We start from the raw sequence: 103,518 nt of genomic DNA, 5'->3' as shown, positions 1-103,518 counted from the left end.
CCTTTTATGTCAACAACTTTTTTTAAGTTGTTTCCGAAGCTTTTCGTTGTTGTCTGCTGTTCATCAGCGACGTTTAATAATATAACACCCTTTTGAAAATATGACAATAGTTTTTTTAAAAAAATCATTAATTATTTTCTTTCATACTTATTTCAGTTTCTCTTCTATAGAAAGATAAGCTGTCTTGTGGTTTGGCATATTTTCTTGTATAGTAAGATTGAACTAAATACTTGATGACCACAAGGGGAGCATTAAAGCTGAGAGTGAACGTTTTGTTCTGACCCTTTGAACCTGTTAGTTAACGCTGGCGTAGGGATGTGGCAAAGCCAAATGTTTTGCAGTTTATGTAAGCAGCGCGCGGACCTTTTCCCATCCTTCCCCGCGCTGCTTTTTTGTTTATCCTTGATACGGTTGTCTGACCAGGGGGAAAACTATGAATCATTCAACACAGCTTGTGCGCTTAATTGAAATAGCGATTATGACCGGGGCGGCTGTCATTCTGGACATTGTCTCAGGTATGTTTCTCCGGATGCCCCAAGGCGGTTCGGTCTCTATTATGATGATTCCGATTTTTTTGATTTCATTCCGCTGGGGAGTGAAGGCCGGGCTTACGACAGGCTTTTTAACAGGGATTGTCCAGATCGCCATCGGCAATTTGTTTTTGCAGCACCCGGTGCAGCTATTTCTTGATTACATCGCGGCATTTGCAGTCCTCGGTTTCAGCGGCTTGTTTGCTTCCGGTGTACGGGAATCGGCATTGAATAAAAAAAGAGGCGCTTTAACGATGTATGTTATAGGCGGTGTTTTCATCGGCAGTGTGCTGCGCTATGCGGCACATGTGGTCTCCGGAGCTGTCTTTTTCGGAAGCTATGCTCCGAAAGGCACGCCGGTATGGATTTATTCGTCCGTCTATAACGCGACTTATATGATTCCTTCTTTTATCCTTTCGGCCATTGTCCTTATCTTATTATTCATGACTGCGCCGCGGCTTCTTGAAGCTAAGCGGACGAACTGAAACAGCAGGCGGTTTACGCCTGCTGTTTTTTTATTCCGGGCTGTGCCGTTCGTTTGAATCACTCAGTTCTTTTGTAAGTTCATTTATACTTTGTTTTATGTTTCCTTTGCCTGAAAAATTCTCAATAAGCTCTTTTACATTGATTCCGGAAGATGCTTTTAAGCTTTCCTGAAGACCGGCCATTAAATTGGTTGCGTAGCCTGTGACTTTATTGGCCCCGCCGTTTTCACCGCTTCCTCCCGTATCAACGACGGTTATTTTATCAATGTTGGAAAGAGGCGCTGAGACTTGCTTCGCATATTCAGGCAGCATTTTCACAATCATATCAAGGATTGCAGCCTGCCCGTATTTTTCGAATGCTTCGGCGATTTTTTCTTTAGCTTCCGCTTCTGCGAGACCTTTCAGGCGGATGACTTCCGCTTCGGTTTCTCCTCTCGCCTTTTCAGCCTCCGCTTTAGCAAGACCGTCAATTCTCACGCGTTCCGCTTCCGCCTTGGCCATCGCTTCGATACTGTACTGCTCGGCATCCGCTTCGGCGAGCTGCTTCGCTTTTGCGGCCGCGGCCGCTTGTTCCACCGAGTAACGGTCAGCATCGGCTTTTTTCTTCACCTCAGAGTCATATTGGCGCTCACGGCGCAGGATTTCTTTTTCTTCCAATTCAATCTGCTTTTGCCGCTCAATAATTTTAATTTGCATTTCCTGCTCTGTCACCTGCTGGCGGGCTTTTGCTGTTTCAAGATCATATGCCTGGTCGGCATTGGCTTTTGCTGTATCCTGCTCTCTTCTGTATTCCGCCATTTTCAGCTGATTGATTTTTTCCGCTTCAGCTATTTCCGTCGCCCGCTCCAGCTCTGATTTTTTTGCGTCTTTATCAGCGGCCGCGCGTTTAATCCTCGTCTCTTTATCCGCTTCTGCCGTGGCAATGTCCGCATCCCGCTTGACTTGGGCGATTCTCGGCTTACCTAATGATTCAAGATAGCCGTTTTTATCGCGGACGTCTTTAATCGTAAAAGAAACGATCATCAGCCCCATTTTAGCAAGATCCTGAGACGCGACCCGCTGGACTTCCTGAGAAAACTTTTCCCTGTTTTTATAAATCTCTTCAACGGTCATGGAGCCGAGGATGGAGCGCAGATGGCCCTCCAGCACCTCCCGCGCCTCCTGCTCACGGTCTTCCTTAGATTTCCCCAAAAATTGTTCAGCTGCTGTTGCGATTTCACCGATGGAGCCTCCGATTTTAATAATGGCGGTTCCGTCGGCCATTACCGGCACGCCTTGTTCTGTATAGACTTCAGGTGTAGAGACATCAAGTTTGCTTGACAGTAAACTGAGAGGTTCTGCCTGCTGGAATACCGGGAGCACAAAAGTTCCCCCGCCCCGGACGATTTTCAGACGATTTCCGCCTTCATCAATGTGGACGTTCTTATTTCCCAAATAACTTCCGGTCACGATAAGGGCTTCGTCCGGCCCCGCCGTCCGGTACTTCGTAATAAATACAGCAATAAGTGCGATGAGTAAAAAGAATACGATTCCGATAACGATGATAATCGGCATAGTCATAACAGTTCCCCCTTAGATATCAGATTGGTTCATGCGGCGTCACAAAAAGCACTCCGTCTTTCACGTCAATCACTAATACGGCCGTTCCGTACTTGATCTGTTCTTGATCAAAGCTGACGGCTGATTTAGAAATGGCGCCCCCTATTCCCTCTATGATTACTTCTCCATAGCCGTCTTTCGGGACGGAAGTAATGACCCTGCCGACTCTGCCCTTTAAATCCGTCTCCCGATATGCGAGCGATTCTTCCGCTGATGAAAGCGGGACAAGGACAAAGAAGTGAAGCAGGCTGACCAAAAGAACCGAAAGAACAAATGAAAGCAACGCAATGACAGGACTTGATAGCGGAGCGGCGATTTCGCCGATATAACCTGAGGCTGAAAAGATTGTTAAAAAAGACAGAATCAATGCAGGGTTTAAAAATGAAACAGGAATGGCTTCCGATAGGCCGTGAAACACATCTTGAAAAAACAGAATCAAAAGCGTGAGACTTCCCGAAATAATCAATGTGTAAAGATAGACCGTTTCAAGCGGCAGATAAAATATGTTCATCTTCTATCCTCCTTTCGGCCGAGGTGTCGGAGTGTTACTTTATATACGGATGTAAAGGTAAATGGTTTCAATTTTCTGATAAGGAAGGCTGATTACATGATTATCCAATCCGGATATGATATGTTTACTCTAAAGGAGGAGATAGGATGAGCATTTTTAATGAAGCCAGACAGCAGACCTGGGAAGAACTGAAAGGACTCTCTGATGAGGAATTCAACCGAAAGCCCGCGGCTGATGAGTGGAGCGTGCGGGAAGTCCTTGACCATTTAAAGAAAATTGACGAAACAGCGCAGACCCTTTTATCAAAGCAGGCAAAAGACGCACCGTTTAAAAAAATCGAAGAAAAACCGATGGAGTTTATAGAGGACAGAACAAATAAACGGCCGGCGCCGTCACACCTCGAACCTGAGCAAAACCGAATATCAGTCATTGAAGCAAAACAAGAATTAGATACGGCAAGACAGCAGCTGACCGCAGTTATTTCATCATTAAACGAGGAAGACTTAGAACGTGTGCTTCCCCATCCTGTTTTTCAAGAACTGACGATCCGCCAGTGGATTGATTTTATCGGCCATCATGAAAAGCGTCACATCAATCAAATAGAAGAAATCAAACAAAAAATCGAGAAGGTCTGAGTCAGACCTTCTCGATTTTTTTCTTGGCGCGTTTCGGTTCATAAGAATGGATGGTGACCGCATCGCCCGTGCATATATCACCCGGGCGTTCAACAATACAGACAATTCCTCTTCTGCCCATCGCGTGCCTCACAAACGCCGCGGCGAGTTTTGACTGATCCGGATAAAAGGATTGAATGACTTCTCCCGGCTGAATGCACGGATCATTTTCTCCCTCGCACAACAGAGACGCACCGCTTGGAAATATTATTCTGCTTCCTTCTTTAAGCGGCGTCAGTGCAGAAAAACCGCTGATTGCGATGTTAGCGCCGAGCCATTCGGGAAAGATATGAGAAATCCCCATCTTCTCCGCAATGTCATCACATTCCTCCATGGACACGATTGAAATTTGTCTACGGTTAAAAATTTCTGTTCCTCTTTCATACATCGGCTCACGCGCGCCGGCCTTTTTTGTCAGTCCGAAATGCAGGTCACCGGGAAACCCGCCGTATTCCGCACGAAGCTTGTCCATCTTTTTGGTAACAAATTGTTCGGTATCCGCTATATATACGCCTTCCGTCTTTGCTGTTATGCGTTTCCACATCAGCCACCACCGCCTTTTTCTTGACATTATCCTTAAAAAACCCCGCTCTGTAAAGGAGCGGGGTTCATTTATTATACCGTTTTCGGTGTTAAGTCAAAGCAGCGTTTGTAAATCCAGTTGTATGCTTTCTCATTCAAATCTCTTGGATTTCCGAATGTTTGCGGATCTTTCATGGCTTCTTTTGATAAACGTTCAATCATGTCCGGAGACACACCTTGTTCTTCTAAACTCGGCACCTCTAAATCTTTTACAAGATCATACATCCAGTTGACGGACGCTTTTGCCGCTTCATCGGTTGTCATGTTGCTTGTATCGATTCCGAATGCTTTGGCGATGCGGGCGAATTTTTCCGGATAGCCTTTCCAGTTGTATTCCATTACCGGCCCCATCATAGCTGCGACGCATTGTCCGTGAGCGACAGGGATGATGCCGCCGAGCGTCTGGCTCATTGCATGCGCCGCGCCTGCTGATTCACTGCCGTATGAAAGGCCGGCAAGCATCGCCGCCTGCGCCATGCCGTATCTTGCTTCCAAATCCTCTCCGTCCGCAAACGCGCGCTTAATATAATGCGCCGCATATTCAATGGCCATTAAAGCGACGGCATCAGTGATCGGCTGCGCGAATTTCATCGTATAGCACTCGATGGCGTGCGCAAGTGCGTCAATACCTGTCATGGCCGTTACATGCGGAGGCATGGACGTGTGCAGCTCAGGGTCAATGACCGTTAAATGCGCGGCGATAAGCGGTCCGCCCGTATTGAATTTAAATTCTCTTTCCTCATCTGTAATGACCGCCCATTGTGTGACCTCTGAACCTGTTCCCGCAGTCGTCGGGATCGTTGTCAGCGGAGGAATACGGTTTTCCAGCGGCTTTTTGCCTTCCGCGGCTTCATAATCAAGCACGCTTCCTTCGTGTGTCGCTTCTACCCCGATCGCTTTCGCTGTATCCATGGAGCTTCCGCCGCCGACAGCCACAAGGCCGTTGCAGTTTTCTTTTTTATACAGTTCTGATCCTTCGTTTACAAGACGTACAGGCGGGTTCGGCTCCACTTTGTTAAACAGGACGACTTCGATGCCCGCTTCCTGCAAAGATTCAATGACCGGGTTTGCCACTCCCGCGTTATAAATTCCCGGGTCTGTTACGAGCAGCGCTTTTGTGACGCCAAGCGCTCTGACTTCACTCCCCGCGTGCTGAATCGCACCGATTCCGTGTTTAATGACTGTCGGGATTTCGAATGTATGGAATTTATGCATGCTTTCTACTTTCATATTTAATGTCATATTGTATCTCCTCCTCGTTATGCTTGAAACCAGTTCACAGCCGCAGGTTTCGTGTTGCGGTAAATATGTTTGATTTCCGTGTATTCTTCCAGGCCGATTTTGCCGAGTTCGCGGCCGAAGCCCGATTGTTTGTACCCGCCCCATGGCGCTTGCGCGAAATACGGGTGGAAATCATTGATCCATACCGTTCCCATCCGCAGTTTGGCGGCTACGCGTTCGCATTTTTCAATATCCTTTGACCATACCGCTCCGGCCAGCCCGTAAATGGTATCGTTGGCAAGTCTGATCACTTCTTCTTCAGAAGAAAATGACTCAACTGTTAAAACGGGGCCGAAGATCTCCTCTTGGACTATCCGCATATCAGACTTGCAGTTTGAGAAAATAGTAGGTTCATAGAAGAAACCGTTTTGAAGGGCGGGATCATCAGGACGTTTGCCGCCTGTTTCCAGTTTTGCCCCTTCTTCGATGCCGATTTCTACGTATTTTTCGACTTTAGCCCGATGCTCGGCGGAAATCAGCGGACCGCTTTCCGTATCTTCATGAAAACCGTTTCCTAATTTGATGCGTTTCGTACGCTTGATCAGCTCGGCTAAAAATTCATCATGAATGGCTTCGTCCACCAAAAGACGTGACCCTGCCGAACAAACTTGGCCGGCATGGAAAAACACGGCGTTCAGCGCTTGATCTGCAGCTGTTTCGAGATCTGCATCTTGAAATACGATATTCGGATTTTTGCCGCCAAGCTCCAGGGCAATCTTTTTCACGTTGCCGCTTGCCGCCTGCATGATTTTTTTGCCTGTTTCAATTCCGCCCGTAAAAGAGACCAAATCGACGTCGAGGTTTCTCGCCAGCTCGTCGCCGACAGAGGCGCCCGGCCCCAGCACGAGATTGGCGACCCCTTTCGGAATACCGGCTTCTTCTATTAATTGAAAGACTTTAATGGTTGTCAGCGGAGTAATCTCGCTCGGCTTTAAAACGATCGTATTTCCGGCCGCAAGAGCGGGAGCGATTTTCCAGCTCGCCTGAAGAAGCGGATAGTTCCACGGCGTAATTTGTCCGCATACGCCAATTGGCTCTCTGACGATTTTACTTACGGAATCGGGAATCGGAGATGAAATGACCTCGCCTCCGTCTTTATCCGCCAAACCGGCATAATATTGAAATACATTTGCGATATCATCCATATCGGCTTTACTTTCTTCAATCGTTTTTCCTGTATCGAGCGATTCCAGCTCAGCTAATTCGTTCAGATCGCGTCTGATTAATTCCGCAATTTTCAGAACAAATTGTCCGCGCTCGAGCCCGGAAAGCACCGGCCACTCCCCTTCATCAAATGCTTTTCTGGCTGCGGCGATGGCTTTCACCGCATCGTCCCGGTCTCCTTCGCATACCGTTGCAATTTCTTCTTGATTAAATGGATTAATGATACGGCGGGTCTGTTTTTTTTCTGCACTGATCCATTCGCCGCCGATATAAAGCGTTTTGCTCATAAGAGTCCTCCTTACCGAAAAGTAAGTTTGTTAAATAAAAATTTAATGTTTTTAACAATATTAATTTAACACATGTTTTTTTGCCTGTCAAAACCCGATCAGTCCGTTTAGATTTTGACATTTTGTCATGATTCGTTAAGATTAAGAACATAAAGAAATGACTTAACAAATTTAAACTTCAAGAGGAAAAGAGGGACAATATGGATGAGAATCCAGAATTCGCAGCTATAGAACAAGCCAGGGATCTTGTCATTGATTCCATTGCAGAGACGATGGATCTTTACGGAATCACCCGAAGTGTCGGGATTTTATACGGAACAATGTATATGAGGGATGAAATGACGCTTGACGAAATGCGTGAGGAACTGCAGATGAGCAAACCGAGTATGAGCACAGGCGTCAAAAAGCTGCAGGATTTAAATGTGGTCAAAAAAACCTTTCACCGCGGCACACGGAAGCATACGTTTGTAGCGGAAAAAGATTTCTTTACGTTTTTCACGAATTTCTTCCCGCCGAAATGGGATCGTGAAGTTCAGGTGAATTTGTCCGCCATCGTACAGGCCCAGGCGGATTTGCAGTCCGTTTTGCTGGCCGAGGAAGGCAACGCGGAATTACAGGAAGAAGCGCGGCAGTTATATGATCAGCTTGAAAGTTCGAAAGCTTATTATGATTGGCTGAAGCGGCTCGCCGACTCGGTTCAGAGCGGGGAGATTTTTAAATTTATTCCGATAGAAACGGACGAAAAAAACGCCTGAATCAAAATCAGGCGTTTTTTTGTCGTGATTTGATTATTTTTGAGAAAATATAGGAATATAACCCCATTTACTTCCATTAAAATTGATGGTAAATTTTTATAGGTATGGTCGTTCTTTTTTAAGAACAATCAGCAAATTTTTTTTAGGGGGATTTATGAAAATGAAACACAAGTTTTTCTCAACTGTCATGGCAAGTTTATTCGGCCTGGTTTTGCTTCTTTCTCTGCCGACAGCGTCATTCGCCGCTGAGTCAGGCTCAACCGTTCACGAGCCGGAAATGTCCACGAAAGCGACTGCTACCTTATTTGCAAAATATACAGGTGCCAGCCAGCAGGAATGGTCATTTTCTGATATCGAATTGACGTACCGTCCGAACACGATCCTGAGCTTAGGCGTTATGGAATTTACCCTTCCTAGCGGATTTGCGGCTACAACAAAAGATACAGTCAACGGACACGCTTTGCGTGAAAGACAAATTCTGAATAACGGCAAAACAGTCAGACTTCCGTTAAACATTGATTTGCTCGGCGCAGCGGAATTTAAGCTTTCTCTTAATAATAAAACATTGCCTGCTGCAGGTACATATAAGTTCCGTGCAGAAAATAAATCATTAAGCATCGGCTCTAAATTCTATGCTGAGGACACAATTGTTGTTCAAAAACGCAGCACACCGCCGACACAGCCTTGCGACTGCTAATAATTGCGAAAAAAGACCGGCACAAGCCCCTCGCTTGTCATCCGGTCTTTTTTTTGTGCTGTTTTCTTTCTTCCGGCCCTCGCATTGACAAACCCTTGAAACAGGAGTACATTCTTGTTTGTTGTATTTGGAGTGACGAAAACAGTTTCTTAAGGAGTTATGAGGATTGGGAAAAATCAAAAATAAACAATTTGCCGTCATCGGACTCGGCCGTTTCGGCGGAAGCATCTGTAAAGAGCTTTTTAAAATGGGGCATGAGGTGCTTGCGGTCGATATCAGCGAAGAGCGGGTCAACGCATACTCCTCTTATGCCACGCATGCTGTGCGGGCAAATTCAACGGAAGAAAGCGAGCTTCAGTCGCTCGGCATCAGAAATTTTGAATATGTCATCGTAGCAATCGGCGCCAACATTCAGGCAAGTACACTGACGACGCTGTTATTGAAGGAGCTGAACATCCCTAATATTTGGGTGAAAGCGCAAAACTATTATCATCACAAAGTGCTTGAAAAGATCGGTGCTGATCGTATTATCCATCCCGAAAAGGATATGGGCGTGCGGATTGCGCAAAGCCTTTCGGATGAAAACGTCTTAAATTATATTGATTTGTCAGATGAATACAGCATCGTGGAGCTTTCAGCCACGAAAAAGCTGCATTTAAAATCCATTCTTGATCTCGGCGTCCGGGCCAGATTCGGCTGCACCATTCTCGCCGTGAAACATAACGGAGACATTCAGCTGTCCCCTTCTCCGGAGACTGTCATTCATGAATGTGACTGCCTTGTGCTGATGGGGCATAAACGTGATATTAAAAGGTTTGAAACTGAAGGGATGTAAAAAAAGCCGGCGGGCTGCCGGCTTTTTTTGATGCTTATGTTTCTTCACTTAACTGGACGGCGGTTTGGTCAACCCAGCCGATCAGCTCATCTTTCACTTGAATTTGGTACCAGACGGATTCTCCGTTTTGTTTTTCAGATACGACTTTAATATGCTGGCCGGTAAACTTTTGCGCCGATGCCAGTTTTATAGAATGCCGCTCTTTTGACGGCTTCGACCACACGTCTTCAATGGCGTGGTCTTTGATGGCGCCTTTCATATCAACTGCTTTAAGAGAGGCATTGATTTTGTCATATTCATTCAGGTTATAGGTTTCTATGACATCTTTAATTTTTTCAGCATAGCCGGGGTCTGTGGCGTAGCCGGATTTTTGAAGGGCAGCCGCCGCTGTTTTATAATTGTCCGCTTCAATGACGGGCTTGTACTTCTTTTTATTCCAAGACGTTCCGTTGACAAATAATTTTGCATGGTCATCCATTGATTCAAAAAACGTGCTGTATTTACGGAATTTTGCCCGAATCGTTTTTCGTTTTCCTTTTTCAAATTCATCCGTTTTCATCGTGACGTGTTTTCCTTTATAATCACCTTTTACACCGAACAGGTTGCGCGCTTTCCCCGCAAGCTCACTGTTCCCCCAGTCCGATTCGAGAATGGCCTGTGCGAGGGTGATGCTCGGAAGGACATGATATTTCTCATATAAAATTTGAGCATGCCCGGAAAGGCTGTCAATAAAGACCTGCTGCTCGTCCACCTCTTCAGGCGTTTTTTCTTCCGTCACTATGAATTTCGAAAACACCATTGATACCAGAAATAATCCGAATATAAGAGATACAGCAAAAAGGCACCCAAGCACCCTTTTGGTCTTTGCTTTCTTTTTCATATCAACCTTCCTTTAATTCCGGAATCACTAGATTTATAATTTTACTGGTCATTGATGAAAATTTCAATAAAATAGGGAAAAAGACGGAGAAAGAACACATTGTGCAAATAAAAAAGACTCCTTTTTGAGGAGTCTTTTTTGTTATGCCATGCTCAGCTGAGGGCCGAACAATTCATATTGAACGGAATCAGAGTCAAACCCGAGGGCAAGAACCATGTCTTTCATTTGTGTCATAAACTGCGCTGATCCGCACAAGTAAAATGCAGCATCTTGATTCAGATGAAGCTGCTCCAGGAAGGTTTGATCAATCCTGCCGCTGTAAAAAGGCTTGTCTCCTGAGCGGTCTTGTTCTGCCGGTTCACTGTATACATAAATGACGTTAATATTCGGATGATTCTCCGCAGCTTGTTCAGCCTCTTTGCGGAACGCGGCGTACTCTCCGTTTTTCGCGGCATGAATAAAAGTAACGGAACGCTCCGGCTGTTTTTCGGCGGCTGTTTTCAGCATGCTCATCATCGGCGTGATTCCGGAGCCGGCACTGATAAGAACAACCGGTTTTTCGGAAGAAGACAGCTTGAAATCCCCGGCGGGTGCGCTGACTTCAAGTTTATCTCCCTCTTGAACTTCATTGTGGAGATGAGAAGAAACCGCTCCGTCCTTTTTCACAGAAATCCGATATGCCCCTTTTTGAGAAGCATCAGACAGGCTGTACTGGCGAATGTGCGTATAAGGAGAATCCGCAATCCGCACTTTAATGCTGATATATTGTCCCGCTTCAAATCCAGGAAGCGAAGAGCCGTCACTCGGTTTGATATAAAATGATGTAATATCTTTGCTTTCTTTCGTTTTCTGTATAACCGTAAATTCTTTATACCCCTGCCATCCGGCTTCATTGTACATGTCTTGTTCAATGCCGATGAAAGCCTCCGCAATAACACCGTAAGCTTTTTCCCATGCCTGCATAATCTCAGGAGTTGCGGCATCCTGCAGCACATCCTTAATTGCCAGAAGCAGATACTTTCCGACAATCGGATAATGTTCCGGTTTTACACCGATGCTTGTGTGTTTATGGCCGATCTGTCTGACCGCCGGAATGATTTGTTCTAATTGATCAATATTCGCCGCAGCCGCAATGACTGCATTTGCCAATGCTGCGCGCTGAGTCTGTTTCTTTTGGTTCGTTTGGTTAAACATATTTAACAGTTCGGGATGATCTTGAAACATCAGGTTATAAAAGCGTCCGGTGATGTTTTCTCCATGTGTTTTCAATACGGGTACTGTGCTTTTGATGATGTCTATTGTTCTCTCATCCAGCATGTTAATCCTCAACCCTTCTAAAGATGTATTTTCAATATATCTTTATAGTAAGAGATATTTCGAATAAAAGATATATTGAAAATGAATCTTTAAAAAAGTCGTCACAATATTGTGTTGGATTTGGAATTTATGGATTTCACCTCCTTTTTTTATCACCCGGTGAAACAGGGACACATATATTTGGGAATATACGTTTAAAGATGAAAGCGGGGGAGTGCATGGTTTCCGATATCGATTACACGTCTCCGAATACACAATTCACTTATGATGTGAATGAGAGCCGTTTTTTTACGAAAGATGCTCGAAACTTTATCAATGTATTGGGGATTAAACAGTTAAACACGCTTGAAAATATTTCATTATTAGATATCTTTCTGAGCAAAACAAATGTGATTGAACCGCATACCCATCAAAACGCCGCTGAATTGGTGTACTGTATTTCGGGTTCCGCGGTGGTGTCGATGCTGAATCCGTTCACCCAGAAAATACGGAATTATCCGATCTCTCCAGGACAAGTGGCGAATGTTCCGCAGGGGTGGTGGCATTATGAAGTCGCCACTTCAGACAAAACCCACCTTTTGGCCATATTTGACGCCCCTTCGCCTGAAGTGATATACGGCTCGGATATTCTCCGTCTGACGCCGCCTGAGATCATGGCGCATACGTACTGTCTGAATGAGCATGAGTGGGAAAAAGCCGTTTCACCGATCCGGCAATCAACTGTGATAGGTCCCGATAAATACTGCGGACAGACTGAAAACACGGGTATTCTTGATATGAATAAGCCTTATCAGCCAAATACGCATTATCCGAATGATCCGTATCGGCATTATGATACGCCGTTATATTGGGGATATTAAACGGAGAGCCGGAGCGGCATTCAGCTCGACAGAAAGAGCCCCTCATTGGAGAGGGGCTCTTGATCATTACGGTCCGGTTCCGCAGCTTACTTTGTACTCGCCTTCGGACGATTTTTTTGAATAACATACGTGCGGCGTCTGTCCGGTTTCATCTTTCCAATTGAACCAATTTACATAATAAAGGTTCCCGGCCTCTCCGCCGTCTTCTTCTTTTTGAAGAATCGCAAAGTAGCTTTGATACGGATATCCTTTTTTATAAATGTCATGCCTGATGGCTCCTTTTTCTGAAGCAGACGTGAAGATGACGGGAGAAAGAGCCGGAAGCGCTGTCAAAAAAAGCGCCAGTGCCGCTGACAGAGATAATATAAGATAGATTTTCTTTTTCATTTTCTCTCTTTCCTTTATTTTGAGTTGTTAGAAATGAAGCAGAACACAGAGGCTGCCGCAGAAGATGAAAAAACAAAAAAACCCTTATTTATAGAATAAGGGTTTAAAGGTATGGAGCCAAGGGGGCTCGAACCCCTGACCTCTACGCTGCCAGCGTAGCGCTCTCCCAGCTGAGCTATGGCCCCGTGCTGTAACGTCATGTTTTATTATAGACGAGTCTTCTTTGAATTTCAAGCAGAAAATTCAGTTTGCTCATATTTTCCTGAGACGTTTTTCGAACATAAAAAGAAGACCCTCCGGGGGCCTCTTCGTTTATCGCACGAGCATGATTAAAATGATGCCGAGGATGACACGGTAAATGGCGAACGGGACAAGCTTAATCCGATTGATGAGCCGAAGAAAAAACTTGACGACTAAGAGGGCGACGACAAAGGCGCAGATAAAGCCGACAAGAAAAAACGGAATCATGTCATAAGAAAGACTGCTCCAGTATTTCACCAGCTTCAGAAGGCTTGCGCCCGCCATAATCGGAATAGCCATAATAAATGTGAAGTCTGCGGCTGCCCGGTGATTCAAGCCGACAATGACACCTCCGGCAATCGTTGAGCCTGAGCGGGAAAATCCGGGCCATAAAGCGAGACACTGGAATAATCCGACACAGAAAGCCTGTTTGTAGGTGATTCTGTCCACCGTATCGATTGTTTCTTTCCTTTTATTGATCCAGTCCGCTATAAGCATAAGCACGGCTCCGGCAATTAATCCGTAAGCGACCGTTCTGACGGAGAATAAATAGCGGTCAATGAAATCCTCAAATAAAAAGCCGAGCACCGCCGCCGGAACAAGACCGACGGCGATTTGCGCGATGGTCAGCCTGTATCCCTTCTGCTGATCGCGCGTGACGTTTTTTTTGAGGCCGAGTAAATGTAATATCCGATCCTTAAACACAATGGCCACCGCCAGAATCGAACCGAGCTGAATCACCACTTTGAAGGAATTGGCGGCTTCCGGATTCATCAGGCTTCCGGATTTCAGCCAGATGTCATCCGCTATGATCATATGTCCCGTGGAAGAAACCGGCGCGTACTCCGTCAGCCCTTCCACGATTCCCAAAACGGCTGCTGTGAACATCTCCCATAGTGTCATCCCATTCTTCCCTTCATTCATCATTTACAAAAGAGAAGCTCTCCTCTGAAGGAAAGCCTGTCTTATAATAAATATCATGTCCGCTCCGATTTTATGACTTCGATACAGCATCATTTTTTTCTTCTTCATATAAATGCGAACGCATTTTGAACCAATCAAACAGATGGGTCGTGACCACTTTGATGACCGCATACCCCGGGATGGCTAAAATAATGCCGACAACCCCGAACAGCTTTCCGGCGGTTAAAAGAACAAAGATGATGGTAATCGGGTGAATGTGAAGATTTTTCCCCATGATCTGCGGCGAAATTAATTTCCCTTCCACGAGCTGGACAACGGTCCATACAATCGCAAGCTTCAGCAGCATAAGGGGCGAAGTGACCAACGCGATAATAATCGCCGGCGTGATGGCAATGGTCGGCCCTAAATACGGAACAACGCTCGTACAAGCGGCAATGACCGCAAGCAGGGAAGCATAATCAAGTCCGATAATCAGATAGCCGATAAATAATAAAAACCCGATGCAGAAGCTGACGATGACCTGTCCTCTGATATAGGAGCTTAATCTGTGGTTCATTTCACTCAGCATCGTATACGTTTGTTCTTTCAGACGGGTGGGCACAAACTTTAAGATATAGATTGGCAGTTTTTTGCCGTCTTTCAGCAAATAGAACAGAATAAACGGTACGGTTACAATCGAAATAATCACTTCCGTCAGCGCACCGATAAAATTCCCGACTCCGGTAAATGTGCTGTTTGCAATTGTCGCAGCCTGCGCCGATACTTTATTAGCAAGATCGGAAATGTTGATATTCATCGTCTTTTGCGCCTGATTTACAAAATCGCTTCCGATCAGGCTTTTCGTCTGGTCTTCAACGATGTCCACATATTTCGGCAGGTTGTCGATCAGGCTCATGATCTGTTCCTTTAAAAACGGAATAATTGAAACGACCGTAATCGAAATCAGCCCTATAATAATGAGGTAAAGGAGCAGGATGGAATAGACTCTTTTCACTCTTATTTTTTCCAATATATCTACGATCGGATTAAGCAGATAATAAACAATTCCTGTCAAAATGACGGGGAGTGCAATCGTTTTGAGCAGGACGATAATAGGTGTGAAAATAAATGATGTCTTCATAAAGACAAGGATATTGAGACCGATGAGCAGCAATACAAGCAAAAACAAGACAAATTTATTGTCTAAGAAAAACTGTTTAAATCTGCCGCCCCATGTTTGCAATGTTTCCACTATTGTTCCTCCATCATATGTATTTTACTTAAATTGTACACTATCGTTCCTGTAATGAAAAATAATAACCGGTCTCTATGGGAATTTTTCCTATCCCTTTAGCTGGCAGCCTTTTTTCCATTTATGTTTCTCAGAAAAAAAGCTATAATGTAAGCCAATACATAGAAGGAGCGATAGCAATGATTCGATTTGCAACAGTCGGAACGAATTGGATTACAGAACGATTTCTGGAGGCGGCTTCTGCTATTGATGATTTTCAATTAACGGCGGTTTATTCCAGAACTGAGGAACGTGCGGCGGAATTCGCCGGCAAACACGGCGCTGCTCATTATTTCACCAGCCTGAAAGAAATGGCGGAAAGCGAAGCCTATGACGCGGTGTATCTCGCCAGCCCGAATGCATTTCACAAAGAGCAGGCGGTCCTTTTTATGGAACACGGCAAGCACGTACTGTGCGAAAAACCGTTTGCGTCTAACGCAAGGGAAACGGATGAAATGATTCACGCAGCCAAAACGAACGGCGTTCTCTTGATGGAAGCCATGAAAACAACGTTCCTGCCGAACTTCAGCATGCTTCAAAACCACTTACATAAAATCGGACCCGTCAGGAGATTCACGGCAAGCTACTGCCAATATTCATCACGATATGATGCATATAAAAACGGTACGGTGCTAAACGCGTTTAAGCCTGAATTATCGAACGGTTCGTTAATGGACATCGGCGTGTACTGCATTTATCCGGCCGTCGTCCTGTTCGGCAAACCGAAAAACGTCATTGCGACCGGTCATAAACTAGCATCCGGCGTTGACGGCGAAGGCACGGTCATTCTGTCATACGACGGATTTGAAGCGGTGCTGATGCATTCGAAAATCTCAAATTCGTTTGCCCCGGCGGAAATTCAGGGTGAGGACGGCACGATCGTGCTGGACAGCATTCACGGGCCGGAACGGGCGGAAATCCGTTATCGTGACGGACGGACGGAAGACATTTCAGTCCCTGATCTGAAACCGTCGATGTACTACGAAACGGCGGAATTCATCAATCTTCTTCGAAACGGACAGCGGGAGTCTTCCGAAAATACATTTGAACGTTCTTTCATTACGGCAAGCATTATGGAAGAAGCGAGAAAACAAATCGGAATTGTCTTTCCCGCCGATCAAAACTAAAAACATCCGCCCGGATTCGGGCGGATGTTTTTTATTTAGACGCTAACAGGTCAGCAAACGCTTTTGCATACTGCGGAAGGTCGGGCGGGCGGCGGCTTGATACAATGTGGCCGTCAGTTACGACAGCTTCATCCAGCCACTGTGCCCCTGCATTTGTCATGTCGTCTTTGATGCCGGGCGTGCTCGTTACTTTTTTTCCTGCGAGAATTCCGGCAGATATGAGCACCCAGCCCGCATGGCAGATCTGGCCGATCGGCTTTTTCTGCTCGTTCATCGTACGGATGATCTCCAAAACTTCAGGATATCTTCGCAGTTTGTCAGGAGCCCAGCCGCCAGGCACGAGCACGGCATCATACTCCTGAATAATCAGGCTCTTAAAATCGTAATCCGCCGTCGCGGGCACGCCGTATTTTCCTTTGTATGAACGGCCCGCTTCTTCTCCTATTAAATGAACGATCGCGCCTTCCTCTCTCAGCCGGTAGACGGGATACCAAAGCTCTAGGTCTTCAAAATCGTCACTGACAAGCGCTATGACTTTTTTGCCTTCTAATCTCATCACTGCCACTCCCTTCTTTTATATTAGTGTATCGCTTTTTTCAGATGAGGAAAAGAAACAGCTCGCTACAGCTGTTCTTCGTCTTCAGACTGAATCGTAAATTTCCGTGTGACCTGCTGCAGTTCTTCAGCCATATGCGCAAGCGTTTCGGCGGATGAACTGATTTCTTCCATGGAGGCCAGCTGCTCTTCAGCTGAGGCGGCGATGTCTTGAATGCCGGCGGACCCTTCTTTGGCGACTGAGGTAATGTCCTCCACCGCGTTTGTCACATTTTGCGACCCGGCTGCAAGCTTCTCAAGCGTTCCGTTCATATGCTGTAAGGCGCCTGAAATCTGAGTCGTCATTTCTGAGATTTTTTTGAAGCTTTCGGCCGTTTGATCCGTAATATCGAGGCCTTCCTTCACATCTTGATTCACCGCTTGGAATACGGAAAGCGATGTGGCGATTTCTTTGACGATTTCCTGAATCAGCGTTTCGATTTCCTTCGCGGAGCCGGCTGATTGTACGGCAAGCTTTCTCACTTCTTCCGCAACGACGGAGAAGCCCCGCCCGTATTCGCCTGCTCTGGCGGCTTCAATGGCAGCGTTTAAGGCAAGCAGATTTGTTTGATCGGCAATGCCGTTAATGACGTTCAGAATGCTCTTAATGTCGTGCGACTTCGTTTCCAGTCCTTTTACGACCGCTTCCGCCTGCTGTACGGAACGATCAATTGTTTTCATCTGGCCGACCGTTTTCGCCACTAATTCTTCTCCGCTTCCGGCCGTTTCAGAGGTTTGGATGGCGGATTCAGTGATTTCCGCCGATACATTCGCCGTCTCGGCAATGCCCGCATTCATTTGGGAAAGGTGATCAGCACTTTCTTCCAATTTCTCGCTTTGTGATTCGTTTCCGTTTGAGAATTGTTCAATCGCCAGTGTAATATGCTCTGTCGCCTTGCTTGTCTGTCCGGCGGATGCCGTCAGCTCTTCGGATGAAGAAGCGACATGTTCGACCGATGATTGGATGACGCCGATGACAGACCGGAGTGATGCCGACATCTCATTGAAGCTTTGGCTGAGCTGCCCGAATTCATTTTTTGACTTTATGTCAATGACTTCCGTTAAATCGCCGTCACTGATTTTAGCTGATGTCGAAACAAGTTTTTTGAGCGGTTTTGCAATCGAGCGAATGATAAAAAAGATTAAAACCCCGCCGACGATAAGAGAAACCGCCAGGATGATCAGCGCCATTTTCATGACAGGCGAGGCTGCGTCATGGATCTCACTGACAAAAAATGTGCCGGCGATTTTCCAGCCCGTCAGTTTGTTTGTCGTGAAGGCCATTTTCTTCTGCTGTCCTTCAAACATGTATTCAAACGAACCGCTCGATTTGGAAAACACTTCTTTCGTCCACTCTCCGGAGCCTTCCGTTCCCGCTTTTATAGTCGGATGAGCGATGTATTTTTTATCTCCCGTTGTAATGAAGGCAAATCCTTTATGACCGATCTGGACGCGTTCGGAAGCGTTCAGCAGGTCGCCAAGATTAATATCAAGCGCCACAACGCCTGATCCGTCTTTTGTCTGCTGGGCAATCGTAACGACCGTCTGTCCGGTTGCAGCGTCTTTATAAGGCTCGGTAAACACCGGCTGTCCGCTTTTTTCAACCGCTTTTGTATACCACTCGCGCGTGAGCGGATTATAATCGGACGGCATATCAGCGGACGGATATTTCACGAACGCTTTGTCGCGAGACGCGGCGTAAATTGACGCGACATCGTCATTTACGGTGACATACTGCTTCATATTGTCGAGCAGTACCGATTTATTTTTTGTGTTCAGTTTTTCCTTAGTGATTGATTCGCTGTAGTAGTCAATCGCTTTGAGCTTGCCTTCGAGCATGTTTTCCAGCACGCTGTTCAGTTCGCTGACATTTCCCTGAGCGCTGTGGGTCAGTTCGCTTTCTAGTGAATTCCCCGCCGTTTGGTAGCTGAAGTAGGCGAGTATGCCGACCGGGAGCACCAATACGGCTAAAAATGCCGCGATCAGCGGCTTGCTGATGGATGGCTGTTTGATCCAATGTATCAGTTGTTTCATTTTTTCAGTCTCCTTCTTTGAAAAGCTAAATCTAATATCGTCAGATAGGACAAAAGATTTATTAAAAAAACTAAAAAAAACACCCAAACAGCACATTTGGGTGTTCTATGACCTATTAATCTATTTTAAATCGTTTCGTCATATCACGTAATTCTTCCGCCATTTGGGATAACGTTTCCGAAGACGAACTGATTTCTTCCATTGAAGCCAGCTGTTCTTCGGCGGAGGCCGCAATATCCTGAATGCTGGCGGAGCTTTCTTTTGCGATGGACGCGATTTGCTCAGAAGCTCCTGAAATCTGCTGAGATCCTGCTGTCAGCTGTTCTACCGTCGCATTCATATTTTGAATTTCTCCGGCGATCTGGTTCGTCATTTCAGAAATCCGTTTGAAGCTCGTTTCGGTCTGATTCGTAATATCCAGTCCGCTCTCCACCTCTTTGTTGACGGATTGGAACATGCCGAGAGATGTATTGATTTCGTTGACGATTTCTATAATTAAGCTTTCGATTTCTTTCGCTGAATCGGCAGACTGGACCGCAAGTTTTCTGACCTCTTCAGCGACGACTGAGAAGCCCCGGCCGTATTCACCCGCACGCGCGGCTTCAATTGCCGCGTTCAGCGCAAGAAGGTTTGTCTGATCAGCGATTCCGTTAATGACACGGAGAATGTTTGTAATGTCTTTTGATTTTGTTTCAAGTCCGCGCACCACTTGTTCAGCTTCTTTCACTGACCGGTCAATGACGTTCATTTGGCCGACCGTCTGGTGAACGAGCTTTCCGCCTGAATTGGCGACTTCCGCTGATGTGGCGGAGGACTCGGTAATGACGGCAGATGCTTTCGCCATATCTTCAAGCCCGCTGTTCATTTGGTAAATATGTTCCGCCGCGCTTTCAATATTTTCACTTTGGCTTTCATTTCCGTTAGAAAATTGTTCGATCGCCAATGTGATATGTTCGGTTGCCTTGCTTGTCTGCTCCGCTGAAGCCGTCAGCTCCTCTGAGGAAGATGCGACGTTATTCACGGAATCCTGGACGGCATGGATGAGAGACCTGAGCGAAGCGGCCATATTGTTAAAGCTTTTGCCAAGCTCGCCTAATTCATCTTTTGACTGGATCTCGATCGTTTCTGTTAAATCGCCTTCACTGATCTGTTTCGATGATGTCACAAGCTGCTTGAGCGGTTTTGTGATTGAACGGATAATCAGCACCATGACGATGGTTCCGATCACAATCGCTAATACGAGAACGAGCAGGGACAGATGAAGAATCGGCAGGGCCGCTTCATGAATTTCGTCCAGATACATCGTTCCGGTAATCTTCCAGCCTGTCAGCCCGTTTGTATCATAAACCATTTTCTTTTCCTGGCCGTCGTATTTGTATTGAAAATCACCTTTTTTGCTGGTGAACAGCCGTTCGGCCCACTCCCCGTTTAATACTGTGCCTGATGTGCGGTTCGGGTGGGCGACCACTTTTTTGTCTTTCGTCAGGATAAAAGCGTAGCCGGATTTTCCGATGTTCACTTTCTTTGTCGTTTTCAGAAGCTCATCGATTTTCATATTGATGGCGACGACTCCTGAGCCGTCTTTCGTCTGCTGAACGACCGTCACGACCATCGTATTGGTGGAAGCCGTGCGGTAAGGATCTGTTACAACAACTTTCCCCTTATTTTCCACGGCCTTTTTATACCAGTCTCTTTCAATCGGATTATATCCTTTAGGCATCTGCAGATCCGGATACCGTGTGAAATGTCCTTCCGTGTCACTCGTAAAAATGGATTCCACGTCTTTATTGATCTTCATGTACTCTGTGAATTTATCGGTAATTTGCGATTGGTTTTTCGGCTTGTACCGATCCTTTGTGAGCCAATCGCTGAAATATGCCGTTCCGTCTTCCTTTTGGCTGATGCTTGTGTTGATCATATCGTTAATCTGCTGCACATTATCTAATGCGCTTTCCATCATCTGCCTGTCAAGCGTGCTTACCGCCGATTGATAGGCGATAAAAGCCAGCGTTGAAATAGGAAGAATGAGAATGGCCAAAAAAGAAATGAGCAGTTTTCTTGTAAGCGATCTCTGCTTGATGATTTGCACAATTTTTTTCATCTGCTATAACTCCTCTTGTGTGTTTACCCTTCATATCGGCAATTATAGGTAAATATACACACCCAAAAAGAAGAAATATAACGAAACATACTTTTTACCTATTGTTAATTAGCCTTTTAGACTCAATTAAGAGTTTATCTTAAAACGCTTTGTCAGTTCGCGTAATTCTTCCGCCATTTTTTCCAGCGTGACGGCGGAGGAACTGATTTCCTCCATGGACGCAAGCTGCTCTTCAGCTGAAGCCGCGATGTCCTGAATGCCGGCCGCGCTTTGTCTGGAGACGGCCGCGATATCCTCTGAAGCGTTTGATACTTCCTGAGATCCGGCAGAAAGCTGTTCCACGGTTGCATTCATATTTTGCAGTTCACCGGCAATCTGATTTGTTTTAACGGAAATGTCCCGGAAGCTTTTTTCCGTTTCGTCCGTTAACTGAAGTCCGCTTTTCACCTCGTGATTGACGGATTCCAGCATTCCGAGCGAAGTATGAATTTCTTTGACGATTTCATGAATTAAGGATTCGATTTCTTTCGCTGAATCGGCGGATTGGACGGCAAGCTTTCTCACTTCTTCGGCAACGACTGAAAAACCGCGTCCGTATTCTCCCGCTCTTGCCGCTTCAATGGCTGCATTTAAAGCAAGGAGATTCGTTTGATCGGCAATGCCGTTAATGACGCGCAAAATGCTGTTGATGTCCTGCGATTTGAGTTCAAGCCCTTGTACGACTTGCTCCGCTTTGCTTACGGATTGGTCAATGGCGCCCATCTGGCCGGCTGTTTTCTTGACAAGCCGCTCACCGGTGCCGGATATCTCCGCCGATTCAATTGAAGTTTCCGTCACCACGGCTGCCGCTTCCGCCAGATCGCTGAGCCCGTCTTTCATCTCATTCACTTGGGCGGTCGCTTTATCAATACTCTCACTTTGGTCTTCCGTTCCATTAGAAAACTGTTCAATCGCAAGGGTGATATGTTCCGTTGCTTTGCTCGTCTGCTCAGCCGAAGCCGTCAGCTCCTCTGAGGAAGAAGCGACATGTTCAACAGAGTCCTGAATTCCTTGAATAAGCGAACGGAGTGAATCTGTCATATGATTAAAACTTTTACCGAGCACGCCGAGCTCATCTTGAGAGCTGACATCAATGGTTTCCGTCAGATCTCCGCTGCTGATTTTTTCCGCTGAAGCTACGAGATGTTTTAACGGTTTGGTAATTGAGCGGATGACAAAATAAATGAAAATCATCCCTGCGGCAATGGCTATCGCCAATATGATAACGGCCAGAGTCAGAACCGGTCTTGCCGCATCTTTGATTTCATCCACGGACATGGTTCCGCTGATCTTCCAGCCCGTCGCTTCATTGGTCACGTACGCCATTTTTTTCGCTTTCCCGTTCAGCGTATATTCATAGACGCCTTTTTGCCCGCTGTATAATGTATCAACCCATTTTCCCGATACCGCCGAGCCGGCTTTTTCATCACTGTAGGCAACGGCTTTTTTATTTTTGCTGAGGATAAAGGCGTATCCTTCTTTTCCGATGTTCACTTCTTTTGTCATCGTGATGAGATCGTCGATTTTTATATCAATGGCGACGACGCCTGATCCGTCTTGCGCCGCGCGGGCCATGGTGACGACCATCTTTTTGTTTGAGATGGACTCATAAGGGTCTGTGATGATGGTTTGGCCTTTATTCTCCATGGCTTCCTGATACCAGCTTCTTTCAAGCGGATTGAAATCGGCCGGCATATCGGCATGCGGATAACGGGTAAACGTTCCTTCCTTGCTGCTTGAAAATACGGCGGACGCTTTATCATTGCTTTCAATAAACTGCTTGAACCTTTCTTGCATTTCCGTTTGGTTTTTTTCTTTAAATTTAGCGCTTGTCGCCCATTCGCTGAAATATGCTGAGCTTTTTGTAAACATTCCGATCCGGTCATCAATCATATTGTTTAAGATTTGCACATTTCCTTCGGCGCTTTCCATCATTTGCTTTTCAACGGATGAAGCCGCCGAACGGTAGGCGCCGGCAGCCAATACTGCTACCGGAATAATTAAGATCAGTAAAAATGAAATGATAAGTTTTTTGGCTATTGATTTTCTGGCGATTTTTTTTGCTGTTTTTTTCAATTTTGTAAACCTCTTTCAATCATTTACTGTTTATATCGGCCGACTCCCTTTTTATTACATTGAAAATGAAGTCATAAATGAAAAATAGTTCTATGTACTCTCTTTGTATGCAAGACTTTTTATTTAATTATCCGGCTGTCAGTATAAAAAAGGACGCCTTCCATCCGGAAAGCGTCCTTTTTTACTAGTTGATTTTAAATTGTTTCGTTAATTCCCGCAGTTCTTCGGCCATTTGCGCCAAAGTATCGGCTGATGTGCTGATTTCTTCCATTGATGCAAGCTGTTCTTCTGCAGATGCGGCAATATCCTGAATGCTTGCTGCGCTTTCCCTAGATACGTCCGCAATATCCGTCACCGCGGCTGAAACGTGCTGGGAGCTGTCTGACAGCTGTTCAACCGTGCCGTTCATCGATTGAAGCTTCTCGGCGATATCGTTTGTCATGCCGAAGATATTCTGGAAGCTTTCTTTCGTGCGGTCCGTTACGGCAAGTCCTGATTGAACTTCTTCATTAACGGAGGTGAACATGTGAAGCGATGTATTAATCTCAGCCGTGATTTCCTGAATGAGTTTTTCAATCTCTTTGGCAGAACCGGCAGATTGGACGGCAAGCTTGCGCACTTCTTCGGCTACCACTGAGAAGCCCCGCCCGTATTCACCGGCTCTTGCCGCTTCAATGGCTGCATTTAACGCAAGCAGGTTTGTCTGATCGGCAATGCCGTTGATGACTCTTAAAATATGAGTGATGTCTTTTGATTTGGCCTCAAGGCCTTTTACAACCGCTTCCGCCTGCTGGACCGATTGATTGATGAGATTCATCTGCCCGACTGTTTGCTGCACATATTCTTCCCCGGTGCCGGCAGCTTCCTTCGATTGTTTAGATGCTTCCGTAATGGATGATGATGTGCGGGAAACGGCGGCGAGTCCGTCATTTATATGATTCAGCTTGGCTGAGCTTGAATCGACTTTTTCGCTTTGCTCTTCGTTTCCGTTTGAAAACTGCTCAATCGCCATTGTAATATGTTCCGTCGCTTTGCTTGTCTGCGAAGCTGAAGCGGTCAGCTCTTCCGATGACGCGGCCACGTTGTCGACAGAGTTTTGGATCGCGCTGATCAGTCCGCGCAGAGATTCTCCCATTTCATTAAAGCTCGCGCCGAGTTCGCCCAATTCATCTTTCGAGCGGATATCAATGGTTTCGGTCAAGTCTCCGCCGCTGATTTGTTTAGAAGAGCGGACAAGCCGTTTCAGCGGTGACGTAATGGATCTGACAATCAACAGAATTAAAATGCCCCCGATGATAATGGATGCTGCAAGGACGATCATTCCCATCGTCAGCACCGGTTGTGAGGCGTCTTTAATTTCGTTGAGCTCCATGCTCCCTTCTATTTTCCATCCGGTCAGTTTATTTGTCGTAAACGCCATTTTTTTATTTTGATCATCGAGCTTGTATGAAATAATGCCGCTGTCTTTGCTGTATACCTCATTCAGCCACGGGGTTGAAACTTTATCGCCCGGTTTGTGGTCTTTATGCGCGACATAGGTTTTATTTTTGGACGTGATAAACACGAAGCCTTTTTGCCCGATTTTGATTCCCTGCATCTGCTTCAGCAGCTGGTCAATCGTAATATCCATGGCCACTACGCCTGTTCCGTCCTGCATCTGCTTTGCCACGGTGACGACCATCCTGCCGTCGCTTGCCGCGGTGTAAGGGTCGGTGACAACGAGCGTGCCGCCGGCCTTCACAGCGTCTTTATACCAAGTGCGTGTTCTCGGATCGTAATCGGCCGGAGTATTCTCCTTCGGCGCCTGTGCGTAGCTGCCGTCTTCCGTTCCTCCGTAAATGCGGGCTACGTCCTTATGAATAGACGTGTATTGCCCGAACTTTTCTTCAAGAGCAGACATGTTTTTCTTTGAGAAGGATGACCCTTTTAACGTTTCACTGAAAAATTCAATCGCCTTTGCTTTTGCGCCGATATCATTTGTAATCGTTGTGTTAAAAGATTCGATGTTATTTTTCGCGTTGCCTGAAATCTGATCATCCAGCGAATTGCTCGCCGTATGGTATGAACTGAATTCTAACACGAGAATCGGTATGATTAAGATCACGATAAATGAAATGATTAATTTACGTGAAATCGATGCCTTTGTGCACCAATTGATGAATTTTTTCATATTAAGCTGCTCCCTCGAGTGTGATACCTTATATATCGGCTCAGTCTTCACATTTTGTTAACATTTCCTCCTTTTTTATGACTTGATTTTCATTGCCCAAGCTTCCTGCATATCTTATAAAAAAAGATAGGGGGCGCGCAGATGATTATCATATCCGGCCAAGTGCTTCGGCCTCAGGACATCGCGAACTGGCAGACGGAAGAAAGCCTTGTTCCGTATATAAATGAACTGCTCAATTCTCCCGTACAGTTCGATTACGGGTCGATTGCGGAACTGATGTTCGAGGTGCGGCTGCGCCGCCATATTGTGGAAGCCGCAAGAGAACTGCACGGATCAGGTGTGAAATTTGCAACTTTCGCCAAAACATACGGAAATACGGCTTATTGGAGAGTGACGCCGGAAGGAGCCTTGGAGCTGAAGTACAGAATCCCCGCTTCAAAAGCGATTCGGGACATTATTGAAAACGGGGCGTTTTACGCATTTGAATGCGCTACCGCCATTGTTGTGATTTATTATCTGGCCGTCTTAAAGACAATGGGTGAAGAACGGTTTAACCGGCGTTTCCGGGATATCACTTTGTATGACTGGCACTACGAGCATCTGCCGATCTACACGGAAACCGGCAGCCACTTTTTACGGGGAGATTGTTTATATTTTAAAAATCCTGATTTTAATCCTGCAAAGGCTCAGTGGCGGGGAGAGAATGTCATTGTGATGGGGAATGATCAATATTTCGCCCACGGTCTCGGGATTCTGACGGCTGAACAAATCATCCAGAGATTGAATTCTTTAAGAAAAAAAAATGCCGTGCAGCCGGCTTATCTGCTTAACCAGGCAACAAGGCTTGATGCACCCGCGCTTTATCAGATCATGCATTAAAACAATCCCATCGTCTGTCATTTTGACGATGGGATGCGGAATGCTTTTCTTTTCCGGTAAAAAGCCGTCGTGCCGAGCGCTTGGTTTGCAGCCCATTCAAACTTCTCTAAATCATGTCGGGTGACGGCTCTGTCCCGTCGGCTCCATTTAATGGCGCGGACAAAGTAATACCCTTTAATCGGCGCCATGGTGACTTTGGAATGCGGAAAATCTTCAAAGACAAACTCAATAGTCCCTCTTTTTTTGTAGGACATTTGAAGAATCTTCATCATCCATCACCTCACGATTTCTGGATTATGATTCGCACAATCCGTCCAAAACGGTTTTCACGTCTGTCGGCCCTTCAAGTTTCGCGGCGGACTGGCCGGCCCATAAAGACATATACTCCGCGTCTCCTGATTGAGCCGCGTGCCCGCGCATCGGCTTTGTCAGCGTATTATGCAGCGGATAAGGCAGCGTATTTCCCTCGTCAGCCTCATATGTTTTCATGAACTGATTCACGATTCCCCGCGCCTGTTTTCCCGAAAACAGGGTGGTCAGCCGCGTGTCGGCTCCTTTTGATTCGGCAATCGCTTTTTGATATGCCGGTGAGGCGCTGCTTTCTTCACAAAGGAGAAACGGTGTTCCTACTTGAACGCCGTCTGCACCCAAACATCGGGCCGCCTGCACGCCGCGGCGGTCAAAAATGCCGCCTGCCGCAATGACCGGGATATTCAGCGCGTCTTTAGCCTGCGGAATCAGCGCCATAAGGCCGAGAGCCGGTTCTCCTTTAACCGGCAGAAACGACCCGCGATGTCCGCCGGCTTCTATTCCCTGAAGGATAACGGCGTCCATCCCCCGTTCTTCAAAGGCCTTCGCTTCCTCCGGCGTTGTCGCCGTGCCGAAAAGGAAACAACCGCTTTTCTTCAGCTTTTCCGCCGTTTCTTCCGGCGGCAGGCCGAAGGTGAATGAACACGCTTTGACTCCGTAACGGATCAGAAGCTCCGCTTTTTCCTCGAAATCATTCCATTCTTCTTTCAAATCAGAGAACGGCTTGGCGTCATTTGCCCTCGGGATGCGGGATTTCCATTTTTCAACAAGTTCCGCCTCAGGCATCTGCCTTTCTTCCGGGACGAAAAGATTTACTTGAAAGGAGCGGTCCGTCAGCTCTTTCATCTCGATAAGCTGTTTTTCAAGCGCTTGCGGGCTGACGTATCCTGAAGCGAGGCTTCCGAGCGCCCCTTCATTTGATACCGCCGAAGCCAGACGCGGCGTGACCAGCCCGCCGGCCATCGGCGCCTGAATGACGGGCTTTGTTAATGATAATGCACTCATCCACTCACTCATTTGTGTTTTCCTCCGTTTCAGCCTGTATTTTGATATAACAGGTTCTGTTTCGCGGACCGTCAAATTCGCAAAAATAAACGCCCTGCCATGTTCCGAGTATCAGGCGCCCGTCTTCTATGATGACATGCTGGGAGGCGCCGGTTGTACTCGCTTTCATATGTGCCGCCGTATTTCCCTCCATATGCCGGTCCAGTTCGTGCTCCCACGGATACATTTCATCAAACCTTCTGAGCATATCCCTCTTCACATCCGGATCGGCATTTTCATTTATGGTAATGCCGGCGGTTGTATGGGGACAGTATATGAGCGCCAAACCGTTTTTTACGCCTGTTTTGCGGAGAAACGCTTCAGCTTCATGTGTGATGTCGATCATTTCATCCCGTCTGTTTGTTTGAATCTGCAATTTTTTCAGCATATAAATGCCTCCTTTCTTTTTCTCTTCCTTTCCCATATTCGTTTCTGTATTTGTCTTTTCCTGTCGGATCGCGATGATAAACGCAGATCACAAAAAACTTCAGCCTCGGGACTGAAGTTTTTCACCATATATATACGCGGGCCTCATAAGGCTTTAAAAGAAAGGATGTCACATGGCGGTGCGCTTCTGTCTCCGCGTTTGCAAGCACGAGAGAATCGGAGTCAAGCGGATAACCGGGATGCCTGTATAAAGCGGGGGTTCGGGACAGATTTGTGATGATCAGGGCGGTTTTTGTTCCGTTTTTTCTTAGATAGGCATAAATCTGCCGGTCATTCGGAAGCAGCAATTCATATGTGCCGCTGATCAATACACCGTGTTCTTTTCTGAGGGCGAGCAGCCGTTTGTAGAAATGGTATACGGATGTTTCATCCTGCATTTGTGATGCAGCATTCAGCCATGTGTGGTTCGGATTCACTCCGAGCCACGGAGAAGCATCAGAAAACCCGCCGTTCGCCTCACCGCTCCATTGCATCGGTGTCCGTGAATTATCCCGGCCCTTCTTCCAGATGATCTTCATCACTTTTTCATGCGGAACGCCGCGGGACGTCTCTTTTTCATACAGATATTTCATTGCGGCGTCATCATAATCTTCAATGGATGGAAACGAAACATTGGTCATTCCGAGCTCCTGCCCCTGGTAAATAAACGGCGTGCCTTTCATCAGCATATACATCGCGGCGAGTGCCTTGGCGCTTTCTGTCAAAAACCGTTCGTCACCCCATACCGAGACGGAACGGGGCTGATCGTGGTTCTCCATAAACAACGCGTTCCAGCCCTTTCCTTCAAGACTGTTCTGCCAGCCGGACAAGACGCGCTTAAGCGCCGGAATGGAAATGCTTTGATCATCTTCCGTATCCCAGAGGCCGAGATGTTCAAATTGAAAAATCATTTGAAAGACGCCGTTTTCTTCACCGGCCCAATCAGCCGCCTCCCAAGCCGCCACTCCGTTCGCCTCGCCGACCGTCATGATCGGATAGCGCGAAAATGTTTCCCGTTTCAGCTCTTTTAAGAGATCCATTATGCCTTCCCCATTCATATGATACGGGAAAGATGGGACGTATGGGAGACCGTCCGGATTCGGCATGTCAGGGAGCCCTTCTTTTTTCTTAATGTGAGAAATGGCATCCACCCGGAAGCCGTCTATGCCCTTATCAAGCCACCAGCGGACCATCTCATAAACGGACTGCCTCATCGCTTCGTTTTCCCAATTTAAATCAGGCTGTTTTTTGTCAAACAGGTGCAGGTAATACTGGCCGGTCTCTTGGTCATATTCCCACGCCGATCCGCCGAAAATGCTTTCCCAATTGTTCGGCTCTTTGCCGTTTTTTCCGTCTCTCCAGATGTACCAGTTCCGTTTTTCGGAATCTTTCGCTGAGCGTGATTCGATAAACCAAGGGTGCTCATCGCTTGTATGGTTGATGACGAGGTCTATAATCAGCTTCATGCCGAGCGCATGGACATCCGCAAGGAGCCGGTCAAAATCCTCCATCGTCCCGAATTCGCCGGCAATTTGTTTATAATTCCGAATATCGTAGCCGTTGTCCGCGCCCGGCGAGTCAAAAACGGGACAAAGCCAGATCACATCCGCCCCCAACTCTTTTATGTAATGAAGCTTTGCTCTGATGCCGTTAATGTCGCCGATTCCGTCCCCGTTCGAATCCATAAAGCTTCGGGGATAAATTTGATAGACGGCCGCCGTTTTCCACCAATCCGTTTTCATACCGACACTCCTTTCTTTACATCATATGAAGGAGCGGGACGAAGAAACATTTTTTCCATAAAAAAAAGCCTCATTGCAAAAGCAGGAGGCTCAGAAATCAGTTTTTTTAATTTCAACGAAGCGGATATGATGGTCTTCCGCTTCCAGCACCTTAAATTCACACCCTTCGGCATGAAACACATCACCATTTTTCAGCTCCATTTTTTGTGTTAAGAGCCAGCCGGCAATCGTGTCAATGTCTTCATTTTCGATGGCGATATCAAGAAGATCATTCACCTCTTCTATGAGCGCCTTGCCGTCCATCACATAGTGGTGTTCGCCTTTTTTGACGATGTGGGGCATTTCATCCTGGTCATATTCATCACGGATTTCCCCGACGATTTCCTCCAATATGTCTTCGACGGTCACAAGCCCCGCCGTGCCGCCGTATTCGTCAACAAGAATCGCCATATGAATCCGCTCCTTCTGCATGCGGATCAAAAGCTCCTGAACGGGGATGCTTTCAATGACTCTGATGACCGGACGCATAATTTCTTTTAATTCAATGGAGCGGCCGAGAAAATACGCTTTAAATAAATCCTTATTGTTAATAATGCCGAGAATGTGATCTTTGTCTTCCTTAATAACCGGATATCGCGTATACCGTTCGTTGATGATCAAATGTATGGCTTCGTCAACTGACTGTTCAAGCGAGATGGCGGCGATTTCGGTGCGCGGCACCATGATTTCTCTGGCGACCCGGTTATCGAATTCAAATATCTTATTGACGTAACGGAATTCAGATTGATTGATTTGACCTTTTTTATAGCTTTCGGACAAAATCAGCCGCAATTCTTCTTCACTGACCACGACCTCATGTTCTTTCACCGAATGAAAACCGAACAGCTTGACCAAAAATCCGGCTGAGCCGTTTAACAGCTTAATAAACGGATACATCACTTTATAAAACAGAATGAGCGGTTTCGCCGTCCACAGACTGACGGCTTCGGCTTTTTGAATGGATATCGTTTTCGGCGCAAGCTCTCCGATGACGACGTGCAGATACGTGACGGCGATAAACGCCGCAATAAACGTGACGACGTGCGTAATAGATGACGGCATTCCGATCAGGCTGAAAACAGGATGAAGAAGCCGCTGAATCGTCGGTTCACCGAGCCAGCCGAGTCCGAGCGCCGTAATCGTAATGCCGAGCTGGCACGCTGATAAATATTCATCGAGATTTGAAATCACCCTGTGCGCCGCGAGCGCCCGGCTGTCTCCGGTTTCAACCAGCTCCGCAATTTTTGAACCGCGGATTTTGACAATCGCAAATTCCGCAGCGACAAAGATGGCCGTTAATCCGATTAACAGCATAATGAGAATCAGTTTTAATATAAGCAAAAAAACCCCTACCGCAAACGGTAAGGGGCCACCTCCTTCGTGTTAATTCTCATCACGACCATTTAAGAAAATCATCACAAAACGAAGCAGCTCGAATAATGAAACGAGCGCCGCAGCCACATACGTCAGCGCGGCGGCGTTCAGCACTTTATTCACGCCGTGTTCTTCACTGTTGCGAATGAATCCTTCCGACACGATAATCCGCTTCGCCCTCGCGCTGGCATTAAACTCGACAGGCAGTGTGACAAGCTGGAAAAAAACAGCGGCCGAAAACAAAATAATGCCGAGTCCGATTAAGTTCAAGCTGCCCAGGAGCATCCCGCCCAAGAAAAGCAGAGGGGCAACCCCGGAGGCAAAATTGACGACCGGAAAAATTTTGTGCCTCAGCACAAGCGCGCCGTATGATTCCTGATGCTGCAAAGCATGTCCGACTTCATGGGAAGCGACGGAAATGGCGGAAATGGAGCGGCCGTAATATACCGGCTCAGATAAACGCACCACCCGCTCCGTCGGGTCGTAATGGTCTGTTAAAGTGCCTCTTACCGGTTCTACCGGCACATCATATAAACCGTTAATATCAAGAATCCGTCTTGCCGTTTCCGCCCCCGTCCGCTGACTGGAAGCTTCTACGTCTGAGTATTTCTGAAAATTGCTTTTCACTTTAAATTGTGCCCAAAACGACAATCCCAATGCAGCAATTGTTAAAAAGATAAACAGCATATTATCCTCTTCCTTTTTCTCTTATATCGTACGATCTGCTTATATATTATTTTAATGATTGTCCGCTTTCCTGTACAGAAATCCGCTTCTTTTTTCTGACAGGAATCAATCCTCCGAGCATGATGAGGATACACCCGGCCAATCCGATGTAAAACGGAAACGTGCCTGCGGTCTCTTTTGCAAAAACAAGCCATGAAAATCCGCCGGACATATGATTGTGTCCATTCAAATCGAAAATAAGCAATACGGCCGCCGAAGCGAGCAGCTGCGCTCCGGCCAGCGCCGCCAGCAGTTTTTGAATGACTGTCATTTGACTCACCCTTTTTCGGTCCGCTTTCTTTATCATATGAAAAAATAAGGGTGAATATGTTTTCGGCGATTTTTGAAAGACATCAAACGAACTGGGACATACTGTATAAAAAAAGATACAGGTGTGATCGACATGAAAGTGACAAATGGCGAGAAAGAACAGCTGAGCAATGCGATAGACAGAATGAACGAGGGGCTTGACGCCTTTATCCAGCTCTATAATGAATCGGAAAACGACGAGCCTCTCATTCAGTTTGAAGATGAGACGGCCGATTTAATCAGACATGCGCGTGACTCATACGGCCAGGAACAGCTGGACGAAAAACTAAACACCATTATTAAGCAGATTTTATCCATCTCTCTGTCGAAAGAAGAGCCGGACGAATGAAATCAAACCGTATTTTTATTTCCTGGCTGAGATGGCCGTTATATGTTCGGATCGGGCTGATCATTATCGCCTTGATTTTATTGTTCGGCCAACTCATTTACATGCTTGAACCGAAGCAATTCACGTCTGTGTTTGAAGGGGTTTGGTGGGCGGTTATTACGGTGGCCACGGTCGGCTACGGCGATTACGTTCCCCAGACGCCGCTCGGGCAGATTGCCGGCATGGTGCTTGTATTAAGCGGAGCGAGTTTTGTGACCGCCTATTTCGCCACGCTTTCTTCAGCCGTATTCAGCAAACAGCACCGCTATGTCGAAGGGAAGGTCGCTTTTAAAGGCAAGGGGCACGTCATTCTTATCGGATGGAATGAGAAATCGCATATGCTGCTGAAAGAACTGCAGCACATCGCGCCGTCAAAAACTGTCGTCCTGATTGATGATTCATTAAGGGAAGGGCCGCTTATTGAAAACGTCCATTTCATCCGCGGACATGCCGCTGATGACAGCACGCTCAATAAGGCGAATATTACGGAAGCCGATACCGTCATTCTGACAGCGGATCAGCAGAAAAATGAATCCGAAGCTGATATGCTGTCGGTATTAACGCTTCTCGCCATCAAAGGGCTGCATCCGTCCGTTTATTGTATCGTGGAAATTTTAACGGAACGGTATGTCAAAAACGCCGAGCGCGCAGGAGCCAATAAGATTCTGTGCACATCACGGCTGTCGAGCCGGGTGATGTTTGAGCATTACCGGGTCAAGCTGCAGCTTGCCAAACCGCAAACGCTGTCAGATCTGACGCTGGAGAAAAAGGTTCGCATCATTCCCGTTCCCGGGGAATTAAAGGGCTCATCTTATCATGACTGTGCGCTCTATTATCTCAAACGGAATACCACGATCATCGGCATACAAAAAGAAGAGGGGCCGATGCTGACCCCTCCCCTGTCATACAAGGTGCTCGATACTGATCTGTTTTTGGCTCTTTAATGCAGCAGGACGTCTTCCAGCTCTTTCACAAGCGAGATGCCGATATCTGTATATGAGCGGTCAATTGCCGCATCCCGCCGTTTCGGCTCGGAGAATTGGTTGAATAATGACTCAAAAACACCGCCGCCTGCGTGATCATCCGTTGCCTGCTGATAGACGTGCCTCAGCAAAAAGGGTGTGCCGATTGTAACGGCGGCCCCCCGTTCATCCAGGTGTCCCTTATTTGCTTCAACAGGGATACGGAGAAATAAATAGCCGTCCTGATCGGAAATTTTGTAATCAAAGAACCCGCGGTCATACTCCCAGCCGCCTCCGATGGTATAACCGATCGGTTTCATCACCTGTTCCAATTCGCGGAGTAAAAACGATTGCCCTTCAAGTGAAGATGGTATGCTGATCATGTGCATATGCTCCTTTTTGTCTTTAGCGTCCCCGCTCTGCGGCATCTTCATACGGCGCCCGGGAAGAATCGGGAGCGGCAGACAGACGCCGGAAAGAGATAACGGCGCATTCAATCAGAACATACGTCACAATTGCGGAGAGAACGGCTTCCGTTGAAATATAGAAAACGGCGGCATAGAGACAGCACTTCGTGATCAGCGACTGCATCCGGCCAATCTTCAGTTTCAGCCGGACCATGTCCGTAAACAAGCCGAGAGGGAAAGCGAAAAACAGGATGGTTTGTAAGAGGGATTCAGGAGACAGTTTTAGTGCCGAATAGACAATAGCGGCGGAACAGACGGAAATGACGGCATGCTTACATAAGAGTCGTATCATTCATCAACACACCTTTCACGGTTTAAAAAAGGCTGACCCGTCATGCTGAGGGCCAGCCCTTCTTTTTATTTTTCAAGGCGTTTTTCAAGTTCTGCTTTTTTCTCTTCAAAGCCCGGTTTGCCGAGAAGCGCGAACATATTCACCTTATAGGCTTCAACACCCGGCTGATCAAACGGGTTGACTCCGAGCAGATAACCGCTCATCGCCACCGCTTTTTCAAAGAAATAGACGAGATATCCAAATGTATATGCATTAAGCTCCGGAATGTTGACAATTAAGTTCGGCACTTTTCCGTCTGTATGGGCAAGCATCGTGCCTTCGAACGCTTTTTTGTTGACGAAATCGACCGTTTTTCCGGCTAAGTAATTTAAGCCGTCGAGATCATTTTCCGCTTCTTCAATTGTCAACTCATGCTTCGGTTTTTCAACGTTTAATACAGTTTCAAACAGATCGCGTCTGCCTTCCTGCACGTATTGACCGAGAGAGTGAAGGTCTGTTGAGAAGTTAGCGGAAGAAGGATAGATGCCTTTTTCATCTTTTCCTTCACTTTCGCCGAAGAGCTGCTTCCACCATTCCGCAAAGTATTGCAGCGCAGGCTCATAGTTGATAAGCATTTCAATGGTTCTTCCTTTATTATACAGAACGTTGCGGACGACGGCGTATTGGTAAGCCGCGTTCTCTTCTAATTCCGAGCTGGAAAAGTCTTTGCTTGCATCAAGAGCGCCTTTCATCATTTCATCGATATCAGCCCCGCTTACCGCAATCGGCAGAAGGCCTACCGCAGTCAGAACGGAGAAACGTCCGCCGACATCATCAGGAATAACGAATGATTCGAAGCCTTCTTCATTAGAAAGCGTTTTTAAAGCGCCGCGCTCTTTATCTGTCGTCGCGTAAATCCGCGCTTTCGCTTCTTCTTTTCCGTATTTTTCTTCAAGAAGTTTGCGGAAAATCCGGAAAGCGATTGCAGGTTCCGTCGTCGTGCCTGATTTAGAAATGACATTGATAGAGAAATCAGCGTCTTCTAAAAGATCCATAACATCTTTCATATAAGTTGAGCTGATATTGTTGCCGATAAAGATAACTTGAGGGTTTTTGCGCTTGTCTTTCGGCAGGACGTTATAGAAAGAATGATTGAGCGCTTCAATCGCCGCGCGGGCGCCTAAGTATGAACCGCCGATACCCACGACGAGAAGCACGTCTGAATCTGATTTGATTTTTTCAGCGCTTTTTTTAATGCGCGCGAATTCTTCTTTATCGTAGTTTTCAGGGAGGTCCACCCATCCTAAAAAGTCGCTTCCGGCGCCTGTTTTTTCATGGATATTATGGTGTGCCGTTTTTACGAAATCACGTGCGTATGTAAGTTCATGTTCATTGAAAAAAGGTAACGCTCTTGAGTAATCAAAGCGTACATGCGTCATTTGCTTGTCCCTCCATCACGGTGAATTGTTTTCTCTTTCACTTTATATGAACTCACCCGCTAAATCAAGTCATGAAGAAGGCCGGATGAATACGGGATTTGCGCTAAAGATGCGTTCATTTTTTATACAATATCCCGGATTCGATATGGTTATATTTGTAATAATCGTGAGAGGGGTAACGAATCGAATGTTGATGATCCAGGAACGTATCACCTTTACTTTGGAGCAGGATGACATCCATCGCCAATCCCGATGGGCCGGTTCTTTTTATATAGTACTCCTCTTGAGAGGCTGCCGCGCAGTCATATTAAGGCATAAATGTCCATTTTTAAAAATAGTGTCTATATTTGGGGTATCGTGTTAAGATGAAAGTGATTTTAAACCGGGAGGTGATTTTATGACTAAAACCATTGGTCTTATTTGCGGAAGTTTACGAAAAAACTCGTATAATCGAGCAATTGCTCAATCATTGTTTGACTTCGATAATGCGGCTCAATTTCGTTGGGTTGAAATAGACAATCTTCCTTTTTTTAACGAAGATTTAGAAATTGCCGGAGCACCAGACTCCGTAACATCCTTTAGAGCTGATATACAAGACGTTGACGGCGTCATCATTGTAAGTCCAGAGTACAATTCCGGAATTCCGGGGGTATTAAAAAACGCATTGGACTGGGCATCGAGACCGCGGACCTCTTCTGTTTTAAACAGAAAACCGGTTGGCTTAATCGGCGCAACCCCCGGAGGGTTCGGCACTGCCTTTGGTCAAACGCAAATGAGAGAAGTACTCGAAGCTATGCAAGTCAATGTTTTGCCATTTCAAAAAATGCTGATTTCGCAAGTCCATGAGAAAATTGATTCCGCTCAAAACATACTTACGGATGAACAAACGAAATGTTATCTTCAACGCTATTTACAACAGTTCATCCATTGGATTGATCATGCTCCGGTTCCCGTTCCAGATTAATTGAAGGATCATCACCCTCACGAAAAGTCACCTCAGAAATAACTTTCTATCTATACAGCATATGAATAGATTTACCGTTTTCAATTCACAAACTTACTTGCCTTAATTCAAGGAGGATTATAAAATGTCTGATCTTTATTCCCGTCTTTCAAAAGATGATGCTGCCGTGCTTTTAGTTGACCATCAAACCGGCCTTATTTCCGGTCTCGTGCGTGACTATGGCGTTGATGAATTTAAAAACAATGTATTGGCTCTCGGTGATACGGCTAAATTCTTTGATTTACCGGTTATTTTAACAACCAGCTTTGAAAACGGACCCAACGGACCGCTCATGCAAGAACTCGTTGATCTCTTTCCTGATGCGCCAAAAATAGCCCGTCCCGGACAAATTAATGCATGGGACAATGAAGACTTTGTTAAAGCCATTGAAGCGACTGGCAAAAAACAGCTGATTATCGCAGGTGTAGTTACAGATGTCTGCGTTGCTTTTCCTGCGCTTTCTGCCATTAAAGCAGGCTACGAAGTGTTTGTTGTGACAGATGCTTCGGGGACGTTTAATAAGCAAGTAGCAGATGCATCACTAACCCGTATGGCTCATGGCGGCGCGCAGCTTATGAACTGGTTCAGCGTAGCATGCGAGCTTCAGCGTGATTGGCGCAACGATGTTGAAGGTTTTGGCGCATTAATCTCCAGTCATCTTCCCGGTTATCAAAACTTAATGGGAAGCTATATGGGGGCTCAGCGGGACCTTAGTACACAAAATGCATAAAAGGAGCGCTGATTGAATCAGCGCCCCTTTTTTAAATTCGAAGTATAGCAAGGCTCTTCATGATTTAGATTTTGTGTAAATAGATGATCGGCAATCGCAAAGTTAATTAATCCTTTTCTGCTAAATGTACAGAAACAGGGAGTCAAATCCGCAGCATGTGATTACATCTGCAGCTTGAAAATCTATTTCATCTTCACCCCGGCCGGGAATGTATCTTACAGTGACGCCTTTAAGATGGCAAGTACGTCATCTTTGTTCAGTTTTTGGAAATTGCCGAATCCGCCGTATTCCATTTCTTTTGCGGCGATGTCTGCGATCAGCTCAAGCTTGTCTTCACCGATGTCATAATCCGCAAGGCGGGACGGTGCACCGAGGCTTGTCCAGAACGCGGACAATTTATCGATCCCTTCAAGCGCAATTTCTTTATCCGTTTTGCCTTCAGTATCAATGTCAAACATGTTGAGCATCAGGTTTTTAAAACGGTCTACATTTGTATCCAGCGTGTATCTCATCCAGTTCGGGAACAGAATCGCAAGTCCTCCCGCGTGAGGGATGTCATACACCGCTGATACGGCGTGCTCCATCGTATGGGAAGCCCAATCGCCGAAATAGCCCATTTGCAGCGTGCCGTTTAATGCGATCGTACCCGCGTATAAAATCGTTTCACGGTGCTTATAGTTCTCAAGGTCTTCCAAAAGTTTCGGTGCTGTTTCAATTACCGTCTGAAGGACCGCAAAACACATTCTGTCCTGAAGCGGCGTGTTTTCAACATTGTGGAAGTATTGTTCAAATACGTGGCTCATCATATCCACCATGCCGTATACGGTTTGGTTTTCCGGAACGCTGAAAGTATTCTCAGGATCTAAAATGGAGAAACGCGGATGAGTGACATTGCTGCCCCATACGAATTTTTCGTTTGTTTCCCAATTTGTGATAACGGAATCAGGGTTCATTTCAGAGCCTGTCGCCGCAAGCGTCAGCACCGTGCCGAACGGGAGTGCGTCCTGCGCCGTTACTTTTTTGCTGTAAATGTCCCATGCGTCGCCGTCATATTTCGCACCGGCCGCAATCGCTTTTGTACAGTCGATGACACTTCCGCCGCCGACTGCGAGAAGGAAATCAATCTCATGCTGTCTGCACAGCTCAATTCCTTTATTTACCGTTTCCAGACGCGGGTTCGGTTCAACGCCCGCAAGCTCATGAACGGTTGCGCCTTCTTCTTTTAAGATGCCTGTTACTTGGTCATACAGGCCGTTTCGCTTAATGCTGCCGCCTCCGTAAACAAGCAGCACGTTTTTCCCGTATTGCTTCAGCTCTTTTTTCAATTGGTCGATTTGACCTTTTCCGAAAATCAGTTTCGTCGGATTGTAGTAAGTAAAGTTCTCCATTTATCATGACCTCCAAAAAAATCGTAAGGGAATTACTATAACACAGAAAAAAAGGAGCTGCCAATCCGGCCGCCCCCTTTATGTTATTACAATGATGCTTTCAGTATCGCAAGCACGTCTTCTTTCTGCAGTGACTTGAACTGTCCGAATGCTCCGTTTGCCATCGCTTTATCTGCAATCGTATCCAGCTTCTCATCAGAAATATCATAATCAGCGAGTCTGTTCGGAGCGCCGAGGCTCGTCCAGAAATCAGACAGCTTGCTGATTCCTTCAAGTGCGATCTCTTCATCTGATCTGCCTGTCTCGTCTATATCGAAAACACGGACGGCAAGCTGTTTAAAGCGGGCCGGATTTTCTTTGAGCACATGTCTCATCCAGTTCGGGAACAGAATCGCTAAACCTCCGGCGTGCGGTATATCGTAAACCGCTGATACCGCATGCTCGATGTTGTGTGTGGCCCAATCCCCTCTTGCGCCCATTGACAGCATTCCGTTTAATGCGATCGTGCCTGTATATAAAATCGTCTCACGAAGCTCGTAGTTCTCCAGATCATTGATCAGCTTCGGCGCTGTTTCAATCACCGTGCGCAGAAGCGATTCACACATCCGGTCCTGATACGGCGTGTTTGACGTGTGGTGGAAATATTGTTCAAACACATGGCTCATCATATCGACCATGCCGTAAATGGTGTGGTCTTTCGGAACGGTAAATGTGTTTACCGGATCGAGAATAGAGAATTTAGGGTAAACGAGCGGGCTCCCCCATCCGTATTTCTCTTGTGTCTCCCAGTTTGTGATGACTGATCCGGAGTTCATCTCCGAACCGGTTGCCGCAAGGGTCAGCACTGTTCCGAACGGCAGCGCTTCTTTCGGCTGGTGTTTTTTCGTGACGATATCCCACGCGTCGCCGTCATATTTAGCGCCCGCCGCGATGGCTTTCGTGCAGTCAATGACACTTCCGCCGCCGACGGCCAATAAGAAATCGATGCTGTTTTCTTTACAGAGCGCAACACCTTTGTTCACCGTTGAGACACGCGGATTCGGCTCTACGCCTGCCAATTCATGTACGGTAACTCCTGCTTTTTTCAGCAGTTCGGTTACTTGATCATAAAGACCGCTGCGCTTAATGCTGCCGCCCCCGTATACGAGCAGTACATTCTTTCCGTACGGCTTGATTTCTTCAGGAAGTTTTTCGACCTCTCCCTTTCCGAAAATCAATTTGGTCGGATTCCAATATGTAAAGTTTTGCATGACATCTCCTCCTTTGGATTTATATTATGCAGAAAGATGACATTCAATGTAAAGCAATCCGCTTTTTTGACGGCACATCACGCGGTTTACAGACAGCGGCTTCCCGGGAAAGGCACTTGTACAGCTTGAGACAGTGTGTGATTTACACGGCGGAGAATGTAGTATGCATAGATTCTTTGCTTTGTCACAATCTATAACTGTTTCACGAATTCATAGAGGAGGTTGTTTACATGAGTGTTATTCAGCGTATCTGTCTCGTATTAACGATTATCGGCGCTATTAACTGGGGACTGATCGGATTTTTCCAATTTGATTTAGTAGCAGCCATCTTCGGCGGCCAAGGATCAGCTCTGTCGCGGATTATTTACGGTCTTGTCGGCATCGCCGGTCTGATCAATCTCGGCCTGCTGTTTAAGCCGAACGAAGAAACATCCCGCGAGGAAGCGGCAAATCCGGAAGTCAGATAAACATAAAAAAAGCACCGAACATACATATCCGGTGCTTTTTTTGATGATTATTTTTTGATAAGGTCTTTGCGGTTGGACTGTTCAATCCACTCTTCAAGCTTATCTTTCAATGTGTTGAAACCTTGCGGAGCAGATGTTTCTTCAGAAGCTTGAGCCGCTTTCGGTTTTCTTGGTTTGCTTTCTTTTCTTTCAGGCGCCGCTTGAGTCGCACGGATAGAAAGGCTGATTTTGCCTTTTTCTTCGTCAACCGCAAGTACTTTTACTTGTACTTCGTCACCGATAGAAAGGTGTTCGTTAATGTCTTTTACGAAACCGTGAGTGACTTCAGAAATGTGAACAAGTCCTTGAGTTTCTTCATCTAATGCAACAAACGCACCATACGCTTGTAATCCTGTTACTTTACCAGTGTAAACACTGCCCACTTCAAATTTTGCTGCCATTCATAACAACTCCTAAGTTAAATTAAATACAGATTATACGCAATTTAAAATTATATCATACAAGTTTGTTTTTCGCAAAGAGAACTTTTTCACATGATCATGTTTAAGCACAGAAAAATGGGGGTATACTATGATTACGAAGGCTTTCTAGTATTCCCCCCTTTTATTTGGATGCGAACCGGGTTCGTATCTTTTTTTATGCCCTTTTTTCAACAAACCGTTTGATTCTGACGAGCGCTTCCTGAATCTGCTCAATGGATGTCGCATAGGAACATCTGATGTAGCCTTCGCCGCTCGGGCCGAACACATTCCCCGGAACGACGGCTACTTTTTCTTCAATGAGCAGCTGTTCCGCGAATTCTTCTGAACTCATGCCGGTCGACTGAATGGAAGGAAAGGCGTAAAATGCTCCGCCGGGGTGGTGGCAGCCGAGTCCGATTTCGTTCAATGTCTCCACAATCAGGTTTCGGCGTCTCCGATAGCTTTTCTTCATTCTTTCGACGTCTTCCTGGCCGTTTTTCAGCCCTTCAAGCGCCGCGTACTGAGCCATGGAAGGCGCGCACATCATCGCGTGCTGATGAATTTTGAGCATGGCATCCCTGATCACGGGAGGCGCCGCCGTAAATCCGAGTCTCCACCCCGTCATGGCAAATGCTTTGGAGAAGCCGGAAATAAGAACCGTGCGTTCCTTCATGCCGCGGATGGCCCCCATGCTCGTGAATGGCTCATCATACGTCAGCTCGGCATAAATTTCATCGGCAAGCACGATCAAGTCGTGTTTTTCAGCGAAAGCAGCGATGGATTCAAGCTCTTCTTTCGAATAGACAGAACCTGTCGGATTTGACGGCGAACATAGAAGCAGCGCTTTTGTTTTGTCCGTCAGGGCTGCTTCAAAATCGGCTGCTGATGCTTTGAAACCTTTTGCAGCGACAGTCTGAATCGGCACCGGCTTCGCCCCCGTCAGGGTCACGAGTGATTCATATGCGACAAAACACGGTTCGGGAATTAACATTTCTTCTCCAGGATTCATAATGGCGCGGACAGCGAGATCAAGCGCCTGGCTTGCCCCTACAGTAACGATCAGTTCACTGTCAGGCGAATAACTCAGGCCGAACCGCTGATCTAAGTAGCGGCTGATTTCTTCTCTCAGTTCATAAAGACCCGCATTTGCCGTATAAGCCGTATAACCCTGTTCTAAAGAAAGAATACTCGCTTCCCTCACGTTCCAGGCCGTCACAAAGTCAGGCTCTCCCACTCCCAGTGAAATGACGCCTTCCATCGTAGCGGCCAGATCAAAGAATTTGCGGATGCCTGACGGTTTAATCTGCTGCACGTAGTCAGATAAATAAGAAGTCTTCGTTTCCATTTACGGAGACACCACGATTCTTTTGTCATCGTCTCCGCTTTCAAAGACTTTGCCGTCATGCTTATATTTTTTCAGGATGAAGTGCGTTGTCGTGGAAACGACAGACTCAAGGGTGGACAATTTTTCAGACACGAAGCTTGCCACGTCTGACATCGTGTTGCCGCGAATAACGACAGATAAGTCATACACCCCTGACATCAGGTACACTGATTCAACTTCCTGGAATCTGTATATCCGCTCAGCGACTTCATCAAAGCCGACATTTCGTTTCGGAGTGACTTTTACGTCAATCATCGCCGTGACGCCTTCCAAACCGTCGACTTTGCGCCAGTCGATCATCGCCGCATAATCAATGATGACTTTTTCCTTTTCAAGCTTTTCAATGATGCTTTTGACTTCTTCAGCGGGAATGTTTGCCATTTTCGCAATCGTTTCCGCATCAACGCGGCTGTTTTCGTCTAAAATTTCTAATATTTCTGTTTCTTTTTCGGTCAGCTTCATACGTTTCACACCTTTGCATTATCAAAAATCTTCATGACATTATATCACGATTTTCGACAAATGCTAAGAAAAACCCGAAAGAAACCAGAGCTAAAATCTGACAATTAAAAAAGCCTTTACATTACAACAAAGAAAGGACGGCGAAGGCTCTCATGGAAGCTGTTTCACCGATTAAACGGGCCGCGATAGACGGAGTTGAGCTGTATTACGAGCATTATGAAAATCCCGGCAGACAGACACTCGTCTGCGTACACGGTTTTTTATCTTCGGCATTCAGCTTCAGAAAACTGATCCCGCTGCTCAGAAACCATTATGATATTATCGCCGTTGACCTGCCTCCTTTCGGGCAATCGGAAAAGTCACGGACTTTCGTATATACTTACGCAAACCTCGCCAAGCTTCTGATCGGACTTCTGGAAAAGCTCGGTATCAGCCGGGCCGCACTCATCGGCCATTCAATGGGCGGCCAGATTTCCTTATCCGCGTCTCTTCTCAGACCCGAGCTTTTTTCTAAAATCGTCCTGCTGTGCAGCTCGGGGTATTTAAAGCGCTCGCACCCGTCGATTATATTCGGGACGCATCTCCCTTGTTTTGACCTGTATCTTAAGTATTGGCTTTCAAAAGACGGCGTGCTGAACAACCTGTTAAATGTCGTTCACGACCGGACGCTTATCGATCAGGAAATGATTGACGGTTACGAAAAACCATTTACAGACCACCAGATTTTCAAAGCGATGACAAGGTTTATCAGACACAGGGAGGGCGATTTAGAGCCCGAGGATTTGAAGAAAGTGCAAAACCCCGCTCTTTTAATCTGGGGAGAAGAAGACCGGGTCGTTCCGGTCTCAGTCGGAAAACGGCTTCATGACGACCTGCCGGATTCCATTCTGTATTCACTGAAGGATACGGGGCACCTCGTACCCGAAGAGCGCCCGGAGTTTGTTTCGGAGCGGATTTTTGAATTTATTCAATAAAAAAACCGGCGGAACCGCCGGTTTTTAAGGGGTGCAGGAGCTGCTTTCTTTTATGGACAGAAGCTGCTCGGCGGCCTTTTGGCAGCCTTCGATCGGAAGCTTTTGCTCAAATGAAGCTTCAAAGATATCCTGAATGGCTGCTGCCAGCTTGTCGGCACGGTCTTCATTGTAGACGGCCTGAACGATATCGACGGCTTCTGTCTCATAAAAATCTTCTCCATATTTAAACGGGTCCCACTTGGCAATGATTTTCATCATTTCCATGACCGCTTGGCTTTCTTCCATTTTCATCACCGCTTATAATAAAGTTTGCAATTCTATTTTATCATAGATACGCTGTGCAAAATAATGATACTACAGGAGTGACATACATGAACTTTGATCTTCGAGAAAACCGTCTTGGCACACAATCGGTGAAATGGGACAAGGCGGAAGCGTTATTCGGCGTATCGGATGCGCTTCCGATGTGGGTTGCCGATATGGATTTCCGCGCTCCCGAAGCGGTCACTGACGCCTTAAAAGCCCGCCTTGACCACGGCATATTCGGTTATACGTCTCCTGACGAAAACACAAGAGAAGCCGTCGCTTCATGGCTTGAGACGCGGCACGGCTACCGGCCCGATCCCGCAAGCATCGCGTTCAGTCCCGGTGTTGTCACGGCAATCAGCATGGCCGTACAAGCCTTTACCGAACCGGGCGATCCGGTGTTGATTCAATCACCGGTGTATACGCCTTTTTATCAGATGATCAAGGAAAACAAACGGCAGGTTTTACATAACCCATTACGGGAAGAAAACGGCGTCTACTGTATGGATTTTGAGGATCTTGAGAAAAAGCTGAACGATTCTGAGGTCAAGCTGATGATTCTTTGTAACCCCCACAATCCGTCCGGCAGAGCGTGGAGCCGGGATGAGCTTATGAAGCTCGGATCGCTGTGCGCCGCCCATAACGTCACCGTCGTTTCTGACGAGATACATTCCGACTTGATGCTGTACGGAAAGCCGCATACGCCTTTCGCTGCTCTGTCTGAGGAGTTTGCGCGGATTTCCGTTACTTGTGTCGCGCCGAGCAAGACGTTTAATATTGCCGGCATTCAGGCATCCGCCATTATCATTCCCGATCGGTATAAGCGGGCGAAATTCTCCGCCGCATTGCATCAGAACGGGATTTCCAGCCTCAACACATTTGCGGTTGCAGCAATCGAAGCGGCCTATACAAAGGGAGGCCCTTGGCTTGACGCGCTGATTCCTTACATTGAAGGGAATATGAAATTGGCTGAGGACTTTTTAAGACAAGAATTGCCGAAAGTCCGTATGATGAAGCCTGACGCTTCCTATTTGATCTGGATGGATTTCAGCGAGTACGGATTTTCGGATGCCGAGCTCAAAGAAAGAATGCTCAAAAAAGGGAAAATCATATTAGAGCCGGGAACAAAATACGGACCGGGCGGCGAAGGATTTATGAGACTTAATGTCGGCTGTTCAGCCGCCGCCGTAAAAGAAGGGCTTGAGAGAATGAAAGCAGCGCTCGCTTAGCAGCGGAAAGAACGCCTTTATCAGATGAGATAAGGGCGTTCGCTTTAGAGAAATATATACTTTTTTTTCCGGTAAAGATGTTATAATAGATTCATATTTACATAGGAAAGGATTTCGCATAAATGGAGATTGTAAAGGATTACCTGCTTCACTTCTCTTTTATTTTATTCCCTATTTTTCTTTATCAAGTCTTCTGGCTCAGCAAGCCCGATTTGCTTGTGCCGAGAGCGAACCGCCTGCTGGTCGCCGTATTTGCAGCGTCATCTTCCTTATTATGTACGGCTTTTCCCATCCAGGAGCTTCATTCCGTCCGTTACGGTTTGCAGCTGATTCCCATTATCGTCTGCCTGCTTTATTCCGGTACCGCCGCAGGACTTGCCGCAGGGGCGGCATCCGTTTTTTTTCAGCTCATATGGTTTGAACCTTCCGCTCTTTTTTTCTTATCCTTAATTCCTTTTTTAATCATCATCCCTATCCAGCTCCAAACGAAATGGCCTTTTTTTTCAAAGCGGAAGAAACTGCTTTTCGCTCTTCTCATCGGCTGCACTGAAACCGCCTTATTAACCGCATCTGTCTTCATCTATTCCGCGACCAATATTTTCAATTTTCAAAATCTACCTTCCGTTTATTATGAGGCGGCAGTATCTGTTTTTTTTCAAGTCAGCGCCCTTTTGCTGTGCATTTATTTGATTGAGATCATTGATGAGAATGCGTCCATGCGGGCAAGGCTGATTCACTCAGAAAAAATGGCCGTCGTCAGCGAGCTTGCGGCAAGCGTCGCCCATGAAGTCCGCAATCCGCTTACGGTCGTCAGAGGTTTTGTGCAGCTGCTGTTCAGCGGCGAGCAGCTTCAGGACAAATCCCACTCCGGATATCAGAAACTTGTGCTGTCCGAACTCGACCGGGCTCAGACGATCATTACGAATTATCTCGATATGGCGAAGCAGGATGACTATGAAAAAGAAAAGTTTGATATTTCTCTGCTCGTAAAGGAAACAGGTTCCTTAATGGAGTCTTATGCCCATTTTAAATCGGTGACCGTTACGGTTCGAAGCGAGCCTGATTTATATGTGTTCGGCGATGTAAAAAAACTGAAACAGGCCTTCATTAATCTGATTAAAAACAGTATTGAAGCCGTGCCCTCTGAAAACGGCCGAATCGAGGTCTCCGTCCAAAAACAGGAAGAGATGATTCTCATTCAGATTACGGATAACGGAATCGGCATGTCCGATGAAGAACTGCAGAAACTCGGCAAGCCGTATTATACGCTGAAAACGAACGGCACCGGGCTCGGGCTTACCGTGACATTCTCGATTATTCAGCATCATGAAGGCTCCGTCTGTTTCACCAGCGGCGAGCACTCGGGCACAACGGCCTCAGTCAGGCTTCCGGCAGCTGTTCACTAGCCAACCGCGTTGATCTTTTATAGAATAACTAGAGAGAGGTGAACGCTATGAATACGTTTGAAATCGGCACAATCGTAAAAGGGTTTTATAAAACAGGAGCATACATAGGGGAAGTGACAGACATCAGGCCCAATCACTATTTAGTGAAAATTAAAGCCGTTCTGACGCATCCCGCTCAAGGAGATCTTCATCATCCGAAGCAGGCGGATGTTCCGTTTTTTCATGAAAGAAGAGCGCTTGCATTCGGGGAACAGACAAACATACCGCATCAGATGGTCAAACCGTTTGATGGCGAGGTGCCTGATTATACGGCTTCCTTACAAGCGGCGTCTGCCCGGCTGAAAGATCAGCTTACAGCGGACGGCTCAGAATGGGCGGAACGTTCGCTCGCCAACTTGGCCGCGTTAGAGCGTGACTATTTTAAAAGAACTTGACCCAGTCGGCATGATTGGGTTTTTTTATGTGGCCCGGCGAAACAGTTCAGTCAGATCGACGCGATCACCGATCGTCGGAGGTTTCGGTTTTTCAAGATATTGTTTATCCCGCTCGACAAGCTTGAATAATTTGTATGTCGTCCGCGCATCATCCAGCGCTTTATGATGCGTGCCCGTCCCTTTATCGCCATACTCTTCTGCCGCTTTCCAAAGGCCGGTCAATGTTCTGTCGCCGAAAAAGTTTTTGTATTCAAGGGACAGATCCCGAAGTTCTCCTTTGAACGGAAAAGGGATATGGTTAAACATGCAATTTTGCTTTAACACTTTCATATCCATATTGCCCCAGGTGACGATCGTGCAGTTTTTATCAGGATCAAGCTCATTTAATTTGCGGATGAATTCATTAAACGTGATTCCGCCGTCCACGTCTTTTTGGGTGATGTTCAGAAAGGTTTTGCATCGTTTCGTCAGCTTCGGAAATTTTTTCGGTTTGATATAACTCGAAAACGTTTCAGTCACTTCATCATTCACCGTCTTGACAATCCCCGCTTCAATAATCTCGGGAAAGAAATTTTGCGGGCTGTATTTTCCGTCAGGCATCGTAAATTCAAAATCAATAATGAGCAGACTGCGCTGATCCACTTTTTTACACCTGCCTTTCCTCCGATCAAAAATGATATTTTATGATAGTATATCAGTTTCCCCTCTGAAACTTTCTTCATTTTCTAAAAATAATGAATTTTCCTATATCCGCATCGAAAATACAAATACCGGATTCATTCCTATATACTAATGATTAGATACACGAAAAGTAAAGAAGGTGATGTTATTTCTGTCCGTAAGAAGAACTTCGTCGTCATTTGGATTACAAATTTCTTTATTTCCGCCAGCATGACCATGATTGTTCCGTTTCTTTCGTTATATATCGAAACGATCAGCCCCCATTCGGGCGGGTATGTGCAGAGATGGAGCGGGTATGTGTTCGGCGTCACGTTTTTAATGGCATTTGTGATTTCCCCGTTTTGGGGAAGATTCGGCGATAAGCGCGGCTACAAAAAAATTCTCTTGATTACAGGAACCGGCATTGCCATCAGCATTTTATTGATGGGGTTTGTGACATCCGTTTATCAGCTGTTTGTCCTGCGGCTGCTTATGGGTCTAGTAACAGGCTTTGTTCCGACATCGCTTGCCATGATTTCGGCGCAGACGCCGAAAGAGACTGCCGGGAAGACGCTCGGCACACTGCAGATGGGTCAGGTGTCAGGAACTTTATTCGGACCGATGCTGGGCGGGCTGCTCGCTGACAGCTTCGGGTTTACGTACACATTTTTTATTACGTCCTTTGTCATTTTCGCATCTGTGCTTCTCGTTTTATTTCAGGTGAATGAGCAGCCGCTCGGCGAGAAACAAAACAAGCGGAAAACCTATTCCAGAAAACAGGTGCTCTCCTATATTTTTCACCAGCCCGCGCTTTGGGCGATGATGGTGCTTACTATGATCGTGCAGACCGGCAATTTCAGCATTCAGCCGCTGCTCGCTTTATATGTCAATGAGCTGCACGGACCTGTTAATTTAGCTTTTTTCTCCGGAATGGCGTTTTCAGCGACCGGACTCGGAAGCTTATTGCTTGCCCGGAAATGGGGGGACTTCGGCGACCGCTTCGGCCACAGCCGGATCTTAATCGTGCTTTTGATTGCCTCAGCGGTGTTTTTCATTCCGCAGGCGCTCGCCTCCTCCCTCTCCATTCTGTTAGTCTTCAGATTTCTGTTCGGCATGGTCATGGGCGGCACGCTCCCCTGCATTACGGCCGCAATCCGCGTCAGGGCGCCGGGCAGCATCCAGGGAGAGGTGCTCGGCTATAACGTCAGCTTTCGTTTTCTCGGAAATGTGCTCGGCCCTCTGCTCGGAGGTGCGGTCTCGAGCGGTTTTTCCATTTCGGCTGCTTTCTACGTCACCGCCTTTCTCTTTTTAATAGGCGCGGGGCTTTTATGGATGGCGGGACATTTGCAAAAGGATACAGCGTCAAATGCGGGCTGACCGGCAGCGATCACGATTTCTTCTAAATTTAACCTTCTCGTATTCTTAAAAGAATGATACGATATGGCTAGAAATCAGGAGAAAAGAGAGTGACCATGGTACGTAAAATAATCGGATGGATTTTGCTGCTCGGCATTATCCCGTTGTTTGCATTTACAGTTATTGCTTCCGGCAAAGAGGTAAAACAAATCAAGCCTTTTGATCAGGTGCTCGATAAACATATTGATTTAAAAGCGATCAACCTGGTTCAAAACAGTTACATGTATGACAGGGACGGAAGCCTTGTTTCTGAGATTGTCAGCGATCATGAGAACCGCGTGATCGTGCCCTTTAATAAAATACCGAATGAGGTAAAACAGCTGTTTTTAACCTCTGAAGACCGTCATTTTTATGAGCATAAAGGGTTTGACTTTATGGGGATGGTCAGGGCGGCCGCCTCCAATTTCAAAGATCATAAAATTGATCAGGGCGCCAGCACCATCACCCAGCAGCTGGCAAGGAATGTGTATTTAAGCCATGAACGCACCTTCAGCCGAAAACTGACGGAGCTGGCCTATTCCTATCAGCTTGAGAAAAAATACAGCAAAGATGAGATTTTAGAAGGCTACTTAAATACGATTTATTTTAATAACGGCGTATACGGCGTCGGTTCGGCGGCACAATTTTATTTCAGCAAGCCGCTGAAATCTCTCACTTTGGGAGAGATGGCCTTTATCTGCGCTATCCCTAATAACCCTACATTATATGATCCTCTCAAGCATTTTGATTATACGAAAAAACGACAAGTCAGATTGCTTAACGGATTGAAAAAAGCAGGCGTTATATCCGGGAAACAGCTGAAAAAAGCCGAAAAGGAAAAGATCAAGCTTGATATAAACGAAAAAACAAATAAATATCCTGACTATGTTTCCTATGTAAATGATGAATTCACACAGCTTGTTTCATCATCCGAAGGCTATGACAAACGTCTTGAAAAAGCTTCCGGAAAGGCGAAACAAAAAATACAGAGTGAGCTTTCCGACAGGGTCAGCACATTGTTAAAAGACGGCGTGAAGATTTATACGGCGCTGAATCCGTATATGCAAAACCAGGTCGTCGCCCAAGTGAATCAAAATCTGCCGTATGCAGGCGTCCAGGGCGGAGCGGCCGTGATTAATCATCAGACGCATCAGATTATCGCGCTTTCAGGCGGGAAAGATTATCATAAATATGATTTCAACCGCGCCTATCAAGCATACAGACAGCCCGGTTCATCCATTAAGCCGCTGCTTGATTACGGACCTTACATTGAAAAGACCGGCGCAACGCCACACAGCAAGATTGACGCAAGCAAATTCTGCAGTGCGGATTACTGCCCGCAGAACTATAATAACCGCACGTACGGCACGGTCACGCTGGAAACGGCGTTTAAATACTCGTACAACACACCAGCCATCAGAATCATGGACCGCGTCGGCGTCAATAAGGCGTTCAGCTACCTTGAACCGTTTCATTTCGCGAAGCTGGTCAGCGCGGATTACCGTCTGCCTGCGGCGCTTGGCGGTTTTACAAACGGCATGACGCCGCTTGAAATGACCAATGCGTATACCACGTTCGGCAACAACGGCGTTTATACGCCGAGTCACGCGATTACAAAAGTGACTGATTTAAAAGGAAAAACGATATTAAAATGGAAAGATGAGCCGACGCAGGTATTCAGCGTGCGGACCAACATGCAGATCAAAGAAATGATGAAAGCCGTCGTCAAAAGCGGTACAGGAAAGAAAGCGAACTTTAAAGCTCCGTACGTCGGCGGAAAATCAGGAACGTCAAATGACTATCACGATATGTGGTTTGTCGGCCTGACGGACGCTTATACGATGGGGGTATGGGTCGGCAAGGATACACCGTCAAGCGTCGAATACCTTCATGACGCAAGCCCTCAGCTTTCGATCTGGAAAAACACGCTGCAGGCAGCTTACTAAAGATAACGGAGGGGATCCGCTTTGAAACCAGCTCAGCTTCCGGACCGCGTGCTTTTGTTTGACGGCGTCTGCAACTTATGCAGCGGCGCCGTTCAATTCATCATTAAACGCGATCCGGCCGGCAAAATCTCATTTGCTTCATTGCAATCAGATACCGCCCGGGAGCTTTTGGCATCAGAAGGACTTCCGACAGAACAATTTGACAGCATGATTTTTATCGAAAACGGGCGGATATACAAAAAATCCGCAGCCGTGTTAAAGGTTTCACGTCATCTCCGCGGAGCCTGGCGGCTGTCAGCGGTTTTTTTCGCAGTGCCCCGCCCCCTCAGGGACAGAGCCTATTCTTTCATCGCCCGGCGCCGTTACAAATGGTTCGGAAAAAGGGAAGCATGCATGCTCCCCTCCCCTGAGATCAAAAACAGATTTCTGTCTTAACAAAAATGGCTAGCTTACACAGGTAAGCTAGCCATTATGCTATTATAAAGCTTGATAAAGATGTACAAAATACCGATAACAAAAGTAAACCAAAACAGAATCTCAAGCAATATAAAACCGATCAGCGAAACGATAGAGAGTGTCGAATAGATTCTGTACACCATGAAAATCAAATAAACGAGCGTAACAACGGCAAATAACGCCGCAATCCAAAAACCATTCTGCACGAGCGCAAAGGAAAGAATTCCTCCGCCTACATAAATTAAAGAGCCTAATCTGATTTTTTTCAGATTGTCCCCCTCAGGGTCATTTGTGAAAAACAAAAGAGACAGCTCTGTCACTGTGTTTGCAATCAGCTTCAAAGCCGAAAAAAGCATAAAATACACAAGGGCGAACGCTGCAAAAAGCGCCAGTCTGATCCCTTTCTCAGAGAAATAATCCAGCATCCCCTGATACATGCCGAGCGTCTGAAGTATCTTCATGACATAAAGCGAGGTAGAAATGGATAATGACGAACTAAAAAGCAGAATCGCAACGAGCGGAAAATAACCCGTCCAATAAGTATTTTTCATATAAAAAGTCCCTTTCTGTAATCTACCTCACTTATTATGGAGGACTTAAAACACATTGACAAGATAAAAAATACCATTTTTCCTCACTTTTACGAAATAAGGGCCTGATCTTCACAAACCGGCTTTTTCGGAGTAAAGTAGAACGCGGGAATGATAAACGTAAGGAAGGCTGTTATGAAAAAAACATTAAAATTGCAAACCCGATTAACGATATTCGTCTGTATTGTCGTCCTTATCGCACTTTGTATCACCTTTTTCACGATCAGCGTCCAAACAGCAGACCGCGTGAAAGAAGAAGAACGGACAACCGCGCTGCGCACCGCAAAGCTGGTCGCGGAAACACCGAGTGTCACGCAGGCATTGCAAACAAGAAAAGGGCTGAAAGAGCTCCGGGATTATACATTAGACGTCCAGCATACGACAGGTACCGAATTTGTCGTGGTGATGGATATGAACAGCATCCGCCTCACCCACCCCGACGCAAATAAAATCGGGAAGAAATTCACCGGCGGAGACGAACAGCCGGCGATGCACGGCCATATCAAAACGAGCACATCAGCGGGAACCCTCGGGAAATCCATGAGAGCCTTCGTACCGATCTATGGAAAAGATAAAAAACAAGTGGGCGTCGTTTCGGTCGGAATTTCGCTTAACAAAATACAGGATGTCGTCAGCCACAGTTTGAGACCGCTTTATTTCATCATCTGCGTAAGTATTTTTGTCGGCGTCATCGGAGCCGTCATTGTCGCCCGCACCGTCAAAAACATTATGTACGGTCTTGAGCCTTATGAAATCGCCACCCTGCTGGAAGAGCGGAGCGCCATGCTCGAATCAACGAAAGAAGGCATTCTGGCGGTTGACGCGCGGGGAAAAATTAAGCTTGCCAATGCGGAAGCGAAACGGCTTTTTATTAAAATGGGTATTCCGACTAATCCGGTCGATCAAGATGTGAACGATATTCTCCCGAAAAGCCGGCTGAAACAGGTGATTGAAACGAAAAAACCGCTTCAGGACAGGGATATCCGCATTAACGGGCTTGAGCTGGTCTTTAATGAGGTTCCGATTCATCTGAAAGGACAAACCGTCGGAGCGATCGCCACGTTCAGGGACAAAACGGAGGTCAAACATTTAGCAGAACAGCTGTCCGGTGTTAAAATGTATGCAAACGCATTAAGAGCCCAGTCCCATGAATTCATGAATAAGCTTCATGTCATTTTAGGGCTTGTCCAGTTAAAAGAATACGATGATCTCGGCACTTACATTAAAGACATTGCCATTCAGCAGAAGACGGAAACAAGCGAGATTATAAGTGATGTCAAAAGTCCGGTTCTCGCAGGGTTTCTTCTAGGAAAACAAAGCTACATACGCGAACAGGGTGCTGATCTGGACATTCAGCTCGGCAGCCTGATCCCGAATGCGGCAGATCCGGCCGTCATCCATGAGCTCATTACGATTATCGGAAACCTGTTAAACAACGCGCTCGACGCGGTGGCGCAGATGCCGAAAAAAAACATTACGTGCTCAATGCGGTTTCAGGATCGCCAGCTTGATATAGAGATTACGGACACGGGAGCCGGAATGTCTGCGGCAGACCAAGCCCGTATTTTTGAACAAGGTTATTCCACGAAAGGGACAAACCGGGGGTTCGGCCTCTATTTCACCCAGCAGGCAACAGAAAATTTAAAAGGCCATATGATTGTGACAAGTGAAAAGAATGAAGGAACGACTTTCAGTCTTCGCATTCCGTATGAACCGAAGGAGGAAAATGATGATTAATGTACTCATAGTTGAAGACGACCCCATGGTGGGTGAATTAAATAAACGCTATCTCAGCCAGATTGAAGGATTTCAGCTGAAAGGGATCGCATCATCCTTTCAAAGCGCGCTGCACGTGCTGAGCGAGCATCATATCGATCTCATCCTTCTTGACATTTACATGCCGGGAAAAAACGGGCTTGAGCTTTTAACGGAAATCCGCAAGCAAAATGAATCGGTTGATGTCATCGTCATTTCGGCCGCAAGCGAGCTGGACGTCATCAAAAAAACGCTTCGGTACGGCGCCGTCGATTATTTAATCAAACCATTTGAATTTGACCGCTTTCAAACCGCTCTTTCCGACTACAGACGCAAGCAGAAAGTTTATCAATCACACAGAAGCATGACACAGAAAGAATTGGATGCCGAGCTTTTTCAAAAGAAAGAAGCGGCGGAAAAGGTTCACCTTCCGAAGGGATTGACAAAAAGCACGCTTAAACTCATCTGGGCGAGCATTGAGTCTTTCGGTGACGGCTCTTTTACCACGGAAGATCTCGCCAAGCATACTGAAATCTCGCAAGTCTCCATCCGGAAATACCTTAAATTTCTGGAAGACATACAAGTGCTGAATGTAGAGATGGCGTACGGCACGATCGGCAGACCCGTCTTTCAATATCATATCAACACCGGCAATGTCAGCAGCATCAAACAATATTTATAATGTCAAAAAGCGCCGTTCCGCTGTGAACGGTGCTTTTTTACTGTCATATCCCGTGACAAAAGGATTGAGATTCCTTTTTTGTATGCTATATAAGGATAATGACCCGGCTGATCCTCCTCTGTTTTATCCAGATGAGGAAGCCGATTCATAAAATTGATATTTTTTAAAAAATAAGCAAATTTCTATTTATTTATGGCGGGTAAAATGATAAATTATGATTGGTTAGCAGATCTTTTCAGATAAGTCATAAGTCCCAAACCCGGAAGAGACAGCCGCTCAAGGCGGGAAAAAGAGAGACGTCTCATCATTATTATCAGAAAGTTTTTTCGATTCTGCATCCGGTACGGGGACTCAAGTCTGAATTGAACGGCACAGCCATATTTTACAGGGGGGTTATATCTTTGAAAAAACGCAAAATCGGAATGGCGATGGCGCTCATCGCGGCGGCCGGAACCATATTAAGCGCATGCGGTTCAAGTGACAAAGCAAACGGCTCCGGCAGCAAAAACTTTACCGTCGGCATGGTAACGGATATCGGCGGTGTCGATGACAAATCATTTAACCAGTCCGCCTGGGAAGGTATTCAGGCATTCGGAAAAGACAACGGGCTTACAAAAGGCAAAAGCGGTTTTGACTATCTTCAATCAAAATCAGATGCGGATTATACAACGAACTTAAATAAATTAGCGCGGGAACACTTTGACCTGATTTACGGCGTCGGGTATCTGATGCAGGATTCCATCAGCGAAATCGCCGATCAGCGCAAAGACACAAATTTTGCGATCATTGACGCCGTTGTCAAAAAAGACAACGTGGCGAGCCTTACATTTAAAGAGCAGGAAGGTTCATTCCTCGTGGGAGCGGCCGCTGCGCTATCGAGCAAAACGGGAAAAGTCGGATTCGTGGGCGGAATGGAGTCTGAATTGATCAAAAAATTCGAAATCGGCTTCCGCGCGGGTGTACAAGCCGCAAATCCGAAAGCGACCGTCGAAGTGAAATATGCGGGCGGATTTGACAAAGCCGATGTCGGTAAGGCGACGGCTGAAAGCATGTACAAATCAGGCGTTGACGTCATTTATCACGCGGCCGGCGCAACGGGAACGGGCGTCTTCACAGAAGCGAAAAATCTGAAAAAAGAAGATCCGAAGCGGAACGTATGGGTTATCGGTGTTGATAAAGACCAGTACGCGGAAGGTCAAGTCAAAGGCACAAAAGACAATGTCACTCTCACATCAATGGTCAAAAAAGTGGATACAGCCGTAGAGGACTTAACGAAAAAAGCGAGTGACGGGAAATTCCCGGGCGGCAAAACATTAACATACGGTTTGGCGCAAGATGCAGTCGGCATCTCGGATCACAAGGAGAACCTTTCTGACGATGTCATCAAAGCAACAGACGATTGGAAGAAGAAAATCGCGGACGGGCTCGAGATCCCTTCAACTGAAAAAGAATTGAAATCCTTCAAGGCTGAGTAAGAACCAGGGGATAAGGAGACTTCCGTGCTTATCCCCTCTCTTTTATGAAAAGAGCGGTGAAGGAAAAGCTGCATCTCTTGCAGCTTTTCTTTTGCCAAGCTCTTTCTCATCAAAGTATCTCTGAAAAGGAGCGTCAAATCGGTGGATTATATCATTGAAATGCTTAATATACGCAAGGAGTTTCCCGGAATCGTCGCCAATGATGACGTCACGCTTCAAGTGAAAAAAGGCGAAATACACGCCCTTCTCGGTGAAAACGGCGCCGGAAAATCGACACTCATGAACGTTTTATTCGGCCTGTATCAGCCGGAAAAAGGCGAGATCCGGGTGCGGGGCGAGCGCGTTCACATCAACAGCCCGAACAAAGCCAACGATCTCGGCATCGGGATGGTGCACCAGCATTTTATGCTTGTGGATACCTTTACCGTCTCAGAAAATATCATTCTCGGAAAAGAGCCGAAAACATTCGGCCGGATTGACAGACAGCGCGCCGCCCGGGACGTGCGCGATATTTCCGACCGTTACGGCCTGCACATTGATCCTGAAGCCAAAGTTGCCGATATTTCCGTCGGTATGCAGCAGCGGGCGGAAATATTAAAGACCCTCTACCGGGGGGCCGACATTCTCATTTTTGACGAGCCGACCGCGGTGCTGACTCCGCACGAAATTCAAGAACTGATTCAGATTATGAAAAATCTTGTCAATGAAGGAAAATCAATTATCCTCATCACCCACAAATTAAAAGAGATTATGGAAGTCTGCGACCGTGTCACCATCATACGGAAAGGAAAAGGCATTACAACACTCGATGTCGCACATACGGATCAAGATGAACTGGCAAGCCTTATGGTCGGACGCGAAGTGTCATTCAAGACGGATAAACAAGCGGCCGATCCGAAACAAGAAGTGCTTTCGCTTTCTGATGTAACGGTTAAAGACGCGCGCGGCGTTGAGGCGGTCAAGCAGCTCTCCCTCTCAGTCAGATCCGGTGAAATCGTCGGCATTGCGGGCGTTGACGGAAACGGCCAGTCTGAATTAATTGAAGCCATTACAGGTCTCAGAAAAACAAATGCCGGCACGATCACGTTAAACGGCAAACAGCTGCAAAACATGCCGCCCAGGAAAGTCACTGAAGCCGGAATCGGGCATATACCGCAGGACAGGCATAAACACGGGCTCGTCCTTGATTTTCCGATCGGAGAAAATATCGTGCTGCAAAGTTATTACCAAAAGCCCTACTCTTCTTTCGGCATATTAAATAAACACACGATTTATGACAAAGCGCGAAGCCTGATTGAAGAATACGATGTCAGAACACCTGATGAATATACGCCTGCGCGCGCTCTCTCCGGGGGGAATCAGCAAAAGGCCATTATCGGCCGGGAAGTGGACAGAAATCCGGATCTTTTAATTGCGGCCCAGCCGACGCGGGGACTCGATGTCGGCGCGATTGAATTCGTCCATAAAAAGCTCATTGAGCAGCGTGATGCCGGTAAAGCGGTGCTTCTGTTATCTTTTGAACTTGATGAAATAATGAATCTCAGCGATCGCATCGCCGTCATCTTTGAAGGCAGCATCATCGCAAACGTCAATCCGCTTGAAACAAACGAGCAGGAGCTCGGACTTTTAATGGCGGGAAGTAAGCAAATGGAGGCGGGGAAAACACATGATTAATCGACTTTCTCATCTGGCTGTGCCGCTGATTGCGATCATCCTTGGGTTAGCTGCGGGTGCGGTCATCATGCTCGCCAGCGGCTACAATGTCGTAAGCGGGTATTCGGCTCTTTGGAGCGGCATTTTCGGTGAAGTGTATTACATCGGGGAATCGATCCGGCAGATTACGCCATATATTTTGTCCGGATTGGCCGTGGCATTCGCATTTCGGACCGGCCTGTTTAATATCGGGGTTGAAGGACAGCTCCTTGTCGGCTGGACCGCCGCGGTGTGGGTCGGCGCTTCCTTTGACGCCCCCGCTTATATCCACCTTCCGCTTTCGTTATTGGCGGCCGCGGCTGCGGGCGGCATTTGGGGCCTGATTCCCGGATTTTTAAAAGCCCGTTTTTTTGTCCACGAAGTGATTGTCACGATCATGATGAATTATATCGCTCTTCATTTAACCAATTATCTCATTTCCGATGTCATGACGGACCACCGGGACAAAACAGACAAAATTCATGAAAGCGCGTCGCTCCGCTCGCCGTTTTTAGAGCAGCTGACAGATTACTCCCGCCTTCACTGGGGCATTCTGATCGCTCTGTTTGCGGCAGTTCTCATGTGGTTTATCATTCATAAAACAAAAAGCGGATTTGAATTCCGGGCTGTCGGCTTTAACCAGCACGCCGCACAATACGCCGGAATGAGCGTCAGAAAAAATATGATGTACGCCATGATGATTTCCGGCGCCTTCGCGGGGCTTGCCGGCGCGATGGAAGGACTCGGAACCTTTCAATACGCGGCGGTTAAGGGCGCTTTTACCGGCGTCGGCTTCGACGGCATTGCGGTTGCGCTTCTCGGCGGCAGCACGGCAATCGGCGTTGTCCTGGCGGCATGTCTTCTCGGCGGCCTTAAAGTCGGGGCATTAAATATGCCGATTGAATCCGGGGTGCCTTCTGAAGTCGTTGACATCGTCATCGCCATTATTATTTTGTTTGTGGCATCAAGCTACGCCATCCGTCTCATCCTTGATAAATTGAAGAAAAAGGGGGCGAAGTAAGTGGACTTCCTGCAGATTTTATCCATTATTGTCCCGGCAACACTCGTATATGCGGCTCCGCTTATTTTAACCGCTCTCGGCGGCGTGTTTTCTGAAAGATCGGGAGTTGTCAACATCGGTCTTGAAGGACTGATGATTATCGGCGCCTTTACAAGCGTCATGTTCAACTTATTTTTCGGACGCGAGCTTGGCGCCGCCGCTCCGTGGCTCGCCTTGGCTGCGGCTATGATTGCCGGCGGACTGTTCTCACTGATCCACGCGGCCGCCGCGGTTTCTTTCCGCGCCGATCAGACGGTAACCGGTGTGGCGATCAATATGCTCGCGTTAGGAGCGACACTGTTTATCGTCAAGCTGATCTACGGAAAGGCGCAGACTGATAAAATCCCGGAGCCCTTTTACAAAACGAACATTCCCGGGTTAAGCGATATTCCGGTTTTAGGAAAGATTTTCTTTTCTGACGTATATTATACGTCGATTTTAGCCATCGTACTGGCCTTTGTTTCCTGGTTTATTTTATTCAAAACGCCGTTCGGCCTCCGCATCCGTTCTGTCGGGGAACATCCGATGGCGGCCGATACGATGGGAATCAACGTGTTCGGCATGCGCTATATCGGCGTTATGATCAGCGGGCTGTTCGGCGGGCTCGGCGGCGGTGTGTATGCTTCCACGATCGCGCTTGATTTCACCCACTCCACCATTTCCGGGCAAGGCTTTATCGCTCTTGCCGCGCTGGTTTTCGGCAAATGGCATCCGATCGGCGCGCTCGGGGCGGCGCTGTTCTTCGGATTTGCGCAGAGTTTGAGCATTATCGGCTCGCTTTTGCCCCTGTTCAAAGACATTCCGAATGTATACATGCTGATGGCTCCTTACATTCTGACCATTCTCGCGCTTGCCGGCTTCATCGGCCGCGCGGATGCGCCTAAAGCCAACGGCATCCCTTATATTAAAGGAAAACGCTGATTGTGACACAAAAAGAGTTCCGCACCCCGGTGCCGGAACTCTTTTCATCTATATACGATTCTGATATACTCACGCGGCTGAAACGGTGTTTGCATTGATTCAGCCGCACTCAGCTTGTCTTCTGCGTATTCCACACCGAGAAAAAAACGCTCCCAATCATCTGCCTCCGTCTGCTGCCGCGTTTTGCAGAAATCATCAACTATGAATGTTCCTGCAATAATAGAACAAAATATTCCAATACAGGCCGCCGCCTTTCTCTTCATCTGACCAGCTCCTTTTTTAAAAGCTTGAACTGAAAGATAAATGTATATACAAAGATCAGGATATTTGATAAATTTATTTTAGGTTCAAAAGACCACAAAACACAGAGAGGAATACATTATGCCGTAGCAGGGTAAAAAAAAGTGCGATATAATTTGGACTGGGTCCTATGACCGTGAATTGATTGATTCACTCTTACATAAAGCAGTTGCTTGATGAAAAAACAAGCAAAGGAGGTCTTCTGTTGCAGCTGTTACATTTCGCGATTTTGGCGCCTTTTTTATTTGCATTTATCGTTCCCTTTCTTTATAAACGGGTAAAACAAGTCCATACAGGCTGGTTTGTGCTGATAGTGCCCGTTGTGCTGTTTGTTTACTTTATCAGCAAGCTCCCTGTCACAATGGCTGGGGAAACCGTCCGGTATGCGGCCGAATGGATTCCGTCCCTCGGTATTAACTATACCGTTTATATTGACGGACTCGGGCTGTTATTCGCTTTATTGATTACGGGTATCGGCTCTTTAGTGACGCTTTACAGTATTTTTTACTTATCGAAGGACAAAGAAAAGCTCGGCCCCTTTTATGTGTACCTGCTGATGTTTATGGGCGCGATGCTGGGCGTTGTGCTCGTCGATAACGTCATCGTGCTTTATATGTTCTGGGAGCTGACAAGCCTGTCATCCTTCTTATTAATCGGGTATTGGCATAAGCGGAAGAAATCACGCTACGGGGCGGAAAAGTCACTGCTGATTACCGTCGGCGGCGGGCTGTGCATGCTTGGCGGCTTTATCCTGCTGTATCTGATGACGGATTCTTTCAGTATCAGGGAAATGGTCAACCAGGTGCATATTATCGCAGGCCATCCGTTCTTTATTCCGGCGATGGTTCTCCTGTTATTGGGAGCCTTTACGAAATCAGCGCAGTTTCCGTTTTATATCTGGCTGCCTGATGCCATGGAGGCGCCGACTCCTGTCAGCGCCTATCTGCACTCGGCTACAATGGTGAAAGCGGGCATTTATGTGATTGCCAGATTCAGTCCGGTTTTTGCATTTTCACCCGTCTGGTTTTGGACGGTTGCCTCAGTCGGTCTGATCACGATGGTATGGGCTTCCTTCAATGCGATTAAACAAACCGATTTAAAAGCGATTCTGGCATTTTCCACAGTCAGTCAGCTCGGTATGATTGTATCGATGCTCGGCGCAGGAGCCGCCGCGCTTCATTACCAGCATTCAGAGTATTTTACGGCGGCTGTCACCGCGGCTGTGTTTCACTTAATTAACCATGCTACTTTTAAAGGAAGTTTATTTATGGCGGTCGGCATTATCGACCATGAAACGGGAACACGGGACATCCGCAGGCTCGGCGGCCTGATAGCGCTTATGCCGGTAACGTTCACCGTTTCACTGATCGGAACGTTTTCCATGGCGGGCCTCCCTCCGTTTAACGGCTTTTTAAGTAAAGAAATGTTCTTTACAAGTATGCTGCGGATTGCTCATGCAGATATTTTCAGCCTGGATACGTGGGGCGTGCTGTTCCCCGTTCTCGCATGGATCGGGAGCGTCTTCACTTTCATCTACAGTATGAAGCTGTTTTTCAGAACGTTCAGCGGCGCGCGCAAACCTGATCAGCTTGAAAAGACGCCGCATGAAGCACCGCTCGGCATGCTGATTTCGCCGGTGATCCTTGCCGCTTGCGCCGTCAGTCTGTTTTTTGCACCGAACGTTTTGTCTTACAGCCTGATTGAACCGGCGATGAACTCCATTTATCCGGCTCTGTTAACCGGCGGAGATACATTCCATGTCCATATTTCCCAGTGGCACGGGGTGACGGCTGAGGTAATGATGACCCTCGGCATCATCATTGTCGGCACGATCGGTTACGTAACGCTATCTAAATGGGAGCGTTTGTACGGTCTGTTTCCGAAAAAACTGACGCTGAACAAGCTTTACGATGCGGTGACGGGCAGTATGGAAAAAAGATCTTACCAGCTGACGTCATCGTATATGACCGGATTTTTGCGGGATTATCTGCTGTATATTTTTGCGGCGTTTATCATTCTCATCGGAACGGCATTCGTCATGAAAGGCGGCTTTTCCATGACAGCGAAAGGCATGGCTGAAATCGGCCTGTATGAAATCGTGCTGTCCCTCGTTATGGTGAGCGCAACGATTGCGACTGTGTTCGCCAAATCGCGGCTGACGGCCATTATCTCACTCGGTGTTGTCGGGTACACACTCGCGCTGTTTTTCGTGATTTTCAGAGCGCCCGATCTGGCGCTCACGCAGCTCGTCATTGAGACGATATCTGTCGCCTTGTTTCTTCTTTGTTTTTACCATCTGCCGAAAATGCGGCGGAAAAAGAAGACAAGAACATTCCGGATGACGAATTTTATCATTTCTCTCGGTGTCGGCGTCATCGTGACAATGCTCGGAATCGCATCTTCCAGCGAAAAAACAAAAGACAGCATCTCCTCCTTTTTCACCGCTTACAGCCATAAGCTCGGGGGAGGAAACAATATCGTCAACGTCATCCTCGTTGATTTCAGGGGATTTGATACGATGTTTGAAATCACGGTGCTGTCGATTGCCGCACTCGGGATTTACGGCATGATCAGAACAAAAGTAAAAGAGGAGGGAGAAGAGCGTTGAGACAGCAAAAAACAAACGACATCATCCTTCAGACGGCAACGAAGCTTGTATCTTTTATCATTCTGCTTTTCTCTTTCTATTTATTTTTATCGGGGCATAACGCTCCCGGCGGAGGATTTGTCGGCGGACTGATTACGTCTTCGGCCATCGTGCTGTTGCTTTTGGCCTTTGATTTAAAAACCGTCAAATCGATTTTGCCCGTCAATTTTATTTATGTGGCGGGCGCGGGTCTGCTTATCGCGATTGCAACGGGTGCAGGTTCGTTCTTATTCGGAGCACCCTTTCTCACCCATACATTCGGCCATTTTCATCTCCCGGTGCTTGGGAATACGGAGCTTGCAACGGCCACTTTGTTTGATTTAGGTGTGTATCTCGTTGTTGTCGGCGTGACGATGACCATTATTCAAACGATTGGAGAGGAAGAATAATGGAAATCTTAATGTCTGTCATTGCCGGTATTTTGTTTATGGCGGCAACCTACCTGCTGCTTTCTAAAAGTCTGCTGCGCGTGATTATCGGCACCGCGCTTTTAAGCCACGGCGTCCATTTGCTGCTCCTGACCATGGGCGGACTGAAAAAAGGCGCTCCTCCCATACTGGGCGGAAAAAGCTCGTCGTTTGTCGATCCGCTGCCGCAGGCACTCATACTGACGGCGATCGTTATTTCGTTCGGCGTCACGTCCTTTTTGCTTGTGATGGCGTTTCGCGCCTATCAGGAACTGAAAACGGACGATATGGATCGAATGAGGGGAAATGATCAACATGAATAACTTTGTGATATTGCCTATTCTGGTGCCGCTGCTTGCCGCAGTGCTGCTGATTTTTATGAACAGGCGCGTGATGCTGATGCGGATATTCAGCACTGCCGCTTCCTGTGTCTCCATCGCCATCAGCGCCGCTCTCGTTCAGACGGTTTTCACACACGGGATTCAGACGCTGACACTCGGCGGCTGGAAAGCGCCGTACGGCATTGTGCTCGCCGCGGATCAGCTTGCCGCACTGCTTGTTTTGACAACCGCCATAATCGGGCTGCTCGTCACCCTGTACTCCTTCCGCTCCATCGGAGAAAAAAGGGAGCGCGCTTTCTATTATTCAGGGGTGCAGTTTCTTCTGGCCGGCGTAAGCGGAGCGTTTTTGACGGGTGACCTGTTCAACATGTACGTCTTTTTTGAGCTTCTGCTTATCGCGTCCTACATGCTGATCGTGCTTGGCGGAACGAAAATTCAATTAAGAGAATCATTGAAGTATATCGTGTTTAACATTGTGTCATCCGCGTTTTTTGTCATCGGCGTCGGTTACTTATACGCGGTGACGGGCACGCTGAATATGGCTGATCTAAGCGTAAAAATAAGCGAATCGGGCCAGACCGGGCTGATCACCGTCATCGGCGTCCTTCTTCTCGTCGTTTTCGGTTTAAAGGGCGGAATATTCCCGCTGTATTTTTGGATGCCGGGCTCTTATTACGCCCCGCCGGCTGCAATTTCGGCTTTATTCGGGTCTCTTTTGACGAAAGTCGGACTGTATGCCATTTTAAGAGTATTCACTCTGATCTTTATTCACGATACGGGCTTTACCCACCAATTGATGATGTGGCTTGCGATGCTGACGGTGCTATTCGGCGTAATCGGATCTATCGCCTTTTCGGATGTCATGAAAATCGTCATCTACAATATTATTACAGCCGTCGGCGTGATTTTGTTCGGCATTGCCATGAACACGCCGGCCTCCATTCAAGGAGCGGTTTATTACTTGATTCACGATATGCTGATTAAAGGAGCGCTGTTTATGCTTGCCGGCACGCTTATCGCATTGACAGGCACTGCCAGCCTGCATAAAATGGGCGGACTGATCACCCGTTATCCCGTTTTAGGATGGATGTTCTTTATTTCAGCCATATCTTTGGCCGGCATCCCGCCGTTCAGCGGATTTGTGGGCAAGCTGAAGATCGCGGAAGGCGGGTTCGATAAGGGGGAAACATTGTTTTCCGTATTGATTCTCTTATCAAGCCTGCTTGTGCTCTATTCCGTGCTGAAGGTTTTTACGACGGCTTTTTGGGGGGAAGAAAAAGAAATCCCCGGCGCAGGCGGACGGTCCGCAAAAGGACTTCTTTATCCGGCAGCCGCTTTTCTCCTTTTGTCGCTTCTGTTCGGGCTCGGAACCGAATGGGTTTCACCGTATGTCAATCAGACGGCTGAGAATCTGCTGAATCCGGAAAAATACATTGAAGCTGTTTTGAAGGAGTAGATGGCATGGCTTTTCAACTATTATTAAATGTTCTTCTCGCTGTTTGCTGGATGTTTCTCACAAACAGCCTCAGCGCGGCGGGTTTTTTGACCGGATTTATCGCGGGCTTGGCGGCGCTGTTTTTTTTCCGGCGCTTCTTCTCGCGGCCGTTTTACATTTGGAAAATATGGTCGGTCATCAGACTGATGCTGATCTTTATAAAAGAATTATATTTGGCCAATGTCAGCGTGCTGAAAACCGTTATATCGCCGAAACTGAACATCCGCCCGGGCATTTTCGCGTTTAAGACGGAATTGACGGAGGATTGGGAGATCACGCTGCTCTCGCTGTTAATCACTTTAACACCGGGTACGCTCGTGATGGATATCTCCGATGACCGGTCGATTCTCTATATACACGCCATGGACATTGAAGATGCGGAGAAAGCGATCCATGACATCCGCGTCTCTTTTGAGAAAGCCATTCAGGAGGTGAGCCGCTGATGTTTACGTTTATTCTGCAATTATCACTCGGCATTATGGCGGTTTCGACTCTTCTGTACGTCATTCGCGTCATAAAAGGGCCTACGATACCGGACCGGGTCGTCGCGCTTGATGGGATCGGCATTAATCTGATTGCCATGACCGCGCTTGTGTCCATTCTCTTAAACACATCGGCCTTTTTGGACATCATTCTGCTGCTCGGCATTTTATCGTTTATCGGCACGATTGCCTTTGCTAAGTTTTTGGAGAAAGGAGAGATTATCGAAAATGATCGAAATCGTTAAATGGGCCGTCGCCGTTTGTATTCTGATGGGATCGCTGATCTGCCTGGTCGCGTCTTTCGGCACACTCAGGCTTCCTGATGTGTATACGCGCGCCCACGCCTCTTCAAAAGGCTCGACACTCGGCGTTAATTTGGTATTGCTCGGGGTGTTAGGCTACTTGTGGATGCTGACCGGAGAAATTTCTGTAAAAATACTGCTCGGCATCATTTTTATCCTGCTGACGGCGCCGGTCGGAGCGCACCTCATATGCAGGGCCGCGTACAATTCGGGAGCGGCGCTTGATAAAAGAAGCGTTCAGGATGATTACAAAGGGATCAGAAACTTTGTGATCAAACGAAAAGAAGATTCATATTTGTAAAAACAAACAGCCGGACGATTCAGGGTTCCGGCTGTTTGTTTATTTTGTTATAACAGCCAGCGTGCAGCGAGAAATACAGATCAGCCTTTCCCGTTCATCGAAAATGTTAATCTCGTACACAATGGTTGCCCTGCCTGTGTGAACGGGTTTCGCAATCGCCGTGACCGTCCCGCCCTCTTTCACGGATTTCAAATGATTGGCATTAATCTCAAGCCCGACACACGCCTGGTTCGACCGGTCGATAAAATGCTGGGCCCCGACACTTGCAACAGTCTCTGCCAGCGCTGCTGACGCGCCACCATGCAGATATCCGAAAGGCTGCACCGTCCTCTTATCCACCGGCATTACCGCTACGCATCTCTCCGCCGTGTTTTCAGTGATTTCAATACCGAGTGCGCCGAGCAATGTATTGTTCAGATTCATAGGTCATTCTCCCTTCAAGATTTATAGTACGTTGTCTGACTTGGCGATCAGCACCGCTTCAGTTCGGGAGCCGACATTCAGCTTGTTAAAAATGGATGTCAGGCTGTATTCAATCGACCGCTTGCTTAAGTGAAGCGCATCTGCGATTTCCTGATTGGTCAAACCTTTTTCGACCTCTTGGAGAATATGGCGCTCTCTCGGGGTTAACCGATCCTGCTCACTTTGAGGGGAAGAAGACGTTTTTGTTTTTTGCTGGGTCATCAGCTGTTTGAAATAGGAGAAATCAACTAAAATCTGTCCGTTGAGCACGTGATATATGTATTGCATGATTTTCTCTTTAGATTCGGTTTTGCTGATGGCGCCATGCAGGCCCGCGCGGATGGATTCTTCAAAATAATCTTCAACCTCATAGCCTGTGTAGACAATGATTTTACAGAGAGGATTCTCTTTTAAGATTTTCTTGGAAAGCTCTATGCCGCTGATGTCATCACCCAGATTTAAATCCATTAATATGAGATCGTAAGCTGAAAAATCATGCCGGAGAACGAATTGTTCACTGGCGTCAGGACTGAGGCAATCGACAGAAAGATTCGTGTCCGTTTCCAGAATCGTCTTGGTGCCCTCCATGACAGCCGGATGATCATCAATCACTAGTATCTTTTTCATGGTTTCCTCCCTTTTACTCACTCATTTCCATTTTATTAAAAAGACTTGGCTTCTGCCAAGTCGATTTGGTGATAAATTGGTTACAATTCCATTTCAATATCTACTTTAAAACCGTTTCCTTCACTTGTGTCGATTTTCATCCGTCCGTCAAGCGCCCGGACGCGCTCCTTAATACCCGAAAGACCCATGCTCATCGACTGCCCGCCGCCTTCTTCCTGATTGCATCCGACACCGTCGTCTTCATAATGCAGAATCACTTTATTTTGAATGCTGATCAGCATAATCAGCACCTCATTCGCCTGTGAATGCTTCATGGCGTTCGAAAGAAATTCCTGAATGATGCGGTACAAATTCAGCTGCGTATCCAAATCCAGAGCCGCCGTAAACCGGCCCGTATTCAGACGGATATGAAACGGCGCACGCTCCTGCTGCTGCGCGGCAAGCTTGGATACCGCCTTGACCAGACCCAAATCATACAGCAGCTGAGGACGCAGCTCATGGCACGTCTCCCGGGTCATCAAAATGACATCCGACATCTGCTCATTCATCTGATGAAGCTTGTCCTGCACCTCTAACTGGCAAGGCTCCTCTTTCTTAAAATCGGCCAGAAACAGCTCACACTGGCGCTTCAAAGAAATCAAGTCCTGCAGCACTGAATCATGCAGATCACGGGCCAAATCCGAACGCTGCTTTTCCTCGATCGTAAACATCAGCTTTTTGAGCCAGACCGGGTTTGAGCCTTGTTGTTTTAGATCTTGTAAATGGTTCATGAGTTCTTCGATCTGTATCACGTTTTCCATAGAGACACTCGTATAGAAAGACAATGTTTTCAGCCATGAAATCTCATCCCGTGTCAGTCTCGGTGTATTAATGGAGGACAAACAAAGCAAAACATAAGAACTTCCCCCGCGTTCTCCTATCTTGATTAAGAAACCGCGGTTTAGCTCAATGATTTTTCCAATCTCTGAAGTAACCTTCTTAAATTCTTTTGAATACATTTCCCAATCAGGTTCATTATCCCTTTTATCATGATATAAAATGTCACCCTCAGAGGTAACTTCAAAGACATAAGCTTTACTGACAAGTAGAACATCCAGAATCGTCTTTTTTAGTTCTTTAAACATTTGTTTTAAAGATGTTATGCTTCTGATAAGCTGAGTATATTTGAATATACTATCTTGATAATTAAATTTTTCAGAAAAACGTTTTAACCGAAATTTATAATCCATTACTTCTTTAAAATAAAAAATGACAAATATCATAATAAAGAAAAATACAGTTTGCTGAGCAGGATTCATTTGTATATCTATTGACTCGAACCAAGCTGAAATCCCAACAATAAAAAGGGCTGGAACTAAGGCAAGCAAGCCATAGTACCTCATCCTGCCTAAAATGAATTCAATATCAAAAATTTTGTTAGCTACGAACTGGTATACCAACCCCAATGGGATAAGCACGAGCAGGGATGCCGCTGCCAACGCATCTAATATATAACTTCCTGTCAAAATAATTGGGATTACATAAAAAAGCAAAAAGGGCAAAAAAGAGAGCGTGTTTGTTAAAATTAAAATCTTAAGAATATAAGCATGTTCTGAATACTTGAATTTATACAGATGATAGAAAACAGATATAAATGCATAGAGAGTCACGAAGAAAAACGATACTAAATTTAAATTTGTTGTGAAGTCATATGAATAAATATGTCGAAACGGTTCGTTTAAGAGATTAATTATCGGTATGATATATAGAAAAGAAATCAAACGATTGGCAAATTTTTTACCTAATTCCTTGAAATACTCTTGAATAAACTGGAGATAAAATATAGGTGAGGCAATGAAGGTAAACAAATTTATATATCTGTTAAATTCATGACCTCTTGAGGGACCACCAGCACTCATATAAGCTATTGAGATATCTAACAGGAAGAGAATTAGGACATACCCAGCTATCGATTTTCTGGTTTGACTCACCTTTACAATATAAAATATGCATATTAAACTCAAAAAATAAAATACAAGGGGAAGGACAAATAAAAAGTAACTGTAGTATCCATTTAAATTAACAATATCAAAATCATCTAAATGAATTTGCTGTCCATTTCTTTTTATATCTAAGCTCTTAACGTGATAGAGAGTATCCCCTTTTAGATATTTTAAAGATGGTTTTTTATTATTAATTTTGACAATCATATCACCTTGTTTTAAACCTACAAATTTTCCATACGAGGTTTTTGACATTTCAGCAACTTCGAGTACTTTATGCTTATTTTCTACAATTTTCGTGCCTACAATAATTCCATTTATGTTAATAAAAGCGACATAACAAACATAGATAACACTTAAAATAATAATGGATATTGTAAATGGCTTTATAAGCTTCTTCAAGATTTACACCCTTCGCTTATTATTCATTATCCCATTTTTTATTGTCCGCACCCATCATTAAATAATTCTCAAACCCTTTAATGATAATTTGGGTTTGTATAGAGTCATAACCGATAAGGCTAGCTTCATTGCTTTTCAGTTTCTTTAATACATCAGGATAATTCAAAAAATAATTTATTAAATTCTGCATCTTCATCATCCTTCTTATTATTCTTATTATTCAACAAGTGTTTTTTTATTATTTTTATCTTCTTTATATCTAAATTTAAATTTTCAACTTCAGTTTCACACTTATGCATGTATAGTTGGTATAAAACCGAAACATATTGAGATGCTCCAGAATCATACAGCTTTTGGATAAACTCTTTTTTATTAAGCCGCAGTTGCGAATATAATTTTTGATCTGAGAATATACAAAGCAATTCTTGAGAAGACTTATTAAACAAGCGCTTAAGATATAAATTAATCAATGTATGTTTATCTTTCAGAATATCACTAGTATTATCCTTAAAAATAGCATGATAATCGCCGGAAATTTGTTCAAATATCCCTTTATAATAGGAATAACTTTCAACAGATTTATTGAATTCTCCAGTTGCTAAAAGCGTACCAGTAACATTTGCTAACGCAAATAAACTTCCGCATTTTAACTTGATTACCTCTAAACATTCATCTTCTGTCTTTGGTTTATTGATCAAATCATCATGTTGACCCTGCATTGCATCTTGAATATATTTTAATACATACTTAATCACTAAAGGATTCGTACTAATCGAATTAATGCTTTGCAATCCTGCTGTGTATAATGAAAATGCTGCACTTAATGCTAGTGAACGATCTATCTTCATCCAAGGAGCATCTCGATTATCCTCATCTTCCAGATCATCAATTATATCGGAAGTAAGTGTAAGAATTTCAATAGCGGCACCTAAGTTCACTGCGGTTTCTTGATTTTCGCCGTCAAAGATCACATAATGCAAAACAGCTGATTCAGCTAGAGAAAAATTTTTTTTTGGTTCAATAAAACTGAGAAGGAGCTGCATTAGATGTTCATTAAATATGTTCCGCTCTATTATACTCTTCATTCTATTCTTGATTTGGTTGGCATCTAAACATATTTGCTCAATAATTGTCTTCACCCTCCCATTCTATTTTACTAAATGCAGGTGATGAAAGACAGCAGGTTTTTCGTTTTTTAACAATCGTATAATACTTTATCCATGAAATGGATAAAAAATGCACAAAAAAAAGACTTGTTTCCAAGTCTTTTTAAGAAATTTTCATTGCATATGAGAATTTATCGAGCTGATCAATGCTTTTGTTAATGTTTCGTAATGAGTCGGTTGTTTCTCTGATATCATTTTCAAGTCGGAATAATAATTGCTTTACTTCTTCTAATTTGTTTTCCACCGTTTCCACACTCCTTTTTTTGAAAGATCAATGAATTGTGTATGGTGAACGAGTCCTAGGTATTTGATCTGTTACTAATAGTGTAAACGTTTTTGCGGGATTTTTCACCGAAAAGTATGTGTAAAAGTATCTGCGTGACACCGCAAACCGTGGTAATTCCATAGTCCCGAATGGAGCATTTAGCGAACAGGACTATATAACTACCAGAAAGGCAGACGTTTAGGATGAAGCAGACCAATCTGGCGGTTCTGCTGTTTTTTTAACGGTTTTCCGACAAACCGGCAAGGACTATAGTCCCTGACGTCGCAATTTCAAAACAGAATGGGCGAACAGCGTCGCATAACCACCGACAAACACCGAAAAGACCGCAACCCCCGCATTGTGGTCTTTTTGCATGTCATAACTCGTTATCACGCCGCCTATACTCATGTATAACGAATGTTTTCTCAGGAAGGAGGCCGCCGTATGCATTATGTGTATCCATGCTGTCCTGTTTTCGCCGCGCCATACCGGCATCCTGCGCCCAGTGCCCCGGTTCACGCAGATATTTTGACAGCGTCCGCAAAAGAGGCTGCGGGCATGCTGGAGGATGCGCGCCTGCTCCTTGCGCGGCTGTCGGCGTCAAAAGAGCTTGCGCGCCGCATTCTCACCGCAGCGCAATCATCTGACACCGCAGCGGTCAAGCGGCTCATTAAGCAGACCGGCATCAAAAATGACTTTGACGTGACGTATAATCCCGACGGCATCCGTGTCAGTCTGATCAGAGAGCAAAGCCGGTTTATCATCGCCCTCAGGTGGTCGGCTTAAAGCGGCTCAATCCACAATCAGCTGCCGGCACCATTCGATCGCCTGTAAGTAACAGTCATACGCTTCTTCTTTGTTCAGTTCTTTTCCCCACTCGTCACAGTCCCAGTTGTTGCATTCAATGGCTTTGACGAACGCGAGCATCTTATAATAATCGTTTTCATAACCGAGCAGCGCCTGTCCGACTTCATCGATTAAAGGCAGTTCTTTGATGATATCCTCCAGCTCCCTGTGGAGAAGCGTATCGATGAGCGAAAACATGCCGATCAGCATGTAAGAAGAGGGCTGGGGCCTTCCGGTTCTTTTCGCCAGCAGTTCGCACAGTTTGGCCCTGATTAAGGAAATCTTAATGATTTCTTTTTGGCTTGAGTGGCTTTTCGCCGTTAAATCTCTGAATGAAAGAATGTAAATCAAGCGCTTAATCTCATTCAGCCCAAGCATCATGATGGCCTGCTGGATGCTGTCTATCTTTTTTTTCAGCCTTGTTTGCGATCCGTTTAAAAAACGCAGAATCTGATACGATAAGCTGACGTCCCGCTCTATGTATTCCGTCACGCGCTGTATATTGGGCTGGTCATTGTTTAATTCGCTTAAAAGCTGGTAGTAAGAATGAAAATGAAACGTCAGATCATTTCCGCTGATGACACGCGGTTCACTGAAAAAATATCCTTGAAACAGGTGAAAGCCGTCTATGGCCGCCTGTTTATAATCTTTTCTCGTCTCCACTTTCTCCGCTAAATAAATCAGACTTTTACAGCTGTACGTCTGAATGATTTTTTTGCGCTCCAGACGCGAGGATTGCAAAAAGTCGATTTTTAAAATATCAATATATTTCATCAGCTGTTCCACTAACTCTTCATTTTCCGGATTGATGGCGTAAAAATCATCAAGTGCTAATGTATATCCTAATTTCTTCAGCTGTCTGCATCTTGAGATGAGTGCCGGAGTGATCGGTATGTCCTCAAGAATTTCGATAATAAGCTGGTCAGGATCAAAGGAGGTAGGGAGATCTGAAAACATCAGGCTTTCTGTAAAATTCACAAAGCAGCGTTTCCCCTCAGTCAGCTTTTCGATTCCGATGTTGATAAAGCTGTTAATAATGAGATCCGTCGTAGCTTTATCTCCATCAGCGGCCGAATAACGGTTCTCTTCGCTCTCCCGGTAAAGAAGTTCATAAGCAACAACCTGTTCGTTTCTGTTGAAGATAGGCTGTCTCGCAACAAACACCTTCATTCATTTACCCCCTTAGATGCGGCCTTCGAACATAAGTATATCAAATAACTTGACGAAATTTGTCTAAATGTGAAAAATATTATCACAACAAAAAGGCCTTTCCAGAGAAAGGAAAGGCCGCTTTGTCTTCTATTCAAGTTCCCGTTTCAGCTTGCTTTTGATTTCATGAATCCGCTGCATCTTGTTGCTCCAGCAGTCTTCGCTTAAATCGACCGGATATTCTTCCGGCTTGCTGATCCGTTTGTATTCCTCCCACAGAAGTTTGAGGTTATCCTGCACGTATTGCTGGATGTCGGTAATTTCGGGATTATCATAGCATAAAACGCCGTTTTCAAAGATCGGCTCATGCAGGTCTTTCGCATAGAAATCAGTGACGAATTTGCTGACGAACGTGTGGACGGGATGGAACATTTTTAAGCGTTTCTGATCATTTACCCGCTCGTCATAAAGCGCGATATAATCACCTTCCGAGTGGTGATTCAGCTTGTTGATAATCCGGTATACTCTCTTTCTTCCCGGCGTTGTCACTTTTTCAGGGTTTGACGAAATTTTAATGGTGTCAGTCAGTTTGCCGTCCTCTTCAATGGCGACAAGCTTGTAAACCGCGCCGAGGGCCGGCTGATCGTATGCGGTAATCAGCTTCGTGCCGATGCCCCACGTATCGATTTTCGCTCCTTGGGATTTCAGATTTAATATCGTGTGCTCGTCAAGATCGCTTGAAGCAATGACCTTTGCGTCTGTGAAACCCGCTTCATCAAGCATTTCACGCGCTTTTTTTGACAGGTACGCCAAGTCCCCGCTGTCCAGGCGGATGCCGATGAAGTTGATCCGGTCGCCGAATTCCTTTGCGACTTTAATCGCATTCGGCATGCCCGAACGGATCGTATCGTACGTATCTACGAGAAATACGCAGTCTTTGTGGGTCTCCGCATATTTCTTAAATGCCGTATATTCATCGCGGTACGCTTGTACGAGCGCATGAGCGTGCGTGCCGGATACCGGTATATTAAAACGCTTTCCGGCTCTTACATTACTCGTTGCGCTGAAGCCGCCGATCAGAGCCGCTCTCGCTCCCCACATAGCCGCATCCATTTCATGGGCGCGCCGCGTTCCGAATTCGAGGGCGTCTTCGTCACCGACAACGCCTTTAATGCGGGCCGCTTTCGTGGCGATTAATGTTTGGTAATTCACAATGTTAAGCAGAGCCGTCTCAATCAGCTGGGCTTCGATCAGGGGCGCTTCGACCCGCATAATCGGTTCGTTGTTAAAAACGAGCTCGCCTTCTTTCATGCTGTAAAGAGATCCGGTAAAAGAAAGATCCCGTAAATAATCAATGAAATCATCAGCATAGTGCAATTCCGTTTTTAAATAATTCAGATCGCTGTCGGTAAATTTGAAGTTCTCCAAGTATTCGATTGCTTTTTCTAAGCCCGCAAATACCGCATAGCCGTTTTCAAAGGGAAGCTTTCTGAAAAAAAGCTCAAAAATCGCTTTTTTCTCATGAATGCCGTCTCTCCAGTACGTTTCGGCCATATTAATTTGATAAAGATCTGTATGTAAAGACAAACTGTCGTCTTTAAAACCATGCTCCACCAAAATTATTTTCCCCTTCCTTACTCTGCCACTTGCGCTCCGATGCTGTTCTTAAAATGGGACAGGGCCCATTCATGCCCTTCCGGATTAAAGCTGGCCACAGCGTTTTGATGAATGACGATCTGAAAGCCCTTGTTGTAGGCGTCAACCGCCGTGTGAAGAACGCAGATGTCCGTGCACAGGCCCGCAAGATGCAGCTCAGTGATCTGCCGTTCCCGCAGTTTCAGCTCTAAATCCGTTCCCGCAAAAGCAGAATATCTCGTTTTTTCTATATAATTTACGTTTTTTGCGTGTTTATGTTTCTCATAAAGAGGCGATAGCCTTCCGTACAGCTCTTTGCCCTCCGTGCCGTTGATATTATGCGGAGGAAACAGGCGTGTCTCGGGATGAAAATCATCGTCTGCATCATGCGAATCTACCGCAAAGACAACGTAATCACCGTTTTCTATAAATGCTTGCGTCAAACTGACAATCGTATCTTCAATCTGTCTCGCGGGTTCTCCGCAGGTTAATGCCCCGTTCTCTGCTGCAAAATCATTCGTATAATCAATGCATATAAATGCTTTTTTCATAGCCGGCCTCCCCGCCATTCATATGAAAACCATTATATCCTATCTCCACTTGTAAGTGAATTGGCATTGTAAAATGACAAACGGTGTTTTGCCCTTTTAAGATTTCAGGAGTGAGCGCTGAAAAATGTCATCCTGTACGTAAATGCCGTCAAGGTTCACGGCATAATCGGCGGCAAAAACCAGGCCGAGCGGCGTTTCGAATTGAAGGTCCGATATGACGGAGCTTCGGACACCGGCAAGTGCGGCAAGCTTCATATATGGTGAATAAGCATGATACGGGAGCCTTCCGTTTATATAGAGCACCGCGTCTTTTCGGCTTTTCAGCGCCTGTTTCACTTCTTCATAAGGCTGCTTTTGCAGCACCTGCCCCTTCGTCAGGGCAATGATGACTCTTTCACGCAACGAGCCTAAAAATAAATGGCGTTCATCCGGTTTCGTCTGCAGAGGGCCGTACATCCCCTGCTGTAAATAAAGGTCAACCGTTTTGTCGCTCATCGGCCTGTCCCTCCTCAGCTTGTTTTACAATTATCTCCCCGGACGGGACGCGGTAAACCGCTTCGTTACATTTCAGCCACCCAATGGGAGATCTTGCCGGCGAGCTCTCCGGCGGGCTCTTCTTCAATCAGCTTGCTGAATGATTGTAAAAGCCGCTGCGCCAGCGCCTTTTTCTCTTCCTCATAGGAAATGATCGTGCTCCACTCAAGTTCCGGAACGGCTACAAGGGTATGCTGTTCTTTTTTATTTTCATGCAGATATACATCACCGATCATTCCGGACTGCACGGTAATATTCGCTTTTCTGATTTTCATAAAAATTCCCCTTTTATAAAGACTGATTCTATTATACTACAAAAAAGCGACAGCCTCCTAAAAGGAGGCTGTCACGCGTTAAACCAATCAGGTTCGTCAAACACATCGATGTCTTCAAAGCGCGTTTTGCTGAATTTATTAGTAACTTTGATAAAATCTCCGGAATGAAACGCCCCTGCCCCCGCGCCTGAGTGGTCAACGGCTTTGGGAGAAATGGCAAACACGTCACCGAAGCTCGCCGCAGCGTCTCCGGCTAAACTCATAATATAAATCGGTCCCACAATTGCAGGCATACCCACACCTCCGCTTTTCTTTACAGCATTTTATGCGCTGCATCGGGAGTTGTGCCCGTTTTTATTTCGGCTTGCGGCTGTCTTCGAGCTTTGACCGCTGACGAAGTTTGATAAGCCGGACGATATTTAAGACGAAAGCTTTTAAAACCGCGTAAACCGGCACGGCCAGAATCATTGCGAGAATGCCGCCGAAACTGCCCGCTCCGATAAGCAGAAGAATAATGGTGAGCGGGTGGGTATTCAGCCGTTTCCCGATGACAAGCGGAGAAAGCAGGTTCCCGTCAAGCTGCTGGACGACAACGACAACAATAACGGCAAACAGCGCCTTAGCCGGCGAATCCATAAACGCGATAATCACCGCGGGCGCCGCCCCGAGAAACGGCCCCAGGTACGGAATGATATTGGTGACGGCGATCACCATCCCGAGAATTAACGCATACTGCAGGCCGATGATCCAATATCCGATAAAGCATGCCGTTCCGACAAAGAGACAAATCAGCAGCTGGCCTTGGAAATAGGCGGCCAATGTGACATATAAGTCGTTAAATATTTTCCTGCCTTCCGCCCGGTAGGAAGAAGGCAGGATTTTGACCGCCAAGAGCGGAAACCGCCGGCCGTCCTTCAGCATATAAAACAAAATGAACGGAACGGTGATCACGACAAGCGTGATATTCGTAACGACGCCGAACACGGCCGACAGGCTTGCCGTAATATTTTGCGGAAGGCTTTGTAAAAATCCCGTCAGAGACTGCTGGATTTTTTCTATCGACACATAATCCTGCGTCATCATCCACGTAAACCATTTGGAATGGGATAATTGCGCCGTCAAGACTTGAATCTGATGAATGTAATCAGGGAAATTGTTAATCAGCCCCGTGACCTGGGAAGCCACAATCGGTCCGATGGCGGTGAACATAAAGGCAATCAGGCCGATGAAAACGAGATAAATGAGCAGGATCGCTAATGTCCGGGGGATTTTTTTCTCAAGCAGGCGCACGATCGGATTAAAAATGAAAAACAAAATGCCCGAGATCAAAATCGGGAAAAACAGAGTGGTGATAAAACCGAAAAACGGCTGAAAAATAAACGAGACTTTCGTTGATACGTAAATAATGAGCAAAACGAGCAAAATTTGCAGCGTCCAAAAATGGACCTTTGATTTCAACAAGCGGTTTCCTCCTATTGTTATGTGAACTTGTACTGTGATTGTACCAAAAAAAGCCGCCGTGCATCTATGTATCTCAAAAAGAAGACGCACCGGGGTTCTATAGAGCCGCCTCCGGTTTGCGCCTTATTCGGGCTGTTACACGCGTTCGGTATAATCAGGCATGACGGAAACCACATGGCGGTTTCTGATATAAAATACACGGTCATGCGTTTCTTCAATGGCGATGTGATCCGGAGTGGCATCAATCAGCCGTCCTCTGATAATGCGTCTGACGGTTTGAATAATAAACCTTGAGCCGATAAGCTTATGGATGGTCTGATAAACGTAAGGGTCCACTAACGAGACGATTTGCGGGCTTCCTTGATGGGCCATTTTCGCTGATCCCCTTTACTATGTTTTCCTTCAGCATATGCAGCGGACAAAGGCTTTGACACAGTACGTCTATCGGAGCGGAAAAGGTGTTAGTGAGCATGCGGAGTTATGTAAGCGGAAAAGGCCGCATGAGTGGCCTAGACTGAGCTTCTTATGGGATATTGGGCTTGGTCAATTAACTGATCAAGCTTTTGGATTTGTTTGAGCGCGGCCGTGTGATCCATTTGGCGGTAATGGTGATGTCCGCCGGGTTCTTCATCGAGTTCATCCGCTTGTTTCACGATTTGCTGGAGCGTATTCTTGTCCAGTTCGCCTTCAGGCAGATAGGAATCGGTGTGAAGCAGAATCGCCAGCGCAATGTCCTTCGCCGCTTTCGGTTCTTCACCGAGCCGGATGAGCAGCTTATGCGCCCGTTCCGCGCCTTTAATGGCATGGATATCGTTTCTTCTGTACTTTTCATAATCCCATTTGCCGTCTGTGTACCATTCATAATGGCCGACGTCATGCAGTAAAGCCGCTTTCGCCGCAAGATCCGGGCTGACACCTGCTTTTACGGCAAGACGGTATGCATGAAACGCGCAGGCGATCGCATGGGCGACACCGGAACGCTGTAAATACTTTTGTGCGATTGGATGGGTGAAGACATCCATTAACGTTACATTTCTCATGGAAACCCCTCCTTATTTATATTTTTAGAATCCTAACATAAATCGAGAAGAAACTCAATTCATCTGATACATTTCTTATACCCCTTATACGTTGTTTCATTCATCATATGCCGCCGGACTCCGAAGTGATTGTACAAACAAAAAAGAGCAGCGTGAAAGCTGCTCTACAAAAATTCTTTGATATCGTATATCCGTCCGTTTTCCGGCTCGCCCGCGATCAGTGAGTGAATGACGCCGGCGATGTATTCAGGACTTCTGAGGTTTTTCGTTTCTTTCAGATTGCGGAACCGTTCGATGTCATGGAAATCTTCTTTTGACGAAGAACGGATGACAGCCTGCATGTCTGTATCCATCACTCCCGGCGAGAATGAGATCATGCGGACCGGCAGTTCTTCATCTTCCTGTTCAAACCCGAATGTTCTCGTAAACATCTCAAGCCCCGCTTTTGAGCTGCAATACGCGCTCCAGCCTTTATAAGGATTTTTCGCCGCGCCCGATGTGATGTTGACAATTGTTTTGCTGCCGCTGAACGCTTCGAAACGCTTTGTGAACATTTGGCTGAGCAAAACGGGCGCCGTCAGATTAAGGGTGTAATGGCGGTTCAATTCTTCGGCGGAAGCCTCTTTCGCCCGCTTGATCGGTTCCACCATTCCGGCATTGTTGATCAGTGTGACGGCGGAGTACCCCTTCTCCTCTGCTTGATCAAGAATCGCCTTCATCTGCCGCCCGGTATCTGCCAGGTCGGTTAGATCAACACTGTATTCTGTCAGTCCCTCGCGCTTTTCCCCGCTTATCGTTCTTGAAAGCGCGGCGACTTCGGCTCCTTCTTGAAGCGCCTGTTCCGTAAGCGCCCGGCCCAAGCCTTTTGACGCGCCTGTTATAAGAAAAAACTGCATGAAACTCCTCCTTTTTTTCTTATTTTACGGGCTGTCTTCCCGCAAACACAAGCGATCCGTTTACCGCTTTGCCTTTTCCTGCGCCGTGACTTTCGGGATCAGATAGATCATGGCCGCAATCCCGAGGAGTATCAAGACGGCATAAATGACAGGCAGCAGAAAAGAAGTCTTTTTCTCTTCCGTTTCCATATCTGCCGAGGTACGCCTCACCGCCGGCTCGGCAAATGTGATACCCAGTTTTTTCGATTGCGCTTTGATCGTATTCGGCTCCGTGTCTGACGATGTAAACAAATTTGATATCAGTTTGTCATCCGGGTTTTCGGCCGGCTGATCAAAGGTGATATCCTTCTGTTCTTTCGGAAGCGCCGTTTTTTCCTCAGAGTAGGCATCGTCGTGCAGGTAATCCGTACGAATTTCAATGTCTTTCTTTTCATATTCATTCGGCTTGACATCAGTATTTTCCTCATTCGCGGCTGCGGCTTGGGGAAGGAAAAGGAAAAAGGAGAGAGCAAACAGCAGCAATCCTTTTTCCATGAACGTGTTACGCCTCATAAGACTGATCACTTTCCTCCGTTTTTTCCGCAAACAGCCGAATGACGAGCGGAAGCGCCGCCGCAATCAGCGTAATGATCGCAAGAACCGTTACCCCCATCGCAAACAGATGGCCCGTTCCGTATTGAATATCGATATAGACTTTCGAAACCGGACTGTCAAAGGTGAAGTTCGGCATAATCAGGTCGATCAAAGGCGCCACATAAAAGAGAATGAGCGCTGATGATGCGATCCATCCGGTAATCGAGCTGAAGACAAAGGCTGCCCGGATAAAAGCTGAACTCGCCGCAAGCAAGAGAATCGTAAAGACTGACCATTTAATCGTCTGATCGTCCGGAAGCGAGTAGATATTCAGACCGAACAGACTGATCATCAATCCGACCATAATGTTTAAAATCCCAAAGAGCGCGCCTTTGACAAGAAGCGGCGCCTGCTGATAATACGAGCTGAAATAGCCGATCAGAAGACTGCTGATCAGGACGATCACCAAAATGACGACCGGCGGAACATTCTGAACCCGGTCTTCCGGCACCTCTCCGCTGATTTTAAGCGGGTTGGCGAGATAATCATAAACGTAGCCGTTTTCCTGTCCGTCAACGAGCGCGTTCCCTAAAATGCCGTACACGTCATTTCTGATCAATTTCGTGGAATTGACGTTTTTGCCCCAGTTGCTGTTCAGGGTGTCCGCTTTTTGCTGGACGTCATTTACGCTTTGCTGCATATTGTCGGTATAGCTGATGATGCCGGACTGGCGTTCTGACAGATGGCCCATCGTGTCAGACATTTGCAGGACTTCGCGGCCGACGGTATCCTGAGCGCCGAGCGCCATCGTTCCGGTTAATCCGTCTCCGCTGAATGCGGCCGCTTCCTGCACAGCGCCTTCAGCCAGCTGATCGGATGCTTTCGCCGCGCTGTCTGAAATGCTGGCGAGCTCATCGAGCACTCCGGCTTGTTCATCTCTGATATACGAGCTGTAGTTATCCGAGAATTCGGTCATGCCTTTAATGAAATTGCTGATGTCTTCATCTGTCTGCATCTTGTTGTTTTTCAGGTTTTCCCAGCTTGCCGTTTCCACCGGTTTGATGGCGAGAACGGTTTGAACTTCGCCTTGCTGGGCTTTCAGCACCCTGTTTTTCACATCAGGCAGCGAGCCCGCGTCAAGAGAGTGATAAAGTGTCGCCTCATACAGGGATAAATCATTATAGTAACTCATTAAATCGGATATTTCTTTTGTATTGATATCAGCGGCAAATATCTGTTCAAGAGCAGATTTGCGGCCGCTATCCAATGACGGGTAGTTCAAAATGTTCTGTTCTGTTCTTACAATCATTCTGTAAATGGTATTGAAGTCTTGTTTTCTCTTTTCTACTGTTTTTTCAAGATCTTCCTGTAATTTCTCCGCCCGTTTTTCAACTTTGGCAATCTGCTTTTTAAGGCCTTGGATTTCTTCATCAAGAGCATCGAGACGTTTTTTCAGTTCTTCATTATGAGTCTGCTGTTTCTCTTCCAGCTCTTTTTCAATTTGCTGAATCCGCTCTGCGGCTTGGTTCAGCCTTTCTTTCGCCTCAGATATGTCTGTGCCGCCGTCCCCTTCAGAATCGTTCGGATCGTCCGCCGGCTCATCAGCAGGCGGAGTGACGTTTTTAGCGGCTGTCGCGGTCTGGACGGTTTTTGGCTCCTGATCGCCTGTGTTATCAGAAGCAGGCTGCTCTTCTTTTGTGCCGTCTTCCGTTTTTCCGTCTTCTCCGGGATTCGTTCCGTTATTCGGATCGGTATCGCCGGAGTTTTCACCGTCATCGCCTTGGCCCGGGTTTTCGGGTTCCGGTTTTTCTTTTTCCGGTTCTTTTAATCCGTCAGAAATGTGATTGATTTCAGCGGAGATGCGTTTTAACTCGTCACGCTGATCGTCAAGGTCAATTTTCAGATCGCCGGGTTTTTCTTCTTCCGGTTTTTCTTCTTCTTTCGGTTCATCCGAGCCGTCATCCCCCGGGTCCTTTTCCGGAACGGTTAATGCCTGCCGATCCCTTTTCATAAGGGTTTGGATGCTGTTCAGTGTTTCAAATCTTGCTTGAGCTTTATATTGAGTCAAATAATTGTCCAGTAAATTGGATTGAATATTCGCCATCCCGCGTTCCTGATCAGGAACCTGCGCTTCTCTCACCTGTTGGGCGGCAAAAAGAGCCGATCCCGTCTGGGCAAGCTGTGTCTGCGCCTGGTTTATGCCTGAAGACAGCCCGCTCATCATCGTGCTGAACTGGTTGGCGGCCTGCTGTGCTTTAATGGCATTCAGTCCGGTTGTGATTTGCTTTTGATTTTGTTCCTGCGCGGCCATCAGCAGTTTTTTCTGATTTTCTTGATATTGTTTATAGCGCTCGACCGTATCGGCAAAGTCTTTGAGCGTGGTTTTGGCTTCATCTGCCGAGGTCAATTTTTCTTTTGCCGCGCCCTGCGCTTCATTCATTGATTTTTTCAGTTCGTCAATCAGGTCTTTTTGCCGTTTGATTTCACCTGCCAAGTCATTGGAGCTCGGCTTGTAAAAATTGTACATAACGTTTTGAAATTCTGATTCTTTATTGACGATCTTGTCAAAATCGCCTCGGACATTGTTCACTTTTTGTGAGACGAAATTCCAATATAATGCCGACATTTTTTTATTCATTGATTTTTGGGCGTCTTCTAGCTCACGCTGCACTTTTTCTTTGTTGACGGCGTTCAGGTTGCTTTGAATATTGAATGTCAGCGTGGCTTTTTGCGGACGCTCCTTGTCATAGCTTAAGATATCTTTTGAAAAATCGGATGGAATGTAAACGACGGCGTCATACTTCTTAGCCGCCAGGCCGTTTTCAGCCGCGCTCCTGTTGACAACCGTCCATGAATAATCCGGACGGCCGCCGAGAGCGGCCGCTACTTCTTTGCCGAAATGGACGGATTCCTCTTCCTCATTTTCATCTGTTTGTAAGCCCATGTCTTCATTCACGACTGCGATTTGGCGGGTGGCGTTGATTTTTTGTTTTCCCGGGTCATCGCCGATAAACCGGAAAAACAGCACCGGCAGCAGCAGAATGATGACGACCGCGGCTATTAATTTGATCAGGCTTTTTCGTTGTTCAGTCATCTGACGGCCTCCCTTTCCGCTGAACATAAAGGTATTTGGATTTTTTGCTCCTTCCCGTTTTCAACCAAATAGCCGAAGCCCGGCTGAATGTCCGGTTCCTGCCTTTGGTAAGGCAGCGGAATGACATTTTGTTCGGATTTTTTCACAAGCAGCATCGCGTGGCGGATCTGTTTCATTTCCGTCGTTAAGGAATCATAGCCTTTTGAGAATTCGCTGTGATTGCCCGCCGGAATAAAACTGAAGCCCACATGCGCGTAAGATTTCATAAACATCGCCAGTTTGTCCTGAATGGCGGTGTCGATCGTCTGCTGGAATCTTGTAATGCCGTCGGCCATTAACACGACCGGAGAGAAACTGAGTTTGTGCACATCGCCATTTTTGACGGCCTGCGCATACTGAGCTTCGCGCTCCGTGAAAATGGCTTCTGCCGTTTCGATCCACTGCCGGACGTCTTCTTTTGTGTCCAGATAGCTGACCTTTGTTTCCTGCGCATACTGCGACAGTCCGCGGTCAATCGAGTCAAACAGCCCGACCCGTTCCGTACCTTCACGCAGCAGGTGATTCAGCATCACTTTCAGGATGTTTGTTTTTCCACGCTGTGTCTGGCCCAAAATAAGACAATGTTTATTTTTGCCCAGATCAAAGTACACAGGGCTGACCTTTTCCTCATGAAGCCCGACAGGAATGCGGAACGGTTCTTGTTCCGGGCCGAGACGGAGTGAAAATTCGCCGGCCGTCAGCCTATCCGGAAGCATCGGAATCGGGTCTGGGCCGGCTGTTCCGGCGTGGCGTTCAGCTAATGCTTTGACATCGGCTTTCAGCGCCTGGAACATCTCGAGGTCATTTTCCGCTTCAGCCGGAAGAAACATTTGCGCGAAATACAGTTCTTCTTTTTGGATCATGACGCGGCCCGGGATCGGTTCGAGACTGAACGGCGGACGCCCGTAAATGGAGTATCCTTCTGACTGATCCATTAAATAATGGACGACTTTCGTTTTTATGTTGTTTAACAGCGACTGGCGGACGGCGTTTACCCTCGTTGCGGTCAGCAGGAAGTAAATGCCTAAGCTTTGCCCGTCGCGTGAAATCTGGATAAATTCGCTTTCCAATTCATGCATTTCATCTTTTACGATGTCGAAATTGTCAATTGTGATAAATATAAACGGCAGCTCTTCTTCACTGAGCGAATTGTACATTTTGATATGGCTGACTTCTTTTTCTCTGAACAGCCGTTTCCGCCGCTCGATTTCTTCCTTGATGCGGATCATGAATTTTTCGATCTTTCTCATTTGATCCATTAAGAAATAGTCTGCGGTGTGCGGAAGCTTTGCCAATGGCAGAAGCGTGCCGTTTCCGAAGTCAAAGATGTACATATGAAGCTCTTCCGGCGTGTATCCTTCCGCGAAGTTCATCAGGAAGGTGATGGCAGCCACTGACTTGCCGTAGCCGGATGAGCCGAAAATGCCGATGTTGCCGTCATCCATCATCGTATAAGCGAGAGGCGCCTGTCTTTGCTGATCAGGCTCATCCACGCAGGCGATGAAGAACCGGTCTTTTTCCTGCGCAGGGTAAAGCGTGCGCGGGATACGTTCGGCAAGCGGCGGAAGCCACGGGCTCGGCAGCTTTTCAATGCCCATTTCATTTTGAATCCGCTCGATTTCTTCGACTACGGCTTCTATTTCTGCCGGGGCGTCTTTTTTCGCCGCATCATCCGCATCCACCTCAGACAGCGGAATTAAGCCGGTATCGGTAACGATGGCAATGTCATCCTCGGTGCCGTATACATCTTCCATGTAAGGGGCGCCGCTCCAGGCAGACTGGAACTGCTCATACACTTCGTTATTTCCGACTTGCAAGTAGCCGCGTCCGGTGACCGTAATATTCGCCGCATCACTGTTTTTCAGGATTTCTTTACTGTCACTTGCATCCTGCACTTTCAGCGCGACCTTAAAGCGTGAGTTGCTCCATATTTGGTCGTCAATGATGCCGCCCGGCTTTTGCGTGGCGAGAATTAAATGCACACCAAGGCTCCGTCCGATGCGGGCCGCGCTGACAAGCTCCCTGATAAAGTCAGGCTCTTCGCTTTTCAGCTCGGCGAATTCATCTGAAATCAAAAACAGGTGCGGCATCGGAATATCCGTTTCTCCCTGTTTATACAGCTTTGTATAGTCATTGATGTGATTGACGCGATATTGATCAAACAGCCGCTGCCGTTTTTTCAGCTCGCTTTTAATGGATGCAAGCGCCCTGATACTGAAGTTTCTGCTTCCTTCAATATTCGTGATGGTTCCGAGAAGGTGCGGCATCTTGCGGAACGGCTGGGCCATTCCTCCGCCCTTATAGTCAATCAGCAAAAACGCCGCTTCATGCGGGTGGAAATGAACGGCCAATGACAGGATGTACGTTTGCAGAAATTCACTTTTCCCGGAGCCGGTCGTTCCCGCCAGCAATCCGTGCGGCCCGTGCGCTTTTTCATGCAGGTTTAAATAGACGATGTCGTCTTTTCCTTTATAGCCGATCGGAACAGCCAGCGATTTTGCAGACTCACTTGTCTCCCACTTCTGCCTGATGCCGATTTCTTTTACTTCCTTCGCATGAAACAGCTCCAGAAATGAGACCGTTTCAGGAATGGAATTCGTCATTCCGACCTGATGGTGCAATGTCCGAAGCGTCCGGGAAAACCGCTCGTTGTTTGTCCGTTCGTGCCTGTCCAGCTTAAACGGGATCTGTACCGCTTTTTTCTGCTGAATGAGAATGTCTCCCTCATCTTCATTAATGTAGCGTACGAGGGTGTGAATGTTTTCCGCCAGGCTTTCCTTCGTTTCCGCGGCGATGATTGCCGAGATGCCGAGATGCTCATGCCGGCCTTCGATGTATTCTAAAATGACGTGCTCTGCGATCAGCTGCTGATTTGTGATGACAAAGACAAAATGCGGCTGGAAGATCTTCTTTTCTTTATCTTCTTCCAAATCCCGCTCCCGCAGCAGCTCGTAAATGGACGATAACAATTGATCGCGGGTCTGTTCATTGTAAATAAATCCTTTCGCATACATATGAGGCAGCTGAAATTGCGGCAGCCACTTCATCCATTCCCATTCCTTATATTCGTCCTCATGAAAGATAAAGACAAATCGCAGGTCATGGTAGCTGTTGAAGAACGCGAGCTGGCCGATCAGCTGGTGAATTTCATTTTTGACGATCTGGGGTTTCCCGACAAGCCCCATCGGCCCTTCTTGTAAATCAACGGTCACGGGCGCATGGCGGATATCTTTATACACACGCTGCATGTGCTGCGACTGCTCCATCAAGTCATCCACATCACGGTTCGCCAGGTCTCCGCCGCTCATTGAAATCTCGTAGCTTGCCGGGACCGTGCCCGTTCCAAGCCGAAGCATCAGAAAATCCCTGCTTTCCAGCGATTTCTCCCAAATGCGGCCGCTGATTTCAGAAGTTAAATATTTCATTTTTTCAAACGGGGGAAAATGATGCGTCAGCACTTGCAGCTGTTTTTCCGACAGCGTCTGAAGCTCTTCCCGTTTGCTTTCCAAATACTGCTTGTACACACGCTCCCGTTTTTCCTCCCGTTTTTTCCGCTGGTTTTTTTCACGGAAATACTGCACGGTGGACGTAATGAGAGTCATCATAAACATCGCCAAAGAGACAAGGATGAATATGCCCCTCGGCTGTATAATGGCGACAACCCCCATTACAATCAGCATGACCAAAGGAGGCAGAATGACGAGCCACAGCCCCCGGTTATTCTGTTCGCTTTCCTGCGAGGGAAAGCTGAATGAAACGCGGTCTTCTGGAAGATCGTAGACCATGCGCGGCGTTCTTCGATATTGCGGGTATTTCTTTTTCATTTCGGTGCTTGGTTTTACCGTTTTGGTTAAACCGGTTTGAAGCTTTTCGTGATGAACGACTTCTAAAAGGTCGTCCTCCGTCAGCCTCACACGCAGAAAATTCCACAGCAGCTCATCTCCCGTGCGGAGCCTTTCGGGAGCTTCTGCAAGCTTTCCGTTCACATAAACGTCCTGGCCATCAGGGACGACAGACCAGCATCCTGCCGACTTTCGCAGATAAAAAGCCCCTGTTTGAGCGGAGGACGGCTCTTTGTATATATCCGCTTCCTCTGTTTCTGATGAGAAAACGATCTCATCCTTCCCGCCGATAAAATAGACGGAGGATTCTTCCCGGTCAGGGGTGAGCAGAAGCCGCATCGTCTCTTCTTCAATCCGGCAGGGCATTTCATTTCCTATTGTCAATTCGCCGGCACAGTTATTTCCCAGGAAAACATCATAACGATCTGTTTCTTTTCGATAAAGGGTTGCGGCGTTTTGCCGTAACGGAAGTGTGCCGAACGTGATTGTATCTTTCATATCCGGACCGATCGTAATCGGCTGAGACGGCGGGAGTTCAGACAGCTGAATCTTTTGTACGTGCTCTCGGTAAAAGACCCATAACAGACTCATATGGCGAACCTCCTGACAGCCTGATCGTTACCTGCGGCCATTTGATGTGTGCTGTTATTTTTTTTCATCTTTTTTCTCATCTTTCTTGTCGTTCTCTTTGTTATCTTTCGCTTTGTCTTGTTTGCTTTCATCCTGTCCGGCGGAAGCTTCGGCGGTGTCACCGTTTTCCTCCGCTTCTTTATGCTGCTCCTCCGCCTCTTTTTTCGCCTTCGCAAGCTCGCTTTCCACGGCGTCCAGTTCTTTCTGCTTTTCGTCGTCTTTCATACTGTCATCCGCTAATAATTGCTGTTTATATTTTGTAAGTCCGAGCCAGATGTACGGGTTGTACTCAAGATTGCGGCCGATTTTGATGGCTTCTTCATTTTCCCCTCTGCCGATATCAATCCAATAAAGGAAATGCTTCGGGTCTGATTGCAGCGTGACCAGATTCCCGATGTTTTTCCGCTGCTCTTCCCTCAGATTTTCAACTGCCACATAAGAGGAAGCAAGCTCGTACTGCACAGATTCCGGGAGGCTTTCCGCATCGTATTTGGCGAGTGTGTCAATGACTTTGCTGTACTGCTGATTTAAAAAATAGCGGTTGCTTTCCGTAATTGCCTCTTGCTTTGGCTGGGCGAAAAACAGAACGTATAAGGAGTAAAGAAGTGCCGGCACAAGGAGGACGGCAAGCGCCAGACCGGCGTATCTTTGGATTTTCCATTTCTTTTTCGGCAGTTTTATGTATGTCTTGTCCCTTTCTTCGAGGGAATCAATTGCGGTTTGAATGGTTTCTTCCAGTTCTTCAATCGTCTCCGCCTCTAGCACGCTTTTCACCTCAGGAGAGAAGTGAAGCGTCTCCTTGTACTTCAAATATTCATCGAAGGTGTACGCCCCGTCAGCTGCAAGCGCCGCACAGGCTTTGAGCTCTTTTAACACCCTTTCTCTATCTTCCTCATAAGGCGGAAGGCTCTCCTTTACGCCGTAATGAAGAAAGTAAGGCGTCAGCGCTTTATCAAACACGATATTTTCAGGGGCGGCAATCAGATTGAGACGTTTCAGCTTATGCTGTTTCACGGCTTGGACGAGACGGTAGGCAAATTGCCACCTGCTTTTTTTATCTTTTCCTTTTATATAGCGGAAAGCCTGATAAGAAGAAGGAGGTTTGATTGTGATGGTTACTTCGTCTTCTGAAACTGAGACCTCTTTTTGAAAAAAAGGATCAGCATCTTTAATCACGTTTGCTTCCAGCCCGTCAAGAAGCTTGATTTTTTCCCGCTGGAAGGTGAACGTGAAGCCTGATTCGGTTTCTTCCCGGACGGCATCTAATTCTGTTTCTAAATAAGATCTGTTATGACCTGTCATTCCACCATGTCCTTTCATAAAATTTCAAGGCGGTCTCCGTTCGTAATGCCGCAGTCAGATAGCTTTTGTTCTCCGGAAAAAACCGCTTCTTTATTGACCACTCTGATCCAATAGCCTTCACGCGGCGGAACGGATACATGCTGAGCCTGCCGGGCAATATCAATGACTTTTTTCACAGAATGGTAATCTGACAATCTGAGATCGAAGACGCTGCCGTTATAATGTGTTAAATCTATTGTAATATCGATATACATATTCATATCACCCTTACATAGAAAGAGCGCCGTCTTCTTGATTGAATCAGGCGCTCCGTTTCTTCATTCATCTTATTATCCGCGAATTTGGTTAGCGATATCTTGGTCAGTAGACTCAAGCGTATTTGCCGTTTGATCGAGCTGATGATTCACATCTTGAAGCAATTCAGACATTTTAATAAATGAAGGTTTCAGCTGCTCATATTGATCTGCAAATGCTTCACTTGAAGCACCTTCCCACATGCTTTTCAAATCAGAAATCATGCGGTTCAGGCGGTCAACCTGATTCATGACTTCCTGACTTTCAACGCCATATTGCTTAGCCATCGCTCTTAGCTCTTCGGGTGTGACACGAATTAATCCAGACATATTCCTTATACCCTCCTGTGTCATCAGCCTAAATATGGGCTAATTCACTTATTTTTTTAACGTCATTATTATAAAAACAACCATTCGGCACAGTCAAACAAATCTGTTTTAATTTTACAAAATGAGTCTTATGATATATTGGATTTTTCGTCACATTTACACATTTTGTAAATGTAGTAGTATGATTTTCTTATTATTTTCGTTTCCGCCGAATGATCTTATTGTCCTAGTCTATTTCCCTGCAAAGATGCCTTTCAGTCTGAAAAGCAAGATGGTAAGATCAAGATATGAAGCTATGAAAAAGTAGGGATACAGATGACCAATCCAAAGGATCCATTTAAGTACAGTTTCGACAGGCTTGAAGATGTTGCCGACCATATCAGTGAAGTTCTTCAATGCCCCATTACAATAGAAGACGTTAATCATAAACTGCTTGCATACAGCACGCACAGCGATTGTACAGATCCGGCCCGGACGTCGACGATTATCGGGCGGAGGGTGCCGGAAAAAGTCATCAACAAACTGTGGAAAGACGGAACCATTCCGGCGCTTTTAAAAACGGACCAGCCGATCAAAGTGAAAGAAATTGACGAGGTGGGCCTGAGCAACCGCGTGGCGATTTCCATCTGGAAAAACAGTCAGGTTCTCGGATTTATTTGGGCGCTTGAGATCAAAAAAAAGCTCAATGACGAAGATCTGAAGACACTCCAGCTGGCAGCCAAAGCGGTGCGGAACAAGCTTTTGCACCTGCAGATCCGCAAAACGAAAATCGAAGAGCGGGGCCAGGAGTTTTTTTGGAAAATGCTGACCGGCCATATTTATCAGGAAGCCGAAATGGCCGAAGGGTTTCATAAGCTCGGGATGGCGCTGCCATCCGTGTTCAGCGTCATGATCATCCGTTTAAATGATGAGCTGACTGAAAAGACAGAACAGCAGCTGCAATATTTGCAGGAAACGACACAGCAGATTCATGTCATGCTGGCGACTGTTGATTCAAATGAATTAATCTTATTAGCCGCGCCGAAAACCGATCAGCCTTTTAAAGATTTAAAGCACTTCGCCCTTCATATTCAAAAACAGCTGAAGGAACGGTATAAAATTGAAGATGCGTCGATTGCGGTCGGCGGTATTTACGAATCGATTTCTTATGTTTACCGCTCCTATCAGGAAGCGCTTTCCGTATTAAAAGCGAAAGAGCGGTTTGTGAGAGAAACCAAACACCTTTTCAGCTTTTCGGAACTCGGCATTTATCAGTACCTGGATGTGTTGGATGAAAAACGCAAGCACAGCGGCTATATGAACTATTCCCTCTCAAAGCTTGAGCAGTATGACAGGGAGCACCAAGCCGATATGGTAAAAACGCTCGAACATTTTATTGATGCCGACAGCAACGTCAACACTGCCGCTAAAGCGCTTAACATCCATGTCAATACATTGAATTACAGGCTGAAAAGAATCAGCCAGATCGCAGAAATCGACTTAAAAAATGTGAATGAAAAGTTTACGATTTACCTTGATATCAAACTTCGCAGCATGGGTTCGTGAAATTTCACAAATCCGTGTTTTTTTATTTTCTGTTTCAAACAAAGAATTTTCGCAAAAATCGCGCTACACTTGAAGCATCACACAAACATTGGGGGAAACAGACATGATTATCGGGGTTCCAAAGGAAATCAAAAACAATGAAAATCGAGTGGCATTAACACCTGGAGGCGTTTCACAGCTTATCGGAAACGGCCATCGGGTTCTTGTGGAATCCGGAGCGGGACTCGGAAGCGGCTTTACAAATGAAGATTACGTATCAGCAGGGGCGGAAATTCTGGAGGACAGAAAGCAAGTATGGGATGCGGAAATGGTCATGAAGGTAAAAGAACCGCTGGCTGAAGAGTATGCGTATTTCCGTCAAGGTCTGGTCTTATTCACTTACCTTCATTTAGCTGCAGAGCCGGAATTAGCTAAAGCGCTTACAGAAAAAGGCGTGACAGCTATCGCGTACGAAACGGTAACGGACGGACGTTCCCTTCCGCTGCTTACGCCGATGTCCGAAGTGGCCGGCAGAATGGCCGCTCAAATCGGAGCTCAGTTTCTTGAAAAACCAAAGGGCGGAAAAGGAATTTTATTAGCCGGCGTACCGGGTGTATCCCGCGGAAAAGTCACGATCATCGGAGGGGGCGGCGTCGGAACAAATGCCGCGAAAATGGCTGTCGGACTCGGTGCCGATGTGACAATGATCGATTTGAACGCAGACCGCCTGCGTCAGCTTGATGATATTTTCGGGCATCAGATTAAAACATTGATGTCAAACCCTGTAAATATTGCAGATTCCGTCGCGGAAGCGGATCTTCTGATCTGCGCCGTGCTCATCCCGGGAGCCAAAGCGCCGACTCTCGTTACGGAAGAAATGGTTAAACAAATGAAACCGGGTTCCGTCATTGTTGATGTTGCCATCGATCAGGGCGGCATTGTGGAAACCGTTGATCATATTACAACCCACGATAATCCGACTTACGAAAAACACGGCGTCGTTCACTACGCTGTCGCCAATATGCCGGGCGCCGTACCGCGTACGTCTACGCTCGCATTAACGAATGTAACCGTTCCTTACGCGCTTCAAATCGCCAATAAAGGCGCGGCACAGGCCATTGCAGACAGCCCTGCGCTTAAAGCGGGCTTAAATACGGCTAACGGACATGTCACGTATGAAGCGGTAGCCAAAGACTTAGGCTATGACTACGTGCCTGCTGAAAAAGCAATGCAAGGTTCGGCTGCAAAAGCTTAATAGATATGAAGAGGACAGCCTGATCAGCGGGCTGTCCTTTTTTCTTTCTCATAAAAGGAAAAACGGCCCCCTGTCTCGAATATCAATTCATATCCCGGAAGAAAAAGGAGGATTCATATGGCTGTTCAGCACTATGGTGTATTAAAAGGCACTGTGTCAGATATGAAAAGGGAAACAGATGATGATTCTCCGCATTTTCAAGTCGAGGTGCTAGGCGAGCCTGATACGCGCTATCGCTGTGCGATCAATGTCATGTCAAGTTCAAAAGAATCAGAGGTTCTGTATGCGGCACGCGATCATTTTGACGCAAGCACGATCACCCTGCTGCCCAACATTCCGTATGGATATACCCCAATTGATGAAACCAGCCGTGAGCTGGCGCTGGATTATGTCCGCGGCGGATTGTTTGATCCCCGGAACATGGTGCCCCTCCCGCATGAAGTCACCGGTCCGGATAATGACTTAAATGACTTTATTGAGACGTACATGCAAAAAGCCAAATCAGAAAAAGCCACCGTCTATATTTACGGCTCTAAATTCGGGCCGGAGCCGGGCGCTGATAAGATTTTCGGGTTCAAGCCGACAAACGGCATGCATAATATTCATATGAATCAGGGAAACCCAATTGATACACGCTGGAAGAAGGATAACGGAACGTGGCACGACGGCGGTATTTTAATCCAGTTTGCAGACCAGTGGGCCGCGGTCTTTTTGGCTTTTCTGTCTCAGTCATGGTGCACGAATGAAGAAGGCCACCCTTATACATTTTGTGATCATACACAGCTTAACGGCTGATGTCCGCATAAAAAGCCTGCCGAAATAACGGCAGGCTTTTCTTATTACATTTTAGCGGCTTCGGCCTGTTTCAGGCTTTCCGGCCTCATATCACGCCAGTTTGTTTCAATATATTCGAGACAAACGGGGCGGGTTTCATTCGTGAGGCGGGTTTCCCAGCCGTCCGGCACATCCAGATAGGCCGGCCACAGTGAGTACTGGCCTTCAGCATTGACGAGCACATGGTATGAGCCGTCTTCCCGTTCAAATGGATTTGTCATATCATCTCTTTCCTTTCTTTACCGGACTGTACGCCGTCCGTTTAATTTCTCTGCCAGAATCGCGCCGATGTCGGCAAGCGGGCCCGGCTGGCACATATCTTTATGGCGGCAGTCTAAGTCATACCGCTCGATTTTCCCGGTAATATACGGTTTCCAAGTATCCGGCTCAATTGGGTCAAACCACTCCGGAATAATCGTTGATCTGAAGAACAGCACATCTCCGTGGAACGGTTTCGGCTTGTATGTTCCTAACAGCCCGACAGAATTAATGTACGTATCTTTCAGATTCATCATCACTGACTCGTCCAGGCTGGCTAATGCGCTTCCCTCACGGCGGAGAATGGTCAGCGCGGTGTCAAAATCAAGCGGCTGATCCCCGAGGCTGTCCGGGTCGTACCCTCCCAGGGCGAGCAGCGCGATGACGGCTTCCTCGTCATCAGGCGCATTTTTTATCGGCAGAAAATGATTCGGATACGCGTCAAGCATCACCAAAAGCGAAACCTCTTCACCCCGGCTCTGTAATTGTGTCGCCATGGCCTGAATGACATTCCCTCCGAGAGACCAGCCGAGCAGACGGTACGGCCCTTTCGGCTGCACGGTACGGATTTTTTCAATATAATCCGCCGCCATGTCATCTAGGCTTTGCGGAAGCGATTCTTTTTTTCCGATGCCTCTCGCCTGTAAGCCGTATATCGGATAATCAGCCTCTAAAGAAGACATCAGCCCGGCATAACACCAGCTGAGACCGCCGGCCGGATGGACACAGAACAACGGTGTTTCTTCTCCTGCCGTTCTGAGCGGAAGAAGAACATCAAGCGCGCTTGCGCCCGTTCCTGACTCAAGTCTTTCAGCAAGACTTGCCACCGTAGGAGCTTCAAATAATGTTCCGATACTCAGCTCGGCTCCCATCGCTTCCCGAATACGGCTCATTAAATGAACCGCAAGCAAAGAATGGCCGCCTAAATCAAAGAATCTGTCATCAATACCGACACGCGGCAGGTGAAGCACCTCTGCGAACAGCTCACACAGCATTTCTTCCTGCGGCGTTCTCGGCCCCCGGCCGGTGACCTCCGTTTGGAAGTCAGGCGCAGGGAGCGCTTTTCGGTCAAGCTTTCCATTCGGTGTCAGCGGCAGTTCATTCATTTGGACAAAAGCTGACGGAACCATGTAATCCGGCAGGCTTTCTTCGGCAAACCGGCGCATGTTTCCCGTGTCCAAGGTGCTGCCGGCAGATCGGACAAGGTAGGCGGCCAGCCGTTTATCTCCCGGCCGGTCTTCACGGACGACTACGGCGGCATCCTCGATATCCGGATGTTTGACGAGAACCGCTTCGATTTCTCCCAATTCAATCCGGAAGCCGCGGATTTTAATCTGGTGGTCCGCCCTGCCCATATAATCAAGAGAACCGTCCGTCCGCACACGGGCTAAATCCCCCGTCCGGTACATTCTCGTTCCCGGCGGGCCGTACGGATCAGCCACAAAGCGTTCGGCGGTCAGGCTTTGCCGCCCTAAGTAACCGCGTGCCACGCCTCCTCCGGCCACATACATTTCGCCCGTGATGCCCGGGGGCACAGGCTCCAGCCGGTCATCAAGCACATATACGTTCAGATCAGGAATGCCGCAGCCGATGAGGCTGTTTGCTCTCAGCTCGGCAATGTTTTTGTCTAATTCAAGGTAACTGACGTGCACCGTCGTTTCCGTAATGCCGTACATATTCACGAGCACCGGCTGATTGTCTGCGTGGCGGCTGTACCAATCCTCAAGCCGGCTCAGCTCAAGCGCCTCGCCGCCGAAGATGATATATCTGAGTACGAGCTGACGGCCCAGCTCTTTGTGTTCTTTTTCCGCATGCATCAGCTGGTAAAACGCTGACGGCGTTTGGTTAAGCACGGTTACCCGCTCTTTCACGAGGAGATGTAAAAACGCTTCCGGCGATCTGCTGATGTCATGCGGCACGACGACGAGACGTCCGCCGTGAAGCAGCGGCCCCCACATTTCCCAGACAGAGAAATCGAAAGCGTAGGAGTGAAACATCGTCCATACATCATCAGAATGAAAGTGATACCAATGCCGCGTCGACTCAAACAGCCGGATAACATTGCTGTGCGGAATGATGACACCTTTCGGCACACCTGTTGATCCCGACGTGTAAATGACGTAGGCCGGGTGAAGCGGTGACAGCGGCCGAATCCGGTCAGCGTCCGCAGGGTTCGTGACGGCATATTGCCGAAGTGTTTCTTTGTTCTGCGGATCATCCAGGATGAAGGCCGGCATGCCGCTTTCGATAGAGAGCTTACTTGCGCCTTCACGGTTGGTAAGCATAAATACGGGCTTGGCATCATGTAACATAAAAGCAATGCGGTCCGCGGGATAATCAGGATCAAGCGGCAGATACGCTGCCCCCGTCTTCAGGACGGCTAACAGCCCGACAATCATATCTAAAGAACGCGGCAGCGCCAGTGCGACAAACTGCTCCGGGCCGACGCCGCGGGCAATCATCATGTGCGCGAGCTGATTGGCTCTTTCATTCAGCTCTTTATAAGTGAGTCCGCTCTCTCCAAATACTGCCGCCGTTTCATCCGATTTTGCGGCGGCCTGTATTTCAAACAGTTCAGGCAGTGTCTGCCGAGGCTGAATATGCTGTTTTGCCCGTTTAACCGGCAAAAGCTTCCGGCGCTCTTCATCAGAAAGAATGGTTAAGCTTCCGATCGGTTTTTCCGGATGTGATGCGGCATCTTCGAGCAGAAGAAGCAGGCGTCCGGCAAGTGCTTCAGCCGTTTCTTTTCTAAATAAGTCCGTACTGAACTCCAGCAGGCCTTCAATACCGGCAGGCGTGCCGTCGTCATGGCGCTGTTCAGCCAATTCCAGCGTCAAATCAAATTTGGACGATCCGACACTGCTGATTTGCAGGCTTGTTTCCATATCAGGAAGACTGAGTACAGGGTCAGGCGTATTTTGGAATGCGAGCATCACTTGGAACAGCGGATGTCTTGACCGGGAACGAACCGGATTCAATTCTTCCACGAGACGTTCAAACGGCACGTCCTGATGTTCATATGCTGCGAGATTCATTTCCCTGACCCTTTCAAGAAGCTCACAAAAGCTCGGATCGCCAGAGGTATCGGTTCTCAGTACGAGTGTATTAATGAACATACCCACAAGGTCTCCCAATGCGTCATCACTGCGGCCGGCTATCGGACTGCCGATCGGAATATCGGTCCCTGCACCGAGCCGGGTCAGTAACGCGGAAAGCCCTGATTGAAGCACCATAAACAGGCTTACGCGCTGATTTCTGGCAAGTGAGAGAAGACGGGCATGAAGCTCTTGGCCGATGTTGATCGGAATGACGCCGCCCCTGTAGCTTGATTCAGCGGGACGCGGAAAATCAGACGGCAGCTCCAGCTGATCCGGTACATTTTCAAGCGTTTTCTTCCAGAAATCCAGCTGGCGCGCAATTAAGCTCTCAGAATCAGACGCGCTGCCTAAAAGCTGCTGCTGCCAAAGCGCATAATCCGCATATTGAACCGCCAGCGGCGCCCATTCTGCTTTTTCACCTGTTTGCCGGGCGATATAGGCTATGGATAAGTCACGCATGAGCGGATTCAAGGACCAGCCGTCACCTGCAATGTGATGCAGGAGAATCATCAGCGTATACTCGCCGTCACCAAGATCAAACAGCTCGGCTCGGACGGCCGGCTCTTTAGCGAGATCAAACCGATATCGTGCCGCAGCGGCAAGCATGTCTTGGAGCTCGTTTTTGTCTGCACGTGTCACTGTAAACACAGGGCGGGCTTCTTCAGCAGATAAAATGAGCTGATGAGATGATCCCTTATTTTCCGGAAAAACGGTGCGCAGGCTTTCATGACGGCTGACAACATCGTAAAAGGCGTGTTTCAGCGCTGATTGGTCAAGCTTGCCTGACATGCGGACAATCACCGGAATGTTGTAAGTCGGGCTTGGCCCTTCAAGACAGTAGAGAAACCATAGACGCAGCTGCGCAAATGACAGCGGGATATGCTCCGGCCGGTCAAACGGCTTGAGCTTAGGCCGCGCACTCTTTGCGGTATCAAGCTGTGCGGCGAGCCCGGCAACGGTCGGCGTATCAAACAGACGGCCGATGCCAAGCTCTGCGCCCATCGTCTCCCGGACCCGGCTCATCAGGCGTCCGGCTAAGAGCGAATGTCCGCCCAATTCAAAGAACCCGTCATCAATTCCGACCCGTGCAAGACCGAGAACCTCGGCAAACAGATCGCATAATATTTCTTCCTGCGGCGTCCGCGGCCCTCTGTCAGACAAGACAGCGGAAAAATCAGGTGCAGGCAGAGCGCTGCGATCGAGCTTCTTATTCGGTGTCAGCGGCAATTCTTCCAGCTGTACAAACGCGCCCGGCACCATATAATCCGGCAGGCTTTCGCCCATATATTCACGAAGTCCGCCGATATCAAGGGGCTGATCCGCGACAGCATAAGCCACCAGCCGCTTATCTCCGGGCTGGTCTTCACGGACAATGACGGCGGCCTGCGAAATACCCGGATATTTCGACAGCACTGACTCAATTTCTCCTAATTCTATCCGGAACCCGCGGATTTTAATTTGGTGATCGGCTCTGCTGATATAATCAAGCGAGCCGTCCTCACGCCAGCGCACGAGATCTCCCGTCCGATACATCCTCGCGCCTGCGGGCCCGTACGGATCGGCAATGAATCTTTCCGCTGTTAAATCAGGACGGTTATAATAACCTCTGGCAAGCCCCTCCCCCGCGATATAAAGCTCGCCCGCGATTCCCGGCGGGACGGGCTGCAATGCGGCGTCCAGCACATATACCCGCGTGTTCCAAATCGGCTTTCCGATCGGAGGCGCCCCTGTATGGCCTTTTGCAAGCGGCTGTGCGGCCGACCAGATTGTTGTTTCAGTCGGCCCGTACAGATTCGTCACCGTACAGCCTGATTCAAGCAGAGCATGCATAAGCGCATTCGGAAGCGCCTCACCTCCGACAAGCACCTGCAGCGCCCGGAGAGAATCCGGTTCATTGGTGACTAATGAATGCCACAATGTCGGCGTTGCCTGCATGATTGAAATATCGTATGAGTGAATCATGTGCGCAAGCGCCCGCGGTTCCTGAATCGTCTCTTTACGTGCGATGACGCACCCCGCCCCGCTGATGAGCGGAAGGAAGAGCTCAAGTCCGGAAATATCAAACGCCGCAGTCGTAACGGCAAGCAGGCGGTCTTGTTCGCCGAGCGGGAACATTTCCCGCATGGATAAGAGGAAATTGCTTACGCTTTTTAATGTCACGACTACGCCTTTCGGTTTGCCCGTTGAGCCCGATGTATAAATGATATAAGCGGGGTGCAAAGGCGAACATTCCGCCTGAGCGGGAAAGTCAGCATTTTGAGCGACAACGGTTTTTACCGTATCCGGGTCATCGAGAATGATCCTTTTTGCATCACTGTCTTCCGGCATGCGGCCGGATAATTCCATCGTTGTAATCAGGCATGCAGGCTGTGCATCTTTGAGCATGTATGTGATCCGCTCAGAAGGAAAATCAGGATCAAGCGGCAGGTATGCGGCTCCCGTTTTCAAAACGGCCAGCATGCTCACGGCCAACTCCTGTGACCGCGGAAGCAGCAAAGCGGCAAATTGTTCCGGTCCGAGCCCCTTTTCCTTTAGCATGCCGGCAAGCTGGTTCGCGCGCTTGTTCAATTCGGCATAGCTGAGCTCTTCGTTTTCGGTGATGATTGCCGGCCGGTCCGGTGTTTTTACGGCCTGTTCGTAAAACAGCTCCGGCAGACTTTTCTGCTTCTCGGCCTTGCGCGTGTCATTCCAGCTTTCCAGTACGCGGAGACGTTCACTTTCAAGCAGAAGGTTGAGTGTGCCGATTTTTTGTGTCTGGTCTTTCACAGCGGATTCCAACAGAAGCAGGAATCGTTTTTGATGGTTTTCAATATCTTCGGCGCTGTACACTTCCGGATTCGCATCAAAGTCCACACGCATTCCGCTTCCGTCCGCTCTGTCGTAAACGTTAATTGACAAATCATCAACGGGCCCGGCTGATAAATTATGAACGGTGCCCGGCGCTCCGGCGAAATCAAGCGCGTAATCAAACGGCATCACATTGACTTGCGGGCCGAACAGCCTGCGATTTTCTCCGAGCAATTTAAGGTCGCGGCGCATATCTTCATGGCGGTATTTCTGATGGCGCCGAATGTTTCGGATTTCTTTTGCCACTTGGCTGACGGCCTCATGAAAATTCATATCCGGGCGAAGAGAAAGCCGTAAAGGCAGAAGATTCATGACCATACTCGGAATATTCAGTGAAATCGAGCCGATCCGCCCCATCATCGGTAAGCCGATCACGATATCCCCTGCGTTTGTCATCCGATGGACATATACCGCCGCTGCGGCCGTGACGGCTTCATGCCAGTTCGGAATCGCTTTTACATGCTGTAAAGCCGTTTCAGAAAGATAAGCCGTGCTTCTCCAAAAACGTGTTGACGTTCTCGGCGCTCTTTCCGCCAAACTGACGACATCAGGTTCATCCGCAAATTTCTCCATCCAAAATTCCCGATCTTTCAGGAATTGATCAGACGCGCGGTACTCTTGATCTTCTTTTACCAGCTCCTCCAAAGAACCGAAGGAGCGCCCATTATCCGGACGTCCCTCCCGTATTGCGGTGTACACTTGCGCCGTACGCCGTGCCAGCAGTGAAAAACCGTAGCCGTCTATCGCAATGTGGTGAATGCGCTGATACCAGAAAAAGCGTTCCGGTCCCGCCTGAAATAAAATGTCGCGGAACAAAGGCCCGGCCGCCATATCGACGGGCTCAGCCAAATCTGTCTGCATGAGTCTGAGTGCGGCCTGCTTCGGATCAGCTTCTGAACTCACATCTATGACATCGATCGCAGCCTCAAATGGAGGATTGATGATCTGCTTCGGCCCGTCTGCCCCCTCTTCGAAGCGGGCGTGTAATGACGCGGCTTCTGTCAGCACGCGTTCGAGAGCGGTTTTAAATATGTTCACATCGATCGCGCCGTTTATCTCAACGTACTCGCCTGTATTGTAAATCGGATTATCAGGATCAAGCTGCTGCGCAAACCAGATACCGGCCTGTGCGCCTGTCAGAGGCAGCTGTTGTGTATCATGCATTCTATTCTCTCCCTTTATAAATAATCTGCGTTCGGCAAGACTTTTTGAGATCGGGAAGAAAGAAGTCTCCACCACTCTTCCAGCGTCGGGTTCTCCGCCAGTTCCACAAACGTCACTTCAGCTCCGTCACGGCGCCATTGTTCGACAAGGCTCATGATTCTGACGGAGTCAAGACCTCTGTCCAGCAGGTCTTCATGATCCGGAATATCAGACGGTGATTCTTGAAGAATCGCCGCAATTTGTTCCCGCACCCGGTCTTTTGTCAATACGGCGGAAACCTTCTCTTCTCCTTCAGAAACCGGCGCGCCGCCCAGCAGCTCCAGTACTTCGTTTGTCAAAGCCGTGTAAGCGCAGCGCTGAGACGCATATTCGATGGCCATCTTATGTTTTTCTGAAGAAAAATCAGCAACGGCGTCTCCGATAAAGAAGCTTTGGATATCATCCATAAATGCTTCACAGGCTGTGACGAGACAGCCGATGTGTGCATAAATTCCTGTAATCATGAGCTGGTCTCTGCCGCTTTCACGCATGATGTCAAGGAGATTCGTCCGTTTAAACGCGCTGTATCTCCACTTTGTGAGGACAATGTCCTGATCATCCGGGGCAAGCTCCGGAATGACCTTTTCTTCATAAGGCCCGCTTTTTAGCCCCGGCCCCCAAAAATCCGTCAGCAGCGCGCGGTCCGCCGGGTCTTGGCTGCCCGGCTGCGCGGTATACACCACCGGAATGCCGAGTGCTTTGCATTGCTCTTTTATTTTTTTGATATTCTGAGCCGCCTCCGTGATCGGAGCCTCACCTTTCGCAAAAGCATCGACGAAATAATTCTGCATGTCATGGATCAGAAGCACCGCGCGTTTCGGATTCAGCGTCCACGATACTTTATTTTCAGGCATATCTGACGCTGTCGGCAGCGCATATGCGGGAATAGACGGTATAGCCAATGTAAACACTTCCTTTTTTTAAGATTGTTTGATTTCAGCCGGCTTTACTTTTTGGGCGATCGTTTCGCGAAGATCCTTTTTACTGACCTTGCCGACGCCGGTTTTCGGGAAAGAAGCGATAAATTCAATCCGGTCGGGGATTTTATATGCCGCCAATCCGCGCTCACGTAAAAATGCTTTCAGCTCTCCCGGTTTCGGCGCTTCTCCTTTCGGGATGACGAACACACAGGATCGCTCCCCGAGAAAATCATCCGGCATTGAAACCATGGCCGCATCATGAACGGCAGGATGCGCAAGAAGGTGATTTTCCACCTCCTCAGCGGCTATTTTTTCACCGCCCCGATTGATTTGATCTTTCGCACGTCCTTCGACGATGATATAGCCGTCCGCCGTCAGTTTGACGATATCGCCGGTCTGATAAAATCCGTCGGCTGTGAATGATCTTTCATTATGTTCTGGCGCTTTATAATATCCGCGAATCGTGTAAGGGCCGCGTGTAAACAAATGTCCTGCTTCACCAGGGGCGACATCCCGCCCGTCATCGTCTAAAACCCTGACCTCATCAAAAGGTGACATCGGTCTGCCTTGCGTATTGACTATGATCTCTTCAGGATCATCCAGTCTCGTATAATTCACCAATCCTTCCGCCATTCCGAAAACCTGCTGAAGGGTGCATCCGAAAGCGCTCTTCACGCGGCGGGCCGCCTCAGCGCTGAATTTGGCGCCTCCCACCTGCAGCACTTGAAGGCTTGATAAATCATCACTTCGCGAACCGGATGCGTCCATCCACACCATCGCAAGCGGCGGGACGAGCGCTGTAATTGTGACACGTTCTTTTTCAATTAACGGGAAGCAGTCATCCGGACTCGGCGTCGGTGACAGAACAACCCGGCCCCCGGCATATAAAGTTCCCAGCACACCTGGCGAGCTGAGCGGATAATTATGCGCTGTCGGCAGAGCGGCCAAATAAACGCTGTGATGATCCAAGCCGCATATTTCCGCGCTGATGCGCAAACTGTATATGTAATCGTCGTGTGTTCGCGGAATCAGCTTGGACAGCCCCGTACTGCCTCCTGAAAGCTGTAAAAAGGCGACTTCCGCCGGGCTTATATCTTCCAGCTGAACCGGCTCTCTATGCAGGCTGCTCAGTTCTTGAAACTCTTCAGCTTCGCCGGCCACAATGACATGCGCCAAATCCGGAAGTTTGTCTTTCACCTGTCTGGCAAGCGCTCTGTAATCAAAACCTGAATGCATATCAGGAATGATGTATGCTTTCGCCTCTGCAAACTCGCAGAAATACGTAATCTCACTGCTTCTATGGGAAGGCAGTGCGAAAACGGGCAGCGCTCCGAGCCTGAACAGCGCGAAAATCACTTCAAAAAACTCAGCGATATTCGGCAGCTGAACGACAACGCGGTCTTCCTTTTGAATTCCGAGCTTATGCAGTCCCGCCGCTAAACGATCGGCCCTTTCATCTAATTCTTTGTAGCTCCAATGTACATCTTTACACGTCACGGCAGTTTGATTTCCGTATAAAGCCGCGCGCTCTTTCAGCATTCCTCCGAACGTCTCACCCTTCCAGCAGCCGTCTTTTCGGTATTTGTCAGCCCATTCTTCCGGCCATGGCGTAAATCCAGTCAGCACGATCCGTTCCCTCCTTTTTTACAACTCATCTTGGTAAAGCCCCATCGCCCGGAGCATGGTGCGGAATTTGGCCGAGGTCTCGTCCAGTTCATCCTGCGGCTTTGATCCGGCGACAATCCCGGCACCCGCAAAGAGCCGGAGAGACCTTGTTTCCGCTTCGGCGCAGCGGAGTGCGATAATCCATTCTCCGTCACCCTCAGCATCACACCAGCCCGCCATTCCCGTGTAGAAATTGCGGTCAAACGGCTCAATATCCTGAATTGCTTCTCTCGCCGCATCCGTCGGCGTTCCGCATACCGCGGGTGTCGGATGCAGGGCGATGGCCAGCTCAAGTGATGTCGTTGACGGATCACGCAGCTCTCCC

The 103,518-nt window shown here is 47.2% G+C and carries 97 protein-coding genes, 1 tRNA gene, 1 pseudogene and 1 riboswitch (1 of these 100 running past the window's edge); of the genes and pseudogenes, 37 read left to right on the top strand and 62 right to left on the bottom strand.

Annotated elements, in window-relative coordinates:
• Positions 1 to 232: 232 nt before the first annotated feature.
• Positions 233 to 333, top strand: a riboswitch (TPP riboswitch).
• A 100-nt stretch (positions 334 to 433) separates the two neighbouring features.
• On the top strand, positions 434 to 1,015 hold the full coding sequence (thiT, locus tag K3G25_RS14695) for an energy-coupled thiamine transporter ThiT (protein WP_007410163.1): 582 nt from the start codon (positions 434 to 436) through the stop codon (positions 1,013 to 1,015).
• A 30-nt stretch (positions 1,016 to 1,045) separates the two neighbouring features.
• On the opposite strand, the gene K3G25_RS14690 is transcribed toward thiT, so the two are convergent.
• Both K3G25_RS14690 and K3G25_RS14685 read right to left on the bottom strand, forming a co-directional pair.
• The gene (locus tag K3G25_RS14690) at positions 1,046 to 2,575 is read right to left on the bottom strand and encodes a flotillin lipid rafts scaffold protein FloT (protein ID WP_025650407.1); all 1,530 of its coding nucleotides are present in this window, start codon (positions 2,573 to 2,575) and stop codon (positions 1,046 to 1,048) included.
• Positions 2,576 to 2,594: 19 nt separating this feature from the next.
• Positions 2,595 to 3,125 (bottom strand): NfeD family protein, encoded by a 531-nt coding sequence (locus K3G25_RS14685; protein ID WP_109567151.1) that lies wholly within the window; start codon positions 3,123 to 3,125, stop codon positions 2,595 to 2,597.
• Positions 3,126 to 3,271: 146 nt separating this feature from the next.
• Between K3G25_RS14685 and K3G25_RS14680 the strand changes: the two genes are divergently transcribed.
• Positions 3,272 to 3,760: a DinB family protein gene (locus tag K3G25_RS14680; protein WP_017419515.1), complete on the top strand. Its 489-nt coding sequence runs from the start codon at positions 3,272 to 3,274 to the stop codon at positions 3,758 to 3,760.
• A 1-nt stretch (position 3,761) separates the two neighbouring features.
• On the opposite strand, the gene K3G25_RS14675 is transcribed toward K3G25_RS14680, so the two are convergent.
• The 3 genes from K3G25_RS14675 to betB form a co-directional block, all read right to left on the bottom strand.
• Entirely contained in the window at positions 3,762 to 4,343 is a 582-nt protein-coding gene (locus K3G25_RS14675) for an MOSC domain-containing protein (RefSeq protein WP_014721712.1), read from the bottom strand.
• A gap of 71 nt (positions 4,344 to 4,414) precedes the next feature.
• Positions 4,415 to 5,623, bottom strand: a complete 1,209-nt coding sequence (gene gbsB, locus K3G25_RS14670; RefSeq protein WP_014418719.1) for a choline dehydrogenase — start codon at positions 5,621 to 5,623, stop codon at positions 4,415 to 4,417.
• 17 nt (positions 5,624 to 5,640) lie between these two features.
• A complete protein-coding gene (gene betB, locus K3G25_RS14665) occupies positions 5,641 to 7,113 on the bottom strand; it encodes a betaine-aldehyde dehydrogenase (protein WP_014418720.1) in 1,473 nt (490 codons plus the stop codon).
• Between the two features lie 200 nt (positions 7,114 to 7,313).
• Between betB and cudC the strand changes: the two genes are divergently transcribed.
• The 3 genes from cudC to K3G25_RS14650 all read left to right on the top strand — a co-directional run bounded on the left by cudC (position 7,314) and on the right by K3G25_RS14650 (position 9,400).
• Entirely contained in the window at positions 7,314 to 7,868 is a 555-nt protein-coding gene (cudC, locus tag K3G25_RS14660; protein ID WP_014418721.1) for a transcriptional regulator GbsR, read from the top strand.
• Positions 7,869 to 8,028: 160 nt separating this feature from the next.
• Complete coding sequence (bslA, locus tag K3G25_RS14655; RefSeq protein WP_025650408.1) at positions 8,029 to 8,565, top strand: biofilm surface layer hydrophobin BslA; 537 nt, start codon at positions 8,029 to 8,031, stop codon at positions 8,563 to 8,565.
• Positions 8,566 to 8,731: 166 nt separating this feature from the next.
• Entirely contained in the window at positions 8,732 to 9,400 is a 669-nt protein-coding gene (locus K3G25_RS14650) for a potassium uptake protein KtrA (RefSeq protein ID WP_014418723.1), read from the top strand.
• A 34-nt stretch (positions 9,401 to 9,434) separates the two neighbouring features.
• Here K3G25_RS14650 and K3G25_RS14645 read toward each other — a convergent pair whose 3' ends face one another.
• The gene (locus tag K3G25_RS14645) at positions 9,435 to 10,280 is read right to left on the bottom strand and encodes a glucosaminidase domain-containing protein (RefSeq protein ID WP_029973774.1); all 846 of its coding nucleotides are present in this window, start codon (positions 10,278 to 10,280) and stop codon (positions 9,435 to 9,437) included.
• A 141-nt stretch (positions 10,281 to 10,421) separates the two neighbouring features.
• Positions 10,422 to 11,597 (bottom strand): NO-inducible flavohemoprotein, encoded by a 1,176-nt coding sequence (gene hmpA / locus K3G25_RS14640; protein ID WP_014418725.1) that lies wholly within the window; start codon positions 11,595 to 11,597, stop codon positions 10,422 to 10,424.
• A gap of 218 nt (positions 11,598 to 11,815) precedes the next feature.
• Between hmpA and K3G25_RS14635 the strand changes: the two genes are divergently transcribed.
• Positions 11,816 to 12,457, top strand: coding sequence for a cupin domain-containing protein (locus K3G25_RS14635; RefSeq protein ID WP_021495345.1), 642 nt, complete (start codon positions 11,816 to 11,818; stop codon positions 12,455 to 12,457).
• Positions 12,458 to 12,523: 66 nt separating this feature from the next.
• Here the strand turns inward: K3G25_RS14635 and K3G25_RS14630 are convergent, their stop codons facing one another.
• The 4 genes from K3G25_RS14630 to K3G25_RS14615 form a co-directional block, all read right to left on the bottom strand.
• Positions 12,524 to 12,844, bottom strand: coding sequence for a hypothetical protein (locus K3G25_RS14630; protein WP_014418727.1), 321 nt, complete (start codon positions 12,842 to 12,844; stop codon positions 12,524 to 12,526).
• A 112-nt stretch (positions 12,845 to 12,956) separates the two neighbouring features.
• A tRNA-Ala gene (locus tag K3G25_RS14625) sits at positions 12,957 to 13,029 on the bottom strand.
• Positions 13,030 to 13,156: 127 nt separating this feature from the next.
• Positions 13,157 to 13,987, bottom strand: coding sequence for an undecaprenyl-diphosphate phosphatase (locus tag K3G25_RS14620; RefSeq protein WP_007613337.1), 831 nt, complete (start codon positions 13,985 to 13,987; stop codon positions 13,157 to 13,159).
• A 91-nt stretch (positions 13,988 to 14,078) separates the two neighbouring features.
• A complete protein-coding gene (locus K3G25_RS14615) occupies positions 14,079 to 15,239 on the bottom strand; it encodes an AI-2E family transporter (RefSeq protein WP_014305691.1) in 1,161 nt (386 codons plus the stop codon).
• A gap of 179 nt (positions 15,240 to 15,418) precedes the next feature.
• Here K3G25_RS14615 and K3G25_RS14610 point away from each other — a divergent pair, with 179 nt between their 5' ends.
• Positions 15,419 to 16,405 (top strand): Gfo/Idh/MocA family protein, encoded by a 987-nt coding sequence (locus tag K3G25_RS14610; protein ID WP_029973776.1) that lies wholly within the window; start codon positions 15,419 to 15,421, stop codon positions 16,403 to 16,405.
• A 31-nt stretch (positions 16,406 to 16,436) separates the two neighbouring features.
• On the opposite strand, the gene K3G25_RS14605 is transcribed toward K3G25_RS14610, so the two are convergent.
• The 6 genes and pseudogenes from K3G25_RS14605 to K3G25_RS20890 all read right to left on the bottom strand — a co-directional run.
• On the bottom strand, positions 16,437 to 16,961 hold the full coding sequence (locus tag K3G25_RS14605; protein WP_014418730.1) for a type 1 glutamine amidotransferase domain-containing protein: 525 nt from the start codon (positions 16,959 to 16,961) through the stop codon (positions 16,437 to 16,439).
• 65 nt (positions 16,962 to 17,026) lie between these two features.
• A complete protein-coding gene (locus K3G25_RS14600; protein WP_014418731.1) occupies positions 17,027 to 19,033 on the bottom strand; it encodes a methyl-accepting chemotaxis protein in 2,007 nt (668 codons plus the stop codon).
• A 115-nt stretch (positions 19,034 to 19,148) separates the two neighbouring features.
• Positions 19,149 to 21,134 carry a methyl-accepting chemotaxis protein gene (locus K3G25_RS14595; protein ID WP_232489364.1) on the bottom strand — a complete coding sequence of 662 codons (1,986 nt, stop codon included), beginning with the start codon at positions 21,132 to 21,134 and terminating at the stop codon, positions 19,149 to 19,151.
• 126 nt (positions 21,135 to 21,260) lie between these two features.
• Positions 21,261 to 23,249, bottom strand: a complete 1,989-nt coding sequence (locus K3G25_RS14590; protein ID WP_021495349.1) for a methyl-accepting chemotaxis protein — start codon at positions 23,247 to 23,249, stop codon at positions 21,261 to 21,263.
• A gap of 184 nt (positions 23,250 to 23,433) precedes the next feature.
• The gene (locus tag K3G25_RS20895) at positions 23,434 to 24,261 is read right to left on the bottom strand and encodes a methyl-accepting chemotaxis protein (RefSeq protein WP_370530897.1); all 828 of its coding nucleotides are present in this window, start codon (positions 24,259 to 24,261) and stop codon (positions 23,434 to 23,436) included.
• Positions 24,262 to 24,378: 117 nt separating this feature from the next.
• Positions 24,379 to 25,419, bottom strand: a pseudogene (locus K3G25_RS20890) (cache domain-containing protein); the annotation flags it as partial.
• Positions 25,420 to 25,560: 141 nt separating this feature from the next.
• On the opposite strand from K3G25_RS20890, the gene K3G25_RS14580 reads away from it, so the two are divergent.
• The gene (locus tag K3G25_RS14580) at positions 25,561 to 26,298 is read left to right on the top strand and encodes a protein-glutamine gamma-glutamyltransferase (protein WP_053285195.1); all 738 of its coding nucleotides are present in this window, start codon (positions 25,561 to 25,563) and stop codon (positions 26,296 to 26,298) included.
• Positions 26,299 to 26,315: 17 nt separating this feature from the next.
• Here K3G25_RS14580 and K3G25_RS14575 read toward each other — a convergent pair whose 3' ends face one another.
• From K3G25_RS14575 to K3G25_RS14545, 7 genes are all read right to left on the bottom strand, one after another.
• Positions 26,316 to 26,567, bottom strand: a complete 252-nt coding sequence (locus K3G25_RS14575) for a hypothetical protein (protein WP_014418736.1) — start codon at positions 26,565 to 26,567, stop codon at positions 26,316 to 26,318.
• Between the two features lie 25 nt (positions 26,568 to 26,592).
• Positions 26,593 to 27,624, bottom strand: coding sequence for a nitronate monooxygenase (locus tag K3G25_RS14570; RefSeq protein ID WP_053285194.1), 1,032 nt, complete (start codon positions 27,622 to 27,624; stop codon positions 26,593 to 26,595).
• Positions 27,617 to 28,039 carry a secondary thiamine-phosphate synthase enzyme YjbQ gene (locus K3G25_RS14565; RefSeq protein WP_017419405.1) on the bottom strand — a complete coding sequence of 141 codons (423 nt, stop codon included), beginning with the start codon at positions 28,037 to 28,039 and terminating at the stop codon, positions 27,617 to 27,619. Before K3G25_RS14565 ends, K3G25_RS14570 begins: the two co-directional genes overlap by 8 nt.
• A gap of 121 nt (positions 28,040 to 28,160) precedes the next feature.
• Entirely contained in the window at positions 28,161 to 29,819 is a 1,659-nt protein-coding gene (locus tag K3G25_RS14560; protein WP_232489363.1) for a glycoside hydrolase family 13 protein, read from the bottom strand.
• Between the two features lie 90 nt (positions 29,820 to 29,909).
• Positions 29,910 to 31,199: a hemolysin family protein gene (locus K3G25_RS14555; protein WP_007408640.1), complete on the bottom strand. Its 1,290-nt coding sequence runs from the start codon at positions 31,197 to 31,199 to the stop codon at positions 29,910 to 29,912.
• 42 nt (positions 31,200 to 31,241) lie between these two features.
• Positions 31,242 to 31,919 carry a zinc metallopeptidase gene (locus tag K3G25_RS14550; protein ID WP_003152125.1) on the bottom strand — a complete coding sequence of 226 codons (678 nt, stop codon included), beginning with the start codon at positions 31,917 to 31,919 and terminating at the stop codon, positions 31,242 to 31,244.
• A 46-nt stretch (positions 31,920 to 31,965) separates the two neighbouring features.
• Positions 31,966 to 32,229, bottom strand: coding sequence for a YuzI family membrane protein (locus tag K3G25_RS14545; protein WP_022553696.1), 264 nt, complete (start codon positions 32,227 to 32,229; stop codon positions 31,966 to 31,968).
• 132 nt (positions 32,230 to 32,361) lie between these two features.
• Between K3G25_RS14545 and K3G25_RS14540 the strand changes: the two genes are divergently transcribed.
• Positions 32,362 to 32,616, top strand: a complete 255-nt coding sequence (locus tag K3G25_RS14540; RefSeq protein ID WP_003152123.1) for a protein mistic — start codon at positions 32,362 to 32,364, stop codon at positions 32,614 to 32,616.
• A complete protein-coding gene (locus K3G25_RS14535; RefSeq protein WP_053285192.1) occupies positions 32,613 to 33,599 on the top strand; it encodes a potassium channel family protein in 987 nt (328 codons plus the stop codon). The genes K3G25_RS14540 and K3G25_RS14535 overlap by 4 nt, the downstream gene beginning before the upstream one ends.
• On the opposite strand, the gene K3G25_RS14530 is transcribed toward K3G25_RS14535, so the two are convergent.
• The 3 genes from K3G25_RS14530 to K3G25_RS14520 form a co-directional block, all read right to left on the bottom strand.
• Positions 33,596 to 34,000, bottom strand: coding sequence for a YugN-like family protein (locus K3G25_RS14530; protein WP_100261973.1), 405 nt, complete (start codon positions 33,998 to 34,000; stop codon positions 33,596 to 33,598). The genes K3G25_RS14535 and K3G25_RS14530 overlap by 4 nt on opposite strands.
• Before the next feature lie 22 nt (positions 34,001 to 34,022).
• On the bottom strand, positions 34,023 to 34,376 hold the full coding sequence (locus K3G25_RS14525; protein WP_015418089.1) for a hypothetical protein: 354 nt from the start codon (positions 34,374 to 34,376) through the stop codon (positions 34,023 to 34,025).
• A gap of 65 nt (positions 34,377 to 34,441) precedes the next feature.
• Positions 34,442 to 35,794 (bottom strand): glucose-6-phosphate isomerase, encoded by a 1,353-nt coding sequence (locus K3G25_RS14520; RefSeq protein WP_007408647.1) that lies wholly within the window; start codon positions 35,792 to 35,794, stop codon positions 34,442 to 34,444.
• A gap of 397 nt (positions 35,795 to 36,191) precedes the next feature.
• Here K3G25_RS14520 and K3G25_RS14515 point away from each other — a divergent pair, with 397 nt between their 5' ends.
• Complete coding sequence (locus K3G25_RS14515) at positions 36,192 to 36,758, top strand: NADPH-dependent FMN reductase (protein ID WP_100261974.1); 567 nt, start codon at positions 36,192 to 36,194, stop codon at positions 36,756 to 36,758.
• A gap of 124 nt (positions 36,759 to 36,882) precedes the next feature.
• Complete coding sequence (gene ycaC, locus K3G25_RS14510) at positions 36,883 to 37,527, top strand: isochorismate family cysteine hydrolase YcaC (protein ID WP_014418745.1); 645 nt, start codon at positions 36,883 to 36,885, stop codon at positions 37,525 to 37,527.
• A gap of 215 nt (positions 37,528 to 37,742) precedes the next feature.
• On the opposite strand, the gene K3G25_RS14505 is transcribed toward ycaC, so the two are convergent.
• Both K3G25_RS14505 and K3G25_RS14500 read right to left on the bottom strand, forming a co-directional pair.
• Positions 37,743 to 38,915: an iron-containing alcohol dehydrogenase gene (locus K3G25_RS14505; RefSeq protein WP_003152109.1), complete on the bottom strand. Its 1,173-nt coding sequence runs from the start codon at positions 38,913 to 38,915 to the stop codon at positions 37,743 to 37,745.
• Between the two features lie 86 nt (positions 38,916 to 39,001).
• Positions 39,002 to 40,165: an iron-containing alcohol dehydrogenase gene (locus tag K3G25_RS14500; protein ID WP_014418746.1), complete on the bottom strand. Its 1,164-nt coding sequence runs from the start codon at positions 40,163 to 40,165 to the stop codon at positions 39,002 to 39,004.
• Between the two features lie 230 nt (positions 40,166 to 40,395).
• Between K3G25_RS14500 and K3G25_RS14495 the strand changes: the two genes are divergently transcribed.
• A complete protein-coding gene (locus K3G25_RS14495; protein WP_003152104.1) occupies positions 40,396 to 40,632 on the top strand; it encodes a DUF378 domain-containing protein in 237 nt (78 codons plus the stop codon).
• Positions 40,633 to 40,679: 47 nt separating this feature from the next.
• On the opposite strand, the gene yugI is transcribed toward K3G25_RS14495, so the two are convergent.
• From yugI to K3G25_RS14480, 3 genes are all read right to left on the bottom strand, one after another.
• Entirely contained in the window at positions 40,680 to 41,072 is a 393-nt protein-coding gene (gene yugI, locus K3G25_RS14490) for a S1 domain-containing post-transcriptional regulator GSP13 (protein ID WP_007408653.1), read from the bottom strand.
• 196 nt (positions 41,073 to 41,268) lie between these two features.
• A complete protein-coding gene (locus K3G25_RS14485; protein WP_025285179.1) occupies positions 41,269 to 42,438 on the bottom strand; it encodes an aminotransferase in 1,170 nt (389 codons plus the stop codon).
• Positions 42,439 to 42,939, bottom strand: a complete 501-nt coding sequence (locus tag K3G25_RS14480; protein WP_003152098.1) for an Lrp/AsnC family transcriptional regulator — start codon at positions 42,937 to 42,939, stop codon at positions 42,439 to 42,441.
• Between the two features lie 152 nt (positions 42,940 to 43,091).
• Between K3G25_RS14480 and K3G25_RS14475 the strand changes: the two genes are divergently transcribed.
• A complete protein-coding gene (locus K3G25_RS14475; protein ID WP_100261975.1) occupies positions 43,092 to 43,913 on the top strand; it encodes an alpha/beta fold hydrolase in 822 nt (273 codons plus the stop codon).
• Between the two features lie 24 nt (positions 43,914 to 43,937).
• Here the strand turns inward: K3G25_RS14475 and K3G25_RS14470 are convergent, their stop codons facing one another.
• Complete coding sequence (locus K3G25_RS14470; RefSeq protein WP_100261976.1) at positions 43,938 to 44,198, bottom strand: DUF1871 family protein; 261 nt, start codon at positions 44,196 to 44,198, stop codon at positions 43,938 to 43,940.
• An 86-nt stretch (positions 44,199 to 44,284) separates the two neighbouring features.
• Between K3G25_RS14470 and K3G25_RS14465 the strand changes: the two genes are divergently transcribed.
• The 3 genes from K3G25_RS14465 (at position 44,285) to K3G25_RS14455 (ending at position 47,288) form a co-directional block, all read left to right on the top strand.
• On the top strand, positions 44,285 to 45,448 hold the full coding sequence (locus K3G25_RS14465) for a MalY/PatB family protein (RefSeq protein ID WP_014418749.1): 1,164 nt from the start codon (positions 44,285 to 44,287) through the stop codon (positions 45,446 to 45,448).
• Between the two features lie 122 nt (positions 45,449 to 45,570).
• Entirely contained in the window at positions 45,571 to 46,854 is a 1,284-nt protein-coding gene (locus tag K3G25_RS14460) for a sensor histidine kinase (protein ID WP_014418750.1), read from the top strand.
• Between the two features lie 47 nt (positions 46,855 to 46,901).
• On the top strand, positions 46,902 to 47,288 hold the full coding sequence (locus K3G25_RS14455; RefSeq protein ID WP_014418751.1) for a kinase-associated lipoprotein KapB: 387 nt from the start codon (positions 46,902 to 46,904) through the stop codon (positions 47,286 to 47,288).
• A gap of 24 nt (positions 47,289 to 47,312) precedes the next feature.
• Here the strand turns inward: K3G25_RS14455 and kapD are convergent, their stop codons facing one another.
• The gene (kapD, locus tag K3G25_RS14450) at positions 47,313 to 47,930 is read right to left on the bottom strand and encodes a 3'-5' exonuclease KapD (RefSeq protein ID WP_003152084.1); all 618 of its coding nucleotides are present in this window, start codon (positions 47,928 to 47,930) and stop codon (positions 47,313 to 47,315) included.
• A gap of 150 nt (positions 47,931 to 48,080) precedes the next feature.
• On the opposite strand from kapD, the gene K3G25_RS14445 reads away from it, so the two are divergent.
• From K3G25_RS14445 to K3G25_RS14435, 3 genes are all read left to right on the top strand, one after another.
• Positions 48,081 to 49,325 carry a multidrug efflux MFS transporter gene (locus K3G25_RS14445; RefSeq protein WP_014418752.1) on the top strand — a complete coding sequence of 415 codons (1,245 nt, stop codon included), beginning with the start codon at positions 48,081 to 48,083 and terminating at the stop codon, positions 49,323 to 49,325.
• Between the two features lie 89 nt (positions 49,326 to 49,414).
• Positions 49,415 to 51,289, top strand: coding sequence for a transglycosylase domain-containing protein (locus K3G25_RS14440; protein WP_014418753.1), 1,875 nt, complete (start codon positions 49,415 to 49,417; stop codon positions 51,287 to 51,289).
• Between the two features lie 21 nt (positions 51,290 to 51,310).
• A complete protein-coding gene (locus K3G25_RS14435; protein ID WP_014305710.1) occupies positions 51,311 to 51,724 on the top strand; it encodes a thiol-disulfide oxidoreductase DCC family protein in 414 nt (137 codons plus the stop codon).
• Between the two features lie 14 nt (positions 51,725 to 51,738).
• On the opposite strand, the gene K3G25_RS14430 is transcribed toward K3G25_RS14435, so the two are convergent.
• Positions 51,739 to 52,296 (bottom strand): YufK family protein, encoded by a 558-nt coding sequence (locus K3G25_RS14430; RefSeq protein WP_007408662.1) that lies wholly within the window; start codon positions 52,294 to 52,296, stop codon positions 51,739 to 51,741.
• A gap of 174 nt (positions 52,297 to 52,470) precedes the next feature.
• Here K3G25_RS14430 and malK point away from each other — a divergent pair, with 174 nt between their 5' ends.
• The 6 genes from malK to nupQ all read left to right on the top strand — a co-directional run bounded on the left by malK (position 52,471) and on the right by nupQ (position 59,920).
• Positions 52,471 to 54,072: a malate sensor histidine kinase MalK gene (malK, locus tag K3G25_RS14425; RefSeq protein ID WP_014418754.1), complete on the top strand. Its 1,602-nt coding sequence runs from the start codon at positions 52,471 to 52,473 to the stop codon at positions 54,070 to 54,072.
• Entirely contained in the window at positions 54,065 to 54,772 is a 708-nt protein-coding gene (locus tag K3G25_RS14420) for a response regulator (protein WP_003152077.1), read from the top strand. The genes malK and K3G25_RS14420 overlap by 8 nt, the downstream gene beginning before the upstream one ends.
• A gap of 401 nt (positions 54,773 to 55,173) precedes the next feature.
• Positions 55,174 to 56,247, top strand: a complete 1,074-nt coding sequence (locus K3G25_RS14415; RefSeq protein WP_007408665.1) for a BMP family lipoprotein — start codon at positions 55,174 to 55,176, stop codon at positions 56,245 to 56,247.
• A 141-nt stretch (positions 56,248 to 56,388) separates the two neighbouring features.
• Positions 56,389 to 57,921 (top strand): ABC transporter ATP-binding protein, encoded by a 1,533-nt coding sequence (locus K3G25_RS14410; protein WP_017419415.1) that lies wholly within the window; start codon positions 56,389 to 56,391, stop codon positions 57,919 to 57,921.
• Positions 57,914 to 58,960, top strand: coding sequence for an ABC transporter permease (locus K3G25_RS14405; RefSeq protein ID WP_012118308.1), 1,047 nt, complete (start codon positions 57,914 to 57,916; stop codon positions 58,958 to 58,960). Before K3G25_RS14410 ends, K3G25_RS14405 begins: the two co-directional genes overlap by 8 nt.
• On the top strand, positions 58,961 to 59,920 hold the full coding sequence (nupQ, locus tag K3G25_RS14400; RefSeq protein ID WP_003152071.1) for a guanosine ABC transporter permease NupQ: 960 nt from the start codon (positions 58,961 to 58,963) through the stop codon (positions 59,918 to 59,920).
• A gap of 44 nt (positions 59,921 to 59,964) precedes the next feature.
• On the opposite strand, the gene K3G25_RS14395 is transcribed toward nupQ, so the two are convergent.
• Positions 59,965 to 60,183, bottom strand: a complete 219-nt coding sequence (locus K3G25_RS14395; RefSeq protein WP_060675427.1) for a hypothetical protein — start codon at positions 60,181 to 60,183, stop codon at positions 59,965 to 59,967.
• 242 nt (positions 60,184 to 60,425) lie between these two features.
• Between K3G25_RS14395 and K3G25_RS14390 the strand changes: the two genes are divergently transcribed.
• Genes K3G25_RS14390 through mnhG form a run of 7 tightly spaced genes read left to right on the top strand, consistent with a single transcriptional unit; the run spans position 60,426 to position 66,195 of the window.
• Complete coding sequence (locus tag K3G25_RS14390; protein ID WP_022553705.1) at positions 60,426 to 62,828, top strand: Na+/H+ antiporter subunit A; 2,403 nt, start codon at positions 60,426 to 60,428, stop codon at positions 62,826 to 62,828.
• Positions 62,825 to 63,256 carry a Na(+)/H(+) antiporter subunit B gene (locus tag K3G25_RS14385; protein WP_007613424.1) on the top strand — a complete coding sequence of 144 codons (432 nt, stop codon included), beginning with the start codon at positions 62,825 to 62,827 and terminating at the stop codon, positions 63,254 to 63,256. The genes K3G25_RS14390 and K3G25_RS14385 overlap by 4 nt, the downstream gene beginning before the upstream one ends.
• On the top strand, positions 63,256 to 63,597 hold the full coding sequence (locus tag K3G25_RS14380; RefSeq protein WP_022553706.1) for a Na(+)/H(+) antiporter subunit C: 342 nt from the start codon (positions 63,256 to 63,258) through the stop codon (positions 63,595 to 63,597). The genes K3G25_RS14385 and K3G25_RS14380 overlap by 1 nt, the downstream gene beginning before the upstream one ends.
• Positions 63,590 to 65,071, top strand: coding sequence for a Na+/H+ antiporter subunit D (locus K3G25_RS14375; protein WP_021495363.1), 1,482 nt, complete (start codon positions 63,590 to 63,592; stop codon positions 65,069 to 65,071). Before K3G25_RS14380 ends, K3G25_RS14375 begins: the two co-directional genes overlap by 8 nt.
• A gap of 5 nt (positions 65,072 to 65,076) precedes the next feature.
• Complete coding sequence (locus K3G25_RS14370) at positions 65,077 to 65,553, top strand: Na+/H+ antiporter subunit E (protein ID WP_022553708.1); 477 nt, start codon at positions 65,077 to 65,079, stop codon at positions 65,551 to 65,553.
• The gene (locus tag K3G25_RS14365) at positions 65,553 to 65,837 is read left to right on the top strand and encodes a Na(+)/H(+) antiporter subunit F1 (RefSeq protein WP_012118311.1); all 285 of its coding nucleotides are present in this window, start codon (positions 65,553 to 65,555) and stop codon (positions 65,835 to 65,837) included. The genes K3G25_RS14370 and K3G25_RS14365 overlap by 1 nt, the downstream gene beginning before the upstream one ends.
• Entirely contained in the window at positions 65,821 to 66,195 is a 375-nt protein-coding gene (gene mnhG / locus K3G25_RS14360; RefSeq protein ID WP_003152056.1) for a monovalent cation/H(+) antiporter subunit G, read from the top strand. Before K3G25_RS14365 ends, mnhG begins: the two co-directional genes overlap by 17 nt.
• 39 nt (positions 66,196 to 66,234) lie before the next feature.
• Here mnhG and K3G25_RS14355 read toward each other — a convergent pair whose 3' ends face one another.
• The 5 genes from K3G25_RS14355 to degQ form a co-directional block, all read right to left on the bottom strand.
• Entirely contained in the window at positions 66,235 to 66,618 is a 384-nt protein-coding gene (locus K3G25_RS14355) for a hotdog fold thioesterase (RefSeq protein ID WP_053574130.1), read from the bottom strand.
• A 21-nt stretch (positions 66,619 to 66,639) separates the two neighbouring features.
• Positions 66,640 to 67,284 carry a two-component system response regulator ComA gene (locus tag K3G25_RS14350; protein WP_003152052.1) on the bottom strand — a complete coding sequence of 215 codons (645 nt, stop codon included), beginning with the start codon at positions 67,282 to 67,284 and terminating at the stop codon, positions 66,640 to 66,642.
• A gap of 80 nt (positions 67,285 to 67,364) precedes the next feature.
• Positions 67,365 to 69,668, bottom strand: a complete 2,304-nt coding sequence (locus tag K3G25_RS14345) for a sensor histidine kinase (protein WP_040238945.1) — start codon at positions 69,666 to 69,668, stop codon at positions 67,365 to 67,367.
• A gap of 152 nt (positions 69,669 to 69,820) precedes the next feature.
• Complete coding sequence (locus tag K3G25_RS14335) at positions 69,821 to 70,807, bottom strand: class 1 isoprenoid biosynthesis enzyme (RefSeq protein WP_269195024.1); 987 nt, start codon at positions 70,805 to 70,807, stop codon at positions 69,821 to 69,823.
• Between the two features lie 130 nt (positions 70,808 to 70,937).
• A complete protein-coding gene (gene degQ / locus K3G25_RS14330; protein ID WP_003152043.1) occupies positions 70,938 to 71,078 on the bottom strand; it encodes a degradation enzyme regulation protein DegQ in 141 nt (46 codons plus the stop codon).
• A 465-nt stretch (positions 71,079 to 71,543) separates the two neighbouring features.
• On the opposite strand from degQ, the gene K3G25_RS14325 reads away from it, so the two are divergent.
• Positions 71,544 to 71,885: a YuzC family spore coat inner layer protein gene (locus K3G25_RS14325; protein WP_015418107.1), complete on the top strand. Its 342-nt coding sequence runs from the start codon at positions 71,544 to 71,546 to the stop codon at positions 71,883 to 71,885.
• Between the two features lie 6 nt (positions 71,886 to 71,891).
• Here the strand turns inward: K3G25_RS14325 and K3G25_RS14320 are convergent, their stop codons facing one another.
• From K3G25_RS14320 to K3G25_RS14245, 16 genes are all read right to left on the bottom strand, one after another.
• Positions 71,892 to 73,115, bottom strand: a complete 1,224-nt coding sequence (locus K3G25_RS14320; RefSeq protein WP_015418108.1) for an EAL and HDOD domain-containing protein — start codon at positions 73,113 to 73,115, stop codon at positions 71,892 to 71,894.
• A 129-nt stretch (positions 73,116 to 73,244) separates the two neighbouring features.
• Complete coding sequence (locus K3G25_RS14315) at positions 73,245 to 74,711, bottom strand: nicotinate phosphoribosyltransferase (RefSeq protein ID WP_014305722.1); 1,467 nt, start codon at positions 74,709 to 74,711, stop codon at positions 73,245 to 73,247.
• 17 nt (positions 74,712 to 74,728) lie between these two features.
• Entirely contained in the window at positions 74,729 to 75,280 is a 552-nt protein-coding gene (locus tag K3G25_RS14310; protein WP_232489362.1) for a cysteine hydrolase family protein, read from the bottom strand.
• A gap of 96 nt (positions 75,281 to 75,376) precedes the next feature.
• Positions 75,377 to 75,775, bottom strand: coding sequence for a YueI family protein (locus tag K3G25_RS14305; protein ID WP_003152031.1), 399 nt, complete (start codon positions 75,773 to 75,775; stop codon positions 75,377 to 75,379).
• 65 nt (positions 75,776 to 75,840) lie between these two features.
• Positions 75,841 to 76,089, bottom strand: a complete 249-nt coding sequence (locus K3G25_RS14300; protein ID WP_003152028.1) for a YueH family protein — start codon at positions 76,087 to 76,089, stop codon at positions 75,841 to 75,843.
• A gap of 71 nt (positions 76,090 to 76,160) precedes the next feature.
• Positions 76,161 to 76,382 carry a spore germination protein gene (locus K3G25_RS14295; protein ID WP_014418768.1) on the bottom strand — a complete coding sequence of 74 codons (222 nt, stop codon included), beginning with the start codon at positions 76,380 to 76,382 and terminating at the stop codon, positions 76,161 to 76,163.
• 61 nt (positions 76,383 to 76,443) lie between these two features.
• Complete coding sequence (locus tag K3G25_RS14290) at positions 76,444 to 77,550, bottom strand: AI-2E family transporter (RefSeq protein WP_014418769.1); 1,107 nt, start codon at positions 77,548 to 77,550, stop codon at positions 76,444 to 76,446.
• A 135-nt stretch (positions 77,551 to 77,685) separates the two neighbouring features.
• Positions 77,686 to 77,922 carry a DUF2642 domain-containing protein gene (locus K3G25_RS14285; RefSeq protein WP_014418770.1) on the bottom strand — a complete coding sequence of 79 codons (237 nt, stop codon included), beginning with the start codon at positions 77,920 to 77,922 and terminating at the stop codon, positions 77,686 to 77,688.
• 137 nt (positions 77,923 to 78,059) lie between these two features.
• Positions 78,060 to 78,590, bottom strand: coding sequence for an HD domain-containing protein (locus tag K3G25_RS14280; protein ID WP_007613450.1), 531 nt, complete (start codon positions 78,588 to 78,590; stop codon positions 78,060 to 78,062).
• 164 nt (positions 78,591 to 78,754) lie between these two features.
• Entirely contained in the window at positions 78,755 to 79,486 is a 732-nt protein-coding gene (locus K3G25_RS14275) for a (S)-benzoin forming benzil reductase (protein ID WP_021495370.1), read from the bottom strand.
• A 60-nt stretch (positions 79,487 to 79,546) separates the two neighbouring features.
• Entirely contained in the window at positions 79,547 to 80,020 is a 474-nt protein-coding gene (gene essA / locus K3G25_RS14270) for a type VII secretion protein EssA (protein WP_021495371.1), read from the bottom strand.
• A gap of 7 nt (positions 80,021 to 80,027) precedes the next feature.
• Complete coding sequence (esaA, locus tag K3G25_RS14265; protein WP_232489361.1) at positions 80,028 to 83,153, bottom strand: type VII secretion protein EsaA; 3,126 nt, start codon at positions 83,151 to 83,153, stop codon at positions 80,028 to 80,030.
• Entirely contained in the window at positions 83,150 to 87,625 is a 4,476-nt protein-coding gene (gene essC / locus K3G25_RS14260; RefSeq protein WP_053285186.1) for a type VII secretion protein EssC, read from the bottom strand. The genes esaA and essC overlap by 4 nt, the downstream gene beginning before the upstream one ends.
• A 54-nt stretch (positions 87,626 to 87,679) precedes the next feature.
• A complete protein-coding gene (gene essB / locus K3G25_RS14255; protein ID WP_061861493.1) occupies positions 87,680 to 88,966 on the bottom strand; it encodes a type VII secretion protein EssB in 1,287 nt (428 codons plus the stop codon).
• 14 nt (positions 88,967 to 88,980) lie between these two features.
• The gene (locus K3G25_RS14250) at positions 88,981 to 89,220 is read right to left on the bottom strand and encodes an ESX secretion system protein YukD (RefSeq protein ID WP_007408690.1); all 240 of its coding nucleotides are present in this window, start codon (positions 89,218 to 89,220) and stop codon (positions 88,981 to 88,983) included.
• A gap of 75 nt (positions 89,221 to 89,295) precedes the next feature.
• On the bottom strand, positions 89,296 to 89,589 hold the full coding sequence (locus K3G25_RS14245; protein ID WP_015418116.1) for a WXG100 family type VII secretion target: 294 nt from the start codon (positions 89,587 to 89,589) through the stop codon (positions 89,296 to 89,298).
• A 315-nt stretch (positions 89,590 to 89,904) separates the two neighbouring features.
• Here K3G25_RS14245 and K3G25_RS14240 point away from each other — a divergent pair, with 315 nt between their 5' ends.
• The 3 genes from K3G25_RS14240 (at position 89,905) to K3G25_RS14230 (ending at position 93,163) form a co-directional block, all read left to right on the top strand.
• Entirely contained in the window at positions 89,905 to 91,134 is a 1,230-nt protein-coding gene (locus K3G25_RS14240) for a sporulation transcriptional activator AdeR (protein WP_232489360.1), read from the top strand.
• Between the two features lie 103 nt (positions 91,135 to 91,237).
• Positions 91,238 to 92,368, top strand: a complete 1,131-nt coding sequence (gene ald, locus K3G25_RS14235) for an alanine dehydrogenase (protein WP_003152011.1) — start codon at positions 91,238 to 91,240, stop codon at positions 92,366 to 92,368.
• 117 nt (positions 92,369 to 92,485) lie between these two features.
• Positions 92,486 to 93,163: a YukJ family protein gene (locus tag K3G25_RS14230; protein WP_113766682.1), complete on the top strand. Its 678-nt coding sequence runs from the start codon at positions 92,486 to 92,488 to the stop codon at positions 93,161 to 93,163.
• A gap of 44 nt (positions 93,164 to 93,207) precedes the next feature.
• Here the strand turns inward: K3G25_RS14230 and K3G25_RS14225 are convergent, their stop codons facing one another.
• The 5 genes in view from K3G25_RS14225 to dhbC are tightly spaced (at most 18 nt apart) and all read right to left on the bottom strand, a layout consistent with a single transcriptional unit that may run on beyond the window.
• A complete protein-coding gene (locus K3G25_RS14225) occupies positions 93,208 to 93,423 on the bottom strand; it encodes an MbtH family protein (RefSeq protein ID WP_007408694.1) in 216 nt (71 codons plus the stop codon).
• 18 nt (positions 93,424 to 93,441) lie between these two features.
• Positions 93,442 to 100,569 carry an amino acid adenylation domain-containing protein gene (locus K3G25_RS14220; RefSeq protein WP_232489359.1) on the bottom strand — a complete coding sequence of 2,376 codons (7,128 nt, stop codon included), beginning with the start codon at positions 100,567 to 100,569 and terminating at the stop codon, positions 93,442 to 93,444.
• Between the two features lie 14 nt (positions 100,570 to 100,583).
• Positions 100,584 to 101,510, bottom strand: a complete 927-nt coding sequence (locus K3G25_RS14215) for an isochorismatase (protein ID WP_022553717.1) — start codon at positions 101,508 to 101,510, stop codon at positions 100,584 to 100,586.
• An 18-nt stretch (positions 101,511 to 101,528) separates the two neighbouring features.
• Complete coding sequence (locus K3G25_RS14210) at positions 101,529 to 103,154, bottom strand: (2,3-dihydroxybenzoyl)adenylate synthase (protein ID WP_022553718.1); 1,626 nt, start codon at positions 103,152 to 103,154, stop codon at positions 101,529 to 101,531.
• Between the two features lie 18 nt (positions 103,155 to 103,172).
• A protein-coding gene (gene dhbC, locus K3G25_RS14205; protein ID WP_021495377.1) for an isochorismate synthase DhbC crosses the window boundary here: on the bottom strand, positions 103,173 to 103,518 show its final stretch. 851 nt of this gene lie beyond the right edge of the window; the window shows 346 of its 1,197 coding nt (coding positions 852-1,197); its start codon lies beyond the right edge, outside the window — the gene reads right to left on this strand; its stop codon occupies positions 103,173 to 103,175.

This window comes from Bacillus sp. FCW2, assembly GCF_021228595.1.
GTDB classification, from domain to species: Bacteria; Bacillota; Bacilli; order Bacillales; family Bacillaceae; genus Bacillus; species Bacillus velezensis.
This window is presented reverse-complemented; position numbering and strand designations above follow the sequence as displayed.

Coding starts and splice junctions, on each gene's coding strand:
- thiT (WP_007410163.1), top strand. CDS start 434: ATGAATCATTCAACACAGCTTGTGCGCTTAATTGAAATAGCGATTATG.
- K3G25_RS14690 (WP_025650407.1), bottom strand. CDS start 2,575: ATGACTATGCCGATTATCATCGTTATCGGAATCGTATTCTTTTTACTC.
- K3G25_RS14685 (WP_109567151.1), bottom strand. CDS start 3,125: ATGAACATATTTTATCTGCCGCTTGAAACGGTCTATCTTTACACATTG.
- K3G25_RS14680 (WP_017419515.1), top strand. CDS start 3,272: ATGAGCATTTTTAATGAAGCCAGACAGCAGACCTGGGAAGAACTGAAA.
- K3G25_RS14675 (WP_014721712.1), bottom strand. CDS start 4,343: ATGTGGAAACGCATAACAGCAAAGACGGAAGGCGTATATATAGCGGAT.
- gbsB (WP_014418719.1), bottom strand. CDS start 5,623: ATGACATTAAATATGAAAGTAGAAAGCATGCATAAATTCCATACATTC.
- betB (WP_014418720.1), bottom strand. CDS start 7,113: ATGAGCAAAACGCTTTATATCGGCGGCGAATGGATCAGTGCAGAAAAA.
- cudC (WP_014418721.1), top strand. CDS start 7,314: ATGGATGAGAATCCAGAATTCGCAGCTATAGAACAAGCCAGGGATCTT.
- bslA (WP_025650408.1), top strand. CDS start 8,029: ATGAAACACAAGTTTTTCTCAACTGTCATGGCAAGTTTATTCGGCCTG.
- K3G25_RS14645 (WP_029973774.1), bottom strand. CDS start 10,280: ATGAAAAAGAAAGCAAAGACCAAAAGGGTGCTTGGGTGCCTTTTTGCT.
- hmpA (WP_014418725.1), bottom strand. CDS start 11,597: ATGCTGGATGAGAGAACAATAGACATCATCAAAAGCACAGTACCCGTA.
- K3G25_RS14635 (WP_021495345.1), top strand. CDS start 11,816: ATGGTTTCCGATATCGATTACACGTCTCCGAATACACAATTCACTTAT.
- K3G25_RS14630 (WP_014418727.1), bottom strand. CDS start 12,844: ATGAAAAAGAAAATCTATCTTATATTATCTCTGTCAGCGGCACTGGCG.
- K3G25_RS14620 (WP_007613337.1), bottom strand. CDS start 13,987: ATGACACTATGGGAGATGTTCACAGCAGCCGTTTTGGGAATCGTGGAA.
- K3G25_RS14610 (WP_029973776.1), top strand. CDS start 15,419: ATGATTCGATTTGCAACAGTCGGAACGAATTGGATTACAGAACGATTT.
- K3G25_RS14605 (WP_014418730.1), bottom strand. CDS start 16,961: ATGAGATTAGAAGGCAAAAAAGTCATAGCGCTTGTCAGTGACGATTTT.
- K3G25_RS14600 (WP_014418731.1), bottom strand. CDS start 19,033: ATGAAACAACTGATACATTGGATCAAACAGCCATCCATCAGCAAGCCG.
- K3G25_RS14595 (WP_232489364.1), bottom strand. CDS start 21,134: ATGAAAAAAATTGTGCAAATCATCAAGCAGAGATCGCTTACAAGAAAA.
- K3G25_RS20895 (WP_370530897.1), bottom strand. CDS start 24,261: ATGGCGATTGAGCAGTTTTCAAACGGAAACGAAGAGCAAAGCGAAAAA.
- K3G25_RS14580 (WP_053285195.1), top strand. CDS start 25,561: ATGATTATCATATCCGGCCAAGTGCTTCGGCCTCAGGACATCGCGAAC.
- K3G25_RS14575 (WP_014418736.1), bottom strand. CDS start 26,567: ATGAAGATTCTTCAAATGTCCTACAAAAAAAGAGGGACTATTGAGTTT.
- K3G25_RS14570 (WP_053285194.1), bottom strand. CDS start 27,624: ATGAGTGAGTGGATGAGTGCATTATCATTAACAAAGCCCGTCATTCAG.
- K3G25_RS14565 (WP_017419405.1), bottom strand. CDS start 28,039: ATGCTGAAAAAATTGCAGATTCAAACAAACAGACGGGATGAAATGATC.
- K3G25_RS14560 (WP_232489363.1), bottom strand. CDS start 29,819: ATGAAAACGGATTGGTGGAAAACGGCGGCCGTCTATCAAATTTATCCC.
- K3G25_RS14550 (WP_003152125.1), bottom strand. CDS start 31,919: ATGCTGTTTATCTTTTTAACAATTGCTGCATTGGGATTGTCGTTTTGG.
- K3G25_RS14545 (WP_022553696.1), bottom strand. CDS start 32,229: ATGACAGTCATTCAAAAACTGCTGGCGGCGCTGGCCGGAGCGCAGCTG.
- K3G25_RS14540 (WP_003152123.1), top strand. CDS start 32,362: ATGAAAGTGACAAATGGCGAGAAAGAACAGCTGAGCAATGCGATAGAC.
- K3G25_RS14535 (WP_053285192.1), top strand. CDS start 32,613: ATGAAATCAAACCGTATTTTTATTTCCTGGCTGAGATGGCCGTTATAT.
- K3G25_RS14530 (WP_100261973.1), bottom strand. CDS start 34,000: ATGATCAGCATACCATCTTCACTTGAAGGGCAATCGTTTTTACTCCGC.
- K3G25_RS14525 (WP_015418089.1), bottom strand. CDS start 34,376: ATGATACGACTCTTATGTAAGCATGCCGTCATTTCCGTCTGTTCCGCC.
- K3G25_RS14520 (WP_007408647.1), bottom strand. CDS start 35,794: ATGACGCATGTACGCTTTGATTACTCAAGAGCGTTACCTTTTTTCAAT.
- K3G25_RS14515 (WP_100261974.1), top strand. CDS start 36,192: ATGACTAAAACCATTGGTCTTATTTGCGGAAGTTTACGAAAAAACTCG.
- ycaC (WP_014418745.1), top strand. CDS start 36,883: ATGTCTGATCTTTATTCCCGTCTTTCAAAAGATGATGCTGCCGTGCTT.
- K3G25_RS14505 (WP_003152109.1), bottom strand. CDS start 38,915: ATGGAGAACTTTACTTACTACAATCCGACGAAACTGATTTTCGGAAAA.
- K3G25_RS14500 (WP_014418746.1), bottom strand. CDS start 40,165: ATGCAAAACTTTACATATTGGAATCCGACCAAATTGATTTTCGGAAAG.
- K3G25_RS14495 (WP_003152104.1), top strand. CDS start 40,396: ATGAGTGTTATTCAGCGTATCTGTCTCGTATTAACGATTATCGGCGCT.
- yugI (WP_007408653.1), bottom strand. CDS start 41,072: ATGGCAGCAAAATTTGAAGTGGGCAGTGTTTACACTGGTAAAGTAACA.
- K3G25_RS14485 (WP_025285179.1), bottom strand. CDS start 42,438: ATGGAAACGAAGACTTCTTATTTATCTGACTACGTGCAGCAGATTAAA.
- K3G25_RS14480 (WP_003152098.1), bottom strand. CDS start 42,939: ATGAAGCTGACCGAAAAAGAAACAGAAATATTAGAAATTTTAGACGAA.
- K3G25_RS14475 (WP_100261975.1), top strand. CDS start 43,092: ATGGAAGCTGTTTCACCGATTAAACGGGCCGCGATAGACGGAGTTGAG.
- K3G25_RS14470 (WP_100261976.1), bottom strand. CDS start 44,198: ATGGAAGAAAGCCAAGCGGTCATGGAAATGATGAAAATCATTGCCAAG.
- K3G25_RS14465 (WP_014418749.1), top strand. CDS start 44,285: ATGAACTTTGATCTTCGAGAAAACCGTCTTGGCACACAATCGGTGAAA.
- K3G25_RS14460 (WP_014418750.1), top strand. CDS start 45,571: ATGGAGATTGTAAAGGATTACCTGCTTCACTTCTCTTTTATTTTATTC.
- K3G25_RS14455 (WP_014418751.1), top strand. CDS start 46,902: ATGAATACGTTTGAAATCGGCACAATCGTAAAAGGGTTTTATAAAACA.
- K3G25_RS14445 (WP_014418752.1), top strand. CDS start 48,081: ATGATTAGATACACGAAAAGTAAAGAAGGTGATGTTATTTCTGTCCGT.
- K3G25_RS14430 (WP_007408662.1), bottom strand. CDS start 52,296: ATGAAAAATACTTATTGGACGGGTTATTTTCCGCTCGTTGCGATTCTG.
- malK (WP_014418754.1), top strand. CDS start 52,471: ATGAAAAAAACATTAAAATTGCAAACCCGATTAACGATATTCGTCTGT.
- K3G25_RS14420 (WP_003152077.1), top strand. CDS start 54,065: ATGATTAATGTACTCATAGTTGAAGACGACCCCATGGTGGGTGAATTA.
- K3G25_RS14405 (WP_012118308.1), top strand. CDS start 57,914: ATGATTAATCGACTTTCTCATCTGGCTGTGCCGCTGATTGCGATCATC.
- K3G25_RS14395 (WP_060675427.1), bottom strand. CDS start 60,183: ATGAAGAGAAAGGCGGCGGCCTGTATTGGAATATTTTGTTCTATTATT.
- K3G25_RS14380 (WP_022553706.1), top strand. CDS start 63,256: ATGGAAATCTTAATGTCTGTCATTGCCGGTATTTTGTTTATGGCGGCA.
- K3G25_RS14375 (WP_021495363.1), top strand. CDS start 63,590: ATGAATAACTTTGTGATATTGCCTATTCTGGTGCCGCTGCTTGCCGCA.
- K3G25_RS14370 (WP_022553708.1), top strand. CDS start 65,077: ATGGCTTTTCAACTATTATTAAATGTTCTTCTCGCTGTTTGCTGGATG.
- K3G25_RS14365 (WP_012118311.1), top strand. CDS start 65,553: ATGTTTACGTTTATTCTGCAATTATCACTCGGCATTATGGCGGTTTCG.
- mnhG (WP_003152056.1), top strand. CDS start 65,821: ATGATCGAAATCGTTAAATGGGCCGTCGCCGTTTGTATTCTGATGGGA.
- K3G25_RS14355 (WP_053574130.1), bottom strand. CDS start 66,618: ATGAATCTGAACAATACATTGCTCGGCGCACTCGGTATTGAAATCACT.
- K3G25_RS14350 (WP_003152052.1), bottom strand. CDS start 67,284: ATGAAAAAGATACTAGTGATTGATGATCATCCGGCTGTCATGGAGGGC.
- K3G25_RS14325 (WP_015418107.1), top strand. CDS start 71,544: ATGCATTATGTGTATCCATGCTGTCCTGTTTTCGCCGCGCCATACCGG.
- K3G25_RS14320 (WP_015418108.1), bottom strand. CDS start 73,115: ATGAAGGTGTTTGTTGCGAGACAGCCTATCTTCAACAGAAACGAACAG.
- K3G25_RS14310 (WP_232489362.1), bottom strand. CDS start 75,280: ATGAAAAAAGCATTTATATGCATTGATTATACGAATGATTTTGCAGCA.
- K3G25_RS14305 (WP_003152031.1), bottom strand. CDS start 75,775: ATGAGCGACAAAACGGTTGACCTTTATTTACAGCAGGGGATGTACGGC.
- K3G25_RS14300 (WP_003152028.1), bottom strand. CDS start 76,089: ATGAAAATCAGAAAAGCGAATATTACCGTGCAGTCCGGAATGATCGGT.
- K3G25_RS14295 (WP_014418768.1), bottom strand. CDS start 76,382: ATGCCTGCAATTGTGGGACCGATTTATATTATGAGTTTAGCCGGAGAC.
- K3G25_RS14285 (WP_014418770.1), bottom strand. CDS start 77,922: ATGGCCCATCAAGGAAGCCCGCAAATCGTCTCGTTAGTGGACCCTTAC.
- K3G25_RS14280 (WP_007613450.1), bottom strand. CDS start 78,590: ATGAGAAATGTAACGTTAATGGATGTCTTCACCCATCCAATCGCACAA.
- K3G25_RS14275 (WP_021495370.1), bottom strand. CDS start 79,486: ATGCAGTTTTTTCTTATAACAGGCGCGTCAAAAGGCTTGGGCCGGGCG.
- essA (WP_021495371.1), bottom strand. CDS start 80,020: ATGGAAAAAGGATTGCTGCTGTTTGCTCTCTCCTTTTTCCTTTTCCTT.
- esaA (WP_232489361.1), bottom strand. CDS start 83,153: ATGACTGAACAACGAAAAAGCCTGATCAAATTAATAGCCGCGGTCGTC.
- essC (WP_053285186.1), bottom strand. CDS start 87,625: ATGAGTCTGTTATGGGTCTTTTACCGAGAGCACGTACAAAAGATTCAG.
- essB (WP_061861493.1), bottom strand. CDS start 88,966: ATGACAGGTCATAACAGATCTTATTTAGAAACAGAATTAGATGCCGTC.
- K3G25_RS14250 (WP_007408690.1), bottom strand. CDS start 89,220: ATGTATATCGATATTACAATAGATTTAACACATTATAACGGCAGCGTC.
- K3G25_RS14245 (WP_015418116.1), bottom strand. CDS start 89,589: ATGTCTGGATTAATTCGTGTCACACCCGAAGAGCTAAGAGCGATGGCT.
- K3G25_RS14240 (WP_232489360.1), top strand. CDS start 89,905: ATGACCAATCCAAAGGATCCATTTAAGTACAGTTTCGACAGGCTTGAA.
- ald (WP_003152011.1), top strand. CDS start 91,238: ATGATTATCGGGGTTCCAAAGGAAATCAAAAACAATGAAAATCGAGTG.
- K3G25_RS14230 (WP_113766682.1), top strand. CDS start 92,486: ATGGCTGTTCAGCACTATGGTGTATTAAAAGGCACTGTGTCAGATATG.
- K3G25_RS14225 (WP_007408694.1), bottom strand. CDS start 93,423: ATGACAAATCCATTTGAACGGGAAGACGGCTCATACCATGTGCTCGTC.
- K3G25_RS14220 (WP_232489359.1), bottom strand. CDS start 100,569: ATGCATGATACACAACAGCTGCCTCTGACAGGCGCACAGGCCGGTATC.